112 protein-coding genes, 1 tRNA gene and 5 pseudogenes (2 of these 118 cut by a window edge) are annotated in these 111,740 nt (G+C 60.8%); 40 read left to right on the top strand and 78 right to left on the bottom strand.

The features are described from left to right. The 7 genes from lolB to hisC all read left to right on the top strand — a co-directional run. Window positions 1–268, top strand: partial view of a lipoprotein insertase outer membrane protein LolB gene (gene lolB, locus L0U81_RS01875; RefSeq protein WP_233804176.1) — the 3' portion only. Its footprint begins 365 nt before the window's first position; only the last 268 of its 633 coding nucleotides appear in the window; the start codon falls outside the window, past its left edge; it ends in the stop codon at window positions 266–268. 89 nt (window positions 269–357) lie between these two features. Beyond that, entirely contained in the window at window positions 358–1,239 is an 882-nt protein-coding gene (ispE, locus tag L0U81_RS01870) for a 4-(cytidine 5'-diphospho)-2-C-methyl-D-erythritol kinase (RefSeq protein ID WP_233799899.1), read from the top strand. Between the two features lie 52 nt (window positions 1,240–1,291). Then, window positions 1,292–1,368: transfer RNA gene (locus tag L0U81_RS01865), tRNA-Gln, on the top strand. 52 nt (window positions 1,369–1,420) lie between these two features. Then, on the top strand, window positions 1,421–2,377 hold the full coding sequence (locus L0U81_RS01860) for a ribose-phosphate pyrophosphokinase (protein ID WP_233799898.1): 957 nt from the start codon (window positions 1,421–1,423) through the stop codon (window positions 2,375–2,377). A 163-nt stretch (window positions 2,378–2,540) separates the two neighbouring features. Beyond that, window positions 2,541–3,158 (top strand): 50S ribosomal protein L25/general stress protein Ctc, encoded by a 618-nt coding sequence (locus L0U81_RS01855; RefSeq protein WP_233799897.1) that lies wholly within the window; start codon window positions 2,541–2,543, stop codon window positions 3,156–3,158. 154 nt (window positions 3,159–3,312) lie between these two features. Further along, entirely contained in the window at window positions 3,313–3,918 is a 606-nt protein-coding gene (pth, locus tag L0U81_RS01850; RefSeq protein WP_233799896.1) for an aminoacyl-tRNA hydrolase, read from the top strand. Window positions 3,919–3,968: 50 nt separating this feature from the next. Continuing rightward, complete coding sequence (hisC, locus tag L0U81_RS01845; RefSeq protein ID WP_233799895.1) at window positions 3,969–5,048, top strand: histidinol-phosphate transaminase; 1,080 nt, start codon at window positions 3,969–3,971, stop codon at window positions 5,046–5,048. Window positions 5,049–5,125: 77 nt separating this feature from the next. Here hisC and L0U81_RS01840 read toward each other — a convergent pair whose 3' ends face one another. From L0U81_RS01840 to rsmD, 3 genes are all read right to left on the bottom strand, one after another. Continuing rightward, complete coding sequence (locus L0U81_RS01840; RefSeq protein WP_233799894.1) at window positions 5,126–5,383, bottom strand: YfhL family 4Fe-4S dicluster ferredoxin; 258 nt, start codon at window positions 5,381–5,383, stop codon at window positions 5,126–5,128. A 271-nt stretch (window positions 5,384–5,654) separates the two neighbouring features. Next, complete coding sequence (coaD, locus tag L0U81_RS01835; RefSeq protein WP_233799893.1) at window positions 5,655–6,164, bottom strand: pantetheine-phosphate adenylyltransferase; 510 nt, start codon at window positions 6,162–6,164, stop codon at window positions 5,655–5,657. A gap of 109 nt (window positions 6,165–6,273) precedes the next feature. After that, on the bottom strand, window positions 6,274–6,888 hold the full coding sequence (rsmD, locus tag L0U81_RS01830; protein WP_233799892.1) for a 16S rRNA (guanine(966)-N(2))-methyltransferase RsmD: 615 nt from the start codon (window positions 6,886–6,888) through the stop codon (window positions 6,274–6,276). Between the two features lie 250 nt (window positions 6,889–7,138). On the opposite strand from rsmD, the gene ftsY reads away from it, so the two are divergent. After that, window positions 7,139–8,266 (top strand): signal recognition particle-docking protein FtsY, encoded by a 1,128-nt coding sequence (gene ftsY, locus L0U81_RS01825; protein ID WP_233799891.1) that lies wholly within the window; start codon window positions 7,139–7,141, stop codon window positions 8,264–8,266. A 106-nt stretch (window positions 8,267–8,372) separates the two neighbouring features. On the opposite strand, the gene maiA is transcribed toward ftsY, so the two are convergent. Then, window positions 8,373–9,017: a maleylacetoacetate isomerase gene (gene maiA / locus L0U81_RS01820; protein WP_233799890.1), complete on the bottom strand. Its 645-nt coding sequence runs from the start codon at window positions 9,015–9,017 to the stop codon at window positions 8,373–8,375. 33 nt (window positions 9,018–9,050) lie between these two features. After that, a complete protein-coding gene (locus tag L0U81_RS01815; protein ID WP_233799889.1) occupies window positions 9,051–9,749 on the bottom strand; it encodes a fumarylacetoacetate hydrolase family protein in 699 nt (232 codons plus the stop codon). 223 nt (window positions 9,750–9,972) lie between these two features. Between L0U81_RS01815 and ybiB the strand changes: the two genes are divergently transcribed. Both ybiB and L0U81_RS01805 read left to right on the top strand, forming a co-directional pair. Next, window positions 9,973–10,944 (top strand): DNA-binding protein YbiB, encoded by a 972-nt coding sequence (ybiB, locus tag L0U81_RS01810; RefSeq protein WP_233799888.1) that lies wholly within the window; start codon window positions 9,973–9,975, stop codon window positions 10,942–10,944. 378 nt (window positions 10,945–11,322) lie between these two features. Beyond that, window positions 11,323–12,309, top strand: a pseudogene (locus tag L0U81_RS01805) (2-isopropylmalate synthase); the annotation flags it as partial. A gap of 186 nt (window positions 12,310–12,495) precedes the next feature. Here L0U81_RS01805 and L0U81_RS01800 read toward each other — a convergent pair. Both L0U81_RS01800 and L0U81_RS01795 read right to left on the bottom strand, forming a co-directional pair. After that, window positions 12,496–12,879, bottom strand: a complete 384-nt coding sequence (locus L0U81_RS01800; RefSeq protein ID WP_233799887.1) for a nuclear transport factor 2 family protein — start codon at window positions 12,877–12,879, stop codon at window positions 12,496–12,498. 41 nt (window positions 12,880–12,920) lie between these two features. Continuing rightward, window positions 12,921–13,484, bottom strand: coding sequence for an acyloxyacyl hydrolase (locus tag L0U81_RS01795; protein ID WP_233799886.1), 564 nt, complete (start codon window positions 13,482–13,484; stop codon window positions 12,921–12,923). Window positions 13,485–13,838: 354 nt separating this feature from the next. On the opposite strand from L0U81_RS01795, the gene rpoH reads away from it, so the two are divergent. The 4 genes from rpoH (at window position 13,839) to cydB (ending at window position 18,125) form a co-directional block, all read left to right on the top strand. Next, on the top strand, window positions 13,839–14,774 hold the full coding sequence (rpoH, locus tag L0U81_RS01790; protein ID WP_233799885.1) for an RNA polymerase sigma factor RpoH: 936 nt from the start codon (window positions 13,839–13,841) through the stop codon (window positions 14,772–14,774). A 337-nt stretch (window positions 14,775–15,111) separates the two neighbouring features. Continuing rightward, complete coding sequence (cydP, locus tag L0U81_RS01785) at window positions 15,112–15,372, top strand: cytochrome oxidase putative small subunit CydP (protein ID WP_233799884.1); 261 nt, start codon at window positions 15,112–15,114, stop codon at window positions 15,370–15,372. Beyond that, window positions 15,362–16,954, top strand: a complete 1,593-nt coding sequence (locus tag L0U81_RS01780; protein ID WP_233799883.1) for a cytochrome ubiquinol oxidase subunit I — start codon at window positions 15,362–15,364, stop codon at window positions 16,952–16,954. Before cydP ends, L0U81_RS01780 begins: the two co-directional genes overlap by 11 nt. Before the next feature lie 34 nt (window positions 16,955–16,988). Then, window positions 16,989–18,125, top strand: coding sequence for a cytochrome d ubiquinol oxidase subunit II (gene cydB / locus L0U81_RS01775; RefSeq protein ID WP_233799882.1), 1,137 nt, complete (start codon window positions 16,989–16,991; stop codon window positions 18,123–18,125). 101 nt (window positions 18,126–18,226) lie between these two features. Here cydB and nagE read toward each other — a convergent pair whose 3' ends face one another. The 6 genes from nagE to L0U81_RS01745 form a co-directional block, all read right to left on the bottom strand. Further along, window positions 18,227–20,029 (bottom strand): N-acetylglucosamine-specific PTS transporter subunit IIBC, encoded by a 1,803-nt coding sequence (gene nagE / locus L0U81_RS01770; protein ID WP_233799881.1) that lies wholly within the window; start codon window positions 20,027–20,029, stop codon window positions 18,227–18,229. A gap of 131 nt (window positions 20,030–20,160) precedes the next feature. Next, window positions 20,161–22,728 carry a phosphoenolpyruvate--protein phosphotransferase gene (ptsP, locus tag L0U81_RS01765; RefSeq protein WP_233799880.1) on the bottom strand — a complete coding sequence of 856 codons (2,568 nt, stop codon included), beginning with the start codon at window positions 22,726–22,728 and terminating at the stop codon, window positions 20,161–20,163. 38 nt (window positions 22,729–22,766) lie between these two features. After that, window positions 22,767–23,783 (bottom strand): SIS domain-containing protein, encoded by a 1,017-nt coding sequence (locus L0U81_RS01760; RefSeq protein ID WP_233799879.1) that lies wholly within the window; start codon window positions 23,781–23,783, stop codon window positions 22,767–22,769. After that, entirely contained in the window at window positions 23,767–24,870 is a 1,104-nt protein-coding gene (gene nagA / locus L0U81_RS01755) for an N-acetylglucosamine-6-phosphate deacetylase (RefSeq protein WP_233799878.1), read from the bottom strand. The genes L0U81_RS01760 and nagA overlap by 17 nt, the downstream gene beginning before the upstream one ends. Window positions 24,871–24,945: 75 nt before the next feature. After that, the gene (locus L0U81_RS01750; RefSeq protein ID WP_233799877.1) at window positions 24,946–25,680 is read right to left on the bottom strand and encodes a GntR family transcriptional regulator; all 735 of its coding nucleotides are present in this window, start codon (window positions 25,678–25,680) and stop codon (window positions 24,946–24,948) included. Window positions 25,681–26,071: 391 nt separating this feature from the next. Continuing rightward, the gene (locus tag L0U81_RS01745) at window positions 26,072–26,884 is read right to left on the bottom strand and encodes a MetQ/NlpA family ABC transporter substrate-binding protein (RefSeq protein WP_233799876.1); all 813 of its coding nucleotides are present in this window, start codon (window positions 26,882–26,884) and stop codon (window positions 26,072–26,074) included. A gap of 180 nt (window positions 26,885–27,064) precedes the next feature. Here L0U81_RS01745 and L0U81_RS01740 point away from each other — a divergent pair. Then, window positions 27,065–27,226, top strand: a pseudogene (locus L0U81_RS01740) (YciI family protein); the annotation flags it as partial. A 45-nt stretch (window positions 27,227–27,271) separates the two neighbouring features. Here the strand turns inward: L0U81_RS01740 and L0U81_RS01735 are convergent. The 5 genes from L0U81_RS01735 to L0U81_RS01715 are packed head-to-tail and all read right to left on the bottom strand — an operon-like array spanning window position 27,272 to window position 31,391. Next, on the bottom strand, window positions 27,272–27,901 hold the full coding sequence (locus L0U81_RS01735) for an SCO family protein (RefSeq protein ID WP_233799875.1): 630 nt from the start codon (window positions 27,899–27,901) through the stop codon (window positions 27,272–27,274). Between the two features lie 4 nt (window positions 27,902–27,905). Beyond that, entirely contained in the window at window positions 27,906–28,811 is a 906-nt protein-coding gene (gene cyoE, locus L0U81_RS01730; RefSeq protein WP_233799874.1) for a heme o synthase, read from the bottom strand. Between the two features lie 5 nt (window positions 28,812–28,816). Beyond that, window positions 28,817–29,926: a COX15/CtaA family protein gene (locus tag L0U81_RS01725; protein WP_233799873.1), complete on the bottom strand. Its 1,110-nt coding sequence runs from the start codon at window positions 29,924–29,926 to the stop codon at window positions 28,817–28,819. A 22-nt stretch (window positions 29,927–29,948) separates the two neighbouring features. Continuing rightward, on the bottom strand, window positions 29,949–30,623 hold the full coding sequence (locus L0U81_RS01720; protein ID WP_233799872.1) for an SCO family protein: 675 nt from the start codon (window positions 30,621–30,623) through the stop codon (window positions 29,949–29,951). A 51-nt stretch (window positions 30,624–30,674) separates the two neighbouring features. Next, window positions 30,675–31,391 (bottom strand): SURF1 family protein, encoded by a 717-nt coding sequence (locus L0U81_RS01715; RefSeq protein ID WP_233799871.1) that lies wholly within the window; start codon window positions 31,389–31,391, stop codon window positions 30,675–30,677. 111 nt (window positions 31,392–31,502) lie between these two features. On the opposite strand from L0U81_RS01715, the gene L0U81_RS01710 reads away from it, so the two are divergent. After that, window positions 31,503–31,712, top strand: coding sequence for a twin transmembrane helix small protein (locus tag L0U81_RS01710; protein WP_008921867.1), 210 nt, complete (start codon window positions 31,503–31,505; stop codon window positions 31,710–31,712). Window positions 31,713–31,871: 159 nt separating this feature from the next. Here the strand turns inward: L0U81_RS01710 and L0U81_RS01705 are convergent, their stop codons facing one another. The 8 genes from L0U81_RS01705 to L0U81_RS01670 form a co-directional block, all read right to left on the bottom strand. Beyond that, window positions 31,872–32,729 (bottom strand): cytochrome c oxidase subunit 3, encoded by an 858-nt coding sequence (locus tag L0U81_RS01705; RefSeq protein ID WP_233799870.1) that lies wholly within the window; start codon window positions 32,727–32,729, stop codon window positions 31,872–31,874. Window positions 32,730–32,854: 125 nt separating this feature from the next. After that, on the bottom strand, window positions 32,855–33,064 hold the full coding sequence (locus L0U81_RS01700; protein WP_018419310.1) for a DUF2970 domain-containing protein: 210 nt from the start codon (window positions 33,062–33,064) through the stop codon (window positions 32,855–32,857). 50 nt (window positions 33,065–33,114) lie between these two features. Beyond that, a complete protein-coding gene (locus tag L0U81_RS01695) occupies window positions 33,115–33,741 on the bottom strand; it encodes a cytochrome c oxidase assembly protein (RefSeq protein WP_233799869.1) in 627 nt (208 codons plus the stop codon). Window positions 33,742–33,783: 42 nt separating this feature from the next. Then, on the bottom strand, window positions 33,784–33,918 hold the full coding sequence (locus tag L0U81_RS01690) for a cytochrome oxidase small assembly protein (protein ID WP_233799868.1): 135 nt from the start codon (window positions 33,916–33,918) through the stop codon (window positions 33,784–33,786). Window positions 33,919–34,041: 123 nt separating this feature from the next. Continuing rightward, a complete protein-coding gene (gene ctaD, locus L0U81_RS01685; protein ID WP_233799867.1) occupies window positions 34,042–35,655 on the bottom strand; it encodes a cytochrome c oxidase subunit I in 1,614 nt (537 codons plus the stop codon). Window positions 35,656–35,699: 44 nt separating this feature from the next. Continuing rightward, on the bottom strand, window positions 35,700–37,307 hold the full coding sequence (gene coxB, locus L0U81_RS01680; protein WP_233799866.1) for a cytochrome c oxidase subunit II: 1,608 nt from the start codon (window positions 37,305–37,307) through the stop codon (window positions 35,700–35,702). A gap of 64 nt (window positions 37,308–37,371) precedes the next feature. Then, entirely contained in the window at window positions 37,372–37,848 is a 477-nt protein-coding gene (locus L0U81_RS01675; RefSeq protein ID WP_233799865.1) for a DUF2244 domain-containing protein, read from the bottom strand. 395 nt (window positions 37,849–38,243) lie between these two features. Further along, a complete protein-coding gene (locus L0U81_RS01670; RefSeq protein WP_233799864.1) occupies window positions 38,244–39,209 on the bottom strand; it encodes a methyltransferase domain-containing protein in 966 nt (321 codons plus the stop codon). 82 nt (window positions 39,210–39,291) lie between these two features. Here L0U81_RS01670 and L0U81_RS01665 point away from each other — a divergent pair, with 82 nt between their 5' ends. Beyond that, a complete protein-coding gene (locus L0U81_RS01665; RefSeq protein ID WP_233799863.1) occupies window positions 39,292–40,077 on the top strand; it encodes a phosphoribosyltransferase family protein in 786 nt (261 codons plus the stop codon). 18 nt (window positions 40,078–40,095) lie between these two features. Then, window positions 40,096–40,566 (top strand): tRNA (uridine(34)/cytosine(34)/5-carboxymethylaminomethyluridine(34)-2'-O)-methyltransferase TrmL, encoded by a 471-nt coding sequence (trmL, locus tag L0U81_RS01660; protein WP_233799862.1) that lies wholly within the window; start codon window positions 40,096–40,098, stop codon window positions 40,564–40,566. Here trmL and L0U81_RS01655 read toward each other — a convergent pair. From L0U81_RS01655 to L0U81_RS01635, 5 genes are all read right to left on the bottom strand, one after another. After that, the gene (locus L0U81_RS01655; RefSeq protein ID WP_233799861.1) at window positions 40,539–41,099 is read right to left on the bottom strand and encodes an O-acetyl-ADP-ribose deacetylase; all 561 of its coding nucleotides are present in this window, start codon (window positions 41,097–41,099) and stop codon (window positions 40,539–40,541) included. The genes trmL and L0U81_RS01655 overlap by 28 nt on opposite strands. Before the next feature lie 97 nt (window positions 41,100–41,196). Beyond that, on the bottom strand, window positions 41,197–42,195 hold the full coding sequence (locus L0U81_RS01650) for an NAD(P)H-dependent glycerol-3-phosphate dehydrogenase (RefSeq protein WP_233799860.1): 999 nt from the start codon (window positions 42,193–42,195) through the stop codon (window positions 41,197–41,199). A gap of 22 nt (window positions 42,196–42,217) precedes the next feature. Further along, on the bottom strand, window positions 42,218–42,694 hold the full coding sequence (gene secB, locus L0U81_RS01645) for a protein-export chaperone SecB (protein ID WP_233799859.1): 477 nt from the start codon (window positions 42,692–42,694) through the stop codon (window positions 42,218–42,220). A 150-nt stretch (window positions 42,695–42,844) separates the two neighbouring features. Then, window positions 42,845–43,105 (bottom strand): glutaredoxin 3, encoded by a 261-nt coding sequence (grxC, locus tag L0U81_RS01640; protein ID WP_233799858.1) that lies wholly within the window; start codon window positions 43,103–43,105, stop codon window positions 42,845–42,847. Beyond that, window positions 43,102–43,527, bottom strand: a complete 426-nt coding sequence (locus tag L0U81_RS01635) for a rhodanese-like domain-containing protein (protein ID WP_233799857.1) — start codon at window positions 43,525–43,527, stop codon at window positions 43,102–43,104. The genes grxC and L0U81_RS01635 overlap by 4 nt, the downstream gene beginning before the upstream one ends. Window positions 43,528–43,664: 137 nt before the next feature. Between L0U81_RS01635 and gpmA the strand changes: the two genes are divergently transcribed. The 3 genes from gpmA to L0U81_RS01620 all read left to right on the top strand — a co-directional run bounded on the left by gpmA (window position 43,665) and on the right by L0U81_RS01620 (window position 47,175). Further along, complete coding sequence (gene gpmA, locus L0U81_RS01630) at window positions 43,665–44,411, top strand: 2,3-diphosphoglycerate-dependent phosphoglycerate mutase (RefSeq protein WP_233799856.1); 747 nt, start codon at window positions 43,665–43,667, stop codon at window positions 44,409–44,411. A gap of 197 nt (window positions 44,412–44,608) precedes the next feature. After that, a complete protein-coding gene (locus tag L0U81_RS01625; RefSeq protein WP_233799855.1) occupies window positions 44,609–46,192 on the top strand; it encodes a S41 family peptidase in 1,584 nt (527 codons plus the stop codon). A 224-nt stretch (window positions 46,193–46,416) separates the two neighbouring features. Beyond that, on the top strand, window positions 46,417–47,175 hold the full coding sequence (locus L0U81_RS01620; RefSeq protein ID WP_233799854.1) for a HesA/MoeB/ThiF family protein: 759 nt from the start codon (window positions 46,417–46,419) through the stop codon (window positions 47,173–47,175). 9 nt (window positions 47,176–47,184) lie between these two features. Here L0U81_RS01620 and ptsP (L0U81_RS01615) read toward each other — a convergent pair whose 3' ends face one another. The 7 genes from ptsP (L0U81_RS01615) to L0U81_RS01585 all read right to left on the bottom strand — a co-directional run bounded on the left by ptsP (L0U81_RS01615) (window position 47,185) and on the right by L0U81_RS01585 (window position 54,951). Beyond that, window positions 47,185–48,930, bottom strand: a complete 1,746-nt coding sequence (ptsP, locus tag L0U81_RS01615) for a phosphoenolpyruvate--protein phosphotransferase (protein ID WP_233799853.1) — start codon at window positions 48,928–48,930, stop codon at window positions 47,185–47,187. 371 nt (window positions 48,931–49,301) lie between these two features. After that, window positions 49,302–49,571: an HPr family phosphocarrier protein gene (locus L0U81_RS01610; protein WP_085482323.1), complete on the bottom strand. Its 270-nt coding sequence runs from the start codon at window positions 49,569–49,571 to the stop codon at window positions 49,302–49,304. 125 nt (window positions 49,572–49,696) lie between these two features. Then, the gene (locus L0U81_RS01605; RefSeq protein WP_233799852.1) at window positions 49,697–50,221 is read right to left on the bottom strand and encodes a PTS sugar transporter subunit IIA; all 525 of its coding nucleotides are present in this window, start codon (window positions 50,219–50,221) and stop codon (window positions 49,697–49,699) included. Window positions 50,222–50,464: 243 nt separating this feature from the next. Further along, a complete protein-coding gene (gene gshB / locus L0U81_RS01600; RefSeq protein WP_233799851.1) occupies window positions 50,465–51,421 on the bottom strand; it encodes a glutathione synthase in 957 nt (318 codons plus the stop codon). Between the two features lie 103 nt (window positions 51,422–51,524). Beyond that, a complete protein-coding gene (gene gshA / locus L0U81_RS01595; protein WP_233799850.1) occupies window positions 51,525–52,814 on the bottom strand; it encodes a glutamate--cysteine ligase in 1,290 nt (429 codons plus the stop codon). A 252-nt stretch (window positions 52,815–53,066) separates the two neighbouring features. Next, complete coding sequence (locus tag L0U81_RS01590; RefSeq protein ID WP_233799849.1) at window positions 53,067–54,566, bottom strand: ammonium transporter; 1,500 nt, start codon at window positions 54,564–54,566, stop codon at window positions 53,067–53,069. A 46-nt stretch (window positions 54,567–54,612) separates the two neighbouring features. Further along, complete coding sequence (locus tag L0U81_RS01585; protein ID WP_013088261.1) at window positions 54,613–54,951, bottom strand: P-II family nitrogen regulator; 339 nt, start codon at window positions 54,949–54,951, stop codon at window positions 54,613–54,615. 387 nt (window positions 54,952–55,338) lie between these two features. Here L0U81_RS01585 and L0U81_RS01580 point away from each other — a divergent pair, with 387 nt between their 5' ends. Together L0U81_RS01580 and L0U81_RS01575 are read left to right on the top strand one after the other, a co-directional pair. Then, window positions 55,339–55,593, top strand: coding sequence for an accessory factor UbiK family protein (locus L0U81_RS01580; protein ID WP_026228952.1), 255 nt, complete (start codon window positions 55,339–55,341; stop codon window positions 55,591–55,593). A gap of 119 nt (window positions 55,594–55,712) precedes the next feature. Continuing rightward, window positions 55,713–56,723: pseudogene (locus L0U81_RS01575) on the top strand (YifB family Mg chelatase-like AAA ATPase); the annotation flags it as partial. A 175-nt stretch (window positions 56,724–56,898) separates the two neighbouring features. Here the strand turns inward: L0U81_RS01575 and L0U81_RS01570 are convergent. From L0U81_RS01570 to L0U81_RS01555, 4 genes are read right to left on the bottom strand one after another with little or no spacing between them, the layout of a single operon-like run. Continuing rightward, entirely contained in the window at window positions 56,899–58,335 is a 1,437-nt protein-coding gene (locus L0U81_RS01570) for a site-specific integrase (RefSeq protein ID WP_233799848.1), read from the bottom strand. Further along, window positions 58,316–58,891, bottom strand: coding sequence for a hypothetical protein (locus L0U81_RS01565; protein ID WP_233799847.1), 576 nt, complete (start codon window positions 58,889–58,891; stop codon window positions 58,316–58,318). The genes L0U81_RS01570 and L0U81_RS01565 overlap by 20 nt, the downstream gene beginning before the upstream one ends. Window position 58,892: 1 nt before the next feature. Then, window positions 58,893–60,992 carry a hypothetical protein gene (locus L0U81_RS01560; protein WP_233799846.1) on the bottom strand — a complete coding sequence of 700 codons (2,100 nt, stop codon included), beginning with the start codon at window positions 60,990–60,992 and terminating at the stop codon, window positions 58,893–58,895. Next, the gene (locus tag L0U81_RS01555) at window positions 60,985–63,357 is read right to left on the bottom strand and encodes a hypothetical protein (RefSeq protein ID WP_233799845.1); all 2,373 of its coding nucleotides are present in this window, start codon (window positions 63,355–63,357) and stop codon (window positions 60,985–60,987) included. The genes L0U81_RS01560 and L0U81_RS01555 overlap by 8 nt, the downstream gene beginning before the upstream one ends. Before the next feature lie 801 nt (window positions 63,358–64,158). Here L0U81_RS01555 and L0U81_RS01550 point away from each other — a divergent pair. Further along, a complete protein-coding gene (locus tag L0U81_RS01550; protein ID WP_233799844.1) occupies window positions 64,159–64,482 on the top strand; it encodes a hypothetical protein in 324 nt (107 codons plus the stop codon). 313 nt (window positions 64,483–64,795) lie between these two features. Here L0U81_RS01550 and arsN2 read toward each other — a convergent pair whose 3' ends face one another. Genes arsN2 through L0U81_RS01535 form a run of 3 tightly spaced genes read right to left on the bottom strand, consistent with a single transcriptional unit; the run spans window position 64,796 to window position 67,233 of the window. Beyond that, entirely contained in the window at window positions 64,796–65,230 is a 435-nt protein-coding gene (gene arsN2 / locus L0U81_RS01545; RefSeq protein ID WP_233799843.1) for an arsenic resistance N-acetyltransferase ArsN2, read from the bottom strand. Window positions 65,231–65,265: 35 nt separating this feature from the next. Beyond that, entirely contained in the window at window positions 65,266–66,519 is a 1,254-nt protein-coding gene (locus tag L0U81_RS01540; protein WP_233804174.1) for an MFS transporter, read from the bottom strand. 12 nt (window positions 66,520–66,531) lie between these two features. After that, complete coding sequence (locus L0U81_RS01535) at window positions 66,532–67,233, bottom strand: hypothetical protein (protein ID WP_233799842.1); 702 nt, start codon at window positions 67,231–67,233, stop codon at window positions 66,532–66,534. Between the two features lie 244 nt (window positions 67,234–67,477). Between L0U81_RS01535 and arsH the strand changes: the two genes are divergently transcribed. From arsH to L0U81_RS01520, 3 genes are read left to right on the top strand one after another with little or no spacing between them, the layout of a single operon-like run. Beyond that, window positions 67,478–68,167 carry an arsenical resistance protein ArsH gene (gene arsH, locus L0U81_RS01530; RefSeq protein ID WP_442793379.1) on the top strand — a complete coding sequence of 230 codons (690 nt, stop codon included), beginning with the start codon at window positions 67,478–67,480 and terminating at the stop codon, window positions 68,165–68,167. A gap of 9 nt (window positions 68,168–68,176) precedes the next feature. Then, a complete protein-coding gene (locus tag L0U81_RS01525) occupies window positions 68,177–68,515 on the top strand; it encodes an ArsR/SmtB family transcription factor (protein ID WP_233799840.1) in 339 nt (112 codons plus the stop codon). After that, window positions 68,516–68,989, top strand: a complete 474-nt coding sequence (locus L0U81_RS01520) for an ArsI/CadI family heavy metal resistance metalloenzyme (protein ID WP_233799839.1) — start codon at window positions 68,516–68,518, stop codon at window positions 68,987–68,989. A gap of 169 nt (window positions 68,990–69,158) precedes the next feature. On the opposite strand, the gene L0U81_RS01515 is transcribed toward L0U81_RS01520, so the two are convergent. The 7 genes from L0U81_RS01515 to pstS (L0U81_RS01485) form a co-directional block, all read right to left on the bottom strand. Beyond that, window positions 69,159–69,644: an ArsR/SmtB family transcription factor gene (locus L0U81_RS01515; RefSeq protein ID WP_442793378.1), complete on the bottom strand. Its 486-nt coding sequence runs from the start codon at window positions 69,642–69,644 to the stop codon at window positions 69,159–69,161. Window positions 69,645–69,997: 353 nt separating this feature from the next. Next, entirely contained in the window at window positions 69,998–70,726 is a 729-nt protein-coding gene (phoB, locus tag L0U81_RS01510; protein WP_233799838.1) for a phosphate regulon transcriptional regulator PhoB, read from the bottom strand. A gap of 13 nt (window positions 70,727–70,739) precedes the next feature. Then, window positions 70,740–71,453, bottom strand: coding sequence for a phosphate signaling complex protein PhoU (phoU, locus tag L0U81_RS01505; protein ID WP_233799837.1), 714 nt, complete (start codon window positions 71,451–71,453; stop codon window positions 70,740–70,742). Between the two features lie 9 nt (window positions 71,454–71,462). After that, complete coding sequence (pstB, locus tag L0U81_RS01500; protein WP_233799836.1) at window positions 71,463–72,251, bottom strand: phosphate ABC transporter ATP-binding protein PstB; 789 nt, start codon at window positions 72,249–72,251, stop codon at window positions 71,463–71,465. Continuing rightward, a complete protein-coding gene (gene pstA, locus L0U81_RS01495) occupies window positions 72,238–73,095 on the bottom strand; it encodes a phosphate ABC transporter permease PstA (RefSeq protein WP_233799835.1) in 858 nt (285 codons plus the stop codon). The genes pstB and pstA overlap by 14 nt, the downstream gene beginning before the upstream one ends. Further along, entirely contained in the window at window positions 73,095–74,126 is a 1,032-nt protein-coding gene (pstC, locus tag L0U81_RS01490) for a phosphate ABC transporter permease subunit PstC (protein ID WP_233799834.1), read from the bottom strand. The genes pstA and pstC overlap by 1 nt, the downstream gene beginning before the upstream one ends. Window positions 74,127–74,188: 62 nt before the next feature. Then, window positions 74,189–75,208: a phosphate ABC transporter substrate-binding protein PstS gene (gene pstS, locus L0U81_RS01485; protein ID WP_233799833.1), complete on the bottom strand. Its 1,020-nt coding sequence runs from the start codon at window positions 75,206–75,208 to the stop codon at window positions 74,189–74,191. A gap of 252 nt (window positions 75,209–75,460) precedes the next feature. Between pstS (L0U81_RS01485) and L0U81_RS01480 the strand changes: the two genes are divergently transcribed. Then, the gene (locus L0U81_RS01480; protein ID WP_233804170.1) at window positions 75,461–75,976 is read left to right on the top strand and encodes an arsenate reductase ArsC; all 516 of its coding nucleotides are present in this window, start codon (window positions 75,461–75,463) and stop codon (window positions 75,974–75,976) included. A gap of 2 nt (window positions 75,977–75,978) precedes the next feature. Continuing rightward, the gene (gene arsB, locus L0U81_RS01475; RefSeq protein WP_233799832.1) at window positions 75,979–77,052 is read left to right on the top strand and encodes an ACR3 family arsenite efflux transporter; all 1,074 of its coding nucleotides are present in this window, start codon (window positions 75,979–75,981) and stop codon (window positions 77,050–77,052) included. 77 nt (window positions 77,053–77,129) lie between these two features. Here the strand turns inward: arsB and cueR are convergent, their stop codons facing one another. Both cueR and pstS (L0U81_RS01465) read right to left on the bottom strand, forming a co-directional pair. Continuing rightward, window positions 77,130–77,525 carry a Cu(I)-responsive transcriptional regulator gene (gene cueR / locus L0U81_RS01470; protein WP_233799831.1) on the bottom strand — a complete coding sequence of 132 codons (396 nt, stop codon included), beginning with the start codon at window positions 77,523–77,525 and terminating at the stop codon, window positions 77,130–77,132. A 380-nt stretch (window positions 77,526–77,905) separates the two neighbouring features. Beyond that, complete coding sequence (gene pstS / locus L0U81_RS01465) at window positions 77,906–78,925, bottom strand: phosphate ABC transporter substrate-binding protein PstS (RefSeq protein ID WP_233799830.1); 1,020 nt, start codon at window positions 78,923–78,925, stop codon at window positions 77,906–77,908. Window positions 78,926–79,306: 381 nt separating this feature from the next. Between pstS (L0U81_RS01465) and L0U81_RS01460 the strand changes: the two are divergent. After that, window positions 79,307–79,599: pseudogene (locus L0U81_RS01460) on the top strand (arsenic resistance protein); the annotation flags it as partial. A gap of 74 nt (window positions 79,600–79,673) precedes the next feature. Here the strand turns inward: L0U81_RS01460 and L0U81_RS01455 are convergent. The 12 genes from L0U81_RS01455 to L0U81_RS01400 all read right to left on the bottom strand — a co-directional run bounded on the left by L0U81_RS01455 (window position 79,674) and on the right by L0U81_RS01400 (window position 90,809). Continuing rightward, on the bottom strand, window positions 79,674–79,991 hold the full coding sequence (locus L0U81_RS01455) for a P-II family nitrogen regulator (RefSeq protein WP_233799829.1): 318 nt from the start codon (window positions 79,989–79,991) through the stop codon (window positions 79,674–79,676). A gap of 43 nt (window positions 79,992–80,034) precedes the next feature. After that, entirely contained in the window at window positions 80,035–80,517 is a 483-nt protein-coding gene (locus L0U81_RS01450; protein ID WP_233799828.1) for a PCYCGC domain-containing protein, read from the bottom strand. Window positions 80,518–80,629: 112 nt separating this feature from the next. After that, complete coding sequence (locus tag L0U81_RS01445) at window positions 80,630–80,785, bottom strand: hypothetical protein (RefSeq protein ID WP_233799827.1); 156 nt, start codon at window positions 80,783–80,785, stop codon at window positions 80,630–80,632. Between the two features lie 79 nt (window positions 80,786–80,864). Next, window positions 80,865–81,083: a DUF2933 domain-containing protein gene (locus tag L0U81_RS01440; protein WP_233804168.1), complete on the bottom strand. Its 219-nt coding sequence runs from the start codon at window positions 81,081–81,083 to the stop codon at window positions 80,865–80,867. Between the two features lie 75 nt (window positions 81,084–81,158). Next, entirely contained in the window at window positions 81,159–81,473 is a 315-nt protein-coding gene (locus L0U81_RS01435) for a hypothetical protein (RefSeq protein WP_233799826.1), read from the bottom strand. Between the two features lie 133 nt (window positions 81,474–81,606). Next, a complete protein-coding gene (locus L0U81_RS01430; protein WP_233799825.1) occupies window positions 81,607–82,008 on the bottom strand; it encodes a hypothetical protein in 402 nt (133 codons plus the stop codon). Between the two features lie 24 nt (window positions 82,009–82,032). After that, entirely contained in the window at window positions 82,033–83,880 is a 1,848-nt protein-coding gene (gene dsbD / locus L0U81_RS01425) for a protein-disulfide reductase DsbD (RefSeq protein ID WP_233799824.1), read from the bottom strand. 93 nt (window positions 83,881–83,973) lie between these two features. Then, complete coding sequence (locus L0U81_RS01420; protein ID WP_233799823.1) at window positions 83,974–84,321, bottom strand: copper-binding protein; 348 nt, start codon at window positions 84,319–84,321, stop codon at window positions 83,974–83,976. Continuing rightward, on the bottom strand, window positions 84,318–87,524 hold the full coding sequence (locus tag L0U81_RS01415; RefSeq protein WP_233799822.1) for an efflux RND transporter permease subunit: 3,207 nt from the start codon (window positions 87,522–87,524) through the stop codon (window positions 84,318–84,320). Before L0U81_RS01415 ends, L0U81_RS01420 begins: the two co-directional genes overlap by 4 nt. Continuing rightward, the gene (locus L0U81_RS01410; protein ID WP_233799821.1) at window positions 87,521–89,047 is read right to left on the bottom strand and encodes an efflux RND transporter periplasmic adaptor subunit; all 1,527 of its coding nucleotides are present in this window, start codon (window positions 89,045–89,047) and stop codon (window positions 87,521–87,523) included. Before L0U81_RS01410 ends, L0U81_RS01415 begins: the two co-directional genes overlap by 4 nt. Before the next feature lie 11 nt (window positions 89,048–89,058). Next, entirely contained in the window at window positions 89,059–90,354 is a 1,296-nt protein-coding gene (locus L0U81_RS01405; RefSeq protein WP_233799820.1) for a TolC family protein, read from the bottom strand. Window positions 90,355–90,446: 92 nt separating this feature from the next. Beyond that, window positions 90,447–90,809: a hypothetical protein gene (locus L0U81_RS01400; RefSeq protein WP_233799819.1), complete on the bottom strand. Its 363-nt coding sequence runs from the start codon at window positions 90,807–90,809 to the stop codon at window positions 90,447–90,449. Between L0U81_RS01400 and L0U81_RS01395 the strand changes: the two genes are divergently transcribed. Then, window positions 90,808–91,014, top strand: coding sequence for a hypothetical protein (locus L0U81_RS01395; RefSeq protein ID WP_233799818.1), 207 nt, complete (start codon window positions 90,808–90,810; stop codon window positions 91,012–91,014). The genes L0U81_RS01400 and L0U81_RS01395 overlap by 2 nt on opposite strands. A 60-nt stretch (window positions 91,015–91,074) precedes the next feature. Here L0U81_RS01395 and L0U81_RS01390 read toward each other — a convergent pair. The 4 genes and pseudogenes from L0U81_RS01390 to L0U81_RS01375 form a co-directional block, all read right to left on the bottom strand. Continuing rightward, window positions 91,075–91,378 (bottom strand): annotated as a pseudogene (locus L0U81_RS01390) (acylphosphatase). Window positions 91,379–91,424: 46 nt separating this feature from the next. Further along, window positions 91,425–92,762: a sigma-54-dependent transcriptional regulator gene (locus L0U81_RS01385; protein WP_233799817.1), complete on the bottom strand. Its 1,338-nt coding sequence runs from the start codon at window positions 92,760–92,762 to the stop codon at window positions 91,425–91,427. A gap of 14 nt (window positions 92,763–92,776) precedes the next feature. Further along, complete coding sequence (locus L0U81_RS01380; RefSeq protein WP_233799816.1) at window positions 92,777–94,234, bottom strand: HAMP domain-containing sensor histidine kinase; 1,458 nt, start codon at window positions 94,232–94,234, stop codon at window positions 92,777–92,779. Between the two features lie 9 nt (window positions 94,235–94,243). Beyond that, complete coding sequence (locus tag L0U81_RS01375; RefSeq protein ID WP_233799815.1) at window positions 94,244–95,119, bottom strand: substrate-binding domain-containing protein; 876 nt, start codon at window positions 95,117–95,119, stop codon at window positions 94,244–94,246. A gap of 176 nt (window positions 95,120–95,295) precedes the next feature. Between L0U81_RS01375 and L0U81_RS01370 the strand changes: the two genes are divergently transcribed. The 6 genes from L0U81_RS01370 (at window position 95,296) to L0U81_RS01345 (ending at window position 102,367) form a co-directional block, all read left to right on the top strand. Further along, window positions 95,296–95,820 carry an arsenate reductase (azurin) small subunit gene (locus tag L0U81_RS01370; protein ID WP_233799814.1) on the top strand — a complete coding sequence of 175 codons (525 nt, stop codon included), beginning with the start codon at window positions 95,296–95,298 and terminating at the stop codon, window positions 95,818–95,820. A gap of 16 nt (window positions 95,821–95,836) precedes the next feature. Further along, on the top strand, window positions 95,837–98,314 hold the full coding sequence (locus tag L0U81_RS01365; protein WP_233799813.1) for an arsenate reductase (azurin) large subunit: 2,478 nt from the start codon (window positions 95,837–95,839) through the stop codon (window positions 98,312–98,314). Between the two features lie 78 nt (window positions 98,315–98,392). Further along, window positions 98,393–99,520 carry a GTP 3',8-cyclase MoaA gene (moaA, locus tag L0U81_RS01360; protein WP_233799812.1) on the top strand — a complete coding sequence of 376 codons (1,128 nt, stop codon included), beginning with the start codon at window positions 98,393–98,395 and terminating at the stop codon, window positions 99,518–99,520. A 272-nt stretch (window positions 99,521–99,792) separates the two neighbouring features. Continuing rightward, a complete protein-coding gene (gene arsD / locus L0U81_RS01355; RefSeq protein ID WP_233799811.1) occupies window positions 99,793–100,158 on the top strand; it encodes an arsenite efflux transporter metallochaperone ArsD in 366 nt (121 codons plus the stop codon). A 15-nt stretch (window positions 100,159–100,173) separates the two neighbouring features. After that, on the top strand, window positions 100,174–101,961 hold the full coding sequence (gene arsA / locus L0U81_RS01350; protein ID WP_233799810.1) for an arsenical pump-driving ATPase: 1,788 nt from the start codon (window positions 100,174–100,176) through the stop codon (window positions 101,959–101,961). Window positions 101,962–101,965: 4 nt separating this feature from the next. Then, window positions 101,966–102,367 carry a DUF2703 domain-containing protein gene (locus tag L0U81_RS01345; protein ID WP_233799809.1) on the top strand — a complete coding sequence of 134 codons (402 nt, stop codon included), beginning with the start codon at window positions 101,966–101,968 and terminating at the stop codon, window positions 102,365–102,367. A 98-nt stretch (window positions 102,368–102,465) separates the two neighbouring features. Here L0U81_RS01345 and arsC read toward each other — a convergent pair whose 3' ends face one another. The 8 genes from arsC to L0U81_RS01305 form a co-directional block, all read right to left on the bottom strand. Next, window positions 102,466–102,894 (bottom strand): arsenate reductase (glutaredoxin), encoded by a 429-nt coding sequence (gene arsC / locus L0U81_RS01340; RefSeq protein ID WP_233799808.1) that lies wholly within the window; start codon window positions 102,892–102,894, stop codon window positions 102,466–102,468. Continuing rightward, the gene (locus tag L0U81_RS01335; RefSeq protein ID WP_233799807.1) at window positions 102,891–103,985 is read right to left on the bottom strand and encodes an ArsO family NAD(P)H-dependent flavin-containing monooxygenase; all 1,095 of its coding nucleotides are present in this window, start codon (window positions 103,983–103,985) and stop codon (window positions 102,891–102,893) included. Before L0U81_RS01335 ends, arsC begins: the two co-directional genes overlap by 4 nt. 1,009 nt (window positions 103,986–104,994) lie before the next feature. Continuing rightward, window positions 104,995–105,318: a hypothetical protein gene (locus L0U81_RS01330; protein ID WP_233799806.1), complete on the bottom strand. Its 324-nt coding sequence runs from the start codon at window positions 105,316–105,318 to the stop codon at window positions 104,995–104,997. A 150-nt stretch (window positions 105,319–105,468) separates the two neighbouring features. After that, the gene (locus L0U81_RS01325; RefSeq protein WP_233799805.1) at window positions 105,469–106,050 is read right to left on the bottom strand and encodes a DUF2442 domain-containing protein; all 582 of its coding nucleotides are present in this window, start codon (window positions 106,048–106,050) and stop codon (window positions 105,469–105,471) included. A gap of 589 nt (window positions 106,051–106,639) precedes the next feature. Then, window positions 106,640–107,026, bottom strand: coding sequence for a hypothetical protein (locus L0U81_RS01320; protein ID WP_233799804.1), 387 nt, complete (start codon window positions 107,024–107,026; stop codon window positions 106,640–106,642). Window positions 107,027–107,040: 14 nt separating this feature from the next. Further along, window positions 107,041–107,442, bottom strand: a complete 402-nt coding sequence (locus L0U81_RS01315) for a DUF6088 family protein (protein ID WP_233799803.1) — start codon at window positions 107,440–107,442, stop codon at window positions 107,041–107,043. Next, window positions 107,439–107,999, bottom strand: coding sequence for an HAD domain-containing protein (locus L0U81_RS01310; RefSeq protein WP_233799802.1), 561 nt, complete (start codon window positions 107,997–107,999; stop codon window positions 107,439–107,441). Before L0U81_RS01310 ends, L0U81_RS01315 begins: the two co-directional genes overlap by 4 nt. 993 nt (window positions 108,000–108,992) lie before the next feature. Beyond that, window positions 108,993–109,532: a hypothetical protein gene (locus L0U81_RS01305; protein ID WP_233799801.1), complete on the bottom strand. Its 540-nt coding sequence runs from the start codon at window positions 109,530–109,532 to the stop codon at window positions 108,993–108,995. 304 nt (window positions 109,533–109,836) lie between these two features. On the opposite strand from L0U81_RS01305, the gene L0U81_RS01300 reads away from it, so the two are divergent. The 3 genes from L0U81_RS01300 to L0U81_RS01290 all read left to right on the top strand — a co-directional run. Further along, entirely contained in the window at window positions 109,837–110,145 is a 309-nt protein-coding gene (locus L0U81_RS01300) for a helix-turn-helix domain-containing protein (RefSeq protein ID WP_233799800.1), read from the top strand. A 123-nt stretch (window positions 110,146–110,268) separates the two neighbouring features. Continuing rightward, a complete protein-coding gene (locus L0U81_RS01295) occupies window positions 110,269–111,558 on the top strand; it encodes a hypothetical protein (protein WP_233799799.1) in 1,290 nt (429 codons plus the stop codon). A 10-nt stretch (window positions 111,559–111,568) separates the two neighbouring features. After that, window positions 111,569–111,740: the 5' end (the start) of a hypothetical protein gene (locus L0U81_RS01290; protein WP_233799798.1), read on the top strand. It continues 2,138 nt past the right edge of the window; the window shows 172 of its 2,310 coding nt (coding positions 1–172); its start codon is at window positions 111,569–111,571; the stop codon falls past the right edge of the window.

The raw sequence follows: 111,740 nt of genomic DNA, 5'->3' as shown, positions 1-111,740 counted from the left end.
TAACGTGTCGACGCTGATGCAGAACGCGCTCGGCTTCGCACTGCCGGTCGAAGGGTTGCGCTATTGGCTGCAACCTTCGCCGGCGCCGACGTCACGCGCGGAGACCGAGAAGGATCCGGAGCAACCGTCGCGCCTGAAGCAGATCACCCAGGACGGCTGGACGATCGACTATCTCGCGTATGCCGATGCGCCCGCCACAGGCGTGAAGCGGCTCAATCTGAGCCGCTCGGAGCCGCCGCTCGACATCAAGCTCGTGCTGGATCAGTGAGTCGTCCAGGCCGGGGCTTCCGCCCCGGTGTCCGCTCACGTAACCTCGCTACCCGTTTTGCGCCACCGTGGCGCTTGTAGCCTTTACTCATGATCGAAACAACTGATTCACTGCGCGACTGCCTCGCGCCAGCGAAACTCAATCTCTTCCTGCACATCACCGGCCGTCGGCCGGATGGTTATCACACGCTGCAAACGGTCTTCCAGCTGCTCGACTGGGGCGACACGTTGCACTTCACGCGACGCGACGACGGTCTTATCACCCGCCGCACCGAAATCACTGGCGTGCCGCCCGAGCACGACCTGACGGTGCGTGCCGCGACGCTGCTGAAGACACATACGGGCAGCTGCGAAGGCGTCGATATCGAAATCGACAAGCGTCTGCCAATGGGCGCGGGCCTCGGCGGCGGCAGCTCCGACGCAGCGACGACGCTGCTCGCGCTCAATCGCCTGTGGAAGCTCGATCTGCCGCGTCAGGAGTTGCAGGACCTTGCGCTGAAGCTCGGGGCCGACGTGCCTTTCTTTGTATTTGGAAAAAATGCGTTCGCGGAGGGTGTTGGAGAATCGTTAGACGTTGTACAATTGCCGCCGCGTTACTTCCTGGTAGTGACGCCGAGGGTGCAGGTTCCGACTGCAGCGATTTTTTCCGAAAAAGCGTTGACAAAAGATACAAAGCCCCTCATAATTACGGACTTTCCTGCAGAACACAGCTGCAATACTGAATGGCCAGAAAGTTTCGGTCGGAATGACATGCAGCAGGTTGTCGTAGGAAAGTACGCGGAAGTGGCGCAAGTGTTGCGATGGTTTGAAAGCATCGCGCCAGCGCGGATGTCCGGATCAGGTGCCAGTGTTTTTGCGGCGTTCCGTAGCAAAGCTGAAGCAGAAGCGGCGCAAGCCAAACTGCCAGACGAGTGGAACAGTGCAGTAGCAGCGGGCCTGGATCAACATCCACTCTTTGCTTTCGCGTCATAAGTTTTGCATCGTCGAACGAAACTCCACGTTCGGCGGAGCTCAAAGTTAGTGTAGGGGAGTCGCCAAGCTGGTTAAGGCACCGGATTTTGATTCCGGCATGCAAAGGTTCGAATCCTTTCTCCCCTGCCAAAAATTCTCGTAGTTCGCATTTCTCCCGCCCCCAGCCTGAAGTAGGTGCACGATGAGCAGCCATGACGGCCTGATGGTTTTTACTGGCAACGCGAATCCCGCGCTTGCACAGGAAGTCGTCAAAACCCTCGGTATTCCCCTCGGCAAAGCAATGGTTAGCCGTTTCTCGGACGGTGAAATCCAGGTCGAGATTCAGGAAAACGTGCGCGGCAAGGATGTCTTCGTCCTGCAATCCACGTGTGCACCGACCAACGACAATCTGATGGAATTGATGATCATGGTCGATGCGCTCAAGCGCGCATCCGCAGGCCGGATCACCGCAGCCATCCCCTACTTCGGTTATGCCCGTCAGGATCGTCGCCCGCGTTCGGCGCGCGTCGCCATCTCGGCGAAGGTCGTGGCGAACATGCTGGAAATCGCGGGCGTCGAGCGGATCATCACGATGGATCTGCACGCCGACCAGATTCAAGGCTTCTTCGACATCCCGGTTGACAACATCTACGCAACGCCCGTACTGCTCGGCGATCTGCGCAAGCAGAACTACGACAACCTGCTGGTTGTTTCGCCGGACGTCGGCGGCGTGGTGCGTGCCCGTGCGTTGGCGAAGCAACTCAATTGCGATCTCGCGATCATCGACAAACGTCGCCCGAAGGCGAACGTCGCCGAAGTGATGAACATCATCGGTGAAGTCGAAGGGCGCACCTGCGTGATCATGGACGACATGGTCGACACGGCAGGCACGCTGTGCAAGGCCGCGCAGGTTCTGAAGGAACGCGGCGCGAAGCAGGTGTTCGCGTACGCCACCCACCCGGTTCTGTCGGGCGGCGCGGGCGAGCGTATCGCCGCTTCCGCGCTCGACGAACTCGTGGTCACGGACACGATCCCGCTGGGCGAAGAAGCCCGCTCGTGCGCGAAGATCCGCTCGCTGACGAGCGCCGGTCTGCTCGCCGAAACGTTCTCGCGCATTCGCCGCGGCGATTCGGTGATGTCGCTGTTCGCTGAAAGTTAAGCATTTGCAAAAGCGCCGCGTACCGCTCGATGCGACACGCGGCGCTTTTGCACAATCGGCATGAGCGGACGAAGGTTCATGCCGCGATCCCGGGCCTCAGCCGTTACGGCTTCGAGGCCCTGTTTTTACTGCCTGGTCGCGGGCAGTGCATTGGAGATTCAAAATGAAAGTAGTCGCTTTCGAGCGTTCCCAGCAAGGTACGGGTGCGAGCCGCCGCCTGCGTAACTCGGGCAAGACCCCGGGTATCGTTTATGGCGCTGGTGCTGACACGCAACTGATCGAACTCGATCACAACGCCCTGTGGCACGCGCTGAAGAAAGAAGTTTTCCACTCGTCGATCCTCGATCTGGAAGTGGCAGGCAAGTCGCAACAGGTTCTGCTGCGCGACGTGCAATACCATCCGTTCCGTCAGCTCGTGCTGCACGTGGACTTCCAGCGCGTCGACGCGTCGAAGAAGCTGCACACCAAGGTGCCGCTGCACTTCATGAACCAGGAAACCAACCCGGCAGTGAAGCTGTCGAGCGCGGTGATCTCGCACGTCCTCAACGAAATCGAAATCGAGTGCCTGCCGTCGGCACTGCCGGAATTCATCGAAGTCGACCTCGCTAAGATCGAAGCAGGTCAATCGGTTCACGCGAAGGACATCCCGCTGCCGGCAGGTGTGGCGCTCGTCGCTCACGTCGACGCGGAAAACCCGGTGGTCGCTGCTGCAACGATCCCGGCTGGCGCAATCGCTGAAGAAGCTGCTGCTCCTGAAGGCGGCGAAACGCCGGCTGCTTAAGAACCTTCCGGTTCGAAGCAAGCAATCCTCTCGATCCGTTTCCGATGAAACGGTCGATGTGACCCGCCGAGGTTCGCCCTGGCGGGTTTTTTTTCGGCCTTTCTTTATTAGTCCGGCTGCGTTTCACTTCCGGACCTGGTGGACTCACCCAATCATGATCAAGCTGATCGTCGGGCTCGGCAATCCGGGCGCCGAATACACCGCGACGCGTCACAACGCCGGCTTCTGGCTGGTCGATCAACTCGCGCGCGAGGCAGGCACGACGCTGCGCGACGAGCGGCGCTTCCACGGCTTTTACGCGAAGGCGCGGTTGCATGGCGAGGAAGTGCATCTGCTCGAGCCGCAGACCTATATGAATCGCTCGGGCCAATCGGTCGTCGCGCTCGCGCAGTTCTTCAAGATTCTTCCCGACGAGATCCTCGTCGCGCACGACGAGCTCGACATGCCGCCCGGCAGCGTCAAGCTGAAACTCGGCGGCGGCAGCGGCGGGCATAATGGACTGAAGGATATCAGCGCGCATCTGTCGTCACAGCAATACTGGCGGCTGCGGATCGGCATCGGCCATCCGCGCGACCTGATTCCCGAAAACGCGCGCGCCGGCGCGAAGCCGGACGTCGCGAACTATGTGCTGAAGCCGCCCCGGCGCGAAGAGCAGGAGGTCATCGACGCGTCGATCGAGCGTGGGCTCGCGGTGATGCCGCAGGTCATCAAGGGCGAACTCGAACGCGCGATGATGCAGCTGCATCGCAACAACAGCTGACGCGCGCCACATCCATCGACACCCGCAACCGACCTCGCGAGGAGAATCGCTTGAGCCGCTATTGGAGCGACATCGTTCATCGTCTGACGCCGTACGTGCCGGGAGAGCAGCCCGCGCTCGCGCATCCGGTAAAGCTGAACACCAACGAGAATCCGTATCCGCCGTCACCGCGCGTGCTCGACGCGATCCGCCGCGAGCTTGGCGACACGGCCGACACGCTGCGCCGCTATCCCGATCCGAGCGCGCGCAAGCTGCGCAAAACGGTCGCCGCATATCACGGCATCCGTGCCGAGCAGGTATTCGCGGGCAATGGCTCGGACGAAGTGCTCGCGCTGACGTTCCAGGCTTTGCTCAAGCACGACAAGCCGCTGCTGTTTCCCGACATTACGTACAGCTTCTATCCGACCTACGCGAAGCTCTTCGAGGTCGACTACCGGACCATTCCGCTCGACGACAGCTTCGCGATCAACATCGACGACTACACGGTGCCCAATGGCGGCATCCTGTTTCCGAATCCGAACGCGCCGACCGGTCGGCCGCTGCCGCTCACGGAGATCGAACGCCTCGTCGCGAGCCATCCCGATTCGGTCGTGGTGATCGACGAAGCCTATGTCGACTTCGGTGCGGAGTCGGCGATCGCGCTGATCGACCGCTATCCGAATCTGCTCGTCGTGCAGACCGTGTCGAAGTCGCGTTCGCTCGCCGGCATGCGCGTCGGGTTTGCGTTTGGCGATGCCGCTCTGATCGATGCGCTCAATCGCGTGAAGGACAGCTTCAATTCGTACCCACTCGACCGCCTCGCGCAAGCCGCTGCCACCGCCGCCTATGAAGACGACGCGTGGTTTCGCGAATGCTGCGCGAAGGTAATCGCGAGCCGCGAACGGCTCGCGGCAGAATTGACCGCGCTCGGCTTCGAGGTGGTGCCGTCGGCCGCGAATCTGCTGTTCGCGCGACATGAAGGGTACGACGCGGCGACACTGGCATTGCGGCTGCGGGAGAAGGAGATTTTCGTGCGTCATTTCAACGCACCGCGCATTGACCAACATTTGCGGATCTCGGTCGGTACCGACGCCGAATGCGAGATCCTGCTCGACGCGCTGCGCGGCATTTTCAACGCTTACGTCGGCTAACAGAAACGCCGCCGCAAGAAAAAACGGCGAAGGCCCGCAGGTCTTCGCCGTTTTCTTTTACGCGCCACCCGCGAACTTCAGGCGCCCTTGGCTGCTTGCAACGCGTGATATTTCGCCAGCAATCCTTCAGGCGTTTCCAGGTGGTTCGGGTCACGCGGGATGCACTCCACCGGACACACCTGAATGCACTGCGGCTCGTCGAAATGACCGACGCACTCGGTGCACTTCTTCGGGTCGATCACATAGATTTCCGGGCCCATCGAAATCGCGTCGTTCGGGCACTCAGGCTCGCAGACGTCGCAATTGATGCACTCGTCGGTAATCATCAGAGCCATGCTTTCACCAACTTCCCGTTTAAAAACAATACATTATAAACCTTCCATCTTCGGCGCGGTCGTGCAGAATTCCCCCGACAGCGGGCCACTCAATGTCGCCGCTTCGCGAGTTGTCGGTAACGCAATCGTTGGACCTCTCCGGTACCAGCACATTACTTAGAACAACCAACTGATGCACCCGTTGCCAATCGCCGAGGCCGTACAGTTCCCAGCTTATGCCGGCCGCGGCCGGTCCCGATCCGTCGAAACCGGCCGTTCGGGCGGCTCAGGCTTATGTCGCCTGAGCGCCGTTCTGCGGATCCAGCGAGGCGACTTTTTCCTTCAGCCATTTTTCGACCGACGGGAACACGAACTTGCTGACATCGCCGCCCAATTGCGCGATTTCGCGCACGATCGTGCCTGAGATGAACTGGTACTGGTCGGACGGCGTCATAAACATCGTCTCGACGTCGGGCAGCAAATAACGGTTCATACCCGCCATCTGGAACTCGTATTCGAAGTCCGACACCGCGCGCAACCCTCTGACAATCACCCTCGCGTTGTTGGTCCGCACGAAGTCCTTGAGCAGCCCCTTGAAGCTCATCACCTGGACGTTCGGGTAGTGGCCGAGCACCTCATGCGCGATGGCGAGGCGCTCCTGGAGCGTGAAAAACGGCTTCTTGGCGCGGCTGTCGGCCACCCCCACCACCAGCGTGTCGAAAATGCTCGACGCGCGCCGAACGAGGTCTTCGTGACCGCGCGTCAGCGGGTCGAACGTGCCCGGGTACACGGCGACTACCATGAGACTTCTCCTCTCTTCAGACAAAAGGGCACGTCAAAGCGTCCACGCGACGCATTTGGCACCGGCCGCGCGTGACGATAAACCGCCCGGCCCTTTTTTGGAACGCGCATTATTCCTTATTTTCGCGCTGCAGCAAATGAAAGTGGACAGCGCCCGCTTTGCCCTGCCGTACGACCTCCCAGCCCGCGAGCGGCTCATGCGCGGCCGCGTCGAGCGCTTCGCCAGCCTCGACATAAAGATAGCCGCCGGCGCGCACGAGCGGCACGCTCACCGCGAGCGCCTTGCCGAGCAGGTTGGCATCGAAGGGCGGATCGAGGAATACGACGTCGAACGAGCCTGGCGCGAGACTCGCCGCAAGTCGCAAGCCGTCCGCCTCGGCGATTTCGATCATGCGCGCATCCAGCCGCTGCTCATTGGCGCGCAACTGGCCCGCGGCTCGCGCATTGCGCTCCACCATCAGCACGCGAGCGGCGCCGCGCGACGCGGCCTCGAAACCGAGAGCCCCGCTACCGGCGAACAGGTCGAGGCAGTGCTGGCCGTCCAGACGCTGGCCGAGCCAGTTGAACAGCGTTTCGCGGACGCGGTCGGGCGTCGGGCGCAAGCCGTCCAGATCGAGCACGGGCAACGGCGTGCGTTTCCAGTCGCCGCCGATGATGCGAATGGCATGCGGCTTGCCGCTTTTGGACGAAGCGCCGGCGGCGCGTGAAGGTGCTAAACGAGGCATGCAGTATCGTGCGGTTTCAGCTAGGTGTTGAACACGCCCACGGCGTTGGCGCGCGCGGGCCGGAGCGCCCACGTTACCACAGGGGCGACGCGCGTCCAGCCCGGCCGAACGGCCGCTACGACGCGCCCCGGCACGCCTGATAAAATGTGCGGCTGCCAGCGCCCCGCGTTTTCGCATCCCGGCGCTGCCCTCCGCTTCGCCGGTCCCGTGCCGGTTGCGCGCATCGGCGCGCTCTCCAATACGCCAGATCATGTTCAGCTTTTTCAAACGATTCAAGGGTTCGAAAGAGTCCGATACCGCCACAGACGAGTCGCTTGCGGCGCAAGACGCTGCACCGCCTGAGGCCGCGCCCGTCGCGCCTGCCGCGGCCGCCGTTCCGCCTGTGGCCCCGGCCATCATCGAACCGCAGCCCGAGCCGCAAGACGCCGCGCTCGACACCGTCGAAATCGTCCCGCCGCCCGTGCAGGACGCCGGTGCGAAGCGCTCGTGGCTCACGCGCCTGAAGAGCGGCCTGTCGAAAACCAGTTCGAACCTGACCGGCATCTTCGTCGGCACGAAGATCGACGAGGAGCTGTACGAGGAACTCGAAACCGCGCTGCTGATGTCGGACGCCGGCGTCGAGGCGACCGAATTCCTGCTCGAATCGCTGCGTGAGAAGGTGCGCAACGAGCGGCTGACGGACCCGCAACAGGTCAAGACCGCGCTGCGCACGCTGCTCGTCGAACTGCTGAAGCCGCTCGAAAAATCGCTGATGCTCGGTCGCGCGCAACCGCTCGTGATGATGATCGCCGGCGTCAACGGCGCGGGCAAAACCACCAGCATCGGCAAGCTCGCGAAGCATCTGCAGAGCTACGACCAGTCGGTGCTGCTCGCCGCGGGCGACACGTTCCGCGCCGCCGCGCGCGAGCAGCTCGCGGTCTGGGGCCAGCGCAACAACGTGACCGTGGTCGCGCAGGAGAGTGGCGATCCGGCCGCAGTGATCTTCGACGCGGTCGGCGCCGCGCGTGCGCGCAAAATCGACGTAATGATGGCCGACACGGCCGGCCGTCTGCCCACGCAGCTGCATCTGATGGAAGAGCTGCGCAAGGTGAAGCGCGTGATCGGCAAGGCGCAGGACGGCGCGCCACATGAAGTGCTGCTCGTGATCGACGCGAACACCGGCCAGAACGCGCTCTCGCAGGTCAAGGCGTTCGACGACGCGCTCGGCCTCACCGGCCTGATCGTCACCAAGCTCGACGGCACCGCGAAAGGCGGCATTCTCGCGGCGATCGCGCGGCAACGGCCGATTCCGGTGTATTTCATCGGCGTCGGCGAAAAGGTCGAGGATCTGCAGCCGTTCAGTGCGGAGGAGTTTTCGGACGCGCTGCTGGGCGGCTGATCGCGCGATTGCCGCGGCGCTCGCGGCGAACCAACGGAAAAGGGCACTCCGCGGAGTGCCCTTTTTCCGTTTCAAGCAGCAGTCAACGGGTCACGCCGTCACGTGCTCACTCCGTATCCGGCTGAACGCCCGGCGCCGCGCGCGCGAACGCATCGAGCTGCGTCGCGTGATCGTAGATGCGCTGGATCGTCGGAAACTTTGTCGTGTCGACCTTGAAGCGCTGCGCGTTGAACACCTGCGGGATCAGGCACGCGTCGGCGAGTGTCGGTGTGTCGCCGAAACACAGCTTGCCGGTGCGCGCGTCGCCCTTCAGGTGCGTCTCCAGCGTCGCGAAGCCGGCGTCGATCCAATGCCGGTACCACGAGTCCTTCGCGTCGTCATCGACACACAGCGTGTGCTTCAGATACCGCAGCACGCGCAGATTGTTCAGCGGATGAATCTCGCACGCGACCTGCAGTGCCACGGAGCGCACATAAGCGCGATCGAGCGGCGCCTTCGGCAGCAGCGGCGGCTCGGGATGCGTCTCCTCCAGATACTCGATGATCGCAAGCGACTGCGGCAGCACGTGAGAGCCGTCGATGAGCGTCGGCACGATGCCGTCCGCGTTGATCTTGCGATACTCGGGCTTGAGCTGCTCACCGCCGTCGCGCACGAGGTGCACGGGCACGTAGTCGTACGGCAGGTTCTTCACATTCAGTGCGATGCGCACGCGATACGACGCCGAGCTACGGAAATAGCTGTAGAGCTTCATGTTGTCCGCCTCCTCCACCTGCCCCAAGCCATCTCAGACGACGCGCACACTGAACTCGCCGAGCCCGTCCACGCCGCCCTTCATCAGGTCGCCCGGCACGACAGCGCCAACGCCTTCCGGCGTGCCGGTGAAAATCAGGTCGCCCGGCCGCAGTTCGAACAGCGTCGACAGATACGCGATCGTCTCCGCCACCGACCAGATCAGCTGCGACACATCCGCGCGCTGCTTGTCCTCACCGTTCACCGACAGCCAGATCGCGCCCTTGCCGATGTGATCAACCGTCGCGGCCGGATGGATCGGACCGAGCGGCGCCGAGTGATCGAAGCCCTTGGCGGTATCCCACGGACGTCCCATCTTTTTCGCTTCACCCTGAAGGTCGCGGCGCGTCATATCAAGACCGAGCGCGTAGCCGTAGACGTGGTCGAGCGCGCTGTCGACGGAGATGTCCTTGCCGCCCTTGCCGATCGCCGCGACCATTTCCATTTCGAAGTGGACGTTCTTCGTCTGCGACGGATACGGGAATTCGCCGGTCGTGCCCGGCGCGACATAGACAACCGCATCGGCAGGCTTCGTGAAGAAGAACGGCGGTTCGCGGTCCGGGTCGTGGCCCATTTCGCGCGCGTGCGCCTCGTAGTTGCGCCCCACGCAGTAGATGCGCCGCACCGCGAACTGCTCGCTCGACCCGACGACCGGCACCGCGACCTGTGGTGCGGGTGCAAATACGTAACTCATCCTGTTCTCCGTTGTCCGATGGGCGCCGCCGAGGCGGCGAGAAAATATCGAGTGTAACGCGCGGCACGGCGCGGGTGCGCGCCAGGCGGGCCGTCGCGCGTCACGGTGTGCCCGCTTCGTTCCCGTTCGCCCGCTCGCGATAGATGCGATACTCACACCGAATAGCTCCCCGAATGCCGTTGCGAGCCGACCAGCGCGGCACGCCACCCGCCTCTTGCGCCCGATGACCGACTTCACCGATACCATTCCCCCCTTCCCCTGCGCCCGATTCATCAAGGAAATCGGCCGCGGCCCGAACGGCGCCCGCGCGCTGACCGCCGGCGACACCCGCGAGCTCTACACCGCAATGCTCGACGGTCGCGTCGACGATCTCGAGCTTGGCGCGGTGCTGCTCGCGTATCGCGTGAAAGGCGAAACCGCCGACGAGCTCGCCGCGATGCTGGCCGCCGCGCATACGTCGTTCGAGCCGGTGCGGTTGCCGCACGGCGGGTTTCGGCCGGTGTCGATTCCGTCTTACAACGGCGCTCGCAAGCAGCCGAACCTCGTGCCGCTGCTAGCGCTGCTGCTCGCCCGCGAAGGCGTGCCGGTGCTCGTGCACGGCGTCACCGAGGATCCGGGTCGCGTGACGAGCGCGGAAATCTTCACGCATCTGCGCATCGCCCATGCGCAGTCACACGCGCAGATCGAAGCTGGTCTCGCCGAGCGCCGCGTCGCATTCGCATCAATCGACGTGCTCGCGCCCAAGCTCGCGCGCCTGCTTGCGCTGCGCCGGCGCATGGGTGTGCGCAATTCGACGCACACACTGGTGAAGCTCCTGCAGCCATTCGCGCCCGCGGGACTGCGACTCGTGAACTACACGCATCCGCCGTATCGCGACAGTCTCACGCAGTTGTTCATGACACATCCCGATGCGGCTGTCGGCGGCGCGCTGCTCGCGCGCGGCACCGAAGGCGAGGCGGTCGCCGATACGCGCCGCCAGGTCCAGGTCGACTGGCTGCACGACGGCATCTGCGAGACGCGGCTGCCGCACGAACGCTCGTCGCCCCATGCGCCTGAAGTCGAACTGCCCGAGGCGCGCGACGCCGCGACCACGGCCGCCTGGATCGACGCCGTGCTGCGCGGCGAAGCGCCGGTGCCTGGCGCGATCGAACGGCAGGTCGAGCTGATCGTTGATATCGCGAAGACGGCGGGCTGACAGCCGCGGGTTGACAGACCCAGGCCTACCGTCATACATTTGGCCCCATGCGTTCCCTTCCGAACACCCTCCGAATTATCTCCGGCCGCCTAGCGCGGCCACTATCGCTACGCCTGGCGTAAGTCACGCGTAGCGCCGCGCGCTGGCAGCTTCGGTTGCCGTCGGCGGTCCTCCCTGTTGTTCCCGCAGTTTCGCTTCACCCCCGTCGTAGTTCTCCACAACCAGTCGTCGTTTCATTCGTCCGTTTACCGCGCGGACGAAGCGAGAGGATCAAATGCACGTTGCACGGGCAGCATCCGCAACGTACATGCGTGGCAGTCGGCCAACCGCTCGACGCCCCTTCCTCCGCCGACGACACCACGAATGAGGCATCTCACCATGTTGGGCAATCCCGCTGAAAAGTACCGTCCCTTTCCCGCCGTGCGGCTGACCGGCCGCAAATGGCCGGGTCGCACGATCGACGCCGCACCCGTCTGGATGAGCACCGACCTGCGCGACGGCAACCAGGCGCTGATCGAACCGATGAACGCCGCGCAGAAGCTCGAGTACTTCGAGATGCTGGTCGCGATCGGCTTCAAGGAAATCGAAGTCGGCTTTCCGTCGGCGTCGCAGACGGATTTCGATTTCGTGCGCAAGCTGATCGACGAGCGGCGTATTCCCGACGACTTCACAATTGAAGTCTTCGTTCCGTCGCGCGCGGAGCTGATCGAACGCACGTTCGATGCACTCGAAGGCGCGCCGCGCGCGATCGTGCACCTGTATAACGCGCTCTGCCCGTCGTTCCGGCGCATCGTGTTCAACCAGTCGAAGGATGAGATCAAGGCGCTCGCCGTCGAAGGCACGCGCCTGATCAAGGCGCACGCGCAGGCGCGGCCGGCCACGCGCTGGACCTTCCAGTACTCGCCCGAGACCTTCAACATGACCGAGCTGCCGTTCGCGCGCGAGGTGTGCGACGCCGTCGCGCAGACGTGGCGGCCGACGCGCGATCACAAGATGATCGTCAACCTGCCGGCGAGCGTCGAAGCGGCCACGCCGAACGTGTTCGCCGACCAGATCGAATGGATGCACCGCAACCTCGGTTATCGCGACAGCATCGTGCTGTCGGTGCATCCGCACAACGATCGGGGCACTGCTGTGGCCGCGGCGGAACTCGCGCTGCTCGCGGGGGCGGATCGCATCGAAGGCTGTCTGTTCGGCAACGGCGAGCGCACCGGCAACGTCGATCTCGTCACGCTCGCGATGAATCTCGACGCGATGGGCATCGACAGCGGTCTGGACTTTTCGGATCTCGCAACGATCAGACGCGTGGCGGAGAGCTGCACACGGATTCCGGTGGCCGGGCGGCATCCCTATGGGGGAGATGTAGCGATGCATGGCGCGCGCGAGGCTCGCGACCCGGATGAGCACGGCACAAACAGGCGCGATAAAGCTGACGAATGCGTGACCGCGTGAATCTGATCTGAGGGTTGAGATTTCAGCGGCGGAGTGCGCACCCCGCATTCCGCTTGCGCCGCGGACGCGCTCACGAGGCGCGCCCGCACAAAGAAAATCTCACTCCAGCGCGCAACGCGTCGCCTGCCATGCAATCAGCCGCCACTGCCCGTCCTCGTGCGTATGAATCGCGGTATAGGCAATCGGAAACAGCAGCGCCCCGTTGTTCGCCTCCATCTCGATCAGCGCGCGGCCTGTGACCACGTAGGTCTCGCGCCCGGCCGGCAACACGTCCTGCGACTGCACCTCGATCTGCCGATAACGGCGGCGCCCCGCGATGATTCCATCGATGAACTGCCGCTTCGTCTCGCGTTTGCCGTTCGTATGGACGTAACTGACGTTGTCCGCGAGCAGCGTGTCGAGCGACTGGCCGTCGCCGTCGACCATCGCGCGAAAACGCTCCCGCTCGAGCCCGCGAATCGCTTCGATAACCTTTGCCGCCATTGCACAGTCCCTCGAACACCGTGAGCCGCAGGCGGCCACGGTCAGAAGATATATTGCAAATATAGCTGGCTGAAATTTATACCAGGATTCGGCTCTTTGATACCGCCGTTGGAAACATGCTGAAAGCGGTAGCCCACCACGTAGCGCTGATGATCGCCGAACTGCAGCCCGACGCCCGCCATGTTTGCGAACTGGAACGCGGTGCCCAACGTGAAGTCGGAAGAAATGCGCGGGCTGGTCAGCAGCCTGACGCCAGCCCCCACCTCGATAAAGGGCCGCACCGAACCCGATGACTTGACGAAGCGGATCACCGGCGTCACGCCGATCTCGCCGATGTTGTCGTGAATGTTTCCTTCATTGGTGTGCCACCACGCGACGTGCGCCTCGCCGATCAGCGCGAAATGCCAGTCGCCGATCTGCCACCACGTCAGGTTCGGGTCCCAGACCATCCCGAGATCGACCTTCCAGATGTGATGATCGCCGGCGCCGACGGCCATCTGCATGCCAAACTGATCGGCCTTGCACGCGATTGCAGCTCCCAACAGCAGAATGGCAAGCGTGCCGTTTAGAGTAAGTCCACGCGAAACAAGGTTCTCATTGTTCATCCGGCACCCGTACTGGCGAGTATCAAGCGCAACTGCCCTCTGATTTCAGGTTAAATCTTAATAAAATAAACCACCACAGCAATGCATCAATCACGCAATCATTCGCCAAACTTCGGAAAATATCGGCATATTTCGACAACAAATAGGGCTCGATACGGTAATTCGTACAGGTCAAACGTGCGATCAAATAGTGCCGTATGATGGCTATTAGAGGGTGAACTTCAATAGCGTTCTGGGAACCAGGATGCCCCTACGGCCTCTAAGTGTTAGCACTCGGCAGATCAGAGTGCTAACATCCATCGCTGGAGTCGTTTACTGAATACGCTATTGTCTGATTCCATAGGAGCTTCACAAGTGAGCCATGCAATGACCCTTGCGAGTACTTTGAGCCCGTCGTCGGCTAAGGCCGCTCCGGCAGGTGCATTGGCGCTTTCGCATTCCTCGCTGCTGTCCGGTCAACTGGGCAACATCGACGCCTACATCCAGGCGGTCAACCGGATTCCAATGCTGACGCCGGCGGAAGAACGCCAGTTCGCCACCGAATTGCGCGAACACGACAATCTGGAGGCCGCACGCCGCCTCGTTTTGTCGCACCTGCGACTCGTCGTGTCCATCGCGCGCAATTACCTCGGTTACGGGCTGCCGCACGCCGACCTGATCCAGGAAGGCAACATCGGCCTGATGAAAGCGGTCAAGCGCTTCGACCCCGAGCAAAACGTGCGCCTCGTGTCGTACGCGATGCACTGGATCAAGGCGGAGATCCACGAATACATCCTGCGGAACTGGCGGATGGTGAAGGTCGCCACCACCAAGGCGCAGCGCAAGCTGTTCTTCAACCTGCGCAGCCATAAGCAGGGTCTCGGCGCGTTCACGCCCGACGAGATCGACGGTCTCGCCAGAGAACTGAACGTGAAGCGGGAAGAGGTCGCGGAGATGGAAACGCGTCTGTCGGGCGGCGACATCGCGCTCGAAGGTCAGGTCGAAGACGGTGAAGAGTCGTATGCGCCGATCGCCTACCTGGCCGACTCGCACAGCGAGCCGACCGCCGTGCTGGCTTCGCGTCAGCGCGACCGGCTGCAAAGCGACGGCATCGCGAGCGCGCTGGATGCGCTCGATCCGCGCAGCCGCCGCATCATCGAGGCACGCTGGCTGAAGGTGGCCGACGACGGCTCCGGCGGCTCGACGCTGCATGAGTTGGCCGACGAGTTCGGTGTGTCGGCCGAACGTATCCGCCAGATCGAAGCCAGCGCCATGAAGAAGATGCGCGGCGCGCTGACCGAATACGCGTAAAGCGTCTCATCTGGCGCCGATCGCGCTCAAGCCCCGCCCTCGCAAGACGGCGGGGCTTTTTCATTTTTGCGTCCTTTCTTTCGTCCTCGCGGCCGCACATTCGCTTCGGCTCTCCTACGTCCCGGTCAGGCGGTGCCGGTAACCTTTCTTGACGTATCGCAAGTCCGGTAGCAATACTGCACAAACGCGGCAAGTTTCGCGACTTGATGCCGCATGAGCTAATCCTGAGCGCGCGAGGTTCGATTCCTGCAATCGGCATGCATTCGCCAGACTGCCTGATGGCCAGGGCGTCTGGATCCAGCCGGATTCACCGGCGTGAAGTCGTCTTCGACCGATCATGACCATAGCCCTCAATCGCAGCAGCACACTCCGATCGCGCTGGCGCGGCCGGTTCACCCGGTGGGTGCGCGGTCCAACGCTGGCGCGAGATCTCGCCATCATCCTCGCCATCAAGTTCGCACTACTGATGGCGCTCAAGTACACATTTTTCAATCATCCACAGGCGGAGCACATGGTGCTGCCGCCTGAGCAGGTCGCGCAGGCGCTGCTGTCGGTGCCTGCCCCGCATCCGACTGGAGGTGATCGACATGCCCGTTAGCGAAGTCGTAGAACTGTCGCGCTTCCAGTTCGCCATCACGGCGCTCTATCACTTTCTGTTCGTGCCGCTCACGCTCGGCCTCGCCTGGCTGCTCGTGATCATGGAGTCGGTCTACGTGATGACCGGCAAGCAGATCTACAAGGACATGACCCAGTTCTGGGGCAAGCTGTTCGGCATCAACTTTGCGATGGGCGTCGCGACCGGCCTCACGCTCGAATTTCAGTTCGGCACCAACTGGGCGTATTACTCGCATTACGTCGGCGACATTTTCGGCGTGCCGCTCGCCGTCGAAGGGCTGATGGCGTTCTTCCTCGAATCGACCTTCGTCGGCCTGTTCTTTTTCGGCTGGAACAGATTGTCAAAAGTCCAGCATCTGATTGTCACGTTCTGTGTTGCGCTCGGTTCGAACCTGTCGGCGCTGTGGATTCTGGTCGCCAACGGCTGGATGAATAATCCGGTCGGCGCGACGTTCAACTACCAGACGATGCGCATGGAACTCGACAGCATCGGCCCGGTGATTTTCAACCCGGTCGCACAGGTGAAGTTCGTGCACACGGTGTCGGCCGGTTATGTGACCGCGGCGATGTTCGTGCTCGGTGTGTCGTCGTGGTATCTGCTCAAGCGCCGCGACACCGAGTTCGCGCTGCGCTCGTTCGCGATCGCCGCCGGCTTCGGCCTCGCGTCGGCACTCTGCGTGATCGTGCTCGGCGACGAATCGGGCTACCGCACCGGTGAAGTTCAGCAAGTCAAACTCGCCGCGATCGAATCCGAATGGGAGACCGCACCCGCACCGGCACCGTTCACGGTATTTGGCATTCCCAATCAGCAGGAGCAACGCACCGACTACGCGATCCGTGTGCCGTACGCACTCGGCATTATCGCCACTCGCTCGCTCGACGAACCCGTGGTCGGTCTGCGCGATCTGATCGCCGAAAACGAAGGGCGCATCAGGAACGGCATGCTCGCTTATTCGGCGCTGCAGAGATTAAAGGGAGGCGACTCGAGCGACGAAGCGCATGCCGAGTTCGACCAGTACAAGGAAGATCTCGGCTACGGCCTGCTGCTCAAGCAGTTCACGCCGAACGTGACAGACGCGACGCCAGACCAGATCGCCGCCGCGGCAAGAAGCACAGTCCCGCCGGTGCTGCCGCTGTTCTTCTCGTTCCGCATGATGGTCGGCCTTGGCCTGCTGTTCCTCGCGACCTTCGTGCTCGCGTTCTGGTTCTGTGCGCAGCGCACGCTGCTGCTCGAAAAGCGTCGCTGGTTCCTGCGCTGGGCGGTCGCGGCGATTCCGTTGCCGTGGCTCGCCGCCGAGCTTGGCTGGATCGTCGCGGAAATGGGCCGCCAGCCGTGGAGCATCGCGGGCATTCTGCCGACCAACCTGGCCGCGTCGACGCTGACGCCGCGCGATCTGTATCTGAGCATCGGCGGCTTCGTGCTGTTCTACACGGTGCTGTTCATCATCGAGATCATGCTGATGTTCAAGTACGCGCGGCTCGGCCCTTCGTCGCTGCATACGGGCCGCTATTACCACGAGAACGGCCAGCCGGTCACGCAGCCGCTGTCGAACCCGGCCGCGTGACGCGCCGCCGCACCGCTTCAGAGGAATAACCCATATGGACTACGCCGCTCTCAGACTGATCTGGTGGTTTTTGATAGGTGTACTGCTGATCGCCTTCGCGCTCACCGACGGCTTCGACATGGGCGCGGCGATCCTGCTGCCGTTCATCGCCAGGAACGACTCGGAGCGCCGCATCGTCGTGAACACGGTCGGCGCGACATGGGAAGGCAACCAGGTCTGGTTCGTGACCGCGGCCGCCGCGATGTTCGCGGCGTGGCCGCTCGCCTACGCGGCATCATTCTCGGGCTTCTACTTCGCGATGCTGCTCGTGCTGTTCGCGCTGTTCTTCCGCCCGGTCGGCTTCGACTATCGCGGCAAGCGCGAGGATCCGCGCTGGCGCAACGCGTGGGACTGGGGCCTTTTCATTGGCGGTTTCGTGCCGGCGCTGGTGATCGGCGTCGCGTTCGGCAATCTGCTGCAAGGTGTGCCGTTCTCGATCGATACCGATCTGCGCGTCACCTATCACGGCAGCTTCTTCGGCCTGCTCAATCCGTTCGCGCTGCTGACGGGTCTCGTCAGCGTGTCGATGCTGGCCGCGCATGGCGCCGCATTCGTCAAGTGGAAGACGGATGGCGTGGTCTATGAGCGTGCATCGAAAGCGCTGCGGCTCGCGGCGCTGTGCGCGGTGGTGCTGTTCCTCGTCGCGGGCGCGCTCGTCGCGACGATGATCGGCGGCTATCAGATCGTCGACATGCCCCCGCTCGACGCGGTCTCCAATCCGTTGATGAAGACCGTGATCGGCGCGCCGGGTTTGTGGCTAACCAACTACGCGCTCTATCCGTGGATGGTGATCGCGCCGCTCGCGGCTCTGGTCGGCGGTGTGCTCGCGGTGCTGCTCGCGCGTTCGCGCTTCGAGGCGACGGCGTTTCTGTCGACATCGCTGATGGTCATCGGCGTAATTCTGACCACGGGCTTCTCGATGTTCCCATTCATCATGCCTTCGTCGCTCGACGGCCGCAGCAGCCTGACGATGTGGGATTCGACGTCGAGCCGCATGACGCTCGAGATCATGCTGTTCGCGGTGATCGTGTTCCTGCCGATCATCCTGCTCTATACGGGCTGGGTGTATCGCGTGATGCGCGGCAAGGTAACCGCCTCAGCGATCGAGGAAAACCATCATTCGATGTATTGACCGGCACGACGCTTCAACAAGCGGCACCTTGTCCCAAGGTGCCGCTTTTTTATTGCCGTCCTGCAATGGCTACGTGATGGCCGCCTTGCGCCGTCAATCGATCACGCCGGCACCGGCGCCGTATCCGCGCCGCCGCCTTGCGACGACAGGTGCTCGGCCAGCTTCTGCGCATAGCGCTGCGCGGCCTCGCCGACGACGATATGAAACGTGTTCGCCGACACCCAGGCGGTGTCGAGCGAAGCGAGGCGTTGACGATCGACCGCCGCCGGATCGCGCACGACCACTCGCAAACGTGTCGCCGCGACCGCATCGAGCGACACCACGTTGCCCGCGCCGCCGAGCACGGCGAGCCAGCGCAGCGGATCGGGATCGAGCGGACCGCCTCGCGCGTCGTGAGCCTGTAGAGCGTTCTGCGCGACCGGCGTGGCAGCAGTCGGCGCCGACACAACAGCAGCAGCACCCGCCGCCTTCATCGCGCCGTCGCCGCCCTGCGCGATCGCCGTACGCATTTCGTCGGCGATGATGTCCGCCTCCGGTCCGATGATCACCTGCACGTCGTTCGTGCCGCGCTTTAGCACGCCGCGCGCGCCGATCGACTTCAGCTCGCTCTCGGAGACCTTGCCCGCGTCGACGACCGACAGACGCAGACGCGTCGTGCAAGCATCCACGACCGACAGATTCGCCGCACCACCGAGCGCTGCGATATAACGCAGCGCCCGCGGCACGGCCGCACCGGCTGTCGGCGCGACGAAACCGCCCGCCGCGAACGACTCGACCTGTTCGTCGGCAGCGGCGGGCTCGCGGCCCGGCGTCGCCATGTTGAACTTGCGGATGAAGAAGCGGAACAGACCGTAGTACACGACCGAGTACACGATGCCGACCGGAATCGCCCACCAGCCCTTCGTCGACAGACCGAAGTTCAGCACGTAGTCGATGAAGCCCGCCGAGAACGTGAAGCCGAGGTGAATGCCGAGCGCCGAGCAGATCGCGAGCGACAGCCCCGTCAGCAGCGCGTGGATCGCATACAGCACCGGTGCGAGGAACATGAAGCTGAACTCGATCGGCTCGGTCACACCGGTCAGGAACGACGTGAGCGCCATCGAAAACAGCAGGCCGAACACCATCGCGCGACGCTCCTTCGGCGCCTCGTGATACATCGCGAGACACGCGGCCGGCAGGCCGAACATCATCACCGGGAAGAAGCCGGTCATGAAAGTGCCCGCGGTCGGATCACCGGCGAAGAAGCGGTGCAGGTCGCCTGTGACCGGCGCGCCGCCCGCCGGCGTGAACGTGCCGAACACGAACCACGTCAGCGAGTTGAGGATGTGATGCAGGCCCGTGACGAGCAGCAGCCGGTTCAGCACGCCGAACACGAAGGCGCCGAGCGCGCCGGCCGTCGTCAGCCAGTGACCGGCCACGTCGATCGCGCTCTGCACCGGTGCCCACACATGCCCGAAGAGGATGCCTAGCACCACGCAGACCACGCCTGTCACGATCGGCACGAAGCGTTTGCCGCCGAAGAACGCCAGGTAGTCGGGCAGCTTGATGTCCTTGTAGCGGTTGTACAGCAGCCCCGCGACGATCCCCGCGATGATCCCCGACAGCACGCCCATGTTGAGCTTGTCGTTGATGTCCTTCATCACCGCGATCTGCACCAGATAACCGATCGCGCCGGCGAGACCCGCGACGCCGTTATTGTCTTTCGCAAAACCGACCGCCACGCCGATCGCAAAGAGGAGCGGCAGGTTGTCGAAGATCGCGCCGCCCGCATCGGCGATCATCTTGATGTTGAATACGTCGGGCTGGCCGAGCCGCAGCAGCAGACCGGCGACCGGTAGCACGGCGATCGGCAGCATCAGCGCGCGTCCCAGGCGCTGAATCTTCAGAAACGGATTTCCATCCATCGGTATCTCCAATTTTGTCTCGTAGGGGTACGTCTTGGTTGAGTGGTGCAGCTAGGTGGCGAATCGCTGCGCGCGCGAAGGCAGACGTGCTGCCGGGCGCACGGCATGCGGGTTCTCCAGTTCGTTGATCCTTAATCGAGCGGCCACGTGGCGCGGCTCTCGGCCCTGACTGCCTGGGCAGAGTCGAGCGCGAGCGCGTCGCGGGCGCGCTGGCGGCACAACTGATAGTCGAGCCTGCGCACGCGTGCCTTGATGCCCGGCACCGACACCGGGTCCACCGACAGCTCGGTCACGCCGAGCCCGACGAGCAGCGGCATCGCGAGCGGGTCGCCAGCGAGTGCGCCGCACACGCCGACCCATTTGCCATGCTTCGCCGCACCTTCGACGGTCGCCGCGATCAGGCGCAGCACCGCCGGATGCAGGCCGTCCGCTTGCGCCGCGAGATCGGGCTGGCAGCGGTCCATCGCGAGCGTGTATTGCGTCAGGTCGTTGGTGCCGATCGACAGGAAATCGGCGTGCTGCGCGAGCTGGTCGGCGAGCAAGGCAGCCGATGGCACTTCGATCATCACGCCCACTTCGATCGGCTCCGTGCTACCGGCTTCGCGAGCAAGCTCGTCGATACGCTTGCGAATGCGCACGAGCTCGCCCGCATCGGTGACCATCGGCAGCAGGATGCGCACCGCGCCGAGCGGACGCACGGCGAGCAGGCCGCGCAACTGATCGTCGAGCAGATCGGGGCGCACCTGCGCGAGGCGCACGCCGCGCAGGCCGAGCGCGGGGTTGGGCTCAGGAGGCAGCGTCAGATAATCGACTTCCTTGTCCGCGCCGACGTCGAGCGTGCGGATGATCGCGGTGCGGCCGCGCAACGCGTCGACGATCGCCTGATAGCTCTGACGATGCTCGTCCACGCTCGGCGCAGCCGGGCGATGCATGAACAGCAACTCGGTACGCAGCAGGCCGACCGCGTCGGCGCCGTTGTCGACGGCGGCCGTCGCGTCGTCGAGCGTAGCGATGTTGGCGGCCACTTCGATCGCGCGGCCGTCGGAGGTCGCCGCTGCCTGCTGCGACGTGCGGCGATTCGCTTCGCGCACGTCGGCGATGCGGCTGCGTTCGCGGCGCGCGCGTTCGACGTCGAGTTCGGTCGGCGCGAATTCGAGGCGGCCGGTGCTCGCGTTCACCACCACCTCAGTGCCGTCGGGAATTGCATGCAACGCGTCGCCGACCGCGACCAGCGCCGGAATGCCCGCCTGGCGCGCGAGGATCGCCGCATGCGAGGTCGCGCCACCGCGCGCCATCACGAGCGCGGTCACGCGCGTACGATCGAGCGACGACAGATCCGACGGCGTGAATTCGTCCGCCGCGAGCACCGCCTCGTCCGGCAGCGAGCGCGCTGCGCTGCTCGTATAGCCGAGCGCGCGCTGCACGCGCTTTTCGATGTCGCGCAGATCGGCGGCGCGTTCGGCGAGCAGCGTGTCCTCCACCTTACTCAGGATTTCGATTTGCTCACGGATCGCCTCGCGCCACGCGAAACCAGCGCTCTTGCCGAGGCTGATCAGATCGCGCGCGGCGTCGAGCAGCGTCGGATCTTCGAGCAGCACGCGATGCACCGCGAAAATCCCCGCCTCGCCGACCGCGCCGCGTTGCGACGCGTCGCGCACGATCGTGTCGAGATCGGCATCGACTATCGCGATCGCCTTGTCGAGCAGACGGCTCTCCGCCGCCGACGTGCCGCTCGCCTGCTGTGGCGGATCGAGGTCCGCGTCGTCCCAGCGCACCAGCTTGCCGACCGCGACGCCCGGGGCCGCGCACACGCCCGCGAGCGTATTCGGCGCGAGCGGCTCGCTAGCTGCGGGCGCTGCAACGACGGGGGCCGGTACTGTCGCCGGTCGCGCTGGCTTCTGCTCGACTTCGCCGTGCGCTTCGCGCGTCAGCTCGTTCGCGATCGCATCGACCGCCGCCTGGGCCTGCGGACCGACACCGAGCAGCTCGACGCTCGCGCCTTCGCCGGCGCCCAATCCCAGCAGACCCACCACGCTTTCGATCGACGCCTTGCGCCCGTCGTAGCGCACCTCGACGCGCGCGTCGAAGCCGCGCGCCGCTTCGCGTGCCCGCGCCGCCGGCCGCGCATGCAGGCCGCCCGCGTGCGTCAACGTGATCTGCTGGCGCGCTTCGTCCATGACCTGCGCGGCGCTCGCCTCGCGCACCGCGTCCTTGCTGACGCCGTCACGCGCGCGCAGCACCAGCAGCGGTGATTCGCCCGTCTTCACCAGACCGGCCGGCGCGCGCTCGATCACCTCGAACGCATCCGAATTCGCAATCGCGATCACCGACACGAGGCTCGGCGCGTTCAACGCGATCTGATCCTGGTCGAACTCGATCAGCACGTCGCCGGCGCGCACCTGCGCGCCCTGCTCGACCATCGGCGCGAAGCCCTTGCCGTTCAGCCCGACCGTGTCGATACCGACGTGCAGCAGAATCTGCGCGCCCTCGGCGCTTTCGAGCGTCACCGCGTGGCCGGTGCGCGCGAGATGCATGACGACGCCGTCGCATGGCGCGACGAGCCGGCCCTCGAGCGGGTCGATGCCGATGCCGTCGCCGAACATGCCACCCGAAAACACCGGGTCCGGCACGTTCGCGAGCGGCACGACCGGACCGGTCAGGGGTGCGAACAAAACAATGTGATCTTCGGAATGGCTCATCAGATTGGACTTCTCGACACGTCGCATCGTCATTCTCGTCAATGAGTTTCGGTGACTTTGTTGAGATGGCGCGGCGCATCGGGATTGCGCCCGCGCGCGGCGGCAAGATCTGCAGCCATCACGTAAAAGGACAGGATGGCGGCGATCGGATCGAGTGCCGCGTGTGCGGTGGCGACGAGCGGCAGCGAGGCTTGCGCGACGTCGTCCGGCGCCGCGAGCAGCACGCGCGCACCGCGCGCGCGCATGTCGTGCGCGAGTTGCAACAGACCTGCCTGCTCGGGTCCACGCGGCGCGAACACGAGTAGCGGATAGTCGCGGTCGATCAGTTCCATCGGACCATGCCGCACTTCCGCGCTCGAAAACGCTTCGGCCTGGATACCGGACGTTTCCTTCAGCTTCAGTGCGGCTTCCTGCGCGATCGCGAGGCCAAGGCCGCGGCCGATCACGATCATCCGCTCGATGCCGCGCAACTCGCCCACGGCCACCGACCAGTCGAGCCGGCCTGCGCGTTCGAGCGCATCGGGAAGCGCACTCAGCGCGCCGAGCAGCTCAGCGTCGTTCTGCCAATGCGCGACCAGTTGCGCGGAGATCGACAGCATCGCGATATAGCTCTTGGTCGCCGCGACGCTCAGCTCGGGACCCGCAACGAGCGGCAGATGCCACTCGCACGCGTCGGCGAGCGGCGAGGTCGGTGCGTTCACCGCGGCGACCGTCAGCGCACCGGCCGCGCGCAGCGCGTTCATCGTCCCGACGAGGTCGGGGCTCTTGCCCGATTGCGAGAACGCGAGCGCAAGCTGATCGCGCACCTGCAACGGCGCCTGCTGCAGCGTCGCGACCGACATCGGCAGCGATGCCACCGGTACACCGAGGCGGCTCATAGTGAGGGATGCGAAGTAACTGGCGGCATGGTCCGAACTGCCGCGGGCGACGGTCAGCGCGACATGGCGCGGCTGTTGCGCGAGCTTCGCGGCGAGCGCCGCGACGCGCGAGGTGTCCTTGAGCTGCTCGGCGACCGTTGCGGCGGACGCGAGCGCTTCCTTAAGCATATTCGACAATGGCTTCTCCTTCGACGTAGGTCGCGCTCAGCGCCAGCTCGCGATCGAACACGACTACGTCGGCCCACGCACCGCGCGCGATGCGGCCGCGATCCTCGATGCCGAGATAGTCGGCGGCGTAGCGCGACAAACGGTGTGAGACGTCGGCGATCGGCAGGCCGATCGAAACAAGATTGCGCAGCGCCTGATCCATCGTCAGCGTGCTGCCCGCGAGCGTGCCGTCGGCGAGACGCACACCGCCGAGGCACTTGGTCACATGCTGGCTGCCCAGGCGATATTCGCCGTCGGGCATGCCGGTGGCCGAGGTGCTGTCCGTCACCACGTACAGACGCGGAATCGCGCGCAGCGCGGCGCGGATCGCACCCGGATGCACGTGCAGCAGGTCGGGAATGATTTCGGCGTATTCGGCGTGCGCGAGCGCCGCGCCGACGAGGCCAGGGTTGCGGTGATGCATCGGCGACATCGCGTTGAACAGGTGCGTGAAGCCGCACGCGCCGTGCTTGAGCGCGGCGACCGCGTCGTCGTAGGTGCCGAGCGAATGGCCGAGCTGCACGCGCACGCCGCGCGCCACCATCTCGGAGATGATCTCCAGGTGGCCTGCGATTTCGGGCGCGAGCGTGACGACGCGGATCGGCGCGATCGACAGATACTTGAGCACCTCGTCCATCACCGCAGAGACCGCCGCGTCCGGCTGCGCGCCGAGCTTGCCGGGGTTGATGTACGGCCCTTCCAGATGCACGCCGAGCACGCGCGCGCAGCCCGGTGTGCGCATGCGCGTGACGCTGCCGAGCCCGGCTACCACGTTCATCAGCTCGTCGCGCGGCGCGGTCATCGTCGTCGCGAGCAGACTCGTCGTGCCGTAGCGCGCATGCGTGCGCGTGATCGTTTCGATCGCGTCGCCGGCCTCCATGACGTCGGCGCCGCCACCGCCATGCACGTGCAGATCGATGAAGCCGGGGAGGATGTACGGCGCGTCGTTCGTCGACGGATCGACGCGCTCGCCGGACAGTGCCGTGATGCGGCCGTTTTCGTATTCGAGCGTGCCGTGGATCCACCCGTCGGTGGTGAGTATGTTTCCGGTCAGCATGAGTTTCTCTGGTGCGTGATACGTATTCGGCGAATGTGCGTCCGCCGGACTTGCAGCCTGCGCGGGCAGCGCAGCTCAGGTGCGCAATTCAGCGACGAAGTCGTAGTAGTCGTCGCGGCAATAGGTGTCGGTCAGTTCGATGGCGCGCTGGTCTGCGCTGTAGCCGATGCGGGTAATGACCAGCAGCGCGGTGCGCGGTTCGATGTCCATCAGTGCGGAGATTTCGCTCGACGCGTTGACCGCGCGAAAGTGCTGCAATGCGCGCACGACCGCCGCGCCTCGTTGCTCGAGATAGCTGTACAGCGAGTCGCCGATCGCGAGCGGGTCCGGCACGATCGCGACCGGCAACGCCGAATGCTCGACCGCCATCACGATGCCGTCCGCGCGCCGCAGCCGCCGCAGGCTCGAGACGACCGCGCCCGGCGACAGGCCGAGGTGCAACAGCTCGTCGCGATTGGCGGCGCGCACGTTCCGTTCGAGCCACACCGAATCCGGCCGGAAACCGCGTTGTTGCATCTTCTTCGTGAAGCCGGTGAGACGCGACAGCGGATCCTCGACGCGCGGCGTGATGAAGCTGCCCGCGCCACGCGAGCGCCGGATCAAACCCTGCTCGACCAGCAACTCGATCGCCTTGCGCGCCGTGATACGTGACACGCCGATCGCATCGGACAGCGTGCGCTCCGACGGCAGCGCCTCACCGGCCGACCAGACGCCGCAATGGATTGCAGTCGCCAGATTGCGCGCGAGCTGCAGGTAGAGCGGCGTGACGTTGCGCACGTCAGGCATCAATGCGGACCAGCGAGTTTCCATGGGGCTCCAAGGACGCCGCGAGCAGTACGGCCTGGAAAATTGAGAGCCCATTATATAACCAACATAATACCAGTCAATCGAGTGGTTCCATGCTGGTCTGTACAGCCTAAAAGCCTTTCTGGGTATGCCTCACAGCCGGTTTTGAAGGTCCAGACGGATGCAATTTGTAGACCAGGACTTACCCTATCTGGCTAGTGGTATCTAAAAAGCCTCGCCGATCAATACCTGTTTAATACCAATTTGCGTCCCTTGACAGATTCCGAGGCGCTACGGCCAGGAACTGATGATCGAAAGGTGGGAGATGGCGCTGTAAAAAAAAGCCCGCGCCTGTGCGGCGCGGGCCTTTGCCGATGCGATGCGATCGCGATTGCGATCGCACTGAACGCGTCGCTTAGAACGACGGCACCATCGAACCTTTGAACTGCGTCTTGATGAACTGGCGCACATCTTCCGACTGATACGCCGCGACCAGCTTCTTGACCCAAGGCTGATCCTTGTCCTTCGCGCGCACGGCGATCAGGTTCGCGTACGGGCTGTGGATGTCTTCGAGCGCGATCGCGTCGCGGGTCGGCTGCAGGCCTGCGGCCAGCGCGAAGTTGGTGTTGATGACGGCGGCATCGACGTCGGCGAGCGAGCGCGGCAGCTGCGCGGCGTCGAGTTCGACGAACCTGATTTTCTTCGGATTGTCGATGACGTCGAGCGGGGTTGCGTTGTTGCCGCCCGTGGCCGCGCCGTCCTTCAGCTTGATCAGGCCCTGCGCCTGCAGCAACAGCATCGCGCGATTCTCGTTCGACGGATCGTTCGGCACGGCGACCTTCCCGCCCTGCGGCAGGTCTTTCAACGACTTCAGCTTCTTCGAGTACGCGCCGAGCGGCGAGATGTACGTGAGGCCCGCGTTGACGAGCTTGTAGCCGCGCTGCTTGATCTGGCTATCGAGGTACGGCTGGTGCTGGAAGCTGTTTGCATCGAGGTCGCCCGCGTCGAGCGCGGCGTTCGGCTGGATGTAGTCGTTGAACTCGACGACCTTCACGTTCAGGCCTTCGCGCTTCGCGACCTTGGTGACGACTTCCCAGATCTGCGCGTCCGGGCCGCCGATCGTGCCGACCTTGATCACCTTGTCGTCGGCGTGAGCGCCGAAGCTGGTCAGGATCGCCGCGCCGGCGACGACTGCGGTGAAGGCTTTGAGGATGTTTCTGCGCTGCATGTGATTCTCGCTGTTGCTGATCGACTGCTCGAGTCGATGGCTCCGATCGATACCGGAGTGGGATGAAAACGGACGGCGCCCCGATTCGTGAAGGTACGCCGTCGGCCAAGCCCTAAATTGTTTCATATGGCCGGCAAGTTGGGAAATACCCTGATCGAATATGGATATGCGCAGCGCAAGCGCGACGGCGGCATCATCCTCGCGAGGCGGATCGCGCATGGCAGGCTCGAGCGGATTCTCCGGAGCGATCCGTTCGCCGAGCAACAACTCGCGCGCTACGAGCTGACGGAGTTCAAGACGACGCGTCTCGCGCCGGGGCTGAATCTGCCGATTCCGGACTGAGCGCGCGTTGTGAAGTGGAAATGGGTCAGCGGCCTGCGAGGCGCGTCAATCGAGCAGCAGCTTGATGTCATGCACCCACGGCGTCGCGCCCTGGCCATCGCGCGCGAACAGACGCAGCTTGCCTTCCGTGTCGAACACATAGCTCGCGGCCGTGTGGTCCATCGTGTAGGTGTCGGGCGTCTTGCCCGGCACCTTCGCGTAGTAGACGCGGAAGTCTTTCGCGACCTTGGCGAGCTGTTCCTGGCTGGCGGGACGCAGACCGACGAAGCTCGGATTGAATGCCGGCACGTATTGCGCGAGCAATTGCGGGGTGTCCCGCTCTGGGTCGACGGTGACGAACAGCACCTGCACGCGCTTCGCGTCTTCCGGCCCAAGCTGCTGCAACGCCTGCGACAGTTCGGCCATCGTCGTCGGGCAGACGTCCGGGCAATGCGTATAGCCGAAGAAAAGCACGACGACCTTGCCTTTGTAGTCGGCAAGCGTGCGGATCTTGCCGGACGCGTCGGGCAACGAGAAATCGCTGGCAAATTGGGTATTGCCGGTGATGTCGAGATTCGAGAAGGCCGGCGGCTGCTTGCCGCACCCCGCCATGAGCAGCGTACCGCCCAGCGACGCGCCGAGTGCGCAAGCCATCACAGCGGCGCGCGCCACGCGCGCGAAGCGGTTCTTGTGCATGGTGTCAGGCACCGATCACGATGCGCGCGTAGTGGTCGATCAACAGCGCGGCGAATAGCAGCGACAGATAGACGATCGAATAACGGAAGGTCTTGCGCGCAAGAGCGTCCGAATACTCCCGGTAGATCTTCCACGCATACGCGAGAAACACCGCGCCGAGCAGCACCGCCGACGCGAGGTACACGACACCGCTCATGCCGGAGATAAACGGCATCAGCGTGACCGCGAACAGGATCACCGTGTAGAGCAGGATATGCAGACGCGTGTACTTCTCGCCGTGCGTGTTCGGTAGCATCGGCAGGCCGGCGTTTTCGTAGTCCTTGCGGCGATACAGCGCGAGCGCCCAGAAATGCGGCGGCGTCCACACGAAGATGATCAGCACCAGAATCCATGCGTCGCCTGGCACGTGGCCGGTAACCGCGGCCCAGCCGAGTGCCGGCGGCATCGCGCCCGACGCACCGCCGATCACGATGTTCTGCGGCGTGGCGGGCTTCAGCAACAGCGTATAGATGACCGCATAGCCGACGAACGTGGCGACCGTGAGCCACATGGTCAGCGGATTGGCGAACGTGTACAGCGTCCACATGCCGAGGCCGCCGAGCACGGCCGAGAACAGCAGGATTTGCGGGGTGGTGATTTCGCCGCGCGCGGACGGACGCCACGACGTGCGGCGCATTTTCGCGTCGATCTGCTGCTCGACGAGGCAATTGATTGCGAACGCGGCACCGGCCAGCAGCCAGATGCCGACGGTTCCGCCGATCAGTACGGTCCACGGCACCATGCCCGGTGTCGACAGGAACATGCCGATGACCGCGCAGAATACCGCAAGCTGCGTAACGCGCGGCTTGGTCAGGGCGAGATATTGGGAGACCCGGCTTCCGGGCGTCTGGGAGAGTGTTGTGCTGTCCATGTGAGTCACGCTGGCGCGGCATCGCGCGCAGGGATCGCGGCGTGGCCGGGACGGCTATAAGCGATCCGAAAGTTTAACATAACGAGCAGAAGCAGCAGGATCGCGGCCCCGCCGTTATGGGCTACCGCAATCGGTAACGGCCATTGCAGCACGATATTCGACAGCCCGGTGATGAACTGGATCAGCACCACCAGCACCACGCCGTTCGCGGGTCGCCGCAGCGACTCGAAGCGGCGCATCTTCAACGCGAACCACATCAGATAGGCGATCACGACGAACGCGAACGTGCGATGCGTCCAGTGAATCGCGACCAGCGCGTCCTGCGTGATCATGTCGCCATCGCCGGTCATGCCGAGCGAGCGCCACAGATGGAAGCCGTGCGCGAAGTCCATCGGCGGGATCCATTGGCCGTTGCAGGTCGGGAAGTCGGTGCACGCGAGCACCGCGTAATTCGTGCTGACCCAGCCGCCGAGCGCGATCTGCAGCACCAGCAGCGCGAGACCCGCGAGCGCCGCGACGCGCCAGCGCGCGGTTTCGGGCTCGTAGGCGGGTAGCGGCGTCAAGCGCGCGGCGAGCCAGCCGAGCGTGCCGAGCAGCGCGAGGCCGAGCAACAAATGCGTGGTCACGATGATCGGCTGCAGTTTCATCGTCACGGTCCATGCGCCGAACGCGCCCTGCACGACGATCAGCAGCAACAGCGAGGTCGGCCACCACGGCGACACATGCAGCGGCCGACGCTTGATCCGCGCGGTCCACGCGATGATCGTCTGCGCGATGATCAGCACGCCGATCGCCATCGCGAAGTAACGGTGGATCATTTCGATCCAGGCCTTCGTCATGCTCACCGGGCCGCTCGGCATCGCCTGAAAGGCGGCGGAGATCGCCGCGTGCGCTATGAACGGCGACGACGTGCCGTAGCAGCCGGGCCAGTCCGGGCAGCCGAGGCCCGAATCGGTGAGGCGAGTGAAGCCGCCGAACATCACGAGATCGAGTGTCAGGAAGGTGGTGAGCCAGACCAGCTTGCGGAATTTGTTGTCGTCGGCCTTGACCCACACGTAGGACAGCGGCAACAACGCGATACACAAGCCGATCAGGCCCAGTTGCAATACGAACATCTTGTTTACCCAGGTTGCGGCATCAGCCGATGGTCGACCATTTGAGCAGCTTGGTCAGGTCGCCTTTGATCTTGCTCGGATTCGCGTCTTTCGGGAAACGCATCATCAGATTGCCGTTCGGATCGACCAGGTAGATGTGGTCGGTGATCCGCGTGCCGGTGTCGGCAGGCAGCCAGGCGGCGACCTGCGCCGGATCGGCGATCAGCATGTCGGTGTTGGGGTAGGCGGTTTGTATCACATCGGCGACCTTGCCTGCATCGGTGCGCAGCCACACTTCCACGACGCGCTCGCGTTCCGGGCCCTGAGCTGCGCGGATTTGTCGCATGAAGTAGAGCTTCGTCGCGCAGGCTTTGTCGCACGTGCTGCTATCGACCGAGATCATCAGCCAGCGGCCGTGCAGCGAGTCGAGCTTCAGTGGCTTGCCGTCCGCGCCGGTGACCACGAGCGAGTCGGGGATGGGCCGCTGCGGCTCGATCAGCGCGCCGTAGTTCGTGCTGCCGCCGGTCGGCTTCACGACGTAGTAGATGAAGTACGAGATCGCGATCGGCGCCGCGCAGATCACCGCGAGCAGCAGCAGCACCCAGCGGCCGCGCCGCCGCGAGCCCGGTCCGTTCGGCTGGCCGGGAATCGCTTTGGCTGCGGCGGGTTTGCCGGTGGGTTTGGCAACTTCCGGCGAACGGGGAGTTTGAGTCGACACTACGGAACCTCATTCAATGTTTGGGCGGCGGCGAGCCGCGCCTTCGCTTCCTCACGCGCCCGGCGCGTGTTCTTTTTTGCCCGCGCGGCGGGCCGCATACAGACCGAACCCGAGCGCCGCTGCGGCCATGCCCCACCATTGCAGCATGTAGCCATAGTTGCGCTCGACACCGGTGGTCGGCGCGGGCCAGTCGCGCACCAGGCCGTCGCTGGCGGCCCCGGTTTGCTGGATCACGAATGTTTGCAACGGCAACCCGGTCTCCGCAGCGTACGCGGCGACATCGAGATTCTGCCGGATCAGCCGATGCGCGGCCGAGCCGCCCTCTCCGAGCTCGAACGCGCGCGTCGCATCGGCGCGCGCGATACCTTCGATCTCGACCTCGCCCGACGGCGTCGTGTACGGCGCGATGGCCTCGCGACTGCTCAGGTTACGCGGCAGCCAGCCGCGATTGACGAGCACGTACCCGCCGTCGGCGAGTTTAAAGGGCATCACGACGTAAAAGCCCGGCTGATCGTTATACGGACGATTGTCGAGGTACACGACCTTGTCCGGGACGAAACTGCCGCGCGCCTTCACGCGATGAAACTCGATGTCCTTCAGCGCGAGCGGCGCCGCGCTGACTGGCAGCGCGGGCGCGTTCTCGAACTGGGTGATGCGCGCCTCGAGCGCTTCCTTCTGATGCGCGCGATCGCGCTGCCAGAAACCAAGCCGCACCGTCACGACGACAACCAGCAGGATCAACAGCGCGGGAATCAGGCGAAACTTCATTGCAGATGCTCCGGCATCACGTTCAGGGCCACCGGGAAGCTGCGGCAAACGCCTGCACGCGGTGCGATAATGGTTGCCTTGCCACTGCGCTTTCCGGTTTCAGTTGGTTCCATGCACATTATCGTTCCCATCGCCTTTGCTCTGATCATCGCCAGCATGGTGTCGGCGCTGTATTTCATGATGCACGACAAAGGCAAGACCAAGCGGATGGTCTGGTCACTCGCCACGCGGGTAGGCCTGTCGATCTCGCTGTTCCTGTTCATCCTGTTCGCACACTGGATGGGCTGGATTCAGTCGACCGGGATTCCGTACGGGCGCTGACACTCGCGGACGAGTCGCCGGCGCATACCGTCAGCGGCAAATTATCCTCATCGCCAAATAAAACGCCGCCCTGACAGGTCGAGGGCGGCGCTGCATTCAGCCTTGCATACTGCTCGTGCGCGCCGCCTGAACGGCGTTGCGCGCACGGATCTGGCCGCGTTACAGCCAGTACACGACGACGTACAGACCGAGCCACACCACGTCGACGAAGTGCCAGTACCAGGCCGCGCCTTCGAACGCGAAGTGATGTTCCGGCGTGAAGTGGCCGCGAATCAGGCGCACCATCACGACGGCGAGCATCGTGCCGCCGAGGAACACGTGAAAGCCGTGGAAGCCGGTCAGCAGGAAGAACGTCGAACCGTAGATGCCCGAAGCCAGCGTCAGGTTCAGTTCGTTGTATGCGTGGTAGTACTCGAAGCCCTGCAGAAACAGGAAGCTCACGCCCAGCACGAGGGTCGCCGCGAGCCACGCGATCGCCTTCTTGCGATGGTTGTCGCGCAGCGCATGGTGCGACACCGTCAGCGTCGCGCCCGACGACAGCAGCAGCGCCGTGTTGATGGTCGGCACCGGCCACGGCTGCATCGACTTGTAGGTCCCCACGAGCGCGGCCGGGCCGTTGTTGGGCCACACCGCCGTGAAGTCCGGCCAGATCAGCTTGAAGTCGAGGCTGCCGAGCTGATGCAGTGCGATTTCGCGGGCATAGAACAGCGCGCCGAAGAATGCGCCGAAGAACATCACTTCGGAGAAGATGAACCAGCTCATGCTCCAGCGGTACGAGCGGTCGACGTTCTTGCCGTACATACCGCCTTCCGACTCGGCGATCGCGTCACCGAACCAGTGCCACAGCGTAAAGAGCAGCCACAGCAGACCGACAAGCACGCCGAGCGGCGCCCACGTGTGGTCGTTGATCCAGGCCGCAAGCGATCCGAGCATGACCAGCAACCCGGTGGCGGCGCTGATCGGATGCCGCGACGGATGCGGTACGAAATAGTACGGGCTCTCGTTTTGACCGCTCATTCTTGATTCTCCACTTCAGTCCAGTTGTTCCGGAATCTCCGGCTGTGTCTTCGGCGGCGCGTCGATACCGCACCGCTTCTCTCTAATTCGTGGGCTCCGCTCTGCCGCCATGCCCGGCTACTGCCTCAACCGACTACGAGGCGCACCACCAAAATTAGCACCCCGATCAGAACCGCCGCACCGATCAGCGCCGCCACGATCACATGCAGCGGGTTGAGCTGCGTGGCGTCCGCTTCGAGATCGCGGCGCTTGCGCACGCCGAAAAACGACCAGAACACCGCGCGCATCGACTGACCGAAACTGCTCTTGCGCGGACTGCCGCCGTTATCGTTCATTTCGCTTCGTCTTCCTTCGTTCATCCGCGGCTCGCGCCGTCAAGCCCGCTTCAGGCCGGCTTCGCTGGAGTGGCCGCCGCGTTGGTCGTTGCATTTGCTTTCGACCCCGTGTCATCGGCGCTCGCCGCCGCCGGCGTGTTCAACTCGAAAAACGTGTACGACAGCGTGATCGTCTTCACATCCTTAGGCAACTTCGGGTCGACCACGAACACCACCGGCATCCGCTTCGTCTCGTTCGCGTTCAACGTCTGCTGCGTGAAGCAGAAACACTCGATCTTCCTGAAGTACCCGGTGGCCTGCTTCGGAGCGTAGCTCGGAATTGCCTGCGCACGGATCGTGCGCGACCGCTCGTTGCTGACGTCGTACATGACCGTCGTCACTTCGCCCGGATGCACGTCGAGACTGCGCTGCTCCGGCTTGAAACCCAACAGGCCGCGCGCGTTCGCATCGAATTCGATCGAAATCGTGCGGCTCATGTCGACCTGCGTATTCTTCGCCTCGCGCGCCGAAACGTCACGCTGCACGAGATTGTTCACGCCTGTGATCTGGCAGATCGCGCGATACATCGGCACCAGCGCGAAACCGAAACCGAACATCATCAAAGCGACGACGCACAGTTTGATCAGCATCGAACGGTTGAAAGAGCGGTCGGCCCCGGCCGGCGGTTGCGTCGACATCTGAATCCTCAACAAACCTGCAAACAGACTGCGAAGGCCGCGTTAGCTGAACCAGCACTGCTTCAGAATGGCGCCCGCGAAAAACACCGCGGCAATCGCGAACATCACCAACCCTATCCGCCTGTTGCCGGCGCGAATCTGCTCTGGCGTCCGTCTTTCCTGTGGATTGCGCGTCATGCTCGACTTTCTGAATACTGTTCTTGACTCGCGAGGCCGCCTCGCGGCAGCCGCCTCGCGAAGCGCCCGGTTCCAGTGGCGGCATATCGCGCCGCCGGAACCCGGCACCTCGCAGGGAGAGGCTTACTCGACGGTCGGCGGATGCTCGAACGTGTGGAACGGAGCCGGGCTCGGCACGGTCCACTCGAGGCCCATTGCGCCATCCCACGGCTTGTCGCCCGCCTCGACGAGTTCACCGCCACCGCGGTAAGCCGGCAGGGCCACCGCGAACAGGAAGTAGACCTGCGACAGACCGAAGCCGAATGCGCCGATCGTGATCACCTGGTTCCAGTCGGTGAACTGCGCCGGGTAGTCCGCATAGCGACGCGGCATGCCCGCGAGACCGACGAAGTGCATCGGCAGGAACGCGAGGTTGAAGAAGAACATCGACGCCCAGAAGTGGATCTTGCCGCGCGTTTCGTTGTACATCCAGCCGGTCCACTTCGGTGCCCAGTAGTACCACCCGGAGAACAGCGCGAACAGCGACCCCGCTACCAGCACGTAGTGGAAGTGCGCGACCACGAAGTAAGTACCGTGGTACTGGATGTCGAGCGGCGCCATCGCGAGCATCAGACCCGACAGGCCACCGAACGTGAACACGATCAGGAAGCCCACCGCGAACAGCATCGGCGTTTCGAACGACAGCGAACCGCGCCACATCGTCGCGACCCAGTTGAACACCTTCACGCCGGTCGGCACCGCGATCAGCATCGTCGCGTACATGAAGAACAGCTGGCCCGTGACCGGCATGCCGGTCACGAACATGTGGTGCGCCCAAACCATGAACGACAGGATCGCGATCGATGCCGTTGCATACACCATCGAGCTATAGCCGAACAGCGGCTTGCGCGAGAACGCCGGGATCACCTGCGAGACGATCCCGAACGCCGGCAAGATCATGATGTACACCTCGGGGTGCCCGAAGAACCAGAAGATGTGCTGGTACATGACCGGGTCGCCGCCGCCCGCCGCGTTGAAGAACGACGTGCCGAAGTGACGGTCGAACAGCACCATCGTGATCGCGCCCGCGAGAACCGGCATCACGGCGATCAGCAGGTACGCGGTGATCAGCCAGGTCCACACGAACATCGGCATCTTCATCAGTGTGAGGCCGGGTGCGCGCATGTTCAGGATCGTCACGACGATGTTGATACCGCCCATGATCGACGAAGCACCCATCAGGTGGACCGCGAAAATCGCGAAGTCCATGCCCGGGCCCATCTGCGTGGAGAGCGGTGCGTACAGCGTCCAGCCCGCGGCGGTCGCGCCGCCCGGCGAGAAGAACGAGCCGACCAGCAGGACAGCCGCGACCGGCAGAAGCCAGAAGCTGAAGTTGTTCATCCGCGCGAAAGCCATGTCCGATGCGCCGATCTGCAGCGGCACCATCCAGTTCGCGAAGCCGACGAACGCCGGCATGATCGCGCCGAACACCATGATCAGCCCGTGCATGGTGGTCAACTGATTGAAGAACTCGGGACGCATGATCTGCAGACCCGGCTCGAACAGCTCGGCACGGATCATCAGCGCCATCACGCCCCCGGACAGGAACATGGTGAACGAGAAGATCAGGTACAGCGTACCGATGTCCTTGTGGTTGGTTGCGAACAGCCAGCGACGCCAGCCATGCGGTGTTTCGTGGGCATGGTCGCCGTGCACGTGTTCGTGGCCCGCTACTACATCGTGTCCGATGCTAGACATGACAATCTCCTAAAGCGAATTCTGCGGTGCTGACCATGAACACGTCAGGCTGCCGGGCTGATCTGAACGCGGCGGGCTTCCTTCGCGTCCGTGCCGCCGGTGATCGTTTCCGGCTTCTTCAAAATAATGTGGTCTTCGGCAATGCCGGCCGCTTTCAGCGCGTCGCGAACGGCTTCGGCACGACTCTTCGCGAGCTTCTCGTTGACGTCGGCGGAGCCGGTTGCGTCGGTGAAGCCCGACAGCGTGAATTTCGCATCGGGATGCGCCTTCGCGTAGGCCGCGGCCGCGTCGACCGCCGCTTTTGCGTCGGCCGGCAGCGTGCTCTTGCCGGTATCGAAGTAGACGCTCGCCGGCAGCGTGGCCGCAGCGTTGTCCGATGCAGCCGGCGCGGAAGCCGCTTCCGCACCCGATGCCGCAGCGGCGCCGCTTGCCGCAGCACCAGCGTCGGCCAGATGATCGCCACCTTCCGGCAGCTTGCCGTTGCGCGCGTCAGCGACCTGTTTCGGTTGGAGGATGTCGGCCGTGTGGTTGCCCCACGAGTTACGTTCGTACGTGATCACCGATGCGATCTCGACGTCGTTCAGCGTCGGCGCCCAAGGAGGCATCGCGTTCTTGCCCTTCAGCACGATGCTGACGTGCTGGGCGATCGGACCATTGGCGATCTTGCTGCCGTCGAGCGCCGGAAATGCGCCCGCGCCCTTGCCGGTCGGCTGGTGGCAGACCGCGCAGTTCGCCGCGTAGACCTTGCCGCCGCGCTCCATCAGCTCGGCCATCGTGTAGGTCTTGTTCGGATCGTCCTGGCCGGCGGCCATTTTCTTCTTCTGCTCGTCGACCCACTTCGCGTAGTCGTCGGCCGACAGCACCTCGACGACGACCGGCATGAACGCGTGTTCCTTGCCGCACAGTTCGGTACAGAAGCCGCGGAACGTGCCCGTGCGGTTAGCCTTGAACCACGTGTCGCGCACGAAGCCCGGAATCGCATCCTGCTTCACGCCGAAAGCCGGCACGTACCAGGAGTGGACCACGTCGTTCGCGGTGGTGATGATGCGGATTTTCTTGTCGACCGGCACCACGAGCGGGTTGTCGACTTCCTGCAGATAGAGCGTGGAGATCGGCTCGCGGCCTTCGGTTTGCGCGCGCGGCGTGGCGAGCGTGGACAGGAAGCCGATGCCCTCGCCCGGCCCCTTCACGTAGTCGTAGCCCCACTTCCACTGGTAGCCGGTGACTTTGATCGTGAGGTCGGCGTTCGAGGTGTCCTTCATCGCGACGACGGCCTTGGTGGCGGGTAGCGCCATCAGCACGACGATGATGAACGGCACGATCGTCCAGATGATTTCGACGGTGGTGCTTTCGTGGAAATTGGCTGCCTTGTGGCCCTTCGATTTGCGGTGCGCGAAGATCGAATAGAACATCACACCGAACACACCGACGAAGATCACGGTGCAAAGGCCAAGCATGAACATGTGGAGGTTGAACAGCTCCTCAGCGATTTTCGTTACAGGCGGCTGGAGATTGATCGCGTTGACGGCAGGGCCGCCCGGAGCATCGCCCACTGCCAGGGCGGCGCCGGCGAAAAGCAGTCCGCTCGTCGCCAGCACGCTCATGAGCGCTCGCTTGATTGTTTTCATAGCTTCCTTACCCAAATTTTCCATTCAAACCCCTCGACCCCGCTGGCAGCGTGCCGCGCCCCCTTGAACGCCGCGTGTCCGGCACCATCTAGCAACGTGCCAGCCACAAACGCAGTTCGTCTGCGAACTGCGCGCGCCGATTCTGCGCGAGATGTTGCCCGATCATGATCGTCTGCCCGCGCGAGACCAGCTTGATCTGATCGCGCGGCGTTGCGCCCGGCTCTATCCGCACCCAGCGCGGATTGAATTCGAACTGTGTAATCTGCTCGGCGCTGACCTGCTCGATCACGAGCCGGTTCGGAAACAACCGGATGCGCTCGTAATCGACAGCATGACGCGCATATATTGCAAACGCGATACCTACCGCCAGCAACTCGATTCCGGTGAACGGCAACACCGGCCAGGCGCCGACAAGAACCAGCATGAAAGCAATGGCCAACGAGAACAACGCAAGCGATATGTACAAACAGATGAACTGCCGCGGCGATATCGAACAGTTGCGCTTCATGGTCCAGTCCCTGAGGACCGGCTCTGAATCCGCCAGCAGATGATCTGATGCGCCCATCGCTGTCTCCTGCGATTCGTCGCGTCCGGCCTGCCTTCTTTTACTTCCGGATGCATCTCGCGGCCGCCGCTCGTGCCACTGCTTCCGGCACCACTCGCGACCGCGCCAACTCCTACCGCATCACTTCATATTGCAGCCCTGCGCCTCGGGTCTGCCACCGCAAATGTGGGAACCTCGGGCGACAAACTGACGCATTATAGGCGCGATCCATAGCATCGACAAGCAAGCGCCGATCGGCCCACAAGCCAGTCGTGACAAGCCTTCGCGCCATTTTGCCCGGCGTTTTGCGGCTCTTCCGGAGGGCAAATCCCAGGCATAGCGGATGTCCTCTTTACCGCATTTGCAACACGTCAACCGCTCCCCCGACAAGCAGTTGATGACACCGCCGCAATCTGCTACCCACGCTTTCCCGGACCCCGCCCGATGTCCTCGAGCCGCACGATGCCATGTCCTTCGGCCGTAGTGCGCGGCACGGCCTTCCACGCGTGTCCGTAGATCACCTCGAAGGTCAGCGCGATCGTGCCGTCGGCGCGCCGGCGCGCTTCGAGCGCGGCGAGCAGGGCTTTGTGCAGCCGGCGTTCGAGCACGCCGTCGCGCGCGTCGCGCTCGAACGGATACGCGCCCCAGCGGCGCACGTCCGCAAGCAGCGACTCGGGCGACTTGTAGGTAATCGTCAGCGTCTCCTGGTCCATCACCGGAATCTCGAAGCCGGCCTCGACGAGCATGTCGCCGAGATCGTGCATGTCGACGAAGTCGATCACGTGCTTGCGCGACGCGACGCCGTGCGCGGCCTCGATCTCGGCGTAGGCACCGCGTAATTCCTTCAGGGTGTCGGGGCCGAGTGTGCTGAACATCAACAGGCCGTTGACCTTCAGCACGCGCTGCCATTCAGGAAAGACGAGATCGGGCCGCGAGTGCCAGTGCAGCGCGAGGTTGGACCAGATGAATTCGAATGCGCCGGCCGCGAACGGCAGCGCGGAGAAATCGGCCTGCGCGAAGCGCGGACCGCGCGCGCCGAGCGCCTTTCCGAGGGAGGCAGGAAGAAAGCGCCGCCAACTGGTATCGCCGGCATCGTGGCGCAGCGCGCGCGTGAGCATGCCGTGCGACAGATCGGCGCCGAACACCGGCGCCTCGGGAAAGCGCTGGCGCAATGCGGGGATGTCCTCGCCCGCGCCGCAACCCGCGTCGAGCACGCTCGTAGGCGCCACCTTGATGTAATCGAGACGCTCGCGCATGCGCTGCGCGATTTCGCGCGGCAGGAACGCAACTTCGTCGAAGGTGGCGGCGCGACGGTCGAAAATACGCCTGAGGCGCCGTGAATCGTAGGCCGGACGGCCAGATTGAGCGGATGTTGGGGACATGTGTGTCGTGCTGGCGTGAGCTCGAAGTATACTCGTTCGTTCCCCGCCATTCAGCGTGAACGGCTTTCACCGACGCCCACTCGTGCGATTCCAGTCATTTTCTTCATCGTGTCGCAATCAGGTCGCGCGCCTTGCGCGAGGTCTGCATCCGGCGTGGCCGCGCGCCTTGAACGCCGCGCTGCCGAACCTGTGCGCGTTATGCGGCAATTTGTCGCATAAGACGTTGTGCGATGGTTGCGACGCGGCCTACTGGAACGAGGACCGCCTGCGCTGTACCGTCTGCGCGGTGCCATTGCCGGCGTCGCGCTGGGTCGCGCGTGCGCAGTATCGCTGCGCGGATTGCGTGGCCGAGCCGCCGTCGTTCGACGCGAGCTTCGCGCTCGCCGACTATCGCGCGCCGCTCGATACGCTCGCGGTCGGTCTCAAGTTCCGCGCGCGGCTGATGCTCGCGCGCGACTTCGCGCAACGACTCGAACGGCTCGCTAAGGACAACTGGCACGACGCGGCCGAGCGGCCCGACGTGATGGCGCCAGTGCCGCTCGCCGGGCGCCGTCTCGTCGAGCGCGGCTACAACCAGGCCTGGCAGATCGCGCGGCCGCTCGCTCGTGCGCTCGGCGTGCGCAGCGATGCGACGCTGCTCGAACGAACGCTCGACACCGCGCCGCAATCACGCCTCGATCTCGACGCGCGCCGGCAGAACGTCGGCCGCGCGTTTCGCGTCGCGCGGACGGTGCGCGGCCTGCACGTCGGCATCGTCGACGACGTGATGACGAGCGGCGCGACGCTCGAAGCGCTCGCGCAGACGCTGAAGGCCGCCGGCGCGCGGCGGGTCACGAACTTCGTCGCGCTGCGCACTCCGAAAAATTAGCTTTTACGTGGTCTCCTTATGTTCAACGTCGTTCTCGTAGAGCCCGAAATTCCGCCAAACACCGGCAACGTGATTCGCCTGTGCGCGAACACCGGCGCCCGGCTGCACCTGATCGAGCCGCTCGGCTTTCCACTCGACGACACCAAGATGCGGCGCGCCGGCCTCGACTATCACGAGTACGCGGAAATGAATGTGCATGCCGATTGGAACGCGTTCATCGCGAAAGAAACACCGGACCCGTCGCGCATGTTCGCATTCACGACGCGCGGCTCGGGTCGCTTTCACGACCACGCGTTTCAACCCGGCGACTGGTTCGTGTTCGGTGCCGAAACGCGTGGCCTGCCCGACGCGGTGCTCGAGCGTTTTGCAAATGAACAGCGTGTGCGTCTGCCGATGCGCCCCGGCAATCGCAGCCTGAATCTGTCGAACACGGTGGCAGTCGTGGTGTTCGAAGCGTGGCGTCAGGCCGGCTTCGAAGGCGGAGCCTGACGGCGTTCGAGTTCGGCCTCGTAGCGCGCGAGCATCGCGTCGTCGAAACACGCGAACGTCACTTGCTTGACGCCCGGTGTGCGCGGCAACGTGTCGAGCACGGTCGCGACCGCGATGCACACCGCCTCGTCGGCGGGGAAATGGTAGATGCCGCAACTGATCGCCGGAAACGCAATGCTCGTGCAATGCGTATCGTGCGCGACTTCGAGCGAGCGCCGATAGCACGAAGCGAGCAGGCCGGCTTCGCCATGTGCACCGCCGCGCCACACTGGACCGACCGCATGAATCACATGCCTGGCGGGTAGACGGTAACCGCTGGTGATTTTGGCGTCGCCGGTCGCGCAGCCGCCGAGCGTTTCGCATTCACGCAGCAACTCCTTGCCGGCCGCGCGATGAATCGCCCCATCCACACCGCCGCCGCCGAGCAGCGAGGTGTTCGCGGCATTGACGATCGCATCGACGGCGAGCGTCGTGATATCGACCACGCGCGCTTCGAGCGTGCACGTGCCGTGACCGAGATTGAAGGTGGGCATGAGTACCTCGCTGATCCGAGCCTCGATAACGAGGTGGACAGCCAGGTGAGGCAGCCGTTCAACGCAAATAGGCGCTAAACGGCTGAGAGAAAAGGCTTTATTCGGCCTTCGAATCGCGTCTCAGTAGCGCGCTGACTGCATCGCGCGGCGCGACGCCGTCGAACAGCACTGCGCAGACCGCTTGCGTGATCGGCATGTCGATCGCATGAGCGCGTGCGATCGAGAGTACCGCCTGCGCACAACGCACGCCTTCGGCCACATGACCGAGCCCGCCGAGAATGTCGTCGAGCGTGCGGCCCGTGGCGAGTTGCAGGCCCACGGTGCGGTTGCGCGACAGATCGCCGGTAGCGGTCAGGATCAGATCGCCGAGGCCGGTCAGCCCGGTGAAGGTTTCCGCGCGACCACCGAGCGTCACGCCAAGGCGCGACATTTCGGCGAGCCCGCGCGTGACCAGCGCTGCGCGTGCATTGAGGCCGAGGCCGAGACCATCGGCGATACCCGTGGCGATGGCCAGCACGTTTTTCACCGCGCCGCCCACTTCGACGCCGACGACGTCGTCGCCGGTATAGATGCGCATCGCGCCATGATGGAACGCCGCAACCGTGCGTTCGCGGCAGGCCGCCGACGCGCTCGCGATCGTCAACGCAACCGGCAGCCCCTGCCCGACTTCGCGCGCGAAGCTCGGCCCGGACAACACGCCGTTGCTCGCATGCTCGGGTAATTCCGCCGCGACCGCCTGATGCGGCAACAGCTGCGAATCGGCTTCGAACCCCTTGCACAGCCATACGATATGCGCGGGCACCTTGCCCGCATCGCGCATCGTGCGCAGCAGACCGCGCAGCCCGGCCACCGGAGTCGCGATCACGCACAGCGCGTCGTCGGCGAGCGCGTGATCGAGCGCCGCGCCGAGATCCGCTTCGTAGCGAAGCGTTGGCGGCAGCGCGACGCCCGCCAGATAGCGGGCGTTTTCATGCGAAGTGGAAAGCTCGGTGATGAGCGCGGACTCGCGCGCCCACAGCACCGTGTCGTGCCTTAAGGCCAGATGGCCGGCGAGGGCGGTGCCCCAGGCGCCAGCGCCGAGAACGGCAACCTTCATAGCCGGCACTCCGTGCGACACCTTAATGCTTGATGGCGGGTTGCGCCGCGCCGTCCTGCTGGGCCGCGCTCATTTGCGCGAGACGCTGCTCGTAGAGCGCCTGGAAGTTGATCTCGGCGAGGTGGATCGGCGGGAAGCCGGCGCGGGTGATCGCGTCAGCGATGTTCGAGCGCAGGTACGGGAACAGGATGGTCGGGCAGGCGATGCCGACGAGCGGGTCGATCTGCTCGGCAGGAATGTTACGGATGTCAAAAATCCCAGCCTGCTTTGCTTCGATCAGGAACGCAACCTTGTCCGACACCTTGGCCGTGACCGTGCCCGTCACGAGGATTTCGAACACGGATTCAGCGAGGCGCTCAGCCTTCACGTCGACTTCGACTTCGACCGACGGCATTTCCTGCTCGAGGAAGATAGCCGGCGAATTCGGCTGCTCGAGCGACATGTCCTTCAGATAGATGCGCTGGATGTTGAAGAACGGCTGGTTATTCTCGTCGGACATGATGGTGATTCCCTGATAGGTATGCGTGGTGGCGGCCGATGCTCACATGGGCCGCCAGATTATTGCGCCGGCTCGCGCGCTCCACGAGGAACGCGCACGCGCCGGTTCGTCGAGTGGTCCGCCCGCTCGCGCGGCGCGAAACGCGCGAACTCAGGCTGCTTCGAGCAGCGGCGTCAGACCGCCCGCGCGATCGAGCGCGGAAAGGTCATCATAGCCGCCGACATGCGTCTCGCCGATGAACACCTGCGGCACCGTGCGACGACCGGTCCGGGTCATCATCTCCTCACGACGGGACGGGTCCTTGTCGATCAGTACTTTCTCAACGAGCTCGACGCCGCGCGACTTTAAAAGACGTTCGGCCATCTGGCAATACGGGCACACCTGGGTGCTGTACATGATCACTTTGTTCACTTGGCTGCTCCTTGTTTCACAACCGGCATACCGGCCTTCTGCCAGGCGTCGACGCCGCCCTCGAGAACATGGACTTCCGCGTATCCCGCTTCCTGCACGATACGCGCGGCCTTGTTCGACTGCTGGCCGGTCTGGCACACCAGCAGCACCGGGTTGCTCTTGTTCTTCGCGAGTTGCGCGACCTTCGCCTGCAACTCCGCGAGTTCGAAATGCCGTGCCGAGGGCAGGTGCCCCTTGGCGTAATCGGCGGACGGCCGCAGATCGATGACCGCCGCGTTGCGCCGGTTGATCAGTTGGGTAGCTTCAGCGGCCGACAGGCCGCCGCGTCCACGCCGGCTGATGGTCGGCCACAGCAGCAACCCACCGGAGATAAGGACGATTGCGATCAGGACAAGGTTTGTGTAATCGGTGAAAAACTTCACGGAGGATCCGCCGGAAAGAGAGAAATCGAAGAGGTCAACCTGACCATTATAAAATAACCGTTTGACGCGATGGCGACCCGCCGCTAGAGGCGCCGCACAGCGCGAGACCGCTTCCTTACTACCGACCGGTAATTCTCATGTACAAACTCGTTCTCATCCGCCACGGCGAATCGACGTGGAACAAGGAAAACCGCTTTACCGGCTGGGTCGACGTCGACCTTACCGAGCAGGGCAACCTCGAGGCACAGCAGGCGGGCGTGCTGCTCAAGGATTCCGGCTACACGTTCGACATCGCGTACACCTCGGTGCTCAAGCGCGCGATCCGCACGCTGTGGCACGTGCAGGACAAGATGGATCTGATGTACCTGCCCGTCGTGCATTCGTGGCGCCTGAACGAGCGCCACTACGGCGCGCTGTCGGGCCTGAACAAGGCCGAAACCGCCGCGAAGTTCGGCGACGAGCAGGTGCTGGTCTGGCGCCGCAGCTACGACACGCCGCCGCCCGCGCTCGAGCCGACCGACGAGCGCGCCCCGTACGCCGATCCGCGCTACGCCAAGGTGCCGCGCGAGCAGCTGCCGCTCACCGAGTGCCTGAAAGACACGGTCGCCCGGGTGCTGCCGCTGTGGAACGAATCGATCGCGCCGGCCATCAAGTCGGGCCGCAGCATCCTGATCGCCGCTCACGGCAACTCGATCCGCGCACTGGTCAAGTACCTCGACAACATCTCGGATAGCGACATCGTCGGCCTCAATATTCCGAACGGCGTGCCGCTCGTCTATGAACTCGACGAAGACCTCAAGCCGATCAAGCACTACTATCTCGGCGACCAGGACGCGATCGCGAAGGCGCAAGCCGCCGTCGCGAGCCAGGGCAAGGCGGGCTGATCGCGCGTTTCCGGCCGCGGCCCCGCGGCACGAAAACGCGCGGGGCCGCCGGAGCGAGCCGGATCGCACGAACCAGGACCTTCCCCTACTGTCGAAGCACGATTGCCTGCAGCGCGCCCCGAGCGGGCGGGTGCAGTTATACTTGTCCGTCCAATCTTTATCGACGCTGCCACGCGCTTCCGACCGCAACAGACTCTATGCGAAAGAACCTGAAAAATATCGGCCTGATTGCCGCGGGCCTTGCTACCGGTGTCCTTGCCACCCTGCAATTCTCCGCCTCGGCCCAGCAACCCGCTAGCGCTGCGGTCGCCCCGCTGCCGCTAGACCAGCTCAGGCTCTTTGCCGAGGTGTTCGGGCAGATCAAGCACGAATACGTCGAACCCGTCGACGACAAGAAGCTCCTCACCGCCGCGATCAAAGGCATGGTGTCGAGCCTCGACCCGCACTCGTCGTACCTCGACAAGACCGATTACGAAGAGCTGCAGGAGCAGACCAAGGGCCGCTTCGCGGGCCTCGGCATCGAAATTTCCTCGGAAGACGGCCTGATCAAGGTGATTTCGCCGATCGAAGACACGCCCGCGTTCCGCGCCGGCATCCGTCCGGGCGACCTGATCACGCGTATCAACGACAAGCCCGTGCGCGGCATGACGCTCGACCAGGCGGTCAAGCAGATGCGCGGTGACCCCGGCACCAAGGTCACGCTGACCATCTTCCGCAAGACCGACGACCGCACGTTCCCGCTCACCGTGACGCGCGCGATCATCAAAGTGCAGTCGGTCAAGGGCAAGATCGTTGCGCCGGGCTTCGCGTACGTGCGCATCACGAGCTTCCAGGAACGCACCACGCCTGACCTCGCGGCCAAGCTGCAGGATCTCGCGCGCCAGGAGCCGAATCTGAAGGGCCTCATCCTCGACCTGCGCAACAATGGCGGCGGTCTGCTGCAAAGCGCGGTCGGCGTCGCGGGCGCGTTCCTGCCGCCGAATTCGGTGGTGGTGTCGACCAACGGCCAGATTCCGGATTCGAAGCAGATCTATCGCGACACCTACGATAACTACCGTCTGCAATCGTTCGACAGCGATCCGTTGAAGGACGTCCCGGCGATCTTCAAGACCGTGCCGATGGTCGTGCTGACCAACGCGTACTCGGCGTCGGCGTCGGAAATCGTAGCGGGGGCGCTGCAGGACCAGCACCGCGCGCTGATCCTCGGCAAGACGACGTTCGGCAAGGGCTCCGTGCAAACCGTGCGTCCCATGACGGCCGACACCGCGCTGCGCCTGACCACCGCGTACTACTACACGCCGAGCGGCCGTTCGATCCAGAACAAGGGCATCCGCCCCGACCTTCCAGTCGATCAATACGCGGAAGGCGATCCGGACGACGCACTCGTGACCCGCGAAGTCGACTACTCGAATCACCTTGCGAACACGCAGGATCCGAACGAGAAGAAGGAAGCGGAGCAACGCGAACAGGAGCGCATGGAGCAACTGCGTCAGCTCGAAGAGCAGAACGACAAGAAGACACCGGAACAGCGCCAGAAGGAACGCGACCGCAAGCCGATTGAGTTCGGTTCGGCCGACGACTTCATGCTGCAACAGGCGGTCGACAAGCTCGAAGGCAAGCCGGTTCAGGAATCGAAGTCGTTGATGGAACGCCGTCTCGCGCAGAATAAGCCGGGGGCATCGGCCTCCGCGCCGGTCGCGGTGAAGCCGACGCAACCGGTGCCGGGCGCATCGGCACCGGTATCGGCTTCGGCACCGGCCTCGGCTCCCGCCGGCAAATAAGCAGTCAAATAGGCAGTGACCCCGCGCGTGTCTTCGCAGCACCATAGTTTGCGAAGACACGCCGCAACAGTTTTGGCGAAATCCGCCGCATGGCCTGCGGCATGTCACGCCAAGCCGCAACAAGCCCCCTCCTCGCGCGATTAAAATCACTACACGAATACGCGCCGCAGGCTCCCGGTCTGCCTCTCCTTGCGCGACACAGCGACACACTCACGCGCCCCGCCATGAATGACGATCAACTCCTTCGCTACTCCCGCCATATCCTCGTCGATGAAATCGGCATCGAGGCGCAGCAGCGTTTTATCGATGCCCACGCGATCATCGTTGGCGCGGGCGGGCTCGGTTCGCCGGCCGCGCTGTATCTCGCGGCGGCGGGCGTCGGCCGTCTGACGCTCGTCGATGCCGATACCGTCGACCTAACCAACCTGCAGCGGCAAATCCTGCACGTGAGCGCGTCGGTCGGACGCAGGAAAGTCGAGTCCGGCCGCGACATGCTCGCGCAGATCAATCCCGAGGTCGTCGTCAACGCGGTGGCCGAGCGCGTCGACGATGCATGGCTCGATCGCGAGGTGCCGCACGCGAGCGTCGTGCTCGATTGCACCGACAACTTTGCGACGCGTCACGCGATCAACCGCGCGTGCGTCAAGCATCGCGTGCCGCTCGTGTCGGGCGCAGCGCTGCGCTTCGATGGCCAGATCAGCACCTTCGATTTCCGCAACGAAGCGTCGCCGTGCTACGCGTGCGTATTTCCCGAGGACCAGCCATTCGAGGAAGTCGCGTGCTCGACGATGGGCGTATTCGCGCCGACGGTCGGCATCATCGGTTCGATGCAGGCTGCCGAAGCGCTGAAGGTGATCGGCAACATTGGCACGCCGCTCGTGGGCCGCCTGACGATGCTCGATTCGCTGAGGATGGAATGGAACACGATGCGCATCGGACGTCAGCCGGATTGTCCGGTGTGCGGGAACGCGCATCGGTCTTGATGCGCTGATTCAAACCAGCGCGACCCGCTTGAGCGCCGCCTGCACTTCTTCCGGCTCGAACGAAGCCAGCACGTCGGCCACCGGCTTCTCCAGCGTCTTCAGATGGGAGCGCAGCACCTCCTGCTTGACCTCGAGCAGCTGGCTCGGATGCATGGAAAACTCGGTCAGGCCCATGCCGAGCAACAGACGCGTCAACGCCGGATCGCCTGCCATCTCACCGCACACCGACACCGGCACACCCGCGCGCTTCGCCTCGCGCAGCGTGAACGCGATCAGATGCAGCACCGCCGGATGCAGCGGGTCATACAGATGTGCGACCGAGTTGTCCGCGCGGTCGATCGCAAGCGTGTACTGGATCAGATCGTTGGTGCCGATCGACAGGAAATCGAGCCGCTTCAGAAACAGCGGCAACGCGATCGCGGCGGCCGGTATCTCGATCATCGCGCCGACCTGCACGTTCGGATCGTAGGCGATGCCCGCGTCGTCGAGTTGGCGCTTGGCTTCGCGGATCAGATCGAGCGTCTGGTCGATTTCCTGCGCATGCGCGAGCATCGGAATCAGGATCTTTACCTTGCCGAACGCCGACGCGCGCAGGATCGCGCGCAGCTGCGTGAGGAACATCTGCGGCTCGGACAGGCTCCAGCGAATCGCCCGCAAGCCGAGCGCCGGATTCGCGGCGGTCTCGTAGCCGTCGCCGCTGCTCATCGAATCGAGCGGCTTGTCGGCGCCGACATCGATCGTGCGAATCGTGACCGGCAAGCCGTTCATCAGCTCGACCGCGCGCCGATACGCGCCGAACTGCTCCTCCTCTTCGGGCATCCGGTCCTTGTGATTCATGAACAGGAACTCGGTGCGGAATAGACCCACGCCCGTCGCGCCCGACTCGATCGCCGCGCGCGCGTCGTCCGGCAGCTCGATGTTCGCGCACAGTTCGATGCGCGTGCCGCACAGTGTTTGCGTCGGCGAGAACTTGAGCCGTTGCAGCTTGCGCTGCTCCAGCTCCTTCTCGCTTTGCCGATACGAGTATTCCTCGAGCACGATCGGCGCGGGATCGACGATCACGATGCCGTGGTCGCCATCGACGATGATCAGATCGTCCTGGCGGATCAGCGCGCTCGCATGTTGCACGCCGACGGCGGCCGGTATGCCGAGGCTGCGCGCGACGATCGCGGTATGTGACGTACGTCCGCCGAGATCGGTGACGAAGCCCTGGAACGTCTGGGTCTTGAACTGCATCATGTCGGCCGGCGCGATGTCGTGCGCGACGACGATCATCTCGTCGCACGCGCCATGCACGTTGTCGACGATACCCGTCGCGCCCGCGAGCGCCTTCAGCACCCGCTCGACGACCTGCTCGATGTCGGCCTTGCGCTCGCGCAGGTACTCGTCTTCGATATCGTCGAAATGGCGCGACAGACGCTCGAGCTGTTCGGTCAGCGCCCACTCGACGTTGTAGCGGCGTGTGCGGATCAGGTCGATGGTTTCCTGAACGAGCATCACGTCGTTCAGGATCATCGCGTGAACGTCGATGAACGCGCCCATTTCGCTGGGAGCATCCGCGGCGAGATCGGCGCGCAGTGCGTCGAGCTCTTCATGCACGCGGTGCTGAGCCGCGCGAAAACGCTCGACCTCCCCGTCGATCTGGGCTGGCTCGATCAGATAGTGGTCTACGTCGAGTGCTGCCGGGGCGATCAGATAGGCCCGCCCGATGGCGATACCGCGTGACACGGGAATTCCATGCAGCGTGAATGACACGCGCACCTCCTCTAGTTGTGTAATGCCGCGGCAAACCGCTGCAATGCTCTCAGACTGTACTGGGCATTATAAATTCCGCGCCTTTTTGGAGTATGTCGGGGGTGTGTGCAGCGCAACACGAATTATCGTAATCGGGCGTCATCGGTACCCCCGGTGCCTCGTTTAAAACACGTCGCGCTTAATATATGGTTTAAACATTGAAAACGCATGTCACCTTACGTACTCTTCCCAATGGCCTTCGCACCGCTTCTGCATCGCTTTAATGCCAATTACCAGGCTGCCTCTTTTGGCATTCAAATGTCGACGGCGAAAAAAAACCGCGGACTGAGCCGCGGCATTTTTCCGGTTTGTCGATTGCCAGGAGCGCGGCTTTATTGACCCTCGCCGAATTTATCGGCGATAAGTTTCAGCAGCGCGTCCATCGCGTCCTTTTCGTCGGCACCTTCAGTTTCGATCAGCACGGTACTGCCGATTCCCGCGGCCAGCATCATCACGCCCATGATGCTCTTCGCGTTGATACGGCGGCCGTTGCGGCTCATCCAGATTTCCGCCTGGTAGTTGCCCGCGAGTTGCGTCAACTTGGCCGACGCGCGCGCGTGCAGCCCCAGCTTGTTCACAATAGTCGTTTCCTGTTGCAGCATGTGATGGTCCGAAGCGCGGTTGAATGAAATGGTGAAAGGTGAAACAGCAAAGCGGTTGCAATGCGATTGAAGCTGTTTTGAAGCCGCTCGAATCTGTCGAAACCTTGCGCGCGAACCAGCCCGATTTACAGGCCGGCCGCGTCAGTCTTCTGCGTCAGATCCGCGTTGGCCGGCAACGCGGGAATACAGTCACCGGGCGCCGCGGCGGGCGGCAGCGCCGACAGGCAATCGCACGAGGCGGCCGGCGGCGCGACCGGTTCCGGCGCCGGTCCGATCGCCTGCACGCCCTTGGTCGCGCCGGCGAGCGCCTTGTCGGCGAGCGTGTCGAGCGGTATCGCGCGATAGCAGACCGCACGCACGAGCATCGGCAGATTGACGCCGCACAGCACCCGCACGTCCGGAATATTGGCGAGCCGGCCCGCGATGTTGGCCGGCGTCGCGCCGAACATGTCGGTCAGCACGAGCGCGCCGTTCTCTTCCTTCAGCCGCGCGACTTCCGAATTCGCGAACGCGACGACCTGCGCGGGATCGCAATCCGGCGACACGTCGATCACGCCGATACGCGCCGGCAAACCGCCATAAATGTGGGAAATGCAATCGCGCAACGCGGTGGCGAATGGAGCGTGCGCAATGATCAGAATGCCTGCCATGTCAGCCTTGCTGCAAAAGAACGGCCCCAAACCGTGGACCGGGACTCATGCCCGGTTCCTCACCGCCCCGGACCGGCCGTGGGTCGCGAGGGAGGGAATGCATCGTCAGGAGAGCGGGCATTGTAACAGGCCCATTTTCGCGCCAAATCCGCCGGCGCGCCTGACGCGGATTTGCTACACAGATTGGGGTCGCAGCCGGCCAATCAAGGCGGCTGCGTCGGCATGCCTCGCCAGCGCTGCGTGTCAGCCGACCGCGCGCTCCAGCGCGTCGACGAACATCGCGGCGACGTCGAAACCGGTTTGATCCATGATCTCGCGGAAACACGTCGGGCTCGTGACGTTCACTTCGGTGAGCCAGTCGCCGATCGCATCGAGCCCGACCAACAGCAAGCCGCGCGCCGCCAGCACCGGCGCGAGCGTGTCGGCGATCTTGCGATCCTGCTCGCTAAGCGGCCGCGCGACGCCCAGTCCGCCCGCCGCGAGATTGCCGCGCACCTCATTGCCCTGAGGAATACGAGCGAGCGAGTACGGCACCGCCTCACCGCCGATCAGCAGGATGCGCTTGTCACCCTCCTTGATCTCGGGGATGAATTTCTGCGCCATCACCGTGCGAGCGCCGTCATGGCTCAGCATTTCGACGATCGAACCAAGGTTCATGCCGTCCGCCTTCACCCGGAACACGCCCATGCCGCCCATGCCGTCGAGCGGCTTCAGGATCACGTCGCCGTGCTGCTCGTGGAACGCGCGCAGACGCGCCGGGTCGCGCGTCACCAGCGTCGGCGCGACGAACTGCGCAAATTCGCCGATCGCGAGCTTTTCCGAATGATCGCGGATCGCCTGCGGCTTGTTGAAGATGCGCGCGCCGCCACGCTCGGCCAGCCCGAGCAACCACGTCGACGTCACGTATTCCATGTCGAACGGCGGATCCTTGCGCATCAAGACCGCGCCGAAGCTCGCGAGCGCGCGCGGGGCGGCCGGATCGGCGGCGAACCACACGTCACGATGCAGATCGACCGTGTCGCCGACAATCGCGATCCGCTGCACGTTCGCCTCGACGTCGCCGCCCGTCCACGCCAGGTGCCTGGGCTCGCAGGTGTATACCGTGTGACCGCGGCGCGCCGCTTCGGCCATCATCGCGTAGGTTGTGTCTTTGTAGATCTTGAAATGGCTGAGCGGATCGGCGATGAAAAGAATGTCCATGAAAGTCCTGGTGCGCCCTGAGTGGCGTGACATTGTTCGTCAATATAGTCTTTGAAGACGGCGATGGCGGCACGCATGCCGCCATCTGGCCGTGCGAGGTGGCTTAGACCTGGATCGCTTCAGGATCGGTCTTCTCGAGTTCGACCGATGCGGCGAGCAACCCGAGCCGCGCCACAACGCCGTACATGTAGAAGCGGTTCGGCGGCGCCGCGCCGGGCTTCGCGTGCGCATCGGGCAGCGCCGTATGTTCGAAACCGAGCGGCACGAAGTGCATGCCCGGCGCGTTCAGATTCTGATCGCGCTCGCGGCTGCCGTGCACGCGATAGAAGCCGCCCACCACATAGCGGTCGATCATGTAGACGACCGGCTCGGCAACTTCCTCGCCGATGCGCTCGAACGTGTACACGCCTTCCTGCACGATGACGTCGTGCACGTCGAGGCCGTCTTTGGTCGCGGCCATGCGCGTGCGTTCGCGCTTCGTGAGCGCGGCGACCTCCGACGCGTCGTGCACGGTCATCACGCCCATGCCGTAAGTGCCCGCATCGGACTTGATCACGACATACGGTTTCTCGGAGATACCGTACTCGCGATACTTGCGTGCGATTTTCTTCAGCACGCCGTCGATCGCATCGGCAAGCGCTTCCTCACCGGTGCGCTGCTGGAAGTCGACACCTTCGACGTGCGCGAAGTACGGATTGATCATCCAGGGGTCGATTTCGACCATCTTCGCGAACTTCTTCGCGACGTCGTCATAACACGAGAAATGCATCGACTTGCGACGCACCGCCCAGCCCGCATGCAGCGGCGGCAGCAGATACTGCTCGTGGAGATTTTCGAGCACGGGCGGAATGCCGCCGGACAGATCGTTGTTCAACAGGATCGAGCACGGGTCGAAGTTCTTCAGACCAAGGCGACGCTGCGAGCGCTCGAGCGGTTCGAGCACGAGCTTCTGGCCGTCGGACAGCGCGATCGTGACCGGGCCGTTGATGGTTTCGTCGAGCGTGCCGAAGCGCACGTTCAGACCGGCCTGGCGCATGATCGACGCGAGCCGCGCGACGTTTTCGAGGTAGAACGCGTTGCGTGTGTGGCGCTCCGGAATCACGAGCAGATTCTTCGCGTCCGGGCAGATCTTTTCGATGGAGGCCATCGCGGCCTGCACTGCGAGCGGCAGCACTTCCTGCGGCAGATTGTTGAATGCGCCGGGAAACAGATTGGTGTCGACCGGCGCGAGCTTGAAGCCCGCGTTACGCAGATCGACGGAACAGTAGAACGGCGGCGTGTGCTCCTGCCACTCAAGCCGGAACCAGCGTTCGATAGCGGGTGTGGCGTCGAGGATCTTCCGCTCGAGGTCGAGCAGCGGGCCGTTTAACGCCGTAACTAGGTGCGGAACCATTGATCACTCGCAGACTGGAGAAAAAAGATTGTAGAGCAATTGCCTTTCCCATTTGGGGACGGTTTCTCCATTCGCAAGCAGACTCGAATGTATTCTCCCTATCACGATAATAGACGCGGAAATTTACCGTTCGCAACCGGCTCCGCAAGAAAAAAGCCCGCCATGAAGGCGGGCGAAGTTGCTGCGCTTGCTAATCTTTATTCTTGATCCGGCGGGCCGACAAGCGTGGGCCCGCGAACGTGCAGTTTTCCGTTATTCGACGGCCTCGCCGTGCAGGACCAGGTCGAGACCTTCGCGTTCCTGCTCTTCGGTCACGCGGATGCCCATCACCATGTCGATGATCTTCAGCAGCACGAAGCTCATCACGCCGCTGTAGACCAGCGTCGTCAGCACGCCCTTCGCCTGCAGGATCACGCTGCCGTCCGCACCGCCGATGTCCTTGACCGCGAACACGCCGGTCAGCAGCGCACCGATGATCCCGCCGATGCAGTGCACGCCGAACGCGTCGAGCGAATCGTCGTAACCGAGCTTGTGCTTGAGCCACGAGGCCGACCAGAAGCAGACCACACCCGCGACGACACCGATCACGAGCGCGCCGAGCGTGCCGACGAAGCCCGAAGCCGGCGTCACCGCCACCAGACCAGCGACCGCGCCCGACACGATACCGAGCACCGACGGCTTACCCTTGGCCGCCCATTCGGCGAACATCCACGCGAGCGCCGCCGCGGCGGTCGCCACTTGCGTCGCGAACATCGCGAAGCCGGCACGGCCGTCTGCTGCCACCGCCGAACCCGCGTTGAAGCCGAACCAGCCAACCCACAGCATCGCGCCACCGATCAGCGTGAGCGTCAGGTTGTGCGGCGCCATCGATTCCTTGCCGTAGCCGACGCGCTTGCCGAGCACCAGACAGCAGACGAGGCCCGCGATACCGGCGTTGATGTGCACCACGGTACCGCCCGCGAAGTCGAGGATGCCCGCGCTAGCCAGCCAGCCGCTCGGTTCCCACACCATGTGCGCGATCGGCGAGTAGACGATGATCGACCACAGGGTCATGAATACCAGCATCGCCGAGAACTTCATCCGGTCAGCAAACGCACCCGTGATCAGCGCCGGGGTAATGATCGCGAACGTCATCTGATAGACGCAGTAGACCGTTTCCGGGATCGTCGGCGCGAGGTGGCTGACGGTCAACGTCGTCGCCTTGTCGCCGTGGATATAGTTCATGCCCGCCATGAACAGGCGCGACATGCCACCGATGAACGAGCCACCTGGCGTGAAGGCGAGGCTGTAGCCAATCACGATCCAGACAATCGTCACGACACAGGTGATCGCGAAGCTTTGCATCAGCGTCGCAAGCACGTTCTTCTTACGGACCATGCCGCCGTAGAACAGCGCGAGACCGGGGATCGTCATGAACAGCACGAGCGCGGTGGAGGTCAGCATCCAGGCGGTGTCGCCGGAGTTGATCTTCGACGAATCGACCGAGAACGGCGCGGTCGGTGTGGCCGGCGCGGCGGCGGCCGCGGCGGCCGAAGCATCGGCTGCTGCCGGCGCGCTGGCGGACGCATCGGCGGCGGGGGCCGAAGCGGCCGGTGCAGCGGCCGCAGCGGAGGCTTCCGGTGCGGGCGCGCTCGCCGTCGTATCGGGAGCGGAGGCGGCTGCGGGAGCGGACGCATCGTCCGCGAGGGCGGCGCCGACACCGCCCGCGAGCAGCGAGCCGGCCATCAGCAGGGACATCAATAGTTTGCGCATCTTCGTTTTCCTCTTGTCGCTATCTGTATAGCTATGCTCTGGTCTTTTACAGTGCGTCCGCGCCGGTCTCCCCGGTGCGGATCCGAACTACCTGTTCGATCGGCGTGACAAAAATCTTGCCATCGCCGATCTTGCCGGTACGCGCGGCACGCTCGAGCGCCTCGATCGCCTGGTCGACGATGTCGTCCGACACCGCCGCTTCGATCTTCACTTTCGGCAGAAAGTCGACGACGTATTCGGCGCCCCGATACAACTCGGTGTGGCCCTTCTGCCGTCCGAAGCCTTTGACTTCCGTCACCGTGATGCCCGACACGCCGATTGCCGACAAGGCTTCGCGCGCTTCATCGAGCTTGAACGGCTTGATGATTGCGGTAATTAGCTTCATGAAATCCCTCGCTAGTCGTTGCTGATCCGTTGCTCACCCGTTGCATACCCGTGATTGCGGTCCCCTGCGCTACCGGCAAAAGCGTCCTGGCAGTGCGCGCGGGGCAGTAACAGCAACTCCTGTGCCATGTTGTGTCAGACTGCGCGTCGCATGCATGGCGCAACGCGCCCGGACGGCCTTGTCCGAACGGCCAGCGGCGCGGCGGGCGGTGGCGCGGCCGGGGGATCGTTGCTAGAGTGTTCGAACGTTCTGAACGCGACGGCGCGCACCAAACCCGCTCACGGGGCCGCGGCGGCCGACGCATCGCGCACCAGGATCGCCCATTCGCCGCAATTTGGCATGGACGCAACGAAACATGCACATTTTTTGTGCACCAAGGGGAACACGATGAAACAACCGAACGACGTTTTTAACGACTTCCAGGCTCGCGTCAGCGATCTGTTCAAGAATTCGCCGGCCAAGGATGTCGAGCGCAACGTCAAGGCGATGCTGTCGCAGGGCTTCTCAAAGCTCGATCTCGTCACGCGCGAGGAATTCGATACGCAGACCCAGGTGCTCGTGCGCACGCGCGCGCGCCTCGAAGAGCTCGAGCGCCGCGTCGCCGAACTCGAGCAGAAGCTGCCGCTCACGCAAACGCCGTAAGCGCTGCCGGCAGCCTTCGCGCTGCGCAGTGCCGCACCTCACCGGCAAGCGTGCCGTGACGTCATCAGCGTTTTAGGGGATTTGCGCGCGTCGTGAGCGCGCCGTCCAACGGGGGGAATATGTCGCTTGCCGTGGTGCGCAGCCGCGCGCCGGCCGCTGGCCGCGCGCCCGAAGTCACCGTCGAGGTTCACCTCGCCAATGGGCTGCCGTCCTTTTCGATCGTCGGCCTGCCCGACCTGGAAGTCCGCGAGAGCCGTGAGCGCGTGCGCGCGGCGTTGCAAAACTGCGGTTTCGATTTCCCGGTCCGGCGCATCACGGTCAACCTGGCGCCCGCCGACCTGCCGAAAGAATCAGGCCGTTTCGATCTGCCGATCGCGCTCGGCATCCTCGCCGCAAGCGGGCAGATTCCGGCCGACTCTCTGCTCTATCGGGAGTTTGCCGGCGAGCTGTCCCTGACCGGCGCGCTGCGGCCGATGCGCGGCGCGTTCGCGATGGCCTGCGGCACGGCGCGCGGCGGTCGCACGAGCGCCGCCGCCGATACCTCATCTGAATCGCGTTCTGCGTTGCCGCCTGCCTTCGATCAGGAACCCGCGCAGGCCTTCCACACCCCACAGCTCTACCTGCCCGCCGCGAGCGCGGCGGAAGCGGCGCTCGTGCCCGGCGTCGACGTTTTCGGTGCCGCCGATCTGCCGTCGCTATGCGCTCACCTCGCGGGCTCGCTCGATGCGCGCCTCAGCCCGGTCGCAGCGCCGGAACTCGGCGAGCACGCCGCCGCCCCGGCGCCGGACATGGCCGACGTGATCGGCCAGCGCGCTGCGCGACGTGCGCTCGAAGTGGCGGCGGCCGGCGGCCATCACGTGCTGCTGATCGGGCCGCCCGGCGCCGGCAAGTCGATGCTCGCGGCACGCCTGCCCGGCCTGCTGCCGCCCATGACCGACGACGAGGCGCTCGCCTCGGCCGCGCTGCTGTCCGCGAGCCGGATCGGCTTCAAGCCGTCGCAGTGGCGGCAGCGGCCGTTTCGCGCTCCACACCATTCGTCGAGCGCGGCGGCGCTGGTCGGCGGTCGCAATCCGCCACAGCCCGGCGAGATCACGCTCGCGCATCTGGGCGTGCTCTTTCTGGACGAGCTGAACGGTTCGCTTTCTGCATGCTTTGTCACATATTTTTAACTATTTGTTTTTACTTGATTATTTTGTGTTATCCACAACTTGAATCCGTTGACACTTGTCACCCTAGTGAGATTCGACAATCCTGGCAATCAGCCATCAAAACGATGTCTGTAGTTCGGGAAATGGGCCTGCCAGCTCAGGATGACGAGAGAGCGCTCGCTTCCTTACGAGCAGCTGCAACAGAGTCCTGAAAAATTCGAAGCGAGACCAGTTCCGACACGCCTTCGGACATTCTCGATAGGTGTTGTTCCTGGCACACTCTCAACGAATCTTCCAAAAGGTCTGCGCGCACGCTCTTTTTGGTCAGGGCGAGGTTCGCGAGCTTAGCCTCTGCTCCTTCCAAGTATCGGAGAATAGTGCGCATATTTTTTTGGCCAGTCTCCTTCATGACATCCTTAAGCAGCGTGTGCTTGTCTATCAGCGCTCGCTTAAATTCGTCTTTGTTCAGCATCTTATGTTTTTCCATCAAATAACATAAGCGTTCGACGATAAATAAATTCCGAAACATATGTGCGCAAGTTTGTTCAGAAATTTCGGCAGCTACTTTTAATTCTCGAATGAGCTGGGTGATAGTGTTTTCGGCAAGTCTCTTTCCGGTTGTTGCACTGATGAGAAGAAAACCATCATCGCTCCTATCTCCACATGTAGCCCCTATAACAGTTGACCGAAAATATTTAACGAAATTTAGCACCTCCCTTATTTCGACATGATTTATGTCAATCCTCCTCGTTTCAGGTTTTTTGTGTTTGAGAGTTGTTACCGTTAATTTCGGGCTCGCCATTTTTTCGGCTTGTTCGAAATCGGACACCTTCAAGAGCACTAGCTCTGTACGACGACACCCTAAAATTCTAAGCAACCTTAGAATGACGTGCATCCGGCGTTTTCGATATATCGTAAAATTACCCTGTTTCACGACCAATTTGACTGACGAAGTCAACTTCTTAAGGTTCTCGTCACTGATGGCTTGCCTGGTACGCACCTCACCTCTACGAGGCAGGCCGTCCCGCGCCCAAGATATGCGTGTAACAATAACTCCCGTTGTTTCATCTATGTGCGATTGCGTGACTCGCTCTGCCCGAATTTGTCCGTGTTTAGATACAAGTTCAGGTTTTCCGCTAAATTTCCCGACATATTCCAGGAAATCTAAAGAATCACGGCAAATCTCGTATGGCACCGACCCATTTCGCAATAACCCACTCAATGGATTTCCTGGGATATTTGCCCCGGTAAGCATGTTATTTGCAAATAATGTGAATTGTGCATCGGTCAGGTCGATAAAATCGGTCTTGCTCTGATAACAAAAACGGATTAAGTGCGTTAGATGATAGCCTTTAGTGCGGAGCGTGCCGCCTCTAATTTCAGTTGCGCAATTTTTTTCAAACTGCTCCTGCAGGAAGGCAGTCGCAACAAAGCAAAGACGCCCGTCTGGCCAATTTAAGCAAGAAAGATTTATTGCCGGCTTGAACACCGGGTCTTTATCAATGCCCAAATGCGAGAAGTAATCGAACCGCGCCTCTAGCTTGACTAGCAGTTCCCGGTCCTCGCGATTTGAACTATTCTTCTTTCGTCTCATCTTGTCGAAGCACCGGATGTTTTAAGAAGCTGAACATCGCAAGAACTTCTGCGCGTTCCGTCTTAATCTGTTTAATGAGCGCATCGTTGGGAAATTGCTCCATGATGCTATCTGCATTGCTCAGCAGCCGGCGAACTGCCTTTATGAGCTGCCAGTTGTCAGTTTGTAATTGTTTGTAGCTACGCATGAGGTCCGCCAGTTTCTTCGCGAGTTCTGCCTTACTTCCACGCCCTGGCGTCGAATCATTCTCGACAAAGTTCGTCTGAGATGAAAGAGAGCTAAGCGTTCCTCGTCGCGCGAAATCCAAGGCACCCCAGCCAGCGACAAGCTCCGATTGAGCACGACTCTTGAGGGTGTTCAAGCTACAAGCGAATATCTTGAGCGAGCGGTCTTGGAAGGCAGCAAGCGCCCCCTGCGATGTCACGGCGTCGGCCAAGCCCGGCCATGTAATAAGCGTTTCGGGCTGGGCTTGGGCAATTTGTAGAAATTTAAAGAGGCGCCGGGTCGAGGTGTCCTCTGCTCCTACAATTTCAATCAATCGGTCCTTTTCTATCATATTACCCCTCCCTCAAGAAATGTACCTTGAGGGTCCCGGCACTTCGGAACGCTAATACCTCGTCGATTATCTTGTATCGTGGGTCATGCCGCTTGGAAGCCAAGAAATCCTCCACCGCATCGGCTTCTTCGAAAACGGCATTTCGCGTACCAAATTTCCCGTCAATCAAATCCCTCAAGCTTTCATACGGACTACTTTGGGATTGTTGCAAGCCCTCCACTGCCACATGTGCCTGCGAACGTTCACGTTCGTAAGCGCCGTAGTCGGAATCTAAATACGCTTCAATCTGGCGAAGGTGTGTATGGCCGAGATACCACGTAAGCGTAGCCAAATTGCCGCCACGGTTCCTGTAATAGTCGGTCACAAAGAAGCGTCTAAGCTGATGTTGCCGGATATATGAACGAGTACCGTCTGGATTCAGTGGGAGTTCAATATAATCGATGAATCGGTCTAGAAGGCGATTCATCGAGGCACCAGACAAGACGCATGCACCGTTCGCTGTAACCGTCGAGAATAAATTTGTCGCGCCGGAAATTGCACTGGCAGCGCGCAATTCAGCATGAAAATTCTGGATACAAATAATTACCTCAGAAACTAACGGTGGGATAGGCCTCGACTCGATGTTACGTACTCCCAGAATCCCACTTTTCCGATTGGCGAATACCAGCAAATGTTGCTTTACGTCGACACATTTGTCGCTTTTCAAATCCTGAAGCTCGCCCTGCCTTCTTCCAGTTAAAGCGCCAACAATGAAAAGACATGCGCCGAGCGCAATTTGAGCAAGCTCTACTAAACCTTCGTTGTTACGGAGCGCATAGAAGAATTGCGAAGCAGGGCGCCGATGTTTCTCTTTCATTGTAAGTCGCGAGACACCAGCAAAGTCGCGGGACAAATTCCAGACTTTCACACCGAATAATCGGGTTTTCTCTTCAATAAGGTTGCTGACTCGCTGCCTCGTTGCGAATGTTCTTTCACCCTCCCCCGCAGCGAACGCCGCTTGTATGACTGAGACATAGCTACTTAGTATATGGGGGACCTGCTTCTTGAAAAACTCGATTGCTTTTTCCAAACCGAACTTTACGTGCTCCGGTGAGGGAAGGAGGAAATGTCCCACTCTCTCAGATGCTATTAAAAGTTCGGCGCGCGCAGCCGTGAGCGCGCGAAGAGCAGCCTTGGGAATCTTGGCGCTCATTGCCGACACGAGTCTGAGGCATCTTGCTACCCGTAGATGCGACCGCATGCTCGGGAGAGAGCGTGGTTGCTCCCGGTCAGCAGGCTCGGCGCGTATCGCCGACCTCGGGTACTCGACGGAATAACTTTCCTTTGGGGCCCAGCAAAGTTCCTCCGGAACAGTCAGCTTTGTCGCGTAAGCGGCTATCGTTCCGTTGAAAATCCGAGACGCAATCGACGCCGCATTCGGCTTCACGGTGTAGGGCCACTTTGAGCCGCTGGTACGAGCAAGCCCTTCGCGCCGAAGCCAGAAACGAGCATAGATAATCTCAACTTCACTCAATTCCAACTCGCGGTCGCCCTCCTCGACACGAACCTCCACAATTTCCCGGCTTCTCTTGACGCCCTGACAGATGTCGTCCCAACCGACCGTTTTGATTCCGCGGCGAAGTAATTCTGTGAGTCGCGTTCTCCAATCATAAACTCCCTCAACCGTAGACGAGGCAGCGAATGCAGATAACATCCTCTCAATATCCGATTCAGTCAAACCGGCCAACGCATGCTGATGCAGTTTGAGAGACTCATCATTAAGAAGGAAATAGTCGATTATCCACATTGCCGAGCGAACGCTGTGATAAGTTGTATTATCCGCCCGCTCGAAGCTTTGGGAAGTACTGTCCGGATGCGCTTGAACACAGAGGAAAACACGGAATGAATCCAACAATCGCGCATTCTTAGCTGCGGTCAATAATGACCCATCGGAGAGAGTCACTCTCCAATCAATTTCGAAACTTCCTTTTGTCCCGAAATCGCACTTCCAAACGAGCGCTTTGTATTCGGTTTTTAGAAATCGGGCTTGCCTGTACCGGGCGGCCTTGGGCCGCTCCTGTGCTTCAATCCAAGCCTGAATGTCGATTGGCAAATCACTCATAAATTATCTCCGCCACTAAGGACACGCTTGCCGCTCGACGTCCCTCGTCTAGATATGCGGCTAAATCCGGCCTGGATTCACGTAACGCTTCAAGTTCTGCTATTAGCGGCTCAGCGAGCTCGACCCAGAACACGGCGCCAGGGCGCAGCGGTCTGCTTTCGTGAGCCTGTGCCAAACTGATACTGCAAAACAAAGTCATGACATCTGCGTTGATACCAATCAACGTTGTAGCACCCGTCATGTCTTTCTTATGCTCGGAGGTCTGACCCGGCACGTCACTACTTGTCGGATGTAGCGGAATGCAGTGGTTATGCATGAAACGCTCGAGTGCGTCCTTGTCTTCGAGACCGCTAGCTTCAAGCTGATATGGACTATTCACCAACGCCTCAACGACAAATCGAGTCTGATGTATCCGTATCCACCGGTCCATAAAGAAAATGATGATTGGTTCCGGAATATATCTGCAGACGAGGTTGTATTTGAACTGGACATGGCCCAAGGCTCGCGCAACTTCTGCAGTGTCGTGCGTTTCCAAATATAGCTTCGTCACCATCTGCGACCGAAGTGCCGGCAAGCTAAAGTTTTTGGCAAGATATTCAGCGTACTCCTTGGTGCAGTCGGTAAACTGCTGAAGTTCGTTGACAAACCCAGTCCGTACGATTTTATTGGGTTTGATTTGCGCGCCTATTTTTTTGATTGGTGTGGGATAGCCGAAACCTACTCCGGTCGTCAAAAGGAGATAGCGCGCGCTATCATTTTTTTTATTCTTCAAGTATCGCCTACAGACTCCCGTCAGGCAAATAAGCTTGAGGACAGTCCGTGCTGATTCAAGGTTAATCAAGAGAGATTGTTCCGCCCACTTCTTTCCGCGCCTTCGTTTAAACCCGCGTAGGAAATAGCCTCCCTGAGTGCGGCCAAACCCAACTCTCGACCCAAAAGCATCATAAAGCTCCAATGTTTCTAGAAAACTGGGAGTGAGTTCTGTATTTTCGATTACCAATCTTACTATGAATGAAAGTAAGGTGCCCGTGGTGGGCAATGCGAGCTCGTTTGCCCACTCGGTTAGTCTCCCGCGGTACAACGCGTTTAAACCAAAGTGGCCGTCTTTGTTGCAATCTTCACGAGTCAAGAACCCATGAGTTGTCAATGTGGCTGCTACATTCGCCAACGGCGTCGCGCTCGCCTCACGAAAATTCTGTAGCTTTTCGTCGGCGTGCGTCAATGGGTGGGGAGTTCCCGACTGCCAAATCTGAACACGCCGAAGGTATATATTCCAGACTTGCGAGGATTTCACTACAGACCACTTAAGAAGGGTGTCAACATCCCGCGAAACTTGCTCACGTTTTTCCGCCAGAGCTTCTTCATCTGTAAAAGGCAGCATAACGAACGGAGTTATCGACTTTGTTCGCGTTTCGACCCCATCTATGATTTTCGTATGTGTCTTAGACGCAGGCACACTACGTTCCGGAGGCTGTGCGATTCCGCCTTCTGGCTCGGCAAAAATACCCAACGAAATTAGTCCTTTAGCAAATGCGACAAATTGCCCCCGCCATTGTGATATGGCAGTCTCAATTTTTAAATCAGACTTTTTATTGCGCAGAAAATCAACAGCCAATTCCCGAAAAAAATCCGAACTTGCATCGCTGTCCTTTCGGGCTCGCAAGGTCAGCTTTACATTGCGAACCATAAACGCAGGCAATTGCTTCCTTAACGGCATATTAGGTGTTCTACTAAGAGAAAACATGTGCGCACACGCGATATGGAACTCATGCGTATATCGTTGACCGAAAGCTTTGCGAACCTCGAAAAGGTCGAACCACGTATGGCTTCCGGTCAGATTTGTTCCAGGCCAATTCATCCATACGTCTACAACTCTGAGCTTTACGTAGAGAAACTGATATCGCTCAAGACATCGCTCAAGTGCTCCCGTTACTAGCATGAGCTTAGGTCTATAGCGGTTGAGCCAATTAGAATCTGGTTTCCATGCTGAAGCCTCTAGCAGCAGCAATAAACAACGTGTCAATTCGTATCGACGCGCTTGACTTGCGGCCAAAAAGCGCGGTGAATGCAGGGCGCCCAGAAATAGCTCCCATACAGCCTTATTTTCGCTCCAGTCAGCCCCGGGAAAAGTTACTCCGGTTATCTGCAAAAAACCTTCGAGAAGCAATAAAATTGTAGGAAGCTTTTGAGCAATAGAAGCGCGCACCCGTTCCTTTGCGGACCGGAATGACTCCGTTATCCAGCCCTCCGTCTGTGGTCTGGGATAGGCCGAATATACTCTAATGTCCTCGAAAATCGCCCTTGATTCCCGCGGCGTGTACGCGTTCAGCAGCAGGGCATTAGCCATTTTTCGCTTATTCGCCATGTCCACACTCCCAGTGTGATTCGCGAAAACCAGGCTGGCATAAACGAATCGCGCAAAAAGCGAGGTCGATTTGATTAGAACGTGCCGCGGAGCTTCCAATCAGCACGCCATGCATGGCTGACCGGAGCGTCGTCCGGTTGGCTACAGAAGTGCCTCGCGTCTGATGGGTAGCGAGTCGGGTCTGGCTCGCGCGTGGTCGGCATAGAGGACGGCACAAAGGAGTCGCTGACGACCTTCGGACTGGTTCGAAACCAGTTGGATGGAGGTTCGCTTTCGACGGTCGACGAGCGCAGCACTGCAGCAACGGCTGACTGCAGCGAGGTGTGAAATTCGTGTGAAGAAATTCAAACAGGCAGTAAGACCTAATAGACACGCCGAATCCTCCAAGAGATTTGGATGGATTCGTCCAATGACTACTGCCTCTACCTGTTCAAATTGGAGAAAGGCTTCTAAGGGACAAATATGCTTCCAGTCAGAAAAGTGCCCAACGGTCTTCTTCACCTACTGCCACTTGAACGGCGCGCGAGACCAAGCGTGCGACTGGTTGATGTGAAGATAGTCAAATTCATCGACCTCGTCAATTCCCTAATGAAATGCTCATATAAATCGCTTTGAACCTTCGGTGCGGAGCGGCACGTGGGCCGTACCCGGCAGGCTTTCAGCGACACCATTTGCCGGGGACCGGCGACATTCGCTATGCCCCATAACGTAGCCGGTTGTTCAGAGACGAAAGACCACTAGGCGGCTCTCCGACGACTCAAGACGGTATTGAATACGGTCGGCTACAAATATGACTCGTGCATGAGTCTTTCCAGAAACTGCTGCGCTCACGACCTTGATGTCGTCACTTTGTGCGGCACGAACCTTCATGGCGGACGGAACCTGTTCGGCAAGCCACGCATCAACGTCGCATTCCCGCCACCGCAGCAGTCTGGTTCCACGAATATGCAGCCGTGGCGGCACGGCCAACAATTAGGGTCGCAGGTCTTTCTTTATTCGGAACCCAACATGATGGACCTCATCCTGCACTGCACCCCCACCATTGAGCGCAAGGTCGTGATGAGGTGGTTCAGTCGCCGACTTGCCAGCAAGGTCAGCGCATGGTGCGCAGGGTTGAATCCATAGGTCCATTCGTCAGTTGTCGGCAAGTTCGAGCGACATGGGGCTATTTCGATGCTCGAGGAACGCGCAGGTTACAAAGCGAGGAATATCTGCGGGGGCGCCGCAAAACAGACAACCCAAGACAAGCGCGCCATGTAGTCGTTGCTTCTTTCGCTACGAGCAGTTGGTCCCGCCAGTTTCCCGATGTTTCTCAGTGGTCAAACCGGTACTGAGCTCATCCAGAATCCAACATAAGCCATTGATTTATAAGAATTGTCCGTTCACTTTTTGAAAAGCCGATACATACGGCCAAATATTCAACTGCCTCCCCCGTGTCTCACAGTGTCAGTTTCATGCAGACGGCGCTCGCCGGACAGAGGTGGGCAAACTGAAGGCTCGCCTGTACTTCAGCAGGTGCAGTGGTCCGCGCGGCATCTGTGTATCCAGAGCTTCGGAAGAAGTCGGCCGCCGTCGTCGTAAGTAGCCACAATTCGCAAACGTCCGCCGTTCGCGCTATTAACTCCGCATGGGCCAGCATTCTCGTACCGAGCCCCTGCTTTCGGACCTTTCTGGAAGTAGCGAGCGACCGTAGCAACGCGCTGCGACCAAATCGTTCAAGCCCCACGCTGCCGACAATCATGCCGTCTACGTCTTCCGCGACCGTGAAGTCGTCGAGCAACGCTGCATCGACATCAGCGACCGGCAACCCGTTCTCCGCGAGCAATGCTTTGATGGCATCAAGGTCTTCGCTTCGTGCGGCACGTATCTTCATGGCGGACCTATTATTAGGCGGACAAGGAAACGGGCTCAAGCTGCACTGGTTGCGGCATGACGGCTAACCCGAACAGCCGCAATGAACGCGATTGCTGACAGTATCGAGACGAGAAACACGGTCCACTCAAGGGCTACATAACCATGAGTAAAGCTCCAGATGCTAGCCGCGGCAATCGGTGCTATGCCCTTGGCGACATTCGACGGGAACGAAAGCATGCCGCTGACCGCACCGTAGCCTTCGGTCCACATCAGGTCCTGAACGATGGTACCGCGGAGGATAGTCATCATGCCGTTCGCAGCGCCGTAGCAAAGCGCGAACAGCCATAGAAGCGCGGCCGAGTGACCAGCAGTTATCAGGACAACGGTCGAGAGCGGGAACAGCGTCACGATGACGATGCCCACGGCACTTACATGAACCGTTCGGCCGAAGGCGAACCAGACGGCCCGCGCGGCGACCTGAGCCGGACCGATAAGCGCCATGGTCGTGACGAGCACTGCGTTCGACACGCCGCGCTCGACCATGAGCGGCACCAGATGGAAAGTGAGCGCCGCGAACGTCGCGTAGTAGGCTGTGAAGCACACCGCGAGCGCCCAGAAAATTGGAGAACGGAGCGCGCGACGTGTAGCTGCCTCGTTGGCCAGCTTTACGGCACCATTGGTTGGCCGGGCGCCCGGGTCAGCGCGCGAAGAACGGATTGCCAGCACATGGATAGGCAAACAGATAGTCAGGTTCAGTGCCGCGAGAACTACAAGCGATGTGCGCCACCCGACCGAGCCAACCAGCAACTGGGTCAGCGGTATGAAGACCGTGCTGGCAAATCCTGCGACTAGTGTGATGAGCGTGATTCTGGTTCGGAAGCTTCGCGGATACCGGTGCGTGACGACGGCGAAGACGGGGTCGTAGAACGTCGCCGCCATGGAGATGCCGAGACCAATCCATGCTACAAAGAGCACCGACAGCGACTGCGCACCGGCCCAGAGCAGCAGCATAGCTGCGGCGATGACCGAGCCGACGACCATCACCCTGCGTCCGAGTCCATGGTCAATCCAGCGTCCAATGGGATAGGCAGCGAAGCCAGAAACTAGCAACCCTATCGAGAGCGCGGCATTTGTCGCTGTCCTGCTCCAGCCCATGGTCTGTTCCATGGGCACGACCAGAAGCGAAAAAGAATAGTAGACGGAGCCCCACGAGACGAGCTGCGCCAGCGCCAGGGCCCACGTCACGAGCCTGTCGTGGCTGTCTGCTGGTGCGGTCTTCTGGCTGGCGTTCCCGTCGCGACCCGACATCGTGCTCAATTTTTAGCCTCTCATCTGGCTCAGTTTGTTGATGGCGCCGCTACCGATGCGAAAAGCGTCGCAGCAAAAGAACGTTGTCGAGGCGAGTCTGTGCGCGATGACAGCGGCCACCCGCTCGTGAAGCGGGTCCATACGGCGTGTGGCGGTAATTTGCGGTGCGACCTGTATGGAACCGAGAAAGCCAATTCCCTCCCGATTGCTATATCGCTGAACGCGGCTCGCAACCAGCCGCTCCCGCAGGCTTGCCAACGCCCCGATGACCCCACCTGACTCACGGCGCGTGGTCAAGGCGACGAAAAACGTCGAACCCTCGTCGGCGAGACGATTGCGGACTAACACCAACGGCGTCTTCCAGTCACATGGCGGCCAGACACGGCTCAGGACTCGGGCATCCAACACAAGAACAGCAGCCGACGAGCCGTCCGTAGCCAGGAATCGTGCAAGGTCGAGTTTCTCGTCATCCGCAGCCGATAACGCAATCCCTGAGGTCGCGTACCCTGTTTCCAACTCAAACGCCCTTGCCGCGTCGGCCGGGAAAGACGCATAGCCTGACTTCGGCGGTGGGCGCCCTCCAGCAGATGGTGTCGCTGAGCTCGCAGTTCGCCCGTGTGCCGTCAGCATGACGAATCCCAGCATCGAGCGGCAATGCCACCCTGCTGACAACGGCAAGAGCGGTTCAGTCGGCAACCCGTTTTCGCAGTCCATGGCGGCCTCCAAATTTTCACATTTCCAGAATAACGGAAATATAGTAGAATGCAAGTATCGAAGCGATGATGGTCGTATTCGGCAGGCGCTGCAAAGCAGCCTTGAATCGACCAAACGCCTCCATACAATTGGAAATGTCAAATAGCAGGGTAATGAGATGACAGTTCACGCAATCAATGACGACCGGAGTTTCCCGGCCGCCAGGACAGATTTTTTCGACACCGATATCGCAGCACGCCTCGGAATGGAGGGGCAGCCGCCGGTAAGGATTCTGCTGCTGTACGGTTCGCTGCGTGAGCGGTCGTATTCACGGTTGCTCGTCGAGGAAGCCGCTCGCCTGTTGCAGACGTTCGGTGCGGAAACGCGGATTTTCGACCCGCGCGGTCTGCCGCACGCAGACGACGTCGACGTGAAGAACCATCCGAAGGTGAAGGAACTGCTCGAGCTGTCGCTGTGGTCCGAGGGTCACGTGTGGTGCAGCCCGGAGCGTCACGGCACCATCACCGGTCTGATTAAGACGCAGATTGACCACTTGCCACTTGTCAGCGGTGGCATCCGCCCCACGCAGGGTCGCACGCTTGCTGTCATGCAGGTCAGCGGTGGTTCCCAGTCGTTCAATTCGGTGAACCAGCTTCGTCAGCTTGGACGCTGGATGCGCATGTTCACCATCCCAAATCAGAGCTCCGTCGCAAAGGCGTTCGAGGAGTTCGAAGAGAATGGTCGGATGAAGCCTTCGTCCTACTACGACCGCCTGGTCGACGTGATGGAAGAACTTGTGAAGTTCACGCTGCTGCTTCGCGGCCGCGCCGACTATCTGGTCAACCGTTACAGCGAGCGCGTGCAGGACGGCCGTCCGCTCGACCCCGCGACCGACCTGGCTTCCCGGGCAATCGCCGACCATTCTCGCAAGGACGCTCAGGCGAGTAATCAATAGAGGACTGTGATGGCAACCCTCGATTCGAAGTTGGCAGTCAAAGCGCTCGCGGCGCTTGCGCACGAGACCCGTCTCGCGGTCTTCCGCCTTCTGGTGACAGCCGGACGCTCGGGCATGAGTCCTGGCGCCATCGCTGAAAAGCTGGGGCTGCCTGCGCCGACGCTGTCATTTCACCTGAAGGAGCTCGCAAACGCGGGGCTCATAGAAGGCGAGAGTCAGGGCCGGTTCATCATCTACTGCGCCAGCTATGACCACATGCAGACGCTCATGGATTTCCTGATGGAGAACTGCTGCGCGGCGGAGCAAGCAGAGCAATGCGGCTGCGCGGCCAACGAAACGGAGGCGTAAATGAAGCGATTTCACGTGCACGTTGTTGTCCCGAAGCTTGACGAAAGCGTGCGTTTCTATAGCAGCATGTTCGGCGCGGAGCCTACGGTACTCAAGGACGACTACGCGAAGTGGATGCTCGAGGACCCACGCATGAACTTCGCCATCTCAGCGCGCGGCGGGGAAACTGGCGTCAATCACCTCGGCTTTCAGGTCGACAGTGACGAGGAGCTAGCGGCTCTTCGCGAGCAGGTCGTCGCCGGCAGCGTCGCGGTAGACGACCAGCCTGGCGCCCAGTGCTGCTATGCAAGTTCGAACAAATACTGGACGCAGGACCCGGCCGGCGTGCCTTGGGAAACGTATCATACGCTCGGCGGTATTCCCATGTTCGGGGCGGACAGCCGACAAGCCGCTGCTTCCGCGGCGGGAGGGGCCTGCTGTGGTCCGGCCACTTCAATTCCGGCCGTTATAGAGAAAAATGTGGGGTGCTGCTGAATCTGCGGCATCAAAGCAAACGGCCGCCCAAGGGCGGCCGTCGGGAGGCGCAATTCTCTTCCCGCTTCGCACGGAATTCACTTCAGATGGAACTGATTCCCCAGTGGCGACGGGCATTCACATCCCATGGCGCTTCGTTTCTGGGCAGCGTTATCGCTTCGGAGTCAGGTCACGCAGGAACCGGCTTGCACTTCACCTTCTTCTTCGGCGTACAGGCGGCCGAATCCACTCCCTGGCAACAGTTTTCGGTAAGGAAACCGACCAGGTCGTTCATGCACTCGATTTCCGGCGCGTAGTAGACGAAGCGACCCTCCTGGCGTGACGTCACCAGACCGGCGTGCGTCAGCTCTTTCAGGTGAAAGGACAGCGTCGCACTCGCCAGTTCCAGTTGCTCCTGGATAACGCCCACGCTCAACCCGTCCGGCCCGGCCGTCACGAGCAATCGAAAAATGCCGAGGCGCGTGGGCTGGGCCAACGCGGACAAGGCTTTGATGGCGTCTTTTTCCTTCATGATGAGCAAGTCGTCAAGATAAGTCGATGATTCTAACGCCATTGAGATGTCAGCGGCGCGACGGGTCAGTTTTGTGGGTTGCCTTTCTCGCGAAGGCAGCGCCGCCACCATCACACACAGGCAGGGCCGCAAGTTGGCCGTCACCGGTGAGGTCCTCTGCGACCGTGAAACAGTAGCCGGCTCAACAACGTTGCAATCGTCGCGACAGCTGCGTAACTGAGAGTGGCTGGCGTCAGGCCAACAAAAATCAGGTGAAGGATGGCGGCTGCGGCGAACGTCATCTGCAGAACACCGAGGGTGAGTCGGAGAATCCCCCAGACGAGGTAGTGCTTTTCCCGCGAACTCAGGACCGGCTGGTCCTTCGGGGTAGCGTTGCCCGTCCGGTGCGCACCCCCTGATTCCTCGTGGTGTCTAATAGCCTTCACGTCCTGCCGCCTGTTCTATCCAGAATGCCCGGTTGAAAAACAGTGCCAATGCAATGCTTCACGATGCGCTGGCTACGCCGCGTTCTCCATGTGGTGTGTTAGCGGCAGTCGCGTAAGCCTGTAGCCGCTGCCACGTACGGTTTCGACGATGGCCTCATACCCGACCAGTTTCAGTGCGGACCGGAGCCGTTTGATATGCACGTCGACTGTGCGCTCCTCGATGAGAACATGGTCGCCCCAGACTTGCTCGAGAACGAGAGTCCGGCTGTGGACACGCTCCGGGTGTGTCAGGAAAAAATGCAGAAGCTTGAACTCTGTCGGGCCGAGACGCACTGGTAGCTCGACGCCGTTCTCTTGGACATAGACCCGGTGTGTCGACGGGTCGAGCGTCAGCCCATTTACCGTCACGACATCATTGGTGAGCTGGGGAGCGTACCGGCGCAGAACCGCCTTGATGCGAGCGACCAGTTCCTTAGGGGAGAAAGGCTTGGCCATGTAGTCGTCGGCACCTGCCTCAAGACCATCCACCGAATCCTCTTCCTGCGTGCGGGCCGTTAGCATGATGACCGGCACTTCTCCTGTTCGCGAATCGGCACGTAGCCTTCGGAGAAAAACCAGGCCAGATGTTCCCGGCAGCATCCAGTCGAGGACGATGAGGTCGGGCAACACCTCTGCCACCAGTGCATTCGCGGCATCGACGTCGCGCGCCTGCAGCGGGTGATACCCCGCCTGTTTTATGTTGACGGCCAACAGTTCCGCTATTGCGGGCTCATCTTCAACAATCAGAATGCTCGCAGGCATCGCGTCTCCTTCTTCATTCCTTGCTATCCGAGGAGTCCCGCACGGGATGCTTGCGGGACGCGTGACGGACATCGGTACCTTCGACGACATAGACGATAAATTCGGCGATATTCGTCGCGTGGTCGCCAATACGCTCGATAGCTTTCGCAACAGACAGGTAGTCGAGGCTGACCGAGATGCTCCTTGGGTCTTCCATCATGTAGCTCACGAGTTTTCTTACGAGGGCCCGAAACTCCTCGTCGATGGCTTGGTCGTCCTGGACTATCTGTGCCGCTGCGGCGGTATCCAGCCGCGCAAATGCGTCAAGCGCCCGACGAAGCATATGAGAAGCCAGCTCCCCGGAGCGTTTGATTTCAGCGATGTTGATGGTCCGCGATGCGCCGTCCTCGGCAATGTGGCGCGTCCGCTTCGCAATCTTTCGTGCTTCGTCGCCTGCACGTTCGAGATTGGTGACGGTCTTGGAAACAGCCATCAGCAGCCGCAGGTCCCGAGCGGCAGGTTGTCGACGGGCGATGATGTTGCTGACTTCTTCGTCAATATCAATTTCCATCGCGTTGAGCCGGTGCTCGTCCTCGACGACCCGCTCCACGATTGCCATATCGAATGTGTCCAGCGCGTGCATCGCCTGTGCAATCTGTGATTCCACCAGTCCGCCCATTTCAAGCAGCTTGGTGGACAGTAGATTCAGGTCAGCATCAAACTGACTGGAGAGATGTTTGTCCGACATGTTCGCCCCCTAGCCGAAACGGCCGGTGATGTAGTCCTCGGTGGCCTTTTCGGTCGGCTTGGAGAAGATATGTTCGGTGGCGCCGAATTCGACGAGCTTGCCCAGATGCATGAAGGCCGTCTGCTCGGAAACGCGGGCGGCCTGCTGCATGTTGTGTGTGACAATGACGATGGTGTAGTGCTTGCGCAGCGTGTTCAGCAGGTCCTCAATCTTCCCGGTAGCCATTGGGTCCAGCGCAGAGGTTGGCTCGTCGAGCAGTAACACTTCAGGGTCAATGGCCAGCGCGCGGGCGATACACAGGCGCTGCTGCTGTCCACCTGAAAGGGCGAGCGCGCTCTGGTCGAGCTTGTCCTTCACTTCGTCCCAGAGGGCACCTTGTCGCAGGGCAAATTCGACGCGCTCGTCGAGTTCGCTGCGTGTCAGCGCCTCGTGATGAGTGATGGCCAACGCAACGTTGTCGTATATCGACATCGTGAAAGGGGTGGGCTTCTGAAAAACCATACCCACCTTCAACCGCAATTCATTGAGCTTGAAGCGCGGTTCGAGGATGTTTTTTCCGTCCAGTTCGACGCTACCCGTGGCCGTCTGGTCCGGATATATCGAGTACATCCGGTTCAGGACGCGCAGCAATGTGGATTTGCCACAACCGGACGAGCCGATAATGGCCGTCACCTCGCGGTCCGGAAAATCGACATTGACGTCGTACAGGGCCTGGCGACGTCCGTAATGGAAGTTCAGTCCGCGCACACTGATGCGCGCTTTGGTCGTATGGGCGGATGGCATCTTAACGGGAGGCATGAGCGCGATTGAAGAAGGTGCGCGACAGGATGGCCAGCGCCAGTACGAAGACCGTCATCAGGAAGGCGCCCGCCCACGCGAGCGTATGCCAGGCTTCATAGGGGCTCATCGCGAACTGAAAGATGACGACCGGAATATTGGCGAGCGGTCCGTTTGGCGTGGTTGACCAGTACTGATTGTTCAGTGCGGTGAACAGGAGCGGTGCAGTTTCCCCGCTGATGCGCGCAATGGCCAGTAGCGCGCCCGTGACGATACCGGCGCTAGCAGCCTTCAGCAGAACGCGCGAACTGATTTTCCAGCGCGGAATGCCCAGCGAGAGTGCCGCTTCACGCATGCTGTCCGGGATGAGCTGGAGCATCTCATCCGTCGTGCGGATGACCACCGGCAACATGATGATGGCCAGTGCCACGGCACCAGCCCAGCCGGAAAAATGCCCCATCGGCCGGACGATGAGTTCGTAGGTGAACAGCCCGATAACAATCGACGGAGCGCTCAGCAGAATGTCGTTGACGAACCGGACGACGGCGCCCAGGCGCGTTCGACGCGCGTACTCCGCAAGGTAAATTCCCGCCATCAATCCGAGCGGCACGCCGATAACCGATGCGATGCCTATCATCAGGAAGCTGCCGTACAGCGCGTTCAGCAGGCCGCCTTGCTGACCCGGCGGAGGCGTCATCTGGGTGAAGAGACTTGGGCCCAGCGCCGCAAAACCGTTGATAACAGTGGTCGCCAGAATCCAGAACAGCCAGAAGAGGCCAAAGACCGTTGACAGAATGGACAGCACGAACACGATGTTGTTCGTGATTCGCCGCCGCCGGAATTTCCCCATGTCGAAGCCTTCCATTACTTTGCCCCTTCCATGCGGTTTAGTCGCAAGAGCAGCAGCTTCGCGAACGCGAGGACGATGAACGTGACCACAAAGAGGACAAAGCCGAGGGCGATGAGCGACGACAGATAGATGGGCGAATCCGCTTCGGTAAATTCATTAGCAAGCGTCGCGGCAATGGAGTTGCTAGGACCCAGCAGCGACACACTCAGGTCATGCGCATTGCCGAGGACGAACGTCACCGCCATGGTTTCACCCAATGCTCGCCCCAGTCCGAGAAAGATGGCGCCGACGACGGCGGAGCGCGTGTACGGCAGTACAACTCCGCGAATCACTTCCCAACGCGTCGCGCCCAACGCGAACGCCGACTCCTTGAGCATCTGCGGCGTGGCGTCGAAGACATCGCGCATCACGGCGGTAATGAACGGGATTATCATGATGCCGAGAATCAGGCCAGCCGGCAGCATGCCCAGCCCGATGGGAGCGCCCGAGAAGAGCGGACCAATCAGCCATGCATTGCCCAGGGTGTTGATGAGCCATGGCTCAATATGGTCGGCGAGAACGGGCGCAAATACAAACAAACCCCACATGCCGTAGATGATGCTCGGAATTGCCGCGAGCAATTCGATGGCCGTGCCGACAGGACCCTTCATCCAGCTCGGTGCAATTTCGGTGAGGAACATCGCGATGCCGAAGCTGATTGGAACGGCGATAAGCAACGCGATAAGGGAACTGACCAACGTGCCGTAAATCGGAATGAGCGCACCGAACTTGTGTGCAACGGCATCCCAATCGGTGCTGACAAGGAAACGCCAGCCGAAGGTCTGAAACGCGAGACGGCCGCCCCATAGCATTGACAGCGCGGTGCCCGAAAGAAGGACCAGCACAAATACCGCAGCAGACAGGGTCGCAAACCAGAACATGCGGTCCGCTGCAGCGTCAGGCAGCCAGCGTTTTCGCGTACGAAAGGTCAACTCGGTTCCGAGCACGGTGCCTTTGCGGCGCTCACCGTTTAGCCCTTTCGCCAGTTCTTCAGCAGTGGTAGGCATCAGCTTTTCCTCTACCGGTGGCGCTAAGCTGTCGGCCGGCGCCACAGTGGACTGCGGGAGCGTCAGAACTTGAAGTTGGTCGACCAGTACGACTCAATCTGCTTAACGAGCGGTTCGGGCAGCGGAACATAGTCAAGCGACTGCGCCTGCTGTTGACCCTTCTCCAATGCCCACCTGAAAAAGTCGATGGTCGCCTTGGATTGCGCGGCGTTCTTGGGCTGCTTGTACATGACGATGAACGTGGTGGCAGTCACCGGGTAGGCATCCGGGCCGGCTGCGTCGGTCATCACAAGGTCAAAGTCCTGCGCCTTCGTCCAGTCGGCGGTCGCCGCTGCGGCCTGGAACGACTTGGCATTCGGTTCCACGAAATTGCCGGCTTTGTTCTGGATGGAGCCGTACGTCATCTTGTTCTGCAGGACGTACGCGTACTCAACGTATCCGACGGAATTCTTCAGGCGGTTTACGTATGCAGCAACGCCTTCGTTCCCCTTACCTCCCACACCGGTCGGCCAAGCGACCGACGTACCTTCGCCGACCTTGCTCTTCCATTCGGGACTCACCTTCGAGAGGTAGTTCACCCAGTTGAACGTGGTCCCGGAGCCGTCTGAACGATGCACCACCGTGATATTTGTATCCGGCAACTTCAGGCCCGGGTTGATTTTCGCGATGGCCGGGTCACTCCACTTCGTGATTTTGCCGAGATAGATATCGGCGAGAACCGGGCCGGTGAAGCGAATCTTGCCCGGCGCAACCCCTTCGATATTGACGACTGGCACAACCCCGCCAATGACTGAAGGGAATTGCCCCATGCCTTTTGCGTTCAGGTCTTCAGCGGTCATTGGCATGTCGGTAGCGCCGAAATCCACGGTTGCGGCCTTGATTTGTGCGATGCCACCGCCAGAGCCAATGGACTGATAGTTGACCTTGGTGCCGGTATTCTGGTTGTAGTCCGAAGACCACTTTGAGAGGATGGGGTACACAAAGGTCGAGCCTGCCCCTGTGATTTCTACCGCGTGAGCAGCGACCGCAAAGGTTGCAGCCACGACAGCGCCCGCCAGACGTCGCACAAACTGGGTATTCATTTTGGTCACCCTCAGTAAGTAAGCATCGTTTCCATAAAACTAGATACGTTATGCCTGTCGGGATGCTAAGTATAGTTCGTGACATTCGGGTGACAAGTTCGGGCCTGCGTGAAATTTCTGTGACAACTCGTGAGCCCCGTCCTTCGTGGTGCATCATCCGCCCCGAGGAACTTGTCGGAACATATCATTTCCATTATATTGGAGATGTTGATATATAACGTGCCATCGTCCGGCATCGGACTGGAGAACCTCGTGACCGAACATCGCAAATACAACGTACTCTTCCTTTGCACTCACAATTCTGCGCGCTCCATTCTCGCGGAGGCTGCGCTCAACGACCTCGCCGGCGACCGTTTTGTTGGTTACAGCGCTGGCAGCCATCCGGGTGCCGCACCGAATCCGTTCGCGCTTGAGCTGCTTCGTTCGCAGCACATCCCGACTGAAGGGCTTCGCAGCAAGAGCTGGGATGAATTTGCCGAAGACGGTGCGCCGCACATCGACTTCATCTTCACGGTCTGCGACGACGCAGCCGGAGAGGTTTGTCCGATATGGCCCGGTCATCCGGCAAAGGCGCACTGGGGCGTGCCGGACCCGTCGAGGGTCGAGGGTAGCGATGACGAGAAACTCAGAGCCTTCCTGCAAACATACGTGCAACTGCGCAAGCGTATCGAACTCTTCGCGAACCTGCCGTTCGAGAAGCTCGACCGTCTCGCCGTGCAGCAGCAGATGCAGGGCATCGGCACCTCGTTGCGCGAGAAAGGAGAGTAACGATGGCAGGCAGTCAAACCGTCGCGAAGGCCGCCCGGCGCGAACCCGGCGGCATCGGCTTCTTCGAGCGCTATCTGTCCCTTTGGGTCGCACTGTGCATTGGGGCAGGCATCATCCTTGGAAAGCTGTTGCCTGGTGTCGTTCATTCGGTATCGAATCTTGAGTTCGCCCACGTCAACATCCCGGTCGGCGTTCTCATCTGGGTCATGATTATCCCGATGCTGCTGCGTATCGACTTTGCGTCGCTTGGCAAGGTGCGCAGCCAGGTGAAAGGTATCGGCGTAACGCTCGTTGTAAACTGGGCGGTGAAACCGTTCACCATGGCGTTCCTCGCCTGGGTGTTTGTCCGGCATGCCTTCGCGTCACTGCTGCCCGCCGACCAGCTGGACAGCTACGTCGCCGGTCTGATTCTGCTGGCTGCAGCGCCGTGCACGGCCATGGTCTTCGTCTGGAGCCAACTGACAAAGGGCGACCCGTACTTCACTCTGTCGCAGGTTGCGCTGAACGACCTGATTATGGTTTTCGCGTTCGCCCCTGTGGTGGGCCTGTTGCTTGGCATCTCAAACATCACTGTGCCGTGGGACACACTGCTCACGTCGGTGGTGTTGTACATCGTCATCCCAGTCATCATCGCGCAGATTCTTCGCAAGATTCTCCTGCGCAAGGGAGAGCAGCATTTCCAGCGAGCGCTGGCGAAAATTGGTCCGTTCTCCATCTCAGCACTGCTGCTAACGCTGGTGCTTCTGTTCGCCTTCCAGGGCGAACAAATCATCGCACAGCCGCTGGTCATCCTGCTGTTGGCGGTGCCCATCCTGATTCAGGTTGTCGTCAACGCGTCGCTGGCTTACCTCGCGAATCGTCAACTCGGCGTCGCACATGACGTTGCGGCACCATCGTGTCTGATTGGGGCGTCGAATTTTTTCGAACTGGCGGTCGCGACGGCGATTAGCCTGTTCGGTCTGAAGTCGGGCGCAGCGCTGGCCACCGTGGTCGGTGTGCTTATCGAAGTGCCGGTGATGCTCGCCGTCGTCAAGGTGGTCAACTCATCGCGACATTGGTATCAACGCGTTTCCTAAACCCGTGCGCCGCCGGACGCATCAAGAATGCGGACGGCGGCAACAATAGGAAGCCGTCTGCCCTCCAGCCGGTGAAGCTAGTGGGGGGTTGCCGAGAGCGCGTCCAGAATCGGACAGTCAGGGCGGGAGTCGCCCTTGCAATGGCGCACTAGATGTTCAAGCGTTTCCTTCATCTCGTTCAGTTCCCGAATCCGGCCGTTCAGTTCAGCGATATGTTCCTTTGCAATACGCTTGACCTCCCTGCTGGGTCGGTCGCGGTCTTGCCATAGGGCCAGTAGTTCGGAAATTTGACCGGTGGCAAATCCGAGTCGACGTGCCTGTTTCACGAAACGCAGTACCTCGACGTCGTTCGACGTGTACACGCGATAATTTGACGCCGTCCGCAAAGCTGGTTTGATGAGGCCAGCCTCCTCGTAGTGCCGAATCATCTTCGCCGGCATCCCTGAAGTTTTTGCTGCCTCCCCGATATTCATGGCGACCTCCGTCATCTTTGCAGCCTGCGAAACGCTCCACAACACCAGTATTGACCGTGACACTATGTCAAGGTCAAGGTCAGCTTTGCGGATGAGTTTTCGGTAAGAACTGGCGATTTCTGAGAAGTCTTCCGGATTACTGCCGCCGAGCGACAGCCTGAGAATTGCCCAAACAAGCTAGCGCATTTTACGGACAGTAGGAACCGGCAACGGCGACGGGATGTGTCGCTATAAGGGAGTAAAGGGGCCACAGCGACGATGAACGGAATAGTCATGTTGACGGGAACCAGACCGAACATCTTCTGCAGTATTTGGCGTCACCATTTCTGCGACATGCATCGCGAAGCTGGTGTTCCGCGATTTCAAGGGTTACCGAAATATCAGAACCTGAAGTTGGTCGACCAATAGGACTCGATTTGCTTGACGAGCGCATCCGGCAACGGAACATAACCAAGCGACTGTGCCTGCTGTTGCCCCTTTTCCAGTGCCCACTTGAAGAAGTCGATGGTCGCCTTTGATTGCGTACCGTTCTTTGGCTGCTTGTACACGACGACGAACGTCGCGGCGGTTACCGGATAAGCCTCCGGCCCGGTTGCGTCGGTCATGACGAGGTCAAAGTCTTGCGCTTTGGTCCAGTCAGCGGTCGCGGCTGCCGCCTGGAACGACTTGGCGTTCGGCTCCACAAAATTGCCGACCCTGTTCTGAACGGAGCCGTACGTCATCTTGTTCTGCAGGACATATGCGTACTCGACAAAACCGATGGAATTCTTGACGTGGTTCACATAAGTGGCGACACCTTCATTGCCGTTTCCCCCTATGCCCACCGGCCACGCGACAGACAAACCTTCACCAACCTTGCTCTTCCATTCCGGACTGACCTTCGAGAGGTAGTTGACCCAGTTGAACGTCGTACCCGAACCATCCGAGCGATGCACCACCGTGATGTTCGCATCCGGCAGCTTTAAACCGGGGTTGATTTTGGTGATGGCCGGGTCGCTCCACTTCTTGATTTTGCCCAGATAGATGTCGGCAAGAAGCGGCCCGGTGAAGCGAATATTGCCCGGCACAACACCGTCGATATTGACGACCGGCACGACCCCTCCGATGACCGTAGGGAACTGCCCCAGCGCCTCTTTTTTCAGGTCCTTACTGGACATCGGCATGTCGGTCGCGCCGAAATCTACTGTCGCGGCCTTAATTTTCGCGATGCCGGCGCCGGAACCGATGGACTCGTAATTGACCTTGTTGCCCGACGCATGATTGTAGTCCGCAGCCCATTTCCAAAGGACGGGATACACGAACGTAGAACCAGCCCCCGTGATGTCTGCCGCGTGGGCAGCGACCGCAATGGTTGCAGCCACGACAGCACCCGCCAGGCATTGCACGAACTGCTTGCTCATTGCGGTCATCCTCGGTAGGAAGCATTAATTCCATAGTACTAGATATATTAGGTATGACGGGATGATAATGTCAATTGGCAGAACTTCACTGATAAGCGCGCCGTCATCAGGCGGGCGCCGTTCCATTCTTGCGCCGACGTTCTCATTCGCGCCCTTGAGCAGTAGATGAAATGGATGGGAAGCCGCTACTAGACGGCGGTCCGGTGACTTTCCAGTGAGTTGTGGGTTCGCCGCCAGCTGACGCCGCGGTACAGTCGCGAGAAGACGACGGCAAGAACGAATAAGAACCATGCATCGCTTATGCTGTGGCCGGTTAATCAAGCTGCAACAACGGCCTGAATCGGGTCTTTGCGTTCCAAGGCGAACGAAGTCCTTACTTAACCGGTGGTCATCCTGCTTTTCGCAGTTCCCATCCTGATTCAGGTGATTATCAATTCGTCGCTCGCTTATCTGGCGAAACGACAACCGGGCGTACCGCACCACGTCGCTGCTCCAGCCTGCCAGATTGGCGCATCCAACTTTTTTGAGTTAGCAGTTGCGACAGCGATTAGTTTGTTCGGGCTCAATTCTGGCGCCGCATTGGCGACTTTGGTGAACGTGCACATCGAAGTACGGTCATGCTCGTCGTCAAGGTGGTCAACTCATCGCGATGCTGGTACCAGCGGACATCGTGACCGACGCGCAGCCGCCTTCCCCTGTGAAGGCGGCTGTCGTATCGATGTGGCGACCGACCGATGTCGCCATCGAGTCACGGTACCGCTTCCGCCTGAGTGCGAACGCGAAAGAATTTCTCCACAGGAATGACCGCTACCACCCCGTCTCCAATCGCGCCGACATGTGCGATTTCCATGATGGTCTTCACAAGAGCGTCGACGTGTTCTGCCTGTGCAAAGATTTCAACCTTGGCGTGTTCTGTCGTCCAGTCGTCGGCGAAGAGATTCGGGTGCGCGCCGAATCCCCGTACTCTGGTAACAGTCAAGCCATGAATGTGAATGGCGCCAAGCTTCCGTTCCAGTACTTCCACTGCATCGGGCCTAACAACGGCAACAACGCATTTCAGCTCCATGTCGCCCTCCTCAACGATTGATTGTTAGCGAAACCGTCTCCCGCTAACCGTTTGGCGCCCACTTCACATCCACGGCAGCCTGAATCTTGCCGGCGTCCTGAACGCCAGCTTGTGTCATCTGCCAGGCTATCTCTGCCGTGCCCTGGCAAACCGCGCATGTCACCGCCATCTGGTCTTCGAAGCATTGAAGATTGGAACGGTGTACGCCGCGATTTTCACAACCACACCAGCAATAGAGTTTGTTGAGCGTCGCAGGAATCTGCGTCGCAACCCAGTAGGAATGCCTTACGTCCTTATCAGCAAACTGATTCGGGTTCAGCACGTGTGACGCATCCGACCGCCCACCGGGAATGATGCGCAACCCATCAGGACGCAACATCCCCACATGCCACGCAGTTTCCGAATGAACCTGCTCCTGCAGACCCGCTTTCCCAGTCGCGGAACCGAGTATCGAGTGCCGTGGAAGGAACGGCCCCAGAAGAATCGCCGCAGGTACCACAAGAAGCAGCGCGACCAGCAGCGCCACGAGGCGCCCCCTGGCCGAAGTGAGTCCCGGGGAACGCGCCGAGGGCGCCTGATTCCCCTCTTCTTTGTGTATCCGACTTTTCATTGCACCTCTCCTATTTCACAGGTCAGCGCTATTGCCAGAGACGCATCGCCTCAGTGCACGAGCGCATACCGTGCATCATGCCTACATGCATCACAGCCATGCCGACGATACCGAGCACAGCGATGAGACCAATGACGGCGAAAATGACAATGACGACGTTGAGAATTCGAGCGTTGCCGAACATGAACTCCTCCTTCGCATCGGTCGCGGAGCAGCATGACGGACAGCAATATCGCGCTACTCCGCGTGACTCGAGTGTGGCGTTATGAATCAGGTCCCGATTTGAGTGCCGTTACCGTTTCACTCTGTACGTCCGGCTTCCCGGGACTGGACCGTATACCGCGCATCATGAGCAGCATCGAGAGCGGACACACCAGTACGCAGGCCACCAGGATGAAGGGCGCGATAGACCCTCTGAACTGAGGCAGCGCCCAATATCCGATGGCAATAACAAGCGCGAGTGCTAGTGCGGTCGTCACCATCGTCTTTGTGTTGCACTTCATAAGTGTTTCCTTTCTGAAATTGGATTGGGTAATAGTGTCGGGAAGAAATCCGCATCACTTCGACGGAGACGTACCGGCCTGGTCCGAGTACTTGAGCATGATGTCGCCCATCGCCTTCATCATTTCTCCATGCATGCGCATCGCGGTCTTCGGGTCCATGCCCATATTCCCGCCCATCATTGGACAGCTGCCCATCATGCCGCCGCCCATCCCTCCCATTCCCATGCCGCCCATCATGTTGGAGCTGTATTCCCGTGTTTGCGGTGGATGGCTCGGGTCATTGCCGGTCCCACTGGCAGCCATGGCCAAAGCGCCCGTACCCAACGAGAGTGTCAACAGGGCAGCAGTCAGTAGTGATTTCGCGTTCATATATATCTCCGGATTCGGTTAAATCGTGATGCTCACAAAGCAGTTGTCGTGGGACGAGCCGACACCCTCCACGTTCACGACGCGCGTGCGCGCACAACGACGCGAGGCCGTTCGAAACTCGTCGACGAGGGAACTACAGGGAGCGAGGCGGAGGCGCTGGCAGTTCGGGGATGAACTGCGGCATGAGAATGAGGTTGGTGGCCCTGTAGACGGGCGAAGCAGTTACAACTGCCGTCTTGTGCGTCGTGGGTAAGACAGCCATGCCGCAGGCGAGACCGCTCAGGCTGCTGTGACATGCAGGCTGCGAACCCGTTACATGGGCTCTTGCATCTTGTGCGCACGCCACCAAGCCCGTTGTATGCGGTGCTTTTATCTGCGACTGCATTGTCGACGACGACATCTCCGGGCAAAGCGCCACCTGCGCAGGGTAGCCGAGCAGCGGCAGCCACGCGACGAGCAGGCAGGCGACAAGTTTGGCCCAGAATTTCATCATTTCAGTATAGGTGGTCCACGCGGCATCGCCAAAGGACGGCATGACGCTGGCGCGCTACCCGGTAGGTCACTGGCCCCAACGCTTTAGATGCGCGAGGAACGCGTCCGCGCCGACAAAACCGACCAACTGTGCATCGACCTGCTGACGGCCACTCCGGTCATAGAAAATCAACGCTGGTGGCCCGAAAAGCCCAAAGCGTCTCAACATGTCTGCGTCCTGAGGTGTGTTCTTCGTCACATCGATACGCAGCAGTTTCCAATGCGAGAACTCACCAGCCACGCGCGCGTCGGTAAAGGTAAATCGCTCGAGTTCCTTGCAACTGATGCACCAGTCAGCGTAGAAATCCACCATGACTGGTTGGCCGCGTGCCGATTCAAGCGCCCGGTCGAGTTCGGCGGTCGACTGTATCGGTTCGAAATGCACGTCGCTGACCGTATGAGTCTGTGTCCCCCGCGTAACACCGCGCAATGGCTGAAGAACGTCAAAATTCCCCGATGCGATGCCGACCAGTTGGGCAATCGCGGCGACCAGCAGCAGTACACCAATTGCTTTGCCCACGCGAAGCACGCCGTGTGAGTTCGGCGGCAGCGGGTCGATGGCGCGCAGCATCATGGCGCAAGCCGCTAGCAGCAAAGCGACCAATGCCATCAGCAGCCAATCCGGCAGTAGCGAATAGACGAACCACAATGCTGCTGCAAGCAGCATGACGCCCAGCGTGTTCTGAACGGCAACCATCCAGTGGCCAGACCTGGGTAGCACGTGTGCGCCGAACGTGCCGACGAGCAGCAGCGGAATACCTATTCCGATGCCCATCACGTACAAAGCCAGCGCTCCACCGACGACATCGCGACTGTTAGCGATATACAGTAGTCCACCGGCAAGAGCTGGCGTCGAGCAGGGGCCAACAATCAGTGCGGAGAGCATGCCCATCACGAACACTGGGACAATCCGACCGCCGGGCAGGCGATTGCTCCACGCGGTAAGCCTGGTCTGCCAGCCCGTTGGCAACTGCAGTCTGAACAGGCCGAACATGCCAAGCGCGAGGATGGCCATGAGCAAACCGAAGGTTGCCAGCACCCAGGGCCTTTGCGTCACAGCCACCAACGGGATGCCGATGAGCGCCGCAATGGTGCCGGCGACCGCATAGGTCACTGCAAGTCCCTGCACATAAGCGACCGACAGCGCAAAGCCGCGCCACAAAGTTGTCCGTTGCTGGCCTCCGCCGATAACGGCGGTCACTATGGGGATAAGGGGATACATGCAAACAGTGCCCGCCATCAATAGACCCGCGAGCAGAAAGCCCAGCAATTCGGGCACCCCAAGACCATTCGCTGGTCGAAGATTCAAGCCGAAAACAGCGAGCCCCCGGTTTTCGCCGACAACTGGAAACTCGGTCGTGCCGGCCGTCGGATTCCCTTCGTTCGCAATGGGAGTGACAACGCCGTCGGCAGCTATGCGATAGCTTCGGGTTAGCGGAGGGTAGCAGACGCCGAGGTCTGCGCACCCCTGCGACGTAACGGACAGCACAGTGCTTGTCGCGATGGCGCGGGGCAATGGAACGTGAATCTGCACAGGCCGGTGATAGACCTGGACCATGCCGAATGTCGGGTCGTTTTTCGATTCCGCGGGCGGCATCTGGTCCGGCTTCACGGGCACGCCATCCACGGCGAAGGTGAAGCGGTCCTGGTACAGGTAGTAGCCAGGCTTCGTGCCGAAGTCGAGCGTTACCTGTTGTGGCCCACTGACGCTGACAGTCAACGGGAAGGCTTCATTGACAGGTAGCAGGTCAGATTCGTTCACCGCGTAAGCGGCCAGAGACACGAGTACGACTAGCAAGCCAAGCGCGATGCGCAGCGCTCGCTTCGCCGCGTCTGTTTGACGGCAAATACGCCGCAGTAGGTCGGATGATGTCATTGCAGTGCCTCTACTCACAAGATGTGAGCGCAGACGAGCGACCGCAGGCCCGCTGTCAAGCGGCGAGCCTGCGAGTGCGATGTCAACCTCCCATCACGACTGCTTTTCCAGTTTCACGATGGTCAGGGTGCCGTCGACGTTTTCGACCCGGACCTTGACCTTGTCGCCCTCGTGAACCTGCTTGACCATCGCAGCATCTTTCGCCTTGAACGCCATCGTCATCGGCGGCATCCCGACGTTCTCCAGCGCGCCGTGCTTCAGCGTAACCATGCCGGTCGCAGCGTCCACCTTCCTGACCTCTGCATCGGTCAGCGCGGTGTTCGATGACGTCTTCGAAGCCGACGGCTTGGACATGTTCATGCCGGTCATGTCATCACCAGCGAACGCGGGCGCAGCAACGATGGCTGCAAGAGCAACAGACGCAACAATCAACTTCTTCATTGAACTTCTCCAGGTTGAGTAGATGGCACTTTCATGCCGGAAGGTACTGCGCGGGGGAGTCCTGCGCCTGCCTGCTTGCGCGCACGGCGGCGTTGCAGCAGAAACCAGGCTGCAGGAATAACGAACATCGAGAGAATTGGCGCCGTGACCATGCCGCCTACCATGGGCGCGGCAATGCGCTGCATGACTTCCGACCCGGCGCCATGTCCGACCATGATGGGGATGAGACCAGCCAGCACGACAGCAACCGTCATCGCTTTCGGTCGCACGCGCAACACGGCGCCTTCGCGAATGGCATCGAACAGAAGTGCCTCGGTTAGCGGTTCACCATCCTCCAGCCGGCGATTGAGCGCACCCTTCAGGTAGAGCAGCATCACGACGCCGAACTCGGCTGCGACACCAGCGAGCGCGATAAATCCGACTGCGGTTGCGACAGACACCGCGTGACCCAGAATCCAGATGAGCCAGAACCCGCCGACCAGAGCAAACGGCACTGTCGACATCAGCAGTAGTGCATCGGCCGCAGAGTTGAAGGTCAGGAAAAGCAGCACGAAGATAACAACGAGCGTCACGGGAATCACCGTGCGCAGCTTTGCCGCTGCACGCTCGAGATATTCGAACTGCCCGGACCAAGCAATCGAATAGCCCGGCGGCAGCGTCACCTTCTCCGCAACCGCACGCTGCATTGCCTCGACCGCTGACTGCAGGTCCGTATTGCGGATATCGATATAGACGTAGCCGGAGAGTCGCGCGTTTTCGCTGCGAATCATCGGGGGACCATCGGCAATCGTGATGTGCGCGACATCCCCTAGCTGGATTTGCGCGCCGCGGTCGGTGACGACCGGCAACTGTCGCAGCTTCTCGAGCGAATCGCGGATTTCGCGCGGATAGCGAATGCTGATGGGAAACCGCTCGCGGCCAGCAATTACTTCGCCCACGTTTTCCCCGCCGACAGCCGAAGAAATGACAGACTGGATATCGCCGACGGAAAGCCCGTAACGTGCCGCCGCCTGGCGGTCGATGTCGATGTCGATGTACCGGCCACCGTTCAGGCGCTCGGCCAGTGCAGACGTGACGCCCGGCACATTCTTGACCGCTGCTTCGACCTGCGCCGCAATTCTGTCGATTTGCGAGAGGTCGCTGCCCGAAATCTTGACGCCGACCGGCGTCTTGATGCCGGTAGACAGCATATCCAGACGATTACGGATGGGCGGTACCCACACGTTCGACAGCCCCGGCACCTTGACCGTTTGGTCCAGTTCGTCGACCAGCTTCTCCGGTGTCATGCCCGGCCGCCACTGGCTGCGTGGCTTGAACTGAATCGTGGTCTCGAACATTTCGAGCGGTGCTGGGTCTGTAGCGGTGTCAGCCCGGCCCGATTTGCCGAAAACAGTCTGCACCTCCGGAACCGTCTTGATGAGCCGGTCCGTCTGCTGCAGCAGTTCGCTGGCTTTCTCGGCCGAAATTCCCGGAAGCGCTGTCGGCATATACAGCAGGTCGCCTTCATCGAGTGGCGGCATGAATTCGCCGCCGAGCTGAGACAGCGGAATCACCGACGCGACCAATGCCACCACCGCAAAACCAATGGCAACCCACGGCCGGCGTAGCGTCGCTTCCAGCAATGGCCGATACAGTCGAATCAGCACGCGATTGATGGGGTTCGAGTTTTCATGAGGAATGCGACCTCGAATCAGATAGCCCATCAATACCGGGACGAGCGTCACCGACAATCCGGCAGCAGCGGCAATCGTGTAAGTCTTGGTGAAGGCCAGCGGCGAGAACAGCTTCCCCTCCTGACCCTCGAGCGAGAACACCGGGATGAACGACAGCGTGATGATGAGAAGCGAGAAGAACAGCGCCGGTCCCACCTCCGCTGCAGATGTCGCGATGAGTTCCCAGCGCTGTGCCGTCGTGATTGGTTCGCCCGGATGCTCGTGGTCGTACGCTTCGAGATGCTTGTGAGCGTTCTCAATCATCACGATGGCTGCGTCAATCATTGCTCCGATGGCAATGGCGATGCCACCGAGCGACATCAGATTCGCGTTCACCCCCTGATAGCGCATGACAATGAAGGCGGCCAGCACGCCTAGCGGCAGTGACAGAATCGCCACGAACGCGCTGCGCAGATGAAACAGGAACACCGCACAGACCAGCCCAACGATGATGAATTCCTCGATGAGCTTGTCCTTGAGGTTCTCCACGGCGCGGTCGATGAGCTGCGAGCGGTCGTAGGTCGTCACGACCTCCACACCGGCCGGCAGTGAACGCTTCAGGTCAGCCAGTTTCGCTTTCACTGCGTCGATAGTCGTCAGCGCATTCTTGCCGGACCGCATGACGATGACACCACCAGCGACTTCGCCTTGGCCGTTCAGCTCAGCGATACCGCGCCGCATCTCAGGTCCAATCTGAATGCGAGCGACATCACCCAGCAGCACGGGCGTGCCTGTGTCGTTGGTCCGTAGCACGACGTTGCGAAAGTCATCGAGGGAGCGCAGATAGCCGGACGACCGGACCATATATTCGGACTCGGCTATCTCAACCACTGAACCGCCCGATTCCTGGTTGGCCTTGCCCAGCGCGTCAGCCACCATCGCCTGGGTAATACCGAACGCGCGCAGTTTGTCCGGGTCGAGCACAACTTGGTACTGGCGCACCATGCCGCCGATGCTCGCGACTTCCGACACGTCAGGCACTGACTTCAGTTCGAACTTAAGGAACCAGTCGTTCAGTGCACGCAGTTGTCCAAGGTCGTGCTGCCCGGTTCTGTCGACGAGTGCATATTCGTACACCCAACCCACGCCAGTTGCATCCGGTCCAAGCGAAACGGTCGCCCCTTGTGGCAGTCGGCTTTGCACCTGGTTCAAGTATTCGAGCACGCGTGAGCGCGCCCAGTATTGGTCGGTCTTGTCATCGAACAACACATAGACAAACGCGTCGCCAAACGACGAGTACGCCCGGATAGTCTTCGCCCCTGGGACACCCAGCAATGTCGTCGTGAGCGGGTACGTCACCTGGTCCTCAACGACCTGGGGTGCCTTGCCTGGATACGAGGCCTTGATGATGACCTGCGTGTCGGACAGGTCCGGCAACGCGTCGAGTGGTGTCTCCTTGAGCGAGTAGACGCCCCATGCCGTGACGAGCACGGTCGCGAGCAATACGAGGAACCGGTTATGAATGGACCAGCGTATAAGACGCGCAATCATTTGGCGTCTCCTACTGGTTCGACCTTCGTCAACTGGTACCCGTCGTCCGACTGCCTGAAGACAAAATGCACGGTCTGGCCAGGCTTCACGTCCGGAAACGCTGTCGGCGACGGCTTGCCGAACGACATTGTCATCGCGCCCCAGCCCAGAGCTGGAACTGGCTGATGTGAAAACGTAATGTCTCCGGCCGTCACCTGTTCGACCTTACCTATGGTGTCGTAGGTCTGCGGTGCAGCTGCGGCAGGTGCTGGAGCAAGCGCGCTCGCACCGGTCGGTGCGGTTGCTTCGAGCTTTGGCAGAACGGATTTGAGGCTCGCTTCAGAGTCAATCAGGAACTGGCCGGATGCGACGACCTGCTGGCCTTCGGTCAGCCCGTTGGTCACTTCAGTATCGTCGCCGGCATCGTTGCCAACGGTGACCGAGACGGGTTGTAACCTGCCGTCTGAATTCTTGACGATGACCACTGACCGCTTACCCGTCGTGATAATGGCTTCCGAGGGAACCACCAACCGCGATACCTTTTTCGCGGCACCAATCCGCGCCCGCATCAGCATCCCCGGCGTCAACCTGAAGTCCGCGTTGTCGATTTCGAGGCGAGCCTGAAGCGTGCGGCTGGTCGCGCTGATGCCCGGCAGGATTTCGCGGATGTGTCCCGTGAAATGTTGCGCAGGGTCACCGGCAAACACGGCATCCACGCTCATACCTGGTTGAACCTGGAGGGCCAGTGCTTCGGGCACCTCCACCACGAGCCACAGCCTGTCGAGCCCGGAAACTTTCGCAAGCGTCTGACCGGGCGACACCATGGCGCCATCGCGAACGTTCAGTTCGGTCAGCACACCGGTTTCCGGTGCGGATAGCGTGATGTGTGTCTGCGCCTTGCCGGTGCGGTCGAGACTTGTAATCACACCGTCCGGAATGGACATCGCCCGCATGCGCGCACGTGACGCCGCAAGCATGCCGTCATCCATGCCGCCACGTTTCAGCGCCAAATACTCTTCCTGCGGCGCAAGCCAATCTGGAACGAACAGGGACGCAATCGGAGCGCCTTTCGTTACCCGCTGCATGGGGGCGCTGGCGTAAAGATGGTCGATGTAGCCGGTCACTCGCGACTGGACGATATCAGCTTTCGACTCATCGAACTGCGTAGTGCCTACCGCGTCGAATCCTTCCGATGTCTCCTGCCGGCGTACGGTTGCGTATCGAATCCCCAAGTTCTGCTGCAACCCGGGGTCAATCTTGATGCCGTTCGAGCCGCCTTCATCGGCGTAGACCGGCTCCAGCTGCATGTTCATGAAAGGCGACTTGCCCGGCTTATCGAAATGCTGGTTAGGCACCATCGGGTCGTGCCAGTACAGCACCTTCCGACCAGTCTTCGGGTCGGTTCTGTCGGTGGAAGGTGTTGCCGCAACAGTGCCCTCGTTGCCCATCGTTGAACGATGCATACCGGCGACATAGCCGGCACCCAGCAATGCCGCTGCGGCAAACACCATAAGGGCCGCGCGTGCCAGTGGTTTCTTCTGCATGTTGTTCTCCTTCACTGACTCACGGACATCGACGCGGGCACGACCTGGTATTCCAGTTGGGCCCAGGTTTGCGACACGTCGCGCTGCAGGTCGAGCACCTGAAGTTCGGCGTCGAGCTGCGCACGCCTGGCAGCGAAGGTATCGGCGAGCGACCCTGTGCCTGCCCTGTAGGCGGCAGCCGCCAATTGCACGCGCTGGTCTGCTGCTGGCATCAGGGAGTGGGTGAGATTGGCAATGCGCTCGCGACCGCTCGCGAGCATGGCTGACTGCGTACGGATATCCGCTTCGACCTGACGCTGCGCGTCCTCGTACATCAGCCGCGCCTTGGTGCCCAGTTCAGCTTTTTCCGCCGCGTCCCGGTCCTGATAGTCTTTGCGATGGATGGGCAGTGGGATGCTGACACCAACCGAAACCATGTTCGAGAATCCGCCTCCGCGCTGCTGGTAGGAAACTTCCCACGTCCAGTTGGGACTGCGGTTACTGTTCGCGACGGCGGTATCGGCGTCGGCGACTGCGATGTCCCGTGATGCTGCGACGAGCACCGGCTGCACCTGACTCAGTTCATCCGGCGGCAGCGATGACACATACGACTGCGGCGCTGGCGGCTCGCCCGTCACATCAGAAACGGGTGTTGCCGTCCAGCGGGACAGACCGATAAGTGCGGTTTGCAACGTCTGCTGGGACTTGAGCAACTGGTCCTGGGTCTGTGTCAGCATCGCCTGGGCCTGCATCACATCGGCCGCAGTCGCTTTCGCCCCACGATAAGAGGCTTTCGTCGCATCCAGTTCATGGGTCATGTGGCCAACGAGCTCCTGCTGCAGCGAGACAGCTTTTTTCGCATAGACCGCGTTCAGCCACGCCGTGGCCGTTTGCTGACGTGTATTCGCGAGCTGGGCGAGGTAGCCGGCCCGCTCGCGGTCTACGACGTCGTTCGCCAATGCGGACCGCAGCCGCCGCTTGTCGCCCGAGACCCATTCCTGCTCGATGCCGATACGGCGCATCGTCATGAAATCCTGGCCGATAGTGAATTTCTGCGGCCCGGTAACAGGCAGGTTGTCGACGCCGGCCTTGAGCGTCGGGTCGGGCAACTGCCCTGCCCGGACCGAGGCTTCTGAACTGGCGCGCACTGATGCCTGCGCAGCCCCCATGGCAGCGGAGCGGTCGGTAGCGGATTGGAGCGCCGCATCAAGCGTGACGGGCGCATCCTGCGCGTGCGCAGCGACGCTCGAGAAAATCAGCGCGGCAAAAAGCGAACGCGCGCGCAGTGGTGCACGCCGGTCTGACGGCGTGTTAATAGTTAAAGGCATGTTCTAACCCCAACGGTGGACTCCCACAGGGAGTCCACGTCCTGGACGCAGGACGACCTCACCGCAAATGCGGTGAACCTGTCAGAAAGGAATTAGATGGCGCGAGGAGGTCGCCAGAGACCGGCCGGTTCGCGGACGGTAAGCGACAGCGCATAGTGAAATACAACGGAGCTGGATAGCCCGGCGGGACGGGTTACTTCAGTACTGGATACCGGGTGATACAGGCTACCAAGCTGGCATTGTGCCGTCACCTTGCAGAAGAAGCCTTTGGCTTTTCCCGGTTGCGAAGATTTCATCGTTTCACAGCCAGGCATGTCCGAAGACATTGCGCTACTGTCGTCGTAGCCCATGCTCATCTGCATCGGACATTCTCCAGTCAAGCCGCTCGCCGCCAGCCCACTGATGGGAAGCGCAGCGCAGAGCAACAGGAGGAGCAATGTCCGGAGAAATTTCATGGCTGGGATTATAGCGAAGCCATTTCATCCATGCGCCGTGGAATTTGTTGTCTGTGTCGGTCGCCGCACGCAGCCATCACTCGAACACAACGAACGATTACTCCTTGACCTTTCTGCGGTGGGAAGGTGCATGTCGCGAAATCTGGTTCTTCTTGTGGAATTGGCAACGGAGTTTGAAATCAAGGATATGTTCTGGGGCGAATGAGCTGGCCGCAATGAATAGTGAGAAATGACACCGTGTCTCGCCGGAGCGAATTGCTTGCCTTTACAGCGTGGGCCAACGCTCGAAGTTGTCGAAGCGGGAAAACGGTGGCTTCACCTCGGTGACCTCAAGCTCCTCGACAAGCGCTGCGGACATGCCCTCGCTAAGCCAGGTGCACATTTCTGTCAGTTGCTTCGGCGAGCCCTGAAGCATCACCTGAACCATCCATCCGGTTGCGGACCCAGCCTGTGACGCCTAGCGCTGTCGCCCGGCGTACACAGGCCTCCCTATAGCCGATGCCCTGTACCAGACCACGCACCTGGACCAGTCGGGTCTCAAGCGGCTTGTCCTTGTCGTGAAATTCCATGGACGTACTCCGATTGCAGGTTCATGCGCATGCCTGCGAGGGTGATTCAATGAAGCGGTTCGGCGGCAATTGCATGTTTGCGCATCTTCTCCCACAGGCTCTTCCTGGAAATGCCAAGGGCGTGGGCGGTTTCGGAAATGTGGCCCTGGTGCTGCAATAGCGCGGCGCGAATGAACGCGTTTTCACAGGCGGCCATGTAGCCGTCGAGCGGAGTATCCATATCCAGCGCTGCCGCAGCTTGGGACCCGTCCTCCTCGAAAATATCGGAGGAGAAAAGCATGTTGCGAGAGCACACGATGCACGCGCGCTCGAGGCGGTTCTGCAACTCCCGCACGTTCCCGGGCCAGCCGTACGTTGCGAGTCGCGCTTCGGCAGATGGATGAAACAGTTTCGTGGATTCACCAAGCCGGTTGGCGATATCGCGTACGAAGCGGTGCGCAAGCCATAGGACATCGTCGGGCCTGTCGCGAAGCGCCGGGACCCGCAACTGAAGGATGTTGATGCGATAGAACAGGTCTTCCCGGAATTTTCCAACCCGAACCAGTTCGGCGAGGTCCCGGTTCGTCGCGCAGACCAGCCGGAAGTTGGTTTCAACCTCCCTCTCACCGCCTACTCTCGTGATACGCCGCTCCTGCAACGCACGCAGCAGCTTCACCTGCATTGACAACGGCAAGTCTCCTATCTCATCGAGAAAGAGCGTGCCACCCTCCGCCTGCTCGAAGTACCCCTTTTTTTGGCGCTCTGCGCCAGTAAAGGAGCCCCGTTCGTGGCCGAAGAACTCAGACTCGAGAAGCGTCTCCGGAACCGCACCGCAATTGACCGCGACAAAGGGGGACGCGTCGCCGGGTGCGTGCCGATGAATGAACCGTGCGAGCACCTCCTTGCCGACACCTGACTCGCCCGTAATCAGAATCGACTTGGCCCGGCCGGCGACGCGCGGTACGAGGTCCGCAAGGCGTCGCATCGCCTCGGAAACGCCGAGCTCGCTCTGCGCGGGCATGGCCTGCTCGGGTATGCTGGTCCCCGTGAGCAATCTAACCTTCTCGACCAGCGCACCAATTTCGAACGGCTTCGTGATGTAGTCCGCTGCTCCTTGCTTCAGGAGCGAAACGGCCGTATCGACTGACGCATATGCCGTGATGAAGACAAACGGCGGCACTGATGTACGAGCGGCCGCAGACCGTGCGAACAGGTCTTCGCCAGAGATGTCGGGGAGCCGGATATCGCTAATGACAGCCTGATACGGACGACTCTGCAGCGCACTGAAGGCGGATTCACCGTCCGTATGCCAATCCACGTCGAATCCTTCGAGACGGAAACGGTCGGCCAGAGATTCGCCCATGATGGGGTCGTCTTCGACGACACAGATAAGCGTGGACGGCATGATGTTCTCCCGATTCATGGAGCGGCGACCGGCAACAGCACGGCAAAGCATGTTCTCCCCGGCGCACTATCGACTGAAATGGTGCCACCTAGCTGCGTCGCTATCTGATAGCTGACCCACAGCCCAAGGCTGTATGACCGGCGACCTTCCGTTGTGGCAACCGACCCGAATGGCTCGAACAGATGTTCCATGGCCACGCCGGAGATGTGCTGGCCGCTGTTCCCTACCGTTATCTGCAGCCCCTTTCCATTGACTGTGACCAGACAGTCGACGCGCCCACCGACCTCTACCGCCTTCACCGCATTCAGCAGCAGGTTGAGAACAAGCTGCCGCACGAGATGGGCGGGCAGTGCGACCGGCTCGTCCAGTTCAACGTCCCAATGAAAGCTCGCCTGCTTGGCCTGGATTTGCGGCGCCACCAGCAGCTTCAAATCCTGCCAGTCCGATAAACCCATCGCGGGCGAGTCCAGCCGCGCCTCGAACAGTAATGCACCGACCGTCGCGCGAATCTGCCCGAGGCCACGCTCGAGCAGGCCCAAGGTCTTCCTGGTTTGAGCATCGGGTTCGCCATGCGTGTTCAGTGTGTCGATGGCGTTCAGCATGCCGCCCAGCGGATTGTTGATTTCGTGTGCAATACCGGCCGCAACGCGACCGACCGCCGCCAGTCGCTCCGAAACCACGACCTCGCGTTCAAGCTCCTGCTTTTGCGCAAGTTCGCCAAGCATTGCCTGAAACTGCTGTTCCAGCTGTCCTATTTCGTCGTTGCCTTGCGCGGTAATGCCCGCCCCCACTTTTTCCGGATGCTCCTTTCCAACACGAGCCATGGCCGCTGCGAGGCGAAGTAGCGGCTTGGCCATCCGGTCGCCCCAGACCCAACCTAACGGTATGAGCAGTAACAATGCCGGCACGGTAGCCACGGCGAGCTTGAACAGCGTCGACCGCACGCGCCCATAAAACGTATTAGCGTCATAGACCAGAACCACATAGCCGAGACGGCTGCCGTCGTCGGAATCTACTGTCATGCCGGCCGTCACATCGCGGTTGCCGAATATCCCCGGGAAGTCGAAAAAGAACCGGTCACCAGGGCCGCTCAGATGAGAGACCACCGTGCCGAACTGCGCCGGCAATTGGCTCACAGAACGCAGAACGGGCTCCTTCGTGGGAGAAGTCGACGCGTACACGCGGCCCCTGGCGTCGAAGAGCACAATTTCTTTTAGCGGATTCGTCGGCTCCCGGACTGCGACCGGCGTACGAATTACTTCGAAGGCACGCCAAAGGTCATCCTTCACCAGCGGGTCGCGAACAGAGCGCGAAAGAACGCGAGCCAGATTCTGGGCACTGCTTTCCAGGTCGTTTCTGGCATCGGAGACAGCCACACTTACGAGCGCGATGGTGACGAAAAGCTCCGTAAGCAGAATGGCTGCGCTTAGCGCCAGCGGCATCTTGTAACGGTAGCTGAGGTGCGAGAGCATCTGCGCGACCTAAATCGGCCCTGCGTTCAGGATTGCCACCAGGCGCCGGATGCCGTCGAAGACCTTATCGTCGTCTGGCACGAAGCCATCGAGATTCAGGCGTTTCAGCAAATCCTGACCGGGCCGCTGATTCCTCATATCAACCAGGGCGTGCTGGATGCGCACAAAGGATTCTTCGTCCAGTGAGCGGCGCGCCACAATCGGCGGGAAGCCATATTGAGGGGAGCGCCAGGCTACCCGCACGTCACGCGTGCGCTCCGGATATTGCTTTTCGATGGTGTCGTAGACGTAGCCGTCAATCTCTCCCGCATCTGCTAGTCCGGAAGCCACGGCGTCGACCACTTTTCTGTGCGCGTACGTGAAGAACGACTTTCTGAAGAAGCGGCTCGGCCGGATGCCCGCGCGTATCAATTCGGTAGTCGGAACCAGATAGCCGGAATTTGACTGTGGGTCACTGAATGCGAACACACGGCCCTGTAGCTGCGAGATGTGAGTCGTCTGCGTATCGCTTCTCGGAACAATCAGGTATGAACGATAGAGCGGCTTGCCCTGGTAGTCCGGTATCGCCATCAGCCGCATCGTCAGTTGGTTCGTCACATATGGAAACCCACAGACCCACGCCACATCGAGCCGGTCAGCAGCTAGAAGGTCGTCAATCTCACGATAGCTATTGCGCTGCACAAACCTCACATCCGCGCTGCACACCTCTCCGAGTTCGCGGCTCCAGCTATCGAGCAGGCTGATTTCGTTGTCGAGGAACACGGCGGTCGTCCCGAAGGCGACCGTCGGACTTTCGCGGGCCACCAGCTTCAGGGACGAGATGAGCGGAACGCTCAGCGCGAAGCGGAGAACCTCCCGCCGCCGGATGTTACGGATTGGTGACATGACGGCTCACTCCCCATCACGAACCGTTACCAGACGGTAATGACGTCCGTCAGGTCTGCTGAATTCACACCTATGGTGTGCAAGCCTTCCGCTGCACGTCCAATCGATTGGCATATCTCTTGCCCTTGCTTCGATGCTAACGACTACACGAGCAAGATTCAAGCGAGGAGACGACCATGGCCGAACTCACAATCCGTCGGCGGACATTCCTGAAACTCAGCGGCGGTTCTATTGTCGCGACTGCTGCGTCAGCGCTCGCGCCTGGCGTGGCGAAAGCGGCGAACCCTGTCGACACGAGCCGCACGACACTTGCCTATCCGAGCAAAGCCCTGGCGCAGCTCGGTCAAATGAACGTCAACAGCCCAGTCGCGTTCACCTATCCTGATGCGTCGTCGCCGTGCACGGCCGTCAAGCTCGGGACTCGGGTGCCTAACGGCGTCGGCCCGGACGGTGACATCGTCGCGTACAGCACCATGTGCACTCATATGGGTTGCCCGGTCGCGTACGACCCGGGTACTAAGGTTTTCAAGTGCCCCTGCCACTTCAGCATGTTCGACGCCGAGAAGGCCGGACAGATGATTACCGGACAGGCGACAGAAAATCTTCCCCGCGTGCGCCTGACCTACGACGAGAAAACTGGAACCGTGACGGCCGTCGGAATGGACGGACTGATTTACGGTCGCCAGGCTAACGTTCTTTGAGTTCGAGGAGCTGAAAATGGCTAAGGACAACGACCGCATCGTGCTACCGCCGGTCACGGCCCAGCGAACGAACATGACGTGTCACTTCTGTATCGTTGGCTGCGGGTATCACGTGTACAAGTGGCCGGAAGGTGAAGAAGGCGGACGCGCGCCGAACCAGAATGCGCTTGGTGTCGATTTCCGCAAGCAGGTCCCACCGTTGCAACTCATCATGACCACGGCGATGGAGAACGTCGTGACGGACCGCGACGGCTCGCGACACACGATTATGATTGTCCCGGACAAGAGCTGTGTCGTGAACAGCGGTCTAAGCTCGACGCGCGGTGGCAAGATGGCCACCTACATGTACGCGCCAGACGGCATCACCCAGGAACGCCTGAGGAATCCGCGCATCTATGTCAGCGACCAGTGGGTCGAAACGAACTGGGATGAGGCGATGGCCCTCTACGCCGGTCTGATGAAGAAGGTGCTCGACAAGGATGGCCCGAGCGGCATTGTGTTCTCCGCCTTTGACCACGGAGGCGCCGGCGGTGGATTCGAGAATACCTGGGGCAGTGGGAAGCTGATGTTCACGGCACTGCAAACCCCAATGGTGCGCATCCATAACCGGCCAGCCTACAACTCCGAATGTCATGCCACCCGTGAGATGGGCATCGGCGAGCTGAACAATTCATACGAAGACGCTGAACTGGCCGATGTCATCTGGTCCATCGGCGCGAACTCGTATGAGACACAGACGAATTATTTCCTCAATCACTGGGTGCCAAACCTTCAGGGTTCGACAGACGACAAGAAGAAAAAGTGGTTCCCAGGTGAAGCGATGCCGAAAACGCGGGTCGTGTTTGTCGACCCGAGGCGCACACCAACCATTGCAATCGCGGAGCAGGTCGCGGGCAAGGACAATGTGCTGCATCTTGACATCCAGCCCGGCACCGACATCGCGCTGTTCAACGGCATCTTCACGTACGTTGTACAGCAAGGATGGATTGACCGTGAGTTCATCGCGGCACACACGAATGGCTTCGATGATGCGGTGAAGGCCAACAACCTGTCACTTGAAGAGAGCAGCAGGATTACTGGTGTGCCCGTCGACAGAATCCGCACGGCGGCAGAATGGTCGTACAAGCCCAAGGCACCCGGCCAGATGCCGAGGACGATGCATACGTACGAAAAAGGCATCATCTGGGGCAACGACAATTACCTGATTCAGTCGTCCCTGGTTGACGTCGTTCTTGCGACCCACAACGTTGGTCGACGGGGCACTGGCGTCGTACGCATGGGCGGCCATCAGGAAGGCTACACACGGCCGCCGTACCCGGGAAACACGAAGATATATATCGACCAGGAACTCATCAACGGCAAAGGCCGCATGATGACCTGGTGGGCATGCAACAACTTCCAGACGAGCAACAATGCGCAGGGGCTGCGCGAAGTGGTTCTGCGCCGCTCACAGGTTGTGAAGGACGCGATGCAGAAAGCGCGGGGGGCAAGCACGGAGCAGATGGTCGATGTCATCTATGACGCTACGTCCAAGGGCGGACTGTTCGTTACCAGCATCAATCTCTATCCGACCAAGCTCGCCGAGGCCGCCCATCTGATGTTGCCCGCCGCGCATCCTGGTGAGATGAACCTGACCTCGATGAACGGCGAACGGCGAATGCGTCTGTCCGAACGGTTCATGGACCCGCCAGGGACAGCACTGCCCGACTGCCTTATCGCAGCGCGCGTGGCCAACACGCTGCGCGACATGTACACGAAGGAAGGCAACGCAAAGATGGCCTCACGGTTTAACGGCTTTGACTGGAAGACCGAGGAGGATGCCTTTAACGATGGCTTCCGTCGTGCCGGGCAGCCAGGGGTCGAGAAGATTGACAGCCAGGGCGGTAGCACCGGCAACCTCGTGACGTATGAACGCCTGCGCATCATGGCCAACAACGGCGTGCAGTTGCCGGCCAAAGCGTGGGAGGGAGGCAAACTCGTCGGCACGGAAATGCTCTACATGGACGCGAAGTTCGACACGCCGGACGGCAAGGCGCAGTTCAAGCCTTCACCGTGGCCTGGCTTGCCGAAAACGGTGGCTGACCAGAAAGCCAAATACCGTTTCTGGATTAACAACGGGCGCACAAACGAGGTATGGCAAACCGTCTATCACGACCAGTACAACGAGTTCGTGCGTGCGCGAGACCCGATGGCTTATGTCGAGATGAATCCGGCTGATGCGCAGGGACTCGGAATCAGTGCCGGCGACATTGTCGAGGTCTTCAACGACTTTGGGTCGACCTATGCAATGGCTTATCCGGCAACCGAAATCAAGCATGACCAGACATTCATGGTCTTTGGCCACATCAACGGCATCCAGGATGACGTGACGACCACATGGACCGACCGGAACATCGTCCCGTACTACAAGGGCACGTGGGCGAACATCCGTCGCGTTGGCTCGATGGAGGATTACAAGCGAACCGTCAGCTTCAAGAGTCGCCGTTATACGTAGGTAGCCACGGCCGGCGCTGCGCCGGCCGCATTCGCTCTTTCCGGGTCGGCGGCTATCCACGCGTGGGAGGGGGCTGCTATGAAGGCGTTTGCGCTGGGGCGAGTTATTCCGCTCGTCGAAGTCAGCGTTGCGGACTCTGCAGAACAAGGCTTCACTGGACGCGACGTTACGGCAGCAGACTTGCCGCTGCGGGACACCCGTTCGCGCCCATTGCGGGACCTGCGTATCTCGGTCACGGACCGCTGCAATTTTCGTTGTATCTACTGCATGCCAAAGGATGTGTTTGGCAAGGACTACGCATTCCTGCCGCGACACGAGCTGCTCAGCTTCGAGGAAATTGAGCGCGTTGCCCGCGTGTTCGTTGGACTTGGTGTCGAAAAGATTCGTCTCACGGGCGGCGAGCCGTTGCTGCGGAAAGACCTGGAGCATCTTGTCGCCCGGCTGGCCACATTGCGAACACCTCAGGGCGCCGATGTTGACCTGACTCTGACAACCAACGGTTCGTTGCTCGGCCGAAAGGCGCAGGCATTGCGGGACGCGGGAATGAAGCGCATCACCGTCAGTCTTGACGCGATAGACGAGGCAGTCTTTCAGCAAATGAATGGCGTCGGCTTCTCTGCCTTGGCGGTGCTGCAAGGAATTGACGCTGCGCTTCGTGCCGGCTTCGCTCCCGTTAAGGTCAACATGGTAGTAAAGCGCGGGGTCAACGATGCACAGATTCTGCCGATGGCAACCCACTTCCGGGGAACTGGCGTGGAAGTCCGTTTTATCGAGTTCATGGACGTCGGTGCGAGCAATGGCTGGAACATGGAGTCGGTGATGCCGTCGTCCGAGGTTCTGAACATCATCAACGCTTCCTTCCCGTTGGTAGCAACCAGGCGAAACACTCCTTCCGACACGTCGGTTCAATATCGCTTTGCAGATGGCCAGGGAAAGATTGGCGTCATCTCGAGCGTCACACAACCATTTTGCGGCGGATGCACGCGGCTGCGCTTGTCATCCGACGGCCACCTGTACACGTGCCTGTTTGACTCTCGTGGCGTGGACATCCGCAACCCAATGCGAAACGGCCGCTCTGATGGGGCGTTACGCCAACTCATCACTGACCTGTGGATGAAACGGGCTGACCGTTACTCGGAGCGCCGCGGCGAAAATGGCGTTGCGCACGCCCGGTCCAAAGTCGAAATGTCGTTTATCGGCGGTTGATGTTGCGCGTATGGCCGTTGCGTTGCCTGCGAGGCGCGCGGACGCACGCATGCAAGGCGCTGGGGTCGGCTTGAATACGTTGACACGCCGCTTGACGACCAAGACATCTGGAGACGACTTTCCGTTGGCTGCAACGAATGGCTCGGGCCATGGTCGAGCGACTTGTCGGCAGCGGCAAGACGTCGCAGAAGTAGTCGCATTGCTGCAGGGAGCTTGCACAGCCTCTACATTTCTACTACATTGGAAATGTCGATTCGTGAAAGGTACGCATCATGAAAAAGCTGGAAGTGTTTGACCCCGCCATGTGCTGCTCTACCGGTGTCTGCGGTGTGGACGTGGACCCTGTTCTTGCCCAGTTCGCTGCCGACCTGAAATGGGTCGAAGGGCATGGCGTGACAGTGGCCCGGTACAACCTCGGTCAAGAGCCGCAGGCGTTCGTGGCCAACCCGAGTGTGGTCAAGGAAATGGAAGGTGGCATGGACCGCCTGCCCATCATCGCCATCGATGGCCACATCGTCTCCACCGGCATGTACCCCTCGCGGCAACAACTGGCTCATAAGCTCAACATCGCGCTGACGACGGACGAGAAGCCGCACGTCAAGCTCGGAAGCTGCGGCTGCGCGCCTGGCTCCTGCTGACAGGAGGCCTGAACCATGCCACTGCCGAGTATTCAGACGCGCTTCCTGTTTTTCACCGGAAAAGGCGGGGTTGGCAAGACCTCGTTGTCCTGCGCCACTGGTCTGGCACTGGCCGAAGCGGGGAAGAAGGTACTTATCGTCAGCACGGACCCGGCGTCCAACCTCGATGAGGTGCTGGGCGTGGGCTTGGGCCACGCACCGACACCCATACCTGGGGTGAGGGGCCTGTTTGCGCTGAACATCGACCCCGAGGCGGCGGCGCATGCCTACCGGGAACGCATGGTGACGCCCTATAGGGGCATCCTGCCTGCAGCGGCCATCCGGAGCATGGAGGAGCAGTTTTCCGGCTCGTGCACCGTCGAAATTGCAGCGTTTGACGAGTTCTCGAAGCTCCTGGGTGACCCGGCTGCCACAGCGGAGTTCGACCATGTCATCTTCGACACGGCCCCCACCGGCCACACGCTGCGCCTGCTGACCTTGCCGTCGGCATGGGACGAGTTCATCTCTACTTCCACAGGGGGCGCTTCCTGTCTGGGACCGCTCGCCGGCCTGGAAAAACAGAAGGCCCTGTATGCGGCCACTGTCGAGCGACTTTCTAGCGCTGACGACACAACCGTCGTCCTGGTTGCACGGGCCGACGTCGCGTCGTTACGGGAAGCCAATCGCACTCGCGGGGAACTTGCCGACCTGGGGATTCGGAATCAGACCGTGGTCATCAATGGCGTGTTTGGCGATGCGAACTCCGGCGACGCGATTGCGACTGCCATGGCGCGGGGGGCAGCTGAGGCACTGGCGAACATGCCGGTGGAACTTGCTCGATTGCCGCGGACATCCATTCCTTTCCTGCCACGCGGGACCGTCGGACTGGATGCGCTGCGAGAGATGGCCCACCCGGAAACCGTCGTATCACCGACCGGTCACGAGATGCCCGAAACCAGCCTGCCATCCGGGTTGAGCCGTCTGGTCGAAGACATGGCCGCAGCGGGACATGGTGTCGTTATGACGATGGGAAAAGGCGGCGTGGGCAAGACCACTGTTGCCGCTGCCATCGCCGTAGCGCTTGCGAAAAAGGGGCACAAGGTGGTGCTTTCGACGACCGACCCCGCTGCCCATATTGCCTCCACGATTGACGGTGTCGTTCCTGGTCTGACGGTGGCCCGTATTGACCCGTCTGCGGAAGTTCAGAGGTACCAGGAGGAAGTGCTCGACAAGGCTGGCCAGCAGCTCGACGCCCAGGGACGCGCGATGCTGGAAGAGGATTTGCGTTCTCCGTGTACCGAAGAAATAGCGGTCTTCCGGGCCTTCGCTCGTACCGTGGACGAAGGCAAGAACGGCTTCGTCGTGCTGGACACGGCCCCTACGGGTCACACCATCCTGTTGCTGGATGCAGCCGAGTCTTATCACCGGGAAGTGATGCGAGTACAGGGCGATATGCCTGAGGCAGTACGGCAGTTGTTGCCCCGGCTTCGCGACCCTGGCTACACGCGAGTGCTCATCGTCACGCTGCCGGAGGCCACGCCTGTTCACGAGGCCGAGCGCCTCAGCAAAGACCTGGCCCGTGCCGGCATTGAACCGTACGCCTGGGTCATCAACCAGTCGCTGCTCGCGAGTGGAACAACGCACCCAATTCTGTGCCAGCGTGGTGCCTATGAGGTGCCGTTCATCCGACGCGTAGCCGACACTCTGTCGCACAAATGCGCGCTGATACCGTGGCTCGCCGAGTCGCCGGTCGGGCAAGCGGGCCTGGAACACCTGGTTGCTCAGCAGCCTCGTGTCGAAGCTCTTTCTTCTTCAGTGAAATAACACCATGAAGACACTTCCCATCGTTTGGCAACGTCTCGTCTCTGGCGGCGAAACCTGCCCCAGGTGCTCGGGCACGGGTGACGAGGTCGAGCGGGCCTACCAGCAACTGCGCAAGCAGTTGATGCCGCTCGGCATCGAGCCGGTACTGGAAACCCGCGAGATTGACGACGCAGCCTTCAAAGCCAATCCGTCAGAATCCAACCGCATCTGGATTGCAGGCAGGCCGATGGAGGAATGGGTAAATGCCTCTGTCGGTAGCAGCCAGTGTTGTTCCGTCTGTGGGGATTCGAATTGCCGCACTGTCGACGTCGGCGGCACTACCTATGAGGTTGTTCCCGAGGAGCTGCTGGTCAAGGCTGGCCTCATTGCCGCGTTGACTTTGAACGCGGGACAGGATAACCGCTGATGCCGCCCAGCCTCGGCATCAGCGATGCTGACCTCAAGCTGGTCCTGACCTGGGTGCTCGCCGGCGCATCCATGCAATAGGGTGCACCGGGCCGACAATCACGACTTGCTGACGCGCTTGCCTTCGCTGTCGGTGACGACCTCACCATCCTCCTTCGTGAACGCCCCTTTTTGCTCGGCAGGAAGAATGTCGAGTACCGCCTCCGACGGACGGCATAGTCGCACGCCCAACGGTGTCACGACAATGGGGCGATTAATGAGGATGGGGTGCTCCATCATTGCGTTGAGCAACTGCTCGTCTGTAACAGTCGGGGCGTCCAGTCCCAGTTCCGCGTATGGCGTCCCCTTCTGCCGTATGACGTCACGCACCGATAGTCCCGATTGCTGAATCAGCTCAGCGAGTTTTTCCCGTGACGGTGGATTCTTGAGGTATTCGATGATGGTGGGTTCGATGCCTGCGTTTCGAATCATCGCCAACGTATTGCGCGATGTTCCGCAGTCGGGGTTGTGGTAAATGGTGACGTTCATGTTGTCGATTCCTCAAGAGTATTCAAATATTGGCCAATCTGCGTTGCCGCTGACCTCGCCGGGCGCATCACGCCGATGAGCGTCGCGGATGCGAAGCCGCACCATTCGCCGTATCCGACCAGCCAGAGCCTCGGCTCCAACACCGCGCGGCCATCGACGACATCGACCCGACCGGCGTCGTTAAGGACATGCAGCGGGCGTAGATGCTCGAGTGCCGGACGGAAGCCGGTACACCAGATAACGGCATCGACGTGCGCATGGGAGCCATCTCTCCATACGACGCCATCCACCGTGAAATGCGAGAAAGGGCGCACTGAATGCAGCACTCCTCGTTCGCGCGCTTCGCGTACGGGCGGCACCATCACAACATCGCCGAGGCCGCCAGTCGGCGTGGGGTCCGCACGCCCCTCGGAGCGAGCTTTCCATCGTTCGGTCGCACGCTCGAAGAGAACACGTCCGTCGACATCATCGGGCAGGAATGTGGGCTGTTCCAACGTAACCCAGGTTGTATTACAGACCTGCGACAGTTCGGCGAGTATCTGTGCACCGGAGTTGCCTCCGCCTACAACCAGTACATCCTTTCCGTGGAACGCATCCGGACTACGGTAATGCGCTGAGTGCAACTGCTCGCCCTCGAAGCTGCCTTGTCCAGGATAGTCCGGAATGTACGGGTGCCCCCAAGTGCCGGTAGCACTGACGACCGCTTTTGCGAGCCAGTCGCCTTGGTCGGTTGATACGAGCAGTCCCGCGGGACGACGCGAAACGGCCGTCACATACACGGGGCGATGGACCGGAATTTCATAGCGCTTCTCGTATTCGGTGAGATAGCGAATGACATGTTCGCGCGAGGGATATTGACCCGAGGTCGGCGGCATCAACCAGCCAGGCAACGAACTCCACTGCGCCGGCGAGAACAAATGGAGCGAATCCCATGCATGTTGCCATGCGCCGCCTGCGGCAACCTGGTCATCTAGCACAACGTAGCTGATGCCGAGCCGACGCAGGAAATAAGCGACGGCCAAAGCGGATTGACCGCCGCCGATGATGGCAACATCGATTTGTTTGTAAGCGGACACGTTGCTATGAGACATAAAGGTCGAACGGGCGATGCTTCGATAATACCGGAAATGTCGCGGTCTGGATGAGAGGCGGCCTGTCGCGTTAATTTAGTGTTAACCGAACTCCGGCGAAAGCGCTTGGCACATGGTCGCAAGGTGCTGGAGAAAGCATGCTGGCGACGTGTGACGTCTCCCACGGCAAGTTCCCGCAGGTAGGCCGCCGCAATCAGCTAGGCGGGGGCGGGCGCACGTGCACATGGAGTCTCGCGAGTTCGCGCCGGCCAGTGCCGCCTTCCATGGTGCTCACAGCGCCCATGCCCATCGTTTTCATGGTGGCAAACTCGGCCGTATGCGTCGTCCGTAGAGGCGGGGAGAATCTGACAGGTGCCGAATAACCTTGGACGTTATTGCGTCGGAAGGTCTCACTAGTCAGCTCGCGAAGCTGCGCTGTACAGCGTCGCTGGATTTCGGGAAGTCGATACCGAGCCACTCCTCGCAGTAACGCAGTGAGACTGTTTCACCTGACGATACCGGTGACAATGCACCGATGTATCGCAGTGTGAGCGGCTCGGCCAAATACCACAGATGAAGGTCGTCAAGATTCACTTTAGTCCTTGGTTTAGTCCATGCATGCGGTATCACTCGTCATCGCCAGTCTTTCCTTTGTTTGACTTCGTTTTGAGAAACAGCTCGGCGGAGCTCAGGGCGGAATAGTCAGGGCTCGCTCCATTTCCATCAATGAGGCGCCGAACGGCATGCAGATGCTCGCGCGGAACAAGTACCCACTCTGCTTCTAGTCCGTCCGCTAGTGCGACTAGCTGTGATGTGGACACAATGCTGTCTTCTGCGGCGCCTCCATCAAAGCTGGACTCAGCTACGCCGGTGCGCTCGCTAAAAACCTGCCACGTAGTACCGCGCAGGAAAAGCAAGTGGCTGATTTGCGAAGGACATGTCAAACCTCTATGAATTCAGGTCGCTGACCCGGACACGGTCAGCGGTGCTGACGCCGGTCATGGTTTCAAAAAGAGCAGCACCTTCGCTGTCACCCGGCTTCCCCCGCCCTAAATCGCTGCGCGCAGTTCAATACCAGCGCCACCGCTCCTGCTGCGAGCGCCTCGAGTGCACTTCTTTCGCCAAGACTTTCGCGACGCGAGACGAGGAAGTCGAATTTGGTCCAACCTGGCATGCCACCCAAAGCGATGGACACGCTGCCGAGCGCGGCTCGGTCGATATTGCTGTCAGCAAAAAACGCGGGGTAGTACAGTTGGCCGGCCAACTCGACGGAAAAAATCCTACCGTCTCGTAGCTCGCGGTCAATATCTCTGGGCGTTGCCTGCAGTGCTGCTAACAATGCATCGAAACTCAACAATTTTCCGCCGACAACTAACGCAAGTCGGTTTGCCTCCGCCTCGGCCCACACGTCACGGTCCGAAATATCATCGTCGCACCCGGGTCGAGGCGACCGGCCACCTCTGTATTGTCCGTTAGTTACCACTGTTCCCCCTCTCATCGCACGTTACCACCCTAGCAAGGCCCGCAGACGCTCTATAAGCCAATCCGTTTCCAAACCTTCGGTCCACTCCTTGCCTTCAATCGCTCGTCGCAAGCGCCTGAGTGTCACGTCACGCGAATTCTCGGGGAATTTAGTCGCGTCCTTGAGCGCTTTGGGAACAAGCTGACGCGCGAGGTCCTCACAGACGTCCCAGCGCTCGTATCGTTCGCGAGCCGTCAGCCCAACGACAATTCGACCGGCGATTCTCCGCGCGGCGAGTTTCGGCTGCGCCCCTGACAATGACGCGGGCGTCGTCTCGTTCGGAAAGTCGTCAGGTACCAGTGAGCTTAGCTCTTCGTCAAGCAAAAGCTGTTCGGCGTCGTGTATAAGCGCGACCACATTGATGTCTAGGTCTACTTGGTCCCAATGCAACCGTGCGCCCGATTCGCAGACTCGAACCGAGCTTCGCTGCTCGGGCGTCGCTGCTAGCAAACGGGTAAACCATTTCCAAGGAATCCGAAATTTTCGCTCATCCGTTAGCAGGAGCGTGAAATCGCCCGCATTTATGGTGACCGAGACTGCTACCGGGTCATCGGGACTTGTCATTCGTTATCCCCGTTCATACTCAATTAGAAATGCTTGCAAAGATATCTGAGAAAATCGACACGGGCGTGCCATAAGCTACTTAGCGGGGCACGCACGGGCCGCTTGCGCCGCGAGAATGCTTTGCCGTCGAAAGGGGCGGCCGGTCCGGATAGTTCCCCGGCCCTTAACGCCTGCGCCAGCCGAACTTCAGCCGCCTCGTTGTCGGCAAGTCGTAGCGCCACACGAAAGCGCTTCCCGCGCCACACCGCTTGAACCGGGGACTTGTCGCCGAGCGAGCCCCTGCGACCAACGCAAAAAAGATACTTCGCTATCGGTGGCATGGATGACGGTAATCGTCTCAGTAGCTTTCCGAGCCGACGTTGGTCAATTGAGCGGTCGGCAAGCACCAGAGGAATGTACGGTTTGCCTCCAATCTGCACTGTAAACACCTTTCCACATCGCTCCAGTTGTAGAAGACGTGCGCGGGATATCCCCCTTTGCCGGCAAAACTGCCTAGGCGACAAAAGCTCCCCACGACGCACCAGCTGACGCCGACGCAAACGTACGCGCCACTCACTGTTTTGCGACCAAACGCGTGCCTTGGGCGGTGTCATTGGGGAAACTGAGCAGCCAGGAGTTTGCGCACAACCTCGACCGCGTCGTCGTCTGGCTCATAGCGAACCGGCTCCGTGGTCCAGTCCGGAGGAAGTCCAATTACATGCGCGCTAACCTGTCCATCGCGGGCATATCCATCCAGCCGCACAACCGTAATCGCTTCGGCACCGGTGATGCGTTGAATAAAGACTGTAAAACAAGGTCCGAGCAGGCGAGGAACGCTGTACCGTTTTGCGTACATGGCCAACATACGAAGTGTCTCCTCTAGCGGCATGAAAGGAGGGCGGTCGTCGGGTGTGACGCTGCCTTCGAAGTCGCAGACATGCGCAAGCTCCGACATGTCGCCAAAGAAGTCGCCGTCATAAATCGCGATTTTCAGCATGAGAACAGCCTCTATCAAGAATTTTCGTACTTCACGACACGGCTACCGACCTGGATTTTTCGGCGTATCCGACGCCTGCCTGTGCTTACAGCGCCGTCCATAGGAATTTGCGTCGTTTTTCCCGTGTTGTACTCACGCGCGAGTCGTCCCGGCTGCACCTCGATGCGCAACTTCCGAAACGTCTCCGCTGCAATCACCTCGAACGGCGCCGCCGGTGCCAACTTCCCGGTAAATCTGTTCGCTCGCGTCTTTGCGAACACACCCTTACTGACACGCACCAGCTTTCCGTCGCGTACCAGCTTTGCAAGCACCCGCCCGACCTGCGTGGTGCTTCCCAGCGGGGCTACGTCGGAACGCAAAATAACGATGCCTTTGCGCCGTTTTATTGAGCGCGCGATTCGGTCCTCAAGTTTCATCTAGTTGTCGGGGTGAATATTTCCGCCAGTTTTGCCTGTAACTCAGACAGTACAGACGCCTCGCCTATGCCAAGGTATGGGTCAGTGCGAACAAGATGGTCCCGGCACCATGCGGGCCAGTTCTTGTCGTCATCATCCAGGGCAATCCAAGCCTCAGGCTTGCGGCGCAGCACGTCAGACCACACTTGCATGCCCTTCGCCGTGTTCGTGAAATCTGCCATGCTCATCTGCGAGTGATAAGTCGCACCTACGACCCGTGCTCGCAGCGAAGGCGTGAACCGACGCAGCACGCGGCGCAGGCTTCCGCGATACCGCGGAACCCAGCTTGTCGACAAGATGATGCAGACATCGAGGTAAGGCTCAAGGACCTGCTCAAGCAGCTTCACATGCTCGAAAAGTTCATGTCCCGGCGCGTTCCAAAGTATTGGCCCAAATTTTGGATGCAGATAGACGCTTTCCGGGTGAAGGCACCCGTCCAGGTCCAGATAGAGCACTAATCCGCCACAGCGGCGTGGCGGAGGGATGTACAGCGATTCGCCGGGCAGTCCTGTCAGCACTATCGTCGCCCTTCCAGGAAATCCTGCCAATCGTGGGCCCACGCGCAGCCTGGCAGGGGCATGCCTGAGAATTCGATATTCCGGGCGAAAAACGTCCTTGCGGGCTCCGGAATCTCACTCAAGCGTACATATCGGCGGCCGCTACCTTCCTCCACGTGCACGGACACCTCAGGCAATTGGGGTCTTTTTGATAGTTCCTCGCGGCCTCCATTCAGCGCCGCAGCAATCGCACGAGAGACCAGGTCCCACACGCTTGCGCTCCACCTTGGATAGCTGCGCACAAAAGCCGTGTCACCAATGTCGCCAAGCAGCCCTTCCCTGAGGGTCACCTCATAGTCAGCAAGTGCGCCATCGCGTATGCGGCCGATGTCGGCCGTTGCTATCACTCGTTTTGCCGTCTCCCGGCCACCTGGCCACAGCTCTACTGTCACCCTCAACATTCTCACACTCTTACGTTTAGCAATCCTACAAACACTGATGGCAAGCTACTTGTCGTCTATTCTGGTTGTTCGGGCTTCTTTACTGTTGCCCGCTAGCTAACGCGCGGGCACCGCAGAGAGCAACGAAACCGTCTTATGATGAATTCGCTCTGCTAGCTTGCATGCGTCTTTCACGCTTACTTCTGGCATCGTAGGGCTGTTTTCGGCCGCCCATTTTGCAAGCAATTCAACCGCCCTAAAGTCCTCTGCGGATGCACCTAGCGCGGTAAGTGCAGTTCGGATTAGCTCATCGCTCGGATGTGCCCGCCCTTCGACCGCAATGCCATCCGTCTCGGCAACCTCACATAAACAAAAATATGTCGCGTCAAAGGCACATCGCAACCGCGTCAAGCTCGAAATCTGGGCGTCGTGCGCGTCGCGGAGATATCCGGCACTAACGGCAAGCCGCGAACGCTCAATCTCTATGCGTGGCCGACGGCCACGAATTAAACGACCGATGCACCAGCCCAGCAGCGCACATAGAACAGGCAACCCCAGCAGCACATCGACGTGTTCAGTCTTTGACACCTGAGACACCGAGCCAATCCGTCCACTTCATTTGAGCGGCGCTTTGCGCGCCATGCACCTCAACGCGTAGCAGAGAAGCTGACTCGCGAGTCTTGCAGTGACGTGCGACCATCCTTTCAAAGCGCTTAATCAAGCGCTCACCCTCGCGTTTGGTGAGCGCATCAAAGTAGACGCTCCCACGCGTTAGGGCGGCCAGCTCCTGGTCCGTCAGGTCGCTTACGGAAGCGAGCGCGCCTTCTGCCACGGCATGAGCTTCAATTGCATGAAGCCAAGAGCGGCGTATCAAGTCGTGCTCAACGCGAAGCAGCTTTTGAATGCGGTCGTCCGGTGTCAAAGATGCAAGGTAAAAAAAGACCTTTCGGCCTAGCCATCGAAGCAGCGCTAAGCGCCACTCCACCTCTCCAGGCATTTCCTCCCCGGTGAGCTCATACGAACGACCAGCTACTTCCATCGTAGCCGGTGCCCCTGCACGCGACATGACAGCACGTACGGTGGCAGGGACGTAACGCAGTTGAAGTGCTTCCATACCGTCTTCGGGTCTCAAGTTCGCAAGCTAAAGATGGTGATTGGACAATGCACGACAGCGCTGGGAGTTCCCGCTATATCGCGAAAGCTCGCGGATATCGCTTAGCGTTGTGAAGTGCACGACCGGAGTTCCGAGGCGCTTGGCAGCCGTCCCCACGGCTCCGGCCGTCACAACATCGCCGCCATGCATCCATCTGAATGAAACGAGTGTAGATGCAAACCATGTAGATGTAAACTCTGTAGATTCAAACTCTGTAGATGGAAAGGCTGTAGATTCATCGTCTTCGTTCGGCGATGCTTCGCTTATGAACGAACACCTCTTGCCCGAGCAGATAGCCCTGCGCCAGCGGCTGTCCTCAAACTTAAAAAAGCTACGTGCAGCACAGAAAATTTCGCAGGAACGACTCGCCGACCTTGCTGGCCTTCACAGGACTTATGTAAGCCAAGTGGAGCGCATGGTCACAAATGTTTCGCTCGACAACATTGGGCTCCTAGCAAAGGCGCTGGCAAGCGACCCAGGGGAGTTGTTCGCAAAAGTTGAGGAATCGGTGGATGCACCAGACGCTGGAGCCGTCCCAACGAAGAAATCTAGACGCGCGATTCCTAAAATTTAGCTCGCACGCGACAATCTGACGTACAACCAGCTAAAGACGGCATCAGATTGCTAGGTACAACGCATTTCGGGTGCTAAGAGCTGGGCACCAGCTAATTTGAGTTGTCAATCGAGACCGGTTGAAATGGAAATCCCTGAAGCGACCGTTGAGAACATAGAAGCCGCGATAAGGAAGCTGGCCGGCCCTGACGCCAGCGAGCTGCGCTTGCCTGCCCCCAGCACTTTCATGTCGTTCTTTGCCGACGCTGGCTTGCTACAGCTCGTCCTCACATGGGCAAGAAAGTCTGGTGACGGCAGTGCCAAGTTCGAAAGCATCATTAACAAGGCGTCGACCTTCACCGAGAACTTAGAGAAGCTCCTAGGCCGGCCATACGCTCTGGCCGCATGGGTGATGGCCAAACACCTGCTTGACGCCAATGGGGACCGCATTGGCCGCTCCGAAGGTAAGGTCTTCAGTAACTATCTCGACGCGATGGATGAGTTCGACTTCGCCCGAACTCATCCGTCGAGCGACGGCGTCAATCTGCTTTGCGTGCAGGGTTCGCCACGCGAATTCATACGCCCCCTGTACGAGGGCGGTAATGGCGACCGGAAGCTAAGGCAGTTTGGCGAAATCCGCGTTGTAGTCCAAGCCGCGCTGGCGCACATCGCGCAAGACTGGCCCGCCAGAAAGCTCCTCGACATCTCTGAAGCTGCGACGCAGCTGACGCGTGAGCTCGTCGAAAACTCAGACTGGTGGGCGCGTGCCGATGAGCGTGGTGTCTTCTACTCAAAAGGCATTCGAGCAATCACGTTCCGACTTGTGAATGTTGACGACGACCGCATTGAACCATTCTCTGGCACCAACACGCACGTCCGAAATTACCTGATGCACAGTCTCGCAGAGGAAAGCAGTACCCGTCATCCTGCGCTCGGCAGCAACAAGAAAGAGGATGTCAAAGAACTGTCGTTCATCGAGCTCTCCATCATCGATTCCGGCCCCGGGCTCGCCCGTCGCTGGCTGTCAAGTGGCGCTCATGAAAAGCGCCAGATTGCGGACGTGACGTCGCTGACACTGGCCGAAGAGGAAGAAGCAGTCGTTGCTTGTTTCCGAAAGTGGGCAACGTCGTCAGGTGATTCCAACCGAGGTATTGGACTTTTCGCGGTAGCCCGCCTGCTCCGCAAACGCAACGGATTCTTGCGTCTACGTACCGGCAGGCTGTCCTTTCTGTTCGGGACGCGCTCGGCAATTGCAGATATCGAGCGGCGTCTGACATTGGAACAAAAGGACGTCTCCCAACCGTACCTGCAACTCGATGACCGGACCCATGTGTTCATGGAGGACGGCAAAATGCTGTTTTTCCTCCGAGCTTGGACCCACGAAACTCTTGGGGCTGTCGAGGGCACCTCGTTCTCCATCTTGCTTCCGGCGTAAGGGGAAAGGCATGTTGATTTTCCCGTTTTCCGGGGCGGCATTCGCGTCTGCATTTCGATACAGCGTTCTCATCTTTCTCGGTCAAGAGCAAGCGGATTGGCCCGAAATCGGCTCCAAGTTTGGAGATTGGGCAAAACTGAATGTGGTTCCTCCGCGAGCGCTTCTGGTGACCGCTCATGCAC

Source organism: Paraburkholderia sp. HP33-1 (assembly GCF_021390595.1).
Lineage (GTDB): Bacteria > Pseudomonadota > Gammaproteobacteria > Burkholderiales > Burkholderiaceae > Paraburkholderia.
This window is presented reverse-complemented; position numbering and strand designations above follow the sequence as displayed.

Excerpts from the sequence above, each read along its gene's own strand:
- ispE (WP_233799899.1), top strand. The coding sequence starts at position 358 with ATGATCGAAACAACTGATTCACTGCGCGACTGCCTCGCGCCAGCGAAA.
- L0U81_RS01860 (WP_233799898.1), top strand. The coding sequence starts at position 1,421 with ATGAGCAGCCATGACGGCCTGATGGTTTTTACTGGCAACGCGAATCCC.
- L0U81_RS01855 (WP_233799897.1), top strand. The coding sequence starts at position 2,541 with ATGAAAGTAGTCGCTTTCGAGCGTTCCCAGCAAGGTACGGGTGCGAGC.
- pth (WP_233799896.1), top strand. The coding sequence starts at position 3,313 with ATGATCAAGCTGATCGTCGGGCTCGGCAATCCGGGCGCCGAATACACC.
- L0U81_RS01840 (WP_233799894.1), bottom strand. The coding sequence starts at position 5,383 with ATGGCTCTGATGATTACCGACGAGTGCATCAATTGCGACGTCTGCGAG.
- coaD (WP_233799893.1), bottom strand. The coding sequence starts at position 6,164 with ATGGTAGTCGCCGTGTACCCGGGCACGTTCGACCCGCTGACGCGCGGT.
- rsmD (WP_233799892.1), bottom strand. The coding sequence starts at position 6,888 with ATGCCTCGTTTAGCACCTTCACGCGCCGCCGGCGCTTCGTCCAAAAGC.
- ftsY (WP_233799891.1), top strand. The coding sequence starts at position 7,139 with ATGTTCAGCTTTTTCAAACGATTCAAGGGTTCGAAAGAGTCCGATACC.
- maiA (WP_233799890.1), bottom strand. The coding sequence starts at position 9,017 with ATGAAGCTCTACAGCTATTTCCGTAGCTCGGCGTCGTATCGCGTGCGC.
- L0U81_RS01815 (WP_233799889.1), bottom strand. The coding sequence starts at position 9,749 with ATGAGTTACGTATTTGCACCCGCACCACAGGTCGCGGTGCCGGTCGTC.
- ybiB (WP_233799888.1), top strand. The coding sequence starts at position 9,973 with ATGACCGACTTCACCGATACCATTCCCCCCTTCCCCTGCGCCCGATTC.
- L0U81_RS01800 (WP_233799887.1), bottom strand. The coding sequence starts at position 12,879 with ATGGCGGCAAAGGTTATCGAAGCGATTCGCGGGCTCGAGCGGGAGCGT.
- L0U81_RS01795 (WP_233799886.1), bottom strand. The coding sequence starts at position 13,484 with ATGAACAATGAGAACCTTGTTTCGCGTGGACTTACTCTAAACGGCACG.
- cydP (WP_233799884.1), top strand. The coding sequence starts at position 15,112 with ATGACCATAGCCCTCAATCGCAGCAGCACACTCCGATCGCGCTGGCGC.
- L0U81_RS01780 (WP_233799883.1), top strand. The coding sequence starts at position 15,362 with ATGCCCGTTAGCGAAGTCGTAGAACTGTCGCGCTTCCAGTTCGCCATC.
- cydB (WP_233799882.1), top strand. The coding sequence starts at position 16,989 with ATGGACTACGCCGCTCTCAGACTGATCTGGTGGTTTTTGATAGGTGTA.
- nagE (WP_233799881.1), bottom strand. The coding sequence starts at position 20,029 with ATGGATGGAAATCCGTTTCTGAAGATTCAGCGCCTGGGACGCGCGCTG.
- ptsP (WP_233799880.1), bottom strand. The coding sequence starts at position 22,728 with ATGAGCCATTCCGAAGATCACATTGTTTTGTTCGCACCCCTGACCGGT.
- nagA (WP_233799878.1), bottom strand. The coding sequence starts at position 24,870 with ATGCTGACCGGAAACATACTCACCACCGACGGGTGGATCCACGGCACG.
- L0U81_RS01750 (WP_233799877.1), bottom strand. The coding sequence starts at position 25,680 with ATGGAAACTCGCTGGTCCGCATTGATGCCTGACGTGCGCAACGTCACG.
- L0U81_RS01745 (WP_233799876.1), bottom strand. The coding sequence starts at position 26,884 with ATGCAGCGCAGAAACATCCTCAAAGCCTTCACCGCAGTCGTCGCCGGC.
- L0U81_RS01735 (WP_233799875.1), bottom strand. The coding sequence starts at position 27,901 with ATGCACAAGAACCGCTTCGCGCGCGTGGCGCGCGCCGCTGTGATGGCT.
- cyoE (WP_233799874.1), bottom strand. The coding sequence starts at position 28,811 with ATGGACAGCACAACACTCTCCCAGACGCCCGGAAGCCGGGTCTCCCAA.
- L0U81_RS01725 (WP_233799873.1), bottom strand. The coding sequence starts at position 29,926 with ATGTTCGTATTGCAACTGGGCCTGATCGGCTTGTGTATCGCGTTGTTG.
- L0U81_RS01715 (WP_233799871.1), bottom strand. The coding sequence starts at position 31,391 with ATGAAGTTTCGCCTGATTCCCGCGCTGTTGATCCTGCTGGTTGTCGTC.
- L0U81_RS01710 (WP_008921867.1), top strand. The coding sequence starts at position 31,503 with ATGCACATTATCGTTCCCATCGCCTTTGCTCTGATCATCGCCAGCATG.
- L0U81_RS01705 (WP_233799870.1), bottom strand. The coding sequence starts at position 32,729 with ATGAGCGGTCAAAACGAGAGCCCGTACTATTTCGTACCGCATCCGTCG.
- L0U81_RS01700 (WP_018419310.1), bottom strand. The coding sequence starts at position 33,064 with ATGAACGATAACGGCGGCAGTCCGCGCAAGAGCAGTTTCGGTCAGTCG.
- L0U81_RS01695 (WP_233799869.1), bottom strand. The coding sequence starts at position 33,741 with ATGTCGACGCAACCGCCGGCCGGGGCCGACCGCTCTTTCAACCGTTCG.
- L0U81_RS01690 (WP_233799868.1), bottom strand. The coding sequence starts at position 33,918 with ATGACGCGCAATCCACAGGAAAGACGGACGCCAGAGCAGATTCGCGCC.
- ctaD (WP_233799867.1), bottom strand. The coding sequence starts at position 35,655 with ATGTCTAGCATCGGACACGATGTAGTAGCGGGCCACGAACACGTGCAC.
- coxB (WP_233799866.1), bottom strand. The coding sequence starts at position 37,307 with ATGGAAAATTTGGGTAAGGAAGCTATGAAAACAATCAAGCGAGCGCTC.
- L0U81_RS01675 (WP_233799865.1), bottom strand. The coding sequence starts at position 37,848 with ATGGGCGCATCAGATCATCTGCTGGCGGATTCAGAGCCGGTCCTCAGG.
- L0U81_RS01670 (WP_233799864.1), bottom strand. The coding sequence starts at position 39,209 with ATGTCCCCAACATCCGCTCAATCTGGCCGTCCGGCCTACGATTCACGG.
- trmL (WP_233799862.1), top strand. The coding sequence starts at position 40,096 with ATGTTCAACGTCGTTCTCGTAGAGCCCGAAATTCCGCCAAACACCGGC.
- L0U81_RS01655 (WP_233799861.1), bottom strand. The coding sequence starts at position 41,099 with ATGCCCACCTTCAATCTCGGTCACGGCACGTGCACGCTCGAAGCGCGC.
- L0U81_RS01650 (WP_233799860.1), bottom strand. The coding sequence starts at position 42,195 with ATGAAGGTTGCCGTTCTCGGCGCTGGCGCCTGGGGCACCGCCCTCGCC.
- secB (WP_233799859.1), bottom strand. The coding sequence starts at position 42,694 with ATGTCCGACGAGAATAACCAGCCGTTCTTCAACATCCAGCGCATCTAT.
- gpmA (WP_233799856.1), top strand. The coding sequence starts at position 43,665 with ATGTACAAACTCGTTCTCATCCGCCACGGCGAATCGACGTGGAACAAG.
- L0U81_RS01625 (WP_233799855.1), top strand. The coding sequence starts at position 44,609 with ATGCGAAAGAACCTGAAAAATATCGGCCTGATTGCCGCGGGCCTTGCT.
- L0U81_RS01620 (WP_233799854.1), top strand. The coding sequence starts at position 46,417 with ATGAATGACGATCAACTCCTTCGCTACTCCCGCCATATCCTCGTCGAT.
- L0U81_RS01610 (WP_085482323.1), bottom strand. The coding sequence starts at position 49,571 with ATGCTGCAACAGGAAACGACTATTGTGAACAAGCTGGGGCTGCACGCG.
- L0U81_RS01605 (WP_233799852.1), bottom strand. The coding sequence starts at position 50,221 with ATGGCAGGCATTCTGATCATTGCGCACGCTCCATTCGCCACCGCGTTG.
- gshB (WP_233799851.1), bottom strand. The coding sequence starts at position 51,421 with ATGGACATTCTTTTCATCGCCGATCCGCTCAGCCATTTCAAGATCTAC.
- gshA (WP_233799850.1), bottom strand. The coding sequence starts at position 52,814 with ATGGTTCCGCACCTAGTTACGGCGTTAAACGGCCCGCTGCTCGACCTC.
- L0U81_RS01590 (WP_233799849.1), bottom strand. The coding sequence starts at position 54,566 with ATGCGCAAACTATTGATGTCCCTGCTGATGGCCGGCTCGCTGCTCGCG.
- L0U81_RS01585 (WP_013088261.1), bottom strand. The coding sequence starts at position 54,951 with ATGAAGCTAATTACCGCAATCATCAAGCCGTTCAAGCTCGATGAAGCG.
- L0U81_RS01580 (WP_026228952.1), top strand. The coding sequence starts at position 55,339 with ATGAAACAACCGAACGACGTTTTTAACGACTTCCAGGCTCGCGTCAGC.
- L0U81_RS01570 (WP_233799848.1), bottom strand. The coding sequence starts at position 58,335 with ATGAGACGAAAGAAGAATAGTTCAAATCGCGAGGACCGGGAACTGCTA.
- L0U81_RS01565 (WP_233799847.1), bottom strand. The coding sequence starts at position 58,891 with ATGATAGAAAAGGACCGATTGATTGAAATTGTAGGAGCAGAGGACACC.
- L0U81_RS01560 (WP_233799846.1), bottom strand. The coding sequence starts at position 60,992 with ATGAGTGATTTGCCAATCGACATTCAGGCTTGGATTGAAGCACAGGAG.
- L0U81_RS01555 (WP_233799845.1), bottom strand. The coding sequence starts at position 63,357 with ATGGCGAATAAGCGAAAAATGGCTAATGCCCTGCTGCTGAACGCGTAC.
- L0U81_RS01550 (WP_233799844.1), top strand. The coding sequence starts at position 64,159 with ATGAGTCTTTCCAGAAACTGCTGCGCTCACGACCTTGATGTCGTCACT.
- arsN2 (WP_233799843.1), bottom strand. The coding sequence starts at position 65,230 with ATGAAGATACGTGCCGCACGAAGCGAAGACCTTGATGCCATCAAAGCA.
- L0U81_RS01540 (WP_233804174.1), bottom strand. The coding sequence starts at position 66,519 with ATGTCGGGTCGCGACGGGAACGCCAGCCAGAAGACCGCACCAGCAGAC.
- L0U81_RS01535 (WP_233799842.1), bottom strand. The coding sequence starts at position 67,233 with ATGGACTGCGAAAACGGGTTGCCGACTGAACCGCTCTTGCCGTTGTCA.
- arsH (WP_442793379.1), top strand. The coding sequence starts at position 67,478 with ATGGAGGGGCAGCCGCCGGTAAGGATTCTGCTGCTGTACGGTTCGCTG.
- L0U81_RS01525 (WP_233799840.1), top strand. The coding sequence starts at position 68,177 with ATGGCAACCCTCGATTCGAAGTTGGCAGTCAAAGCGCTCGCGGCGCTT.
- L0U81_RS01520 (WP_233799839.1), top strand. The coding sequence starts at position 68,516 with ATGAAGCGATTTCACGTGCACGTTGTTGTCCCGAAGCTTGACGAAAGC.
- phoB (WP_233799838.1), bottom strand. The coding sequence starts at position 70,726 with ATGCCTGCGAGCATTCTGATTGTTGAAGATGAGCCCGCAATAGCGGAA.
- phoU (WP_233799837.1), bottom strand. The coding sequence starts at position 71,453 with ATGTCGGACAAACATCTCTCCAGTCAGTTTGATGCTGACCTGAATCTA.
- pstB (WP_233799836.1), bottom strand. The coding sequence starts at position 72,251 with ATGCCTCCCGTTAAGATGCCATCCGCCCATACGACCAAAGCGCGCATC.
- pstA (WP_233799835.1), bottom strand. The coding sequence starts at position 73,095 with ATGGAAGGCTTCGACATGGGGAAATTCCGGCGGCGGCGAATCACGAAC.
- pstC (WP_233799834.1), bottom strand. The coding sequence starts at position 74,126 with ATGCCTACCACTGCTGAAGAACTGGCGAAAGGGCTAAACGGTGAGCGC.
- pstS (WP_233799833.1), bottom strand. The coding sequence starts at position 75,208 with ATGAATACCCAGTTTGTGCGACGTCTGGCGGGCGCTGTCGTGGCTGCA.
- arsB (WP_233799832.1), top strand. The coding sequence starts at position 75,979 with ATGGCAGGCAGTCAAACCGTCGCGAAGGCCGCCCGGCGCGAACCCGGC.
- cueR (WP_233799831.1), bottom strand. The coding sequence starts at position 77,525 with ATGAATATCGGGGAGGCAGCAAAAACTTCAGGGATGCCGGCGAAGATG.
- pstS (WP_233799830.1), bottom strand. The coding sequence starts at position 78,925 with ATGAGCAAGCAGTTCGTGCAATGCCTGGCGGGTGCTGTCGTGGCTGCA.
- L0U81_RS01455 (WP_233799829.1), bottom strand. The coding sequence starts at position 79,991 with ATGGAGCTGAAATGCGTTGTTGCCGTTGTTAGGCCCGATGCAGTGGAA.
- L0U81_RS01445 (WP_233799827.1), bottom strand. The coding sequence starts at position 80,785 with ATGTTCGGCAACGCTCGAATTCTCAACGTCGTCATTGTCATTTTCGCC.
- L0U81_RS01440 (WP_233804168.1), bottom strand. The coding sequence starts at position 81,083 with ATGGTGACGACCGCACTAGCACTCGCGCTTGTTATTGCCATCGGATAT.
- L0U81_RS01435 (WP_233799826.1), bottom strand. The coding sequence starts at position 81,473 with ATGAACGCGAAATCACTACTGACTGCTGCCCTGTTGACACTCTCGTTG.
- L0U81_RS01430 (WP_233799825.1), bottom strand. The coding sequence starts at position 82,008 with ATGCCGTCCTTTGGCGATGCCGCGTGGACCACCTATACTGAAATGATG.
- dsbD (WP_233799824.1), bottom strand. The coding sequence starts at position 83,880 with ATGACATCATCCGACCTACTGCGGCGTATTTGCCGTCAAACAGACGCG.
- L0U81_RS01420 (WP_233799823.1), bottom strand. The coding sequence starts at position 84,321 with ATGAAGAAGTTGATTGTTGCGTCTGTTGCTCTTGCAGCCATCGTTGCT.
- L0U81_RS01415 (WP_233799822.1), bottom strand. The coding sequence starts at position 87,524 with ATGATTGCGCGTCTTATACGCTGGTCCATTCATAACCGGTTCCTCGTA.
- L0U81_RS01410 (WP_233799821.1), bottom strand. The coding sequence starts at position 89,047 with ATGCAGAAGAAACCACTGGCACGCGCGGCCCTTATGGTGTTTGCCGCA.
- L0U81_RS01405 (WP_233799820.1), bottom strand. The coding sequence starts at position 90,354 with ATGCCTTTAACTATTAACACGCCGTCAGACCGGCGTGCACCACTGCGC.
- L0U81_RS01395 (WP_233799818.1), top strand. The coding sequence starts at position 90,808 with ATGGCTGGGATTATAGCGAAGCCATTTCATCCATGCGCCGTGGAATTT.
- L0U81_RS01400 (WP_233799819.1), bottom strand. The coding sequence starts at position 90,809 with ATGAAATTTCTCCGGACATTGCTCCTCCTGTTGCTCTGCGCTGCGCTT.
- L0U81_RS01385 (WP_233799817.1), bottom strand. The coding sequence starts at position 92,762 with ATGCCGTCCACGCTTATCTGTGTCGTCGAAGACGACCCCATCATGGGC.
- L0U81_RS01380 (WP_233799816.1), bottom strand. The coding sequence starts at position 94,234 with ATGCTCTCGCACCTCAGCTACCGTTACAAGATGCCGCTGGCGCTAAGC.
- L0U81_RS01375 (WP_233799815.1), bottom strand. The coding sequence starts at position 95,119 with ATGTCACCAATCCGTAACATCCGGCGGCGGGAGGTTCTCCGCTTCGCG.
- L0U81_RS01370 (WP_233799814.1), top strand. The coding sequence starts at position 95,296 with ATGGCCGAACTCACAATCCGTCGGCGGACATTCCTGAAACTCAGCGGC.
- L0U81_RS01365 (WP_233799813.1), top strand. The coding sequence starts at position 95,837 with ATGGCTAAGGACAACGACCGCATCGTGCTACCGCCGGTCACGGCCCAG.
- moaA (WP_233799812.1), top strand. The coding sequence starts at position 98,393 with ATGAAGGCGTTTGCGCTGGGGCGAGTTATTCCGCTCGTCGAAGTCAGC.
- arsD (WP_233799811.1), top strand. The coding sequence starts at position 99,793 with ATGAAAAAGCTGGAAGTGTTTGACCCCGCCATGTGCTGCTCTACCGGT.
- arsA (WP_233799810.1), top strand. The coding sequence starts at position 100,174 with ATGCCACTGCCGAGTATTCAGACGCGCTTCCTGTTTTTCACCGGAAAA.
- L0U81_RS01345 (WP_233799809.1), top strand. The coding sequence starts at position 101,966 with ATGAAGACACTTCCCATCGTTTGGCAACGTCTCGTCTCTGGCGGCGAA.
- arsC (WP_233799808.1), bottom strand. The coding sequence starts at position 102,894 with ATGAACGTCACCATTTACCACAACCCCGACTGCGGAACATCGCGCAAT.
- L0U81_RS01335 (WP_233799807.1), bottom strand. The coding sequence starts at position 103,985 with ATGTCTCATAGCAACGTGTCCGCTTACAAACAAATCGATGTTGCCATC.
- L0U81_RS01325 (WP_233799805.1), bottom strand. The coding sequence starts at position 106,050 with ATGACAAGTCCCGATGACCCGGTAGCAGTCTCGGTCACCATAAATGCG.
- L0U81_RS01320 (WP_233799804.1), bottom strand. The coding sequence starts at position 107,026 with ATGCTGAAAATCGCGATTTATGACGGCGACTTCTTTGGCGACATGTCG.
- L0U81_RS01315 (WP_233799803.1), bottom strand. The coding sequence starts at position 107,442 with ATGAAACTTGAGGACCGAATCGCGCGCTCAATAAAACGGCGCAAAGGC.
- L0U81_RS01305 (WP_233799801.1), bottom strand. The coding sequence starts at position 109,532 with ATGGAAGCACTTCAACTGCGTTACGTCCCTGCCACCGTACGTGCTGTC.
- L0U81_RS01300 (WP_233799800.1), top strand. The coding sequence starts at position 109,837 with ATGAACGAACACCTCTTGCCCGAGCAGATAGCCCTGCGCCAGCGGCTG.
- L0U81_RS01295 (WP_233799799.1), top strand. The coding sequence starts at position 110,269 with ATGGAAATCCCTGAAGCGACCGTTGAGAACATAGAAGCCGCGATAAGG.